Below are 88,239 nucleotides of genomic sequence, written 5' to 3'. Positions count from 1 at the left end.
TGGGGGCGGGTCTTGCGCTGGGGCAGCCGGGGGAGGAGCCTCGGCAGTTTCGGGGGCAGGACCCGTACCTTCACCAGCGGTTCGGGGCGGCGGACCCTGCGCCGCGGGACGCGCATGCTCATCCTCCGCACCTCGCCCGTGCCACATGCAGCTCCGGGGTGATGACCTGCTTCGTCTTCGGCAGCACGATCCGGCCGTCGAAGTCGCAGAGGTAGAAGTTGAACCACGAGCCGTAGGACGCCGTCCCGGTCAGCTTGTTGAGCTTGTTCGGCAGCCGTTTCAGGACACCCTCCACGGTGTTCTCGTTCTTGTTCAGCGTTCCGGTGAGATCGCCGAGACCGGCGATGTCGTCCTTCAGCGGCGGACGTGCGTCCTTCAGCAGCCCCGCCGTGGCGTCCGTGAGATCGCCGATGCTCACCAGGGACTCCCCGATGGGCCTGCGGTCGGCGGACAGCCCCGAGATCACCCGGCGCAGCTGCGTGAGCAGATCGGAGAAGCGGGAGCCGCGCTTGTCGAGCGTCTCCAGGACGGTGTTGAGGTTGTCGATCACCGAGCCGATCAGCCTGTCGCGGTCGGCGAGGGTCGTGGTGAGCGAGGCCGTGTGCGCGAGCAGGCTGTTCACCGTGCCGCCCTCGCCCTGGAGGGTCCGGATGATCTCGGTGGCGAGCTGGTTGACGTCGCTCGGGCTGAGCGCCGCGAACAGCGGCTTGAAGCCGTTCAGCAGGGCGTTGAGGTCCAGCGCCGGCTGGGTCCGGGACAGCGGGATGGTGCCGCCGGGCCGCAGCCGCCTGCCGACGTCGCCGGTGCCCTCGGTCAGGGCGATGTACCGCTGCCCGACCAGGTTGCGGTAGCGGACGACCGCGTGGGTGCCGGCGAGCAACGGGCGGTCGGCGGTGACGGTGAACGTGACCTCGGCCAGGGTCCGGTCCTTGATCCGGATGCCCTCGACCTGGCCGACCCGCACTCCGGCCACCCGGATGTCGTCGCCGGTCTCCAGTCCGGTGACGTCGGAGAACACCGCGTGGTAGGTGTCCTTCGGGGTGAAGGAGACGTTGACGATGGTGGCGGCGAGCAGTGCCGTCGCCGCGATGGTGACGAGTGCGAAGAGACTGAACTTGATCAGCGGGCCGGCGGTCTGCCGGGCTCCTGCCCTGCTCATGCGACACTCACCGCCGTTCCGCGCGCGAGCGGCCCGAACAGCAGGGTCGCGACGGGCGGCACCTGGTCCGCGGGCACGCCCATGACGGGGGCCACGAGCGAGCCGACGGCCCGCTGCTCGGCCGCGGTGGCGGACACGTCGACACCTCCGGGGAGCGAGCCGCCCGAACTGCGGGCGGACGTACCGTCGTTCAGATGGGGCTTCGGCCCGGGCACCTGCGGATGCGGCAGGCCACGGCAGTCCGGGCCCGACCGCTCGCCGTACACCGGCTCCTCACCGGGCCGGTAGGCCCCCTGCGGCCGTACGACCTCCAGGGTGATCCGCATCTCCCCGCCCCGGAACGCGTCCTCCGACGCCTTCTCCTGCCGGACCAGGCCCTTCAGCAGACACGGGTACTCGGGGGAGTAGCGGGCGAACAGTTCCAGCGTGGGGCGGGAGACCCGGCCCAGGGTGATCAGCCGGTCGCCGTTCTCGGCGAGGAAGCCGTCCGCCGTGCCCGCCACGGCAGCGGTCGAGCGGAGCCCTGCGGCCATCTGGTCCTGCTTCTCCACGATCGTGCGGCTGGTGGTGACCGTGTTGCGCAGGATCCGCATCAGGTCGGGTGCGGCGTCGCCGTAGACCTCGGCGACATCGGCGAAACGCGAGATGTCCTCCTTGATCGACGGCAGGTGCGGGTTGAGGCGGCGCAGATAGCCCTCGACCCGGGTGAGGTTGTCGCCGATCCGGTCGCCGCGGCCCTCCAGCGCGGTGGCGAACGCCGAGAGGGTGGCGTTGAGTTCACCGGGCCGGACGGTCCGCAGCAGCGGCAGCAGGTCGTTCATCAGCTGCTGCACCTCGATGCCGACCTTCGTACGGTCCTGGGTGATGACGTCCCCGGCGCGGATGGGCCGAGCCGACGACTGCGCGGAACGAGCGGGCGCCACCAGGTCGACGTACTTCTCGCCGAACAGCGTCTTGGGCAGCAGCCGCGCGTGCACGTCCGCGGGGATGTACGTGACGTACTGCGGCTTGAGCGCGATGTCGAGGGTCGCCTTGGTGCCGTCGGCGTGCACCTCGCGCACCTCGCCGACCAGCACCCCGTGCAGCTTGACGTCGGCGCGCGGATCGAGCTGGTTGCCGAGACTGTCGGCCTCCAGCGTGATCGGTACGACGGACGTGAACGCCTGCTGGTAGACGGCCACCGCGAGCGACAGCAGCAACGCGAGGACGGCGAGGAACGCGATGCCGTACAGCCTGAGTCTCAGTGTTCTCACCGGTTCACCCCGCGATCCGTACGGTCGTGTTGGCGCCCCAGATCGCGAGGCTGAGGAAGAAGTCCAGGACGTTGATGGCGACGATGGACGTCCGCACCGCCCGGCCCACCGCGACGCCGACGCCCGCCGGGCCGCCGCTCGCGTGGTAGCCGTAGTAGCAGTGCACCAGGATGATCAGCACGGCGAAGACGATCACCTTGCCGAAGGACCACAGGACGTCCACCGGCGGCAGGTACTGGTGGAAGTAGTGGTCGTACGTGCCGGTCGACTGCCCGTAGTAGCCGGTGGTGATGGTGCGGGCGGCGAGATACGAGGACAGCAGCCCGATCACGTACAGCGGGATCACCGCGACGAAGCCGGCGACCATCCGGGTCGTCACCAGGAACGGCAGCGACGGGACGCCCATCACCTCCAGCGCGTCGGTCTCCTCGCTGATCCGCATCGCGCCGAGCTGCGCGGTGAACCCGGCGCCGACCGTCGCGGACAGGGCGAGTCCGGCCACCAGCGGGGCGATCTCCCGGGTGTTGAAGTACGCCGACAGGAACGCCACGAAGTTGGAGGTGCCGAGCTGGTTCAGGGCCGCATAGCCCTGGAGGCCGACCTCGGTGCCGGTGAAGAAGGACAGGAAGGCGATCACGCCGACCGTGCCGCCGACGACGGCGAGCGCACCGCGCCCGAAGCTGACCTCGGCGAGCAGCCGCAGGATCTCCTTCTTGTAGCGGCGCAGCGTGCGGCCGGTCCACGCGAGCGAGCGGCCGTAGAAGGACAGTTGGGTGCCCAGCTCTTCGAGTGAGCGCAAGGGGCGGTCGAGAAGTCTCATCGGCTAACCCCTCTGCGGGACGACCTGGAAGTACACGGCGGTCATCACGAAGTTGGTCACGAACAGCAACATGAAGGTGATCACCACGGACTGGTTGACGGCATCGCCGACACCCTTCGGCCCGCCCTTCGCCGTCAGTCCCTTGTACGAGGCGACGATCGCGGCGATGGCCCCGAACACCAGCGCCTTGATCTCGGCCGCCCACAGGTCGGACAGCTGGGCGAGGGTGGTGAAGGACGCCAGGTAGGCGCCGGGGGTGCCGTGCTGGAGGATGACGTTGAAGAAATAGCCGCCCGCGACGCCGACCACCGAGACGAGGCCGTTGAGCAGCACGGCCACGACCATCGACGCCAGCACCCGCGGAACGACGAGCCGGTGGATCGGGTCGATGCCGAGCACCTGCATCGCGTCGATCTCGTCCCGGATCTTCCGCGCCCCCAGGTCCGCGCAGATCGCCGTGCCGCCCGCGCCCGCGATCAGCAGCGCGGTGACGATCGGCGAGGCCTCGCGCAGCACGGCGAGCACGGACGCGGCACCGGAGAACGACTGCGCGCCCAGCTGCCGGGTCAGGCTGCCGATCTGGAGCGCGATGACCGCCCCGAAGGGGATCGAGACCAGAGCCGTCGGCAGGATCGTGACGCTCGCGACGAACCACGCCTGCTGGATGAACTCCCGTGCCTGGAAGGGCCGTCGCGGCAGGGTGCGGACGACGTCCAGCGCCATCGCGAACAGGTTGCCCGAGTGCCTGAGCGCACCGGTCGGGGAGAGGCTCATCCGCCCGTCACCCCCGTCCCGTGCAGCTCGGCCTCCCGGCGCGCGATCGCCTCCCAGCGGGGCGGGCGGGCGATGCCGGGGCTCGGCAGCAGGCGGGGAGTCAGGCCCTCGACCGAGCCGGCCTCGTCCATCTGGGCCAGCTCCTGCTCGACCTGGGCCGCGTCCTTCTCCTCCGCCATGCCGATCGGCCCCTGCATCCGGCCGTTCAGGAACTGCCGCACCACGGGCTCGTCACTGGTCAGCAGCTGCTCGCGGGGCCCGAACAGCACCAGCTCGCGCCGGAACAGCAGCCCGATGTTGTCGGGGACCTGCCGGGCGGAGGCGATGTCGTGGGTGACGATCAGGAAGGTCGCGTCGGTCTGTGCGTTGAGGTCGACGATGAGCTGGTTGAGATAGGCCACGCGCACCGGGTCCAGACCCGAGTCCGGCTCGTCGAACAGGATGATCTCCGGGTCGAGGACCAGGGCGCGGGCGAGCCCGGCCCGCTTGCGCATACCGCCGGAGATCTCGCCGGGCAGCTTCCCCTCGGCGCCGATCAGCCCGACCATCTCCATCTTCCCGAGCACGATGCGCCGGATCTCGCTCTCGGACTTGCGGGTGTGCTCGCGCAGCGGGAAGGCGATGTTGTCGTAGAGGTTCATCGAGCCGAACAACGCGCCGTCCTGGAACAGCACACCGAACAGCTTCCGCACCTCGTACAGGTCGCGTTCGCGCAGCCGGGTGACGTCCCGGCCCGCGACCTTCACCGAGCCGCGCTCCGGCTTCAGCAGCCCGACGAGCGTCTTGAGGAACACCGACTTGCCCGTCCCGGAGGGCCCGAGCATCACCGAGACCTCCCCGGCGGGCAGAGTCAGCGAGACGTCCTCCCAGATGACCTGGTGACCGAAGGACTTGGTCAGCCCTTCCACACAGATCTCGACACCCATCCGGTTCCACCCTTCGCCCGTGGAGCAGCTCCGACATCTGCTCTACGGGGAGGGGCGGGGCGTCCGTCGCGGCGACCGGGAAAATTTTTTCGGACGTGTTTACGGCGTGCTACGGCGGCTTGACCTGCTACGGCAGCGTGGGCGTTGCCGGCAACTTGACGGAAGGCACGCTCGGCGTGGGAACGGGGAGGGAAACGGACGGCAGGGACGGCGCCGTGGGAAGCGGCGGCACCGACGGCACCGCGGACTCCGTCGGCAGCTGCGGAAGCGAGGGCGAGGAGACCTTCGGCAGGGGCGGCACGGAGAGCGGTACGACGGGTTCGGCGGAGGGCGATCGAGTCGTGGCCCGAGCCGTGGCCCGAGTCGGGGCTGCCGACGGCCGGTGCGTCCGGGGAGCGCGCGACTGCCCGGTGCTGCCGGAGCTGTCGGTGCTGTCGGCCACCCGCGCCCCGCCGGACACGGCCGGCCGCGGCACCGGACCGCTCCCGCCTCCGCCCGCGTGGAGCGCGTACGGCAGCACGAATCCCGCCACCACCAGGGTCGCCGCCGTCGAGGTGGCCGCGACTGCCTGGGCCTTGCCGCCGCCGCGCAGCCGCCCGCGCCCGAACAGGAACAGGACGAGCCCGAGCGTGCCGGCCAGCGAGGCACGCAGGGTCCGCCGGGCCCGGGCGAGCAGCGACTCGACGGTGCGATAGCTGAGCCCCATCCGCACCGCGACCTGGCTCACGTCCAGGTCCTCGGACTTCAGCCGCAGCGCCTCCGCCTGCCGCGCGGGCAGCTCCCCGCTGCGCACGGCGAGCCATTTCGCCTCGGCCCGGTCGCACACCACCTCCTCGACCGGCACCGGGCCCGGCGCGACGAGCGTGGGACGGCTGCCCACCTCGGCCTCGCGGTTGACCTGCCGGTACCGGTCGACGCACAACCGCATGGTCACCGTCGTCAGCCAGGCGCCGAGCCGCTCGTCGTCGAGGTCCGGGCGCTCCGCGGCCCGCAGCATCGCCTCGTGTACGGCGTCCTCGGCGTCCTCGAGGCTCATCGAGCGGCGCCGGGCCACCTTGAGCAACTGCTCGCGGTGGCTCCACATGCGCTGCCAGCGCTCGTCGGCGGCAGCTGTGTCCGCAGGCATGTCCGTCGCCATGAGGGCCCCTTCGCGCTCACCCGCCGGTCCGGTGCTCCCGGCGGGTGGCGACATTACCGCCGGGTATCCGCGGTTGTGGAGGGGGCGACGCCCATCGTGTTCTAGCTGTTGCCCGTGGTCAGTGGGGCTGTGTCGGACAGCACACCGCCGCCGGGCAGGGTGAGGGTCGGTTCGGGGACGGGAACCAGGGGCGTCCCGGACTCCGTCGGGGCGGCGGCCGTACGGGACGGGGCGGGGGAGGGCGAGGCGGGTGGTGCCGATGGGGTGCGCGAAGGGCCCGGGCGGGCCGGCCTCCGGTCGGCCGTCGGCTTCGGCGAGGGCTCTGCGGCCTTCGGGCCTGACGTCTTCGGCCGGTCGGGGGACCCGGCGCCGGACCCGGTGGGCGCGTCCGGCACCACCCGGTGTCCCGTCAGGTAGTACGCGTACCAGGCCTTGACGGTGCGCAGATAGGCGTCCGAGTGGTTGTAGCCGAGGATCGCCCGGTCCAGGTCGGCGGGGTCCGACAGGTCCCGGCCGCCCGCGCACAGGTAGTGGCCGGCGGCGAGCGCGGCGTCGTACACGTTGTCCGGGTCCGCGCGCCCGTCGCCGTTGCCGTCCGCGCCCCAGCGGGCCCAGGTCGACGGGATGAACTGCATCGGGCCGACCGCACGGTCGTACACCGCGTCCCCGTCGTACGCGCCGCCGTCGGTGTCCGGTACGACGGCGAAGGCGCCGCCGGTCAGCCGGGGACCGAGGACGGGCGTCACGGTCGTACCGTCCGGGGTCACCCGGCCGCCCCGCGCCTGCCCGGACTCCACCTGGCCGATCGCGGCCAGCAGCTGCCAGCGCAGCCGGCAGCCGGGCGCGGTGCGCGCCAGCTCCTCCTCGGCACGCCGGTAGGCGGCGAACACCGTCGCGGGCAGGGCGCCGCCCGGCACGGCCTGTGCCGAGGCCCGCTCCCGGGTGCGCAGCGGGGGCAGATCGGTGCGGTAGGGCGTGTCACCGGACACGCTGGGCCCCTTCTCGGCGGCGGCTGCAACCTGCGGCGCGGACTCCGTGGCCCGCGCCGAAACCGCCCCCGGCGCCTGCGAGGCGGTCAGCGCGGCCATCGCCGCCGCCGCGATCGCCGTACCCCTGGCACCCCGCAACGCTCCCTTGAGCTCACGCACTGTCACTGCTCAGTCCCCTCCCCGAATGGATCCGTCGTCCGCTCTACGCGGCCGGACGGCCGGTCCGTCGCACGAGTCCGCACGCTGGTCCGCTCCGCATCCTCGGGAGCCGATGAAGGGGGGCCACACCGTGCACTGCGTCTCGGCTGGGTTCAAGCTGGAGACAGATCTCCACACGGGCACCGGCTCCGCCCAAGGCCGGGTAGGCAAGGGAGAACGATCATGCGGGTGGGAGTGCTGACCGGGGGTGGGGACTGCCCCGGTCTCAACGCGGTGATCCGCAGTGTCGTACGCAAAGGCGCGCAGGAATACGCCTGGAAGTTCGTCGGGATCGTCGACGGGTGGGCCGGCGCGGTCAAGGACGTGACCGTGCCCTTGGACGTCCAGGCCGTGCGCGGAATCCTTCCGCTCGGCGGCACGATTCTCGGCTCCTCCCGCACCAACCCCCTCCGGCTCGAAGACGGCATCGACCGCATCAGGAACACCCTCGGCGCGCACAGGATCGATGCTCTCGTCGTCATCGGCGGCGAGGACACCCTCAGCGTTGCAGCCGCACTGTCCGACGCCGGCGTCAACCTGGTGGGTGTGCCCAAGACCATCGACAACGACGTGGGCGGCACTGACTACACCTTCGGCTTCAACACCGCCGTCACCATCGCGACCGAGGCCATCGACCGCCTGCACACCACCGCGGAGTCCCACAAGCGCACACTCGTCGTCGAGGTGATGGGACGTCACTCCGGGTGGATCGCGCTGCATGCCGGCGTCGCCGGGGGCGCGAACGCCATCCTCATCCCGGAGGTGGAGTTCGATCTCGACCAGGTGTGCGCCTGGGTGGAGAAGCGTTTTGAGATCAACTACGCGCCGATCGTCGTCGTGGCGGAGGGAGCGGTCCCCAAGGCCGGACAGATGATGGTCAAGGACGAGTCGCGCGATGAGTTCGGGCACGTGCGCCTGTCCGGGATCGGTGACTGGCTGGCCCGGCAGGTCGAGCACCGCACCGGGAAGGAGGCCCGCACGACGGTTCTCGGTCACGTCCAGCGCGGTGGCACGCCGAGCGCGTATGACCGGTGGCTCGCCACGCGCTTCGGTCTGCATGCCGTGGATGCCGTCAAGGACGGCGCCTTCGGCACGATGATGGCTCTGCGCGGCACGGACATCGTACGTATCCCGCTTGCTGACGCGACGAAGGCGACCAAGCGGGTCCCCCGAGAGCTGTACACGGAGTTCGACGTGTTCTTCGGCACCTGACGCCGCCACGTGGTGGCGTCACGCAGGCACCTCTGATTTGTCCGAAAAATTTACCAAAAGAGTATTGACATGGGGTGAAACTTATACAGGCTGATTACTAGGCCACAACACCGGAAGAGTCACGAAGCTGGTGACGACGTCTAGTCGGCGGAGTGACTTGGACAAGATGTGGTTTAGGCCCCCGGCAAGCCGGCGCGATACCGAAGCGGCAGTGACGACTGAAGCTTCAGGACACGTGCAGCACTACCGGGGACTGTTTTTTGCCCGCGGTCTCCGCACGTCACCTCCCGATGATCACGCGCACGTGTCTCTGGCGCGGCAGCTCCTGGGTCACAGGTGGGGCAGAGGCGCGTTCCGGTCGGTTAGGGTCGCCTCGTGACGGGCGAACCCGCTCCGTCGCCGGGAAATTGACCGGCCTGCGGTGCATCGCAGCTGTGGAGCAGTCGATCGATGCCATCCCGTTGTCCCCTGATGTGCCCGCAGTGGGTGATGGGGCTGAAGGTGCAGGTCAGGCGGGCGTTTTGGGGGCTTAATGCGATTGAGAGTGGAGTTCACGACCGAGCCCTTCGACCTGGACGAGGCGCCCGCGCACGCGCTGGCGGCCCGCGAGGTGATCGAGGCGGCAGAGCTGGACGCGGTGGACGTCGGTCCCTTCGGCAACACGGCGGAGGGCGGCGCCGACGCGGTGCTGACCGCCGTGCAGGCGCTGCTGCGCAAGTCCCTGGAAGCCGGTGCCACCCGGATCTCGCTGCAGGTCAACGTGATCGGAGCGGGCGAATGACCGGCACCGGTGACGAACCCTTCATCGCGGCCGTGAAACCGCTGGTCGACGCCATGGGCGGGGAGATGATCCCGCCCGACGAGGCCGGCCCCGAGGACGTCGTCCTCGCCTGGGAGGGCGCCGACGTCGTCGCCGTACGGCTGCCCCAGCTCGCCGACTCCCTCGACCACATACTGGCCGCCATGGAGCGCAGACAGGGCCGGCCGCTGGCCGACCTGGACCGCAAGGCGAAACAGGAGGTCGTACGGATACTGGAGGCGCGCGGCGCCTTCGCCGTGCGGCACGGCGTGGAAACCGTGGCGAGCGCGCTCGGGGTCAGCCGCTTCACCGTCTACAACTACCTGAACCGGGAGAAGGGTGCCTGAGCCGCCGCCACGGGATCCGTAGCGGCGCGGCCGAATTTTCAACAAAGTGTTGACGTTGTGTTTCGGAGGGCGTTAGCTGTTCGCAGCCCGTTCAGCACGAAGGCCGGATCCGGCCACGGAGGCTCCCGTGACTTCGACTTCCACGCCCCCGGGCCTGGCCCGGTTCAACGATCTGGAGGAGCGCGCGGCCCTCGCCGCCCTCCACGAGGCGTGTGCCTCCACCGAGTGGGCCCGGCGACTGCTCGCCGCCCGCCCCTACGCCACCGCCGACGCGCTCTACGCCGCCAGCGACGCCGCCATGGCCGTGCTCGGCACCGCGGACCTGGAGGAGGCGATGGCCGGGCACCCGCCGATCGGACGCCCCAAGCCCGGGGACCCGACCTCCGCACGGGAGCAGGCCGGCATGGCCGGCGCCGCCGAGGAACTCAGGGCCGAGATGCTCGAACTCAACCTGGCCTACCAGGAGAAGTTCGGCCATGTGTTCCTGATCTGCGCCACCGGCCGCACCGGTGAGCAGATGCGCGACGCGGTCCGGGAGCGGATCGGGAACTCGCCGGAGCAGGAGCGGGAGATCGTCCGCACCGAGCTGGGCAAGATCAACCGCATCCGACTGGCCCGACTCGTCGAAGAGGACGCCTGACACCATGAGCACCAGCACCACCGCCTCCGTGTCCACCCACATCCTGGACACCTCGATCGGCCGCCCCGCCGAGGGCGTCGCCGTCCAGCTCTCCGCCCGCGCCGGCCGCGATGCGGACTGGCAGGCGCTCGGCGGCTCCGCGACCGACGCCGACGGCCGGTGCAAGGACCTGCCGGCCCTGCCGGAGGGGACCACACACGTACGGCTCGACTTCGCGGTGGAGCCGTATTTCGAGAAGAAGCAAGCCGATGCGCAGCAGGACGCCCCCGCGAATCGGGACAGCGGACCGGCCGTGTTCTTCCCGGAGGTGGCGATCATGTTCGCCGTCGTACCGGGCGAGCACTACCACGTACCGCTGCTGCTCAACCCGTTCGGCTACTCCGTTTACCGAGGGAGCTAGCAGAAATGCCCACGATCCTGGGACAGAACCAGTACGGCAAGGCCGAGAACCGAGTCGTAAAGATCACGCGGGACGGCGCCACCCACCACATCAAGGACCTCAACGTCTCCGTCGCCCTGAGCGGCGACATGGACGAGGTCCACTACTCCGGCTCCAACGCCAACGTCCTGCCGACCGACACCACCAAGAACACGGTGTTCGCGTTCGCCAAGGAGTACGGCATCGAGTCCGCCGAGCAGTTCGGCATCCACCTCGCCCGACACTTCGTCACCTCGCAGGAGCCGATCCACCGCGCCCGGATCCGCATCGAGGAGTACGCCTGGGAGCGGATCGAGACCTCCGACGCCAACTCCAGGTTCATCGGCGCGGACGAGGTCAAGCACTCGTTCGTGAAGAAGGGCCAGGAGACCCGGCTCACCCAGGTCACCTACGACGGTGAGAAGTGGGAGGTCGTCTCCGGCCTGAGGGACCTGACGGTGATGAACTCGACGAACTCGGAGTTCTGGGGCTACGTCAAGGACAAGTACACCACCCTGCAGGAGGCGTACGACCGGATCCTGGCGACCTCGGTCTCCGGCCGCTGGCGGTTCAACTGGACCGACGACGAGCAGAAGATGCCCAACTGGGAGAAGTCCTACGAGCAGGTCAAGAAGCACATGCTCCAGGCCTTCGCCGAGACCTACTCCCTCTCGCTGCAGCAGACGCTGTACCAGATGGGTGCGCGCATCATCAACAACCGCAGCGAGATCGACGAGGTCCGCTTCTCGCTGCCGAACAAGCACCACTTCCTGGTCGACCTGGAGCCCTTCGGGCTCAAGAACGACAACGAGGTCTACTTCGCCGCCGACCGGCCCTACGGCCTGATCGAGGCGACCATCCTCCGGGACGGCTGTGAGCCGAAGATCCCGGTGGACCTCACCAACCTCTGACGCGGGACGCGTGTCCCCGGCCCGGCCGGCCGGGGACAGGCCACACCGGAGGGAACACCATGGCACAGCCTGCGAAGGGGTCGGCCCACACCCCTTGTTCCACCCCGCCGGTGCACATGGAGGACACCGTCACGTCCGTGCACCCGGTGGACGAAAAGCTCTGCCCGACGCGGCTCGTCCCCGCCGCGGTCCCGCTCAACCCGTTCTTCCACCATCTCGGCACCCGGAGCCGCGGACCGGCTCCGGCACTCAAATCCCCCTAGGGTCCTGCCGTGCCCTCCCCGTGGACGCCTCCCCGCCCACGGACCGCCACTGACAGACAAGGAAGCACGATGGCACCATCGGCAGCCCAGCGCATCGTCATCGAGAACTGCGCGATCGCGACCGTGGACGCGGGCGACACCGAGTACGCCTCCGGACACCTCGTCCTCGTCGGCAACCGCATCGAGTCGGTCGGCGCGGGCCAGGCCCCCGAGGGCCTTGAGAACGTGGTGCGCCGGATCGACGCGAGCGGCCACCTGGCCACGCCCGGTCTGGTCAACACCCACCACCACTTCTACCAGTGGATCACCCGCGGCCTCGCCACCGACCACAACCTGTTCAACTGGCTGGTCGCGCTCTACCCCACCTGGGCGCGCATCGACGAGCAGATGACATACACGGCCGCACAGGGTTCCCTCGCCATGATGGCCCGCGGCGGTGTCACCACCGCCATGGACCACCACTACGTCTTCCCGCACGGCTCCGGCGACCTGTCCGGCTCGATCATCCGGGCCGCCGCCGAGATGGGCGTCCGGTTCACGCTGGCCCGCGGCTCGATGGACCGCAGCGAGAAGGACGGTGGCCTGCCGCCGGACTTCGCCGTGGAGACGCTGGAGGGCGCGCTCGCGGCGACCGAGGAGACGGTGCGGAAGCACCACGACGCCTCCTTCGACGCCATGACCCAGGTGGCCGTGGCCCCCTGCTCCCCGTTCTCGGTGTCGACCGAACTCCTCAAGCAAGGCGCGGAGTTGGCCCGTCGGCTGGGCGTACGGCTGCACACCCACGGCTCGGAGACCGTGGAGGAGGAGAAGTTCTGCCACGAGCTGTTCGGGATGGGCCCGACCGACTACTTCGAGTCCACGGGCTGGCTCGGTGAGGACGTGTGGATGGCGCACTGCGTCCACATGAACGACTCCGACATCGCCGCGTTCGCCCGGACGAGGACCGGTGTGGCCCACTGCCCGTCCTCCAACGCCCGCCTCGCGGCCGGCATCGCGCGTGTCCCCGACATGCTGGCCTCCGGCGTCCCGGTGGGCCTCGGCGTCGACGGCACCGCCTCCAACGAGTCCGGCGAACTCCACACCGAGCTGCGCAACGCCCTGCTGATCAACCGGCTCGGCGCCCACCGCGAGGCCGCGCTGAACGCCCGCCAGGCGCTCAGGCTCGGCACCTACGGCGGCGCCCAGGTCCTCGGCCGGGCCGACCAGATCGGCTCGCTGGAGCCGGGGAAGCTGGCCGACGTGGTGCTGTGGAAGATGGACACCCTCGCCCACGCCTCCATCGCCGACCCGGTGACCGCGCTGGTCTTCGGCGCGGCGGCGCCGGTCACCGCGTCCTTCGTCAACGGCGAGCAGATCGTCACGGACGGCCGTCTGACCACCGTCGACGAGGACGCCATCGCCCGCACCACCCGCGAGGAGGCCCAGCGCCTCGCCCGGATCACGGCCCAGGCCTGATCCCCACCCACACGCCGGTGGGCCGGCCCCGCATACACCCGGCCCACCGAACACCTTCGGCGAACCCGCCCGCACGGGGGTACGCCTACCCCCTCGGCGACCGCCCCCAGCGGCCCGCAGACAAACCTGGCGGTCGCCCCGTACGGGTGGCCTCGCCCAGATCGGCTTACCGGCAGCCCCGGCGGTCGGGAGCATGCGCCCGCAGGGGCGCTCGCCGCAGGACTTGGCAGGCGGCCCCGCGGTCGGCTCGCCGGCGGCCTCGGCGGCTGTCCCGCAAGGGCCCGCCGGAGGTTTCGGCGGTCGGGAGCATGCGCCCGGCCTGCCGGACACGACGGCGGTTCCCCCTTGCGGGGGCCCGCCGGAAGACCTGGCGGTCGCCTCGCAGGGGCGCTCGCCGCAGGACTTGGCAGGTCGCCCCGTGTGGGTGGCGTGCCGGAGGACTTGGCAGGTTGCCCGACACGGGCGGCGTGCCGGAAGACGCGGTGGGCGCCTCTTGGGGCGGCTCGCCGGAACGCTCCGGTCGGGAGGGACGGCTCTCGACCGGGGTCCGTGGACCCGAGCGGGGTCCACGGCAGCCGTCTCCGGGGCGCGTGTGGACGCACGCGCCCCGGAACGGTCACCGCTCGACCCGCTCAAGCGCCACCCCGTCCTGGTCCCGCACGACCACACGCACCACCTCCATGAAACCCACGTATACAAAGACGTGTTAGCCGCTCGGAGGAGCCGCCGTGGCCGCCCATCCCGTTGACGAGAAACTCCCCGCCCTCAAAATGGCGACCAGCGGCCTGCAGCACGTGGCCGCCATGTACGCGGGAGTCGTCGCCCCACCCCTGATCGTCGGCGCGGCCGTAGGCCTGTCCGGCAAAGACCTCACCTTCCTCACCGGAGCCTGTCTGTTCACCGCCGGGCTCGCCACCTTCCTGCAGACCCTCGGCTTCTGGAAGATCGGCGCCCGCCTGCCCTTCGTCAACGGCGTCACCTTCGCCGGTGTCGCCCCCATGACGGCGATCGTGGCGTCCGCCAAGGACAAGTCCGACGCCCTGCCGATGATCTTCGGCGCGGTCATCGTGGCCGGCCTCCTCGGCTTCATAGCGGCCCCCTTCTTCAGCAAGGCCGTCCGCTTCTTCCCGCCCGTCGTCACCGGCTCGGTCATCACCCTGATCGGCGTCTCCCTGCTCCCGGTCGCCTTCGGTTGGGCCCAGGGGCCGAACCCCGCCGCGCACGACTACGGCTCGACGACCAACCTCACCCTGGCCGGCATCACCCTCCTCGTCGTGCTGCTGGTGCGCCGGTTCACCCGTGGCTTCGTCAAGCAGATCGCGGTCCTGCTCGGCCTGGTCCTCGGCACGCTCATCGCGATCCCCTTCGGCGTCACCGACTTCAGCCCGGTCGCCCACGCCGCCGTCGTGGGCTTCCCGACCCCCTTCCACTTCGGCACCCCGACCTTCCACATCGCGGCGATCCTGTCGATGTGCGTGGTGATGGTCGTCTCCATGACGGAGTCCACCGCCGACATGCTGGCGCTCGGCGAGATCGTCGAACGCCCCGCGGACGAGAGGACCATCGCGGCCGGCCTGCGCGCCGACACCCTCGGCTCCGCCCTCAGCCCGCTGTTCAACGGCTTCATGTGCAGCGCCTTCGCGCAGAACATCGGCCTCGTCGCGATGACGCGGATCCGCAGCCGCTTCGTCGTCGCCGTCGGCGGCGGCTTCCTCGTCCTGATGGGCCTGTGCCCGACGGCCGCCTCCCTCATCGCGGTCGTACCCCGCCCGGTCCTCGGCGGCGCCGGCGTCGTCCTGTTCGGCTCGGTCGCCGCGAGCGGCATCCAGACCCTGGTCCGGGCCGGGCTGGAGAAGGACAACAACGTCCTGATAGTCGCCGTCTCCCTCGCGGTCGGCATCGTCCCGATCACCGCGCCGGACTTCTACCACGCCTTCCCCGAGACCGCGAAGATCGTCCTGGACTCCGGCATCTCCACCGGCTGTGTGACGGCCGTCGTCCTCAACCTTCTCTTCAACCACATCGGCAAGGGCAAGGAGGCGGAGGACGTCACGCACCCGATGGAGGCGGGGCAGGAACTCACGCCCACCCACTGAACACCACTGCGGGGCACGGCAATCGCCGTGCCCCGCACGGGTGTGTGCGGCAGTCTTGGGCCATGAACGAGTCCGGCCGGGTCGAGGCCTTCAGCGACGGGGTGTTCGCCATCGCCATCACCCTGCTCATCCTGGACATCAAGGTGCCGAAGACGGGTGACCACGGCGGCCTGTGGCACGCGATCGGCGCGCAGTGGCCGTCGTACGCCGCCTATGTGGTGAGCTTCCTGGTCATCGGCATCATGTGGGTCAACCACCACCAGCTGTTCAGCTACGTCGCCAGGGTCGACCGGCCGCTGATGTTCCTGAACCTGCTGGTGCTGATGGTCGTGGCCGCCGTGCCCTGGCCGACCGCCATGCTCGCCGAGTATCTGCGCGAGGGCGCCGCCTCGCACGCGGCCGCCGCGGTCTACAGCCTGGTCATGGTCGCCATGGCCCTCACCTTCCAGGCCCTGTGGTGGCATCTCACCCGCACCGGCCACCTCTTCGACGCGCGCGTGGACACCGCGGCGGCCCGGGCCACCCGGGCCCGCTTCGCCCTCGGTTCCCTCGGCTACCCCCTGACGGTGGCCCTCGCCTTCGTCTCCGCTCCCCTCACCCTGGCCGCGCACGGCCTGCTCGCCCTCTACTACGGCTTCAACCAGATCGCGGTACCGACGCGCCAGGACCCGGACCGGGCCACGCCATGAGGTTCGCCAGCAACTCCGCCTGCTCGATCGCGTCGTCCAGGGCGTGATATGTGTGCCGGCGTTGGGACAGCAGATGCCGGGGCATCGTGCCCTTGGCCACCGCCCGCAGCGGCAGCCCGGCCTTGGTGGCGTACAGCGTCTTCATGTCCAGACAGCCGGAGTGCCCGAAGGGACTCTCACCGGTGAACCGGATCAGGTACCAGTACAGGAACGTCCAGTCGTACGACGCCGGGTAGCCGCACATCACCGGCTGCGCGCCCGCGCTCACCTCCCGCACCCACGCGCTGAACTCGGCGAGCGCCACGGCAGGTTCGGCGCCTTCCACGGTGAGCCGCTCCCGGTCCAGGCCGCTCACCGCCAGCGCCTCGGGGACGAAGTCCTCGGAGATCGGCCGCAGTTCGCGGTAGAAGGTCTGCTCCTCCGGGTCCGCCGCGGTGAAGCCGTCGGCGTCCTGCGTGCCGGCCACGGCCGCGCCGATGCTCAGCATGGAGTACGGCCCCGGGATCGGCCCGTCGGCCTCGATGTCGACGGAGATGCAGCGGCTGGGCTTGATGCGTCGTGCGGGCATGGTCCCGCAGCATGGCAGCCGCGGCCGCTGCCGCGCATCCCGATTCAGGCGCGCGGGCCCGCCTGGCAGTCGAAGGGCCGCCTACAGACCGAACAGGGTGAGGTCCGTCGTCAGTTCCTTGAACACCTCCCGCGGGTCGGTGACCAGCTTGCGGTCCTTGAGGTCCAGCAGGCCGCCCACCGCGCTGACCTCGGCCGCCAGGGTGCCGTCGGTCTTGCGTATCTCCTGCACGATCCGGAAGGTCTTGCCGCCGCCCCACTCGAACTCACAGGTCACGTCGACCTCGTCACCGGCGAGCAGTTCGCGCCGGAAACGGATGGTCGTCTCCAGCGCCACCGGACCGACCCCCCGGCCCACCAGCCGGGCCTGGCTGATGCCGGCCGCCTGGAGCAGCGACCAGCGGGCGTGCTCCGCGTAGTTGAGGTACACGGACTGGTTGAGGTGTCCCTGGGTGTCGGTCTCGTAGCCGCGGACGGTCACACGGACGGAAAACGGTTCGGACACTGCTTGCCCTTCTCGCGTTCGGATCTCCGGTCGGTCGATCTTGGCACGCCGCTCACACCCGGCGGGGCGAGGCCAGCAGATAGCGCACTCTCGTGCGTGGCTCGGTGTACTCGCCGGCCTGCCAGCCCGCACGCTCCAGCGTGGCCGCGCAGGCCGCCAGGTGCTCCGCGTCCGGCGCGTACACGGCGACCGCCTCCGGCTGCGGGGTCGCCCGCACCCGGTAACCGTCCGCGCTCCCGCTCGCCGGAGGATGCCCGGCCGCCTCCAGGGCCAGCGCCGCCGCCCGCACCAGATGCGCCCGCTCCCAGCCGCACGGCCGGTCCACCGTGCCGCCGGGGTTGGTCATCCGGCGCAGCTCCAGCAGCCCCTGCCAGGCGCTGTGCACCTCACGCAGCCGCGCCGGACCGTCCACGGGCGGCTCCTCCTCGCCGCCGATCCGCGCCGCGAACACCCCGGTGTCCGCAGCGGGCTTCGCCGTCTCCGCCTCAGGCACCGCCTCCCTCATGCGATGCCCCGCCGGGGTCAGGAAGTGCTCGTGCGGCGGCCTCGGGTGCCGGAAGGCAAGACCGCGCTTCACCAGCGCCGCCAGCTGCGCCTCCGTACCCCGCAGCCGCCCGGTCACCGGATCGGCGGCCTCGATCACCCGCCGCTGCGCGGCGGTCGGCGGTCGGCTCACGGCGCGCTCCTTCCGGTCCCGTGCCCTGTCCGGGCCGCCCGTCGGACGGCCCATTCGCAGAGTACGGCGCGGGTCTGACAACGCGACCGTCGCCCGCATCCAGGCCCCGCGCTCGGGCCCTACTCCTGCGGCCGGATGTTCCACCCCGCCACCACCGGCCGCTCGTGCTCGGTGCCCAGCCGGCACAGTGTCCCGGTCGCCAGCTGGAACAGTGCCCCGTGCTGGGGCCGGAGGCCGAGGCGGCGGGCGGTGAGGACGCGGAGGAAGTGGCCGTGGGCGATCAGCACGACGACGCCCTCGGTATCGGCGAGGGCGGCGTCGACCTTGCCCAGCATCCGGTCGGCGCGCTCGCCGACCTGCTCCGGGGTCTCGCCCGGATGGTCCGGCGGCCCCGGCGCGACCCCGTCCGTGAACAGGAACCAGCCCGGCCGGCTGCGCTGGATCTCCACGGTGGTCACGCCCTCGTACCCGCCGTAGTCCCACTCGCGCAGGTCGGCGTCGACCCGCGCGTCCGGGATCCCGATCAGCTCGGCGGTCTCCCGGGCCCGCTGCAGGGGGCTGACGAACGCGGCGCCGATCCGGTGCGAGCGGATCAGCGGCACCAGCCGGCGCGCCTCCTCCCGCCCGTGCTCGGTGAGGGGTACGTCGGTCCAGCCGGTGTGCCGTCCGGACCGCGACCACTCGGTCTCACCGTGCCGGACGAGAAAGAGGTCACCCACGTCAGCGCCCTTCCCGCTCGCCTGTCAGCACGGTGTCACAGGGAGCCCGCCGCCCGCAGGACGGACTCGGCCAGACGGCCGTTCTCCGGGGCGGCGCCCACCCCGGAGGGGAAGGAGAAACGGCGCCGGGTGTAGGCGTACGCGAGGCCGTTCGCCGGGTCGGCGAAGCCCAGCGAGCCGGTCGCGCCGCTGTGCCCGAAGGTGCCGGCGTCGAGGAACGGGTAGAGCGCGGGGGTGTGCTCGAAGCCGCGCGCGAAGTGGTTCTCGCTGCCGGTGACCAGGTCGGGCCCGCCCGGGGTGCGCAGCGCACCGAACAGGGCCGCGGTCGCGGGCGTGAGCAGCGGCGGCCGGCCGTCGACGGTGCTGATGGCCGCGGCGAACATCCCGGCGACCCCGCGCGCGTTGCCCACGCCGCCCGAGGAGGTCGGCCCGAGCGCCTTCACCCGGGGGTGATTGCCGAAGGCCACCAGGTCGGTCGGCTCCGGCCCGTGCGCGTTGAAGGCGATGCCCCTGATGCTGTCCGGGGCCACCGCCCGCTCCTTCAGCAGTACGGCCTCCTCCGGGGTCGGCAGCAGCGGCTGCACATCCACCCAGCGCGGCTCCGCGTGGGCCGGCAGCCCCAGGTAGTAGTCGAGGCCGTACGGCGCCCGGATCCGCTCCTCGTACAGTTCCTGGATGGACCGGCCGGTCACCCGGCGCACCACCTCGCCGGTGAGAGCGCCGATGACGAAGGCGTGGTAGCCCCAGGCGGTGCCCGGCTCCCACAGCGGCTCGCGCCCCGCCAGCCGGGCCGCGATGATCCGGTCGTCGGCCAACTCCTCGATGGTGAAGGCCTGTTCGGCGTCACTGACCAGTCCGGCGCGGTGCTCCAGCAGCTCGCCCAGCGTCAGCCGGTCCTTGCCATGGGCGCCGAACTCCGGCCAGTACGCGGCGACTTCGCGATCCAGGTCGAGCACCCCGTCCTGCACCAGCAGGGCGACGACCAGGTGTGCGGCGCCCTTGGCGATGGAGTACAGGGTCGTCAGCGAGTCCCCGTCGATGCCGTCGCTCGCCGCCCCACAGGTCCACCACGCGGTGCCCGTGCCGGTACACCACGAGCTGTGCGCCCGGGTCGTCCCGTTCCTCGGCCAGCACCGCCGCGAACTCCTCGCGTACGCCCTCGAATCCCTCCGCGACCGTTCCGTGCACGTCGATCGGCATGCGTCGTTCCCCCTGTTCGGTGATGGCCGGCGGAGACCGTCAACAGACGGCCGCCGCCGGGCATTCCCCGATGGGTGCACGAACCCGCAGGCTCGGTCACGTGCCCGGCGGGACCAGGGTGTTCTCGGTGCCGAGGGCCTTGGTGCCGGTGTTGCCGTACAGCGAGGTCTCGCCGTCGGACCAGCGCACGACGAGGTCGTTGCCGGTGTGGTCGGCGGTGAGGTCGCCGGCGGTCATGACCTGGGCGTGCTGCCAGGTGCCGCTCGGGCCGCGCAGCCGGGAGCGGGTGCCGAGCCCGGCGGCCGAGACGCCGGTGAAGCTGTCGAGCGAGCCGTCGGACCAGCGCACGAGCAGGTCCGCGCCGGCCGTGCCCTTGAGGGCGCCGCCGGTCAGCAGCGCGGCCTTGGTCCAGGTGCCGTTCGGCGCGAGGATCCGCTTTCCGGTGCCGAAGGAGCCGGAGCGGATCCCGGTGTACAGCAGCAGGCTGCCGTCGGACCGGCGCGCCAGCAGATCGGTCGCGCCCTGGGCTCCGTGGAACTGCCCGGCGGTGAGCTGTACGACGTTCTTCCAGTCGGAGTCGGGCTTCGCCATCTGGACCTCGCGGCCCACCCCCGAGGCGCCGAGGTCCGGGTACAGGGTGACCTCGCCGTCGGACCAGCGGACCAGCAGGCCCGGCCGGGTACCGCCGCCGAAGGTCCCGCCGGTGATGCTCCGGGCGTGCGTCCAGGTCGAGTTGGCCTTCAGCAGCCGCTTCTCGGACCCGAACCCGCCCTGCCCGTCCCCGGGGTACAGCGTGACCCCGCCGTCGGACCAGACGACGAGCAGATCGCCGAGGTGGTCGCCGGTGTAGTCGGCCGAGGCCAGCAGCGCGGCCTTCTGCCAGCGGGCCGCGCCACCGGGCAGCTGCAGGCCCTGGTACGGCGGCAGGTTTGCGGGCGGGTCCTGGTTCGCCACGGCGTCGGCGAGGAGGTTGGCTGCGTCGTCGCCGAACGCCGGGGCGTAGCTGATGTAGTCGACGTCCGCGTCGTTGCCGCCGCCGTTGTAGCCGCCGAGGTCGCCGATGACATGGCCGGTGCCCGCGCCGTCCTGGTAGTCGGTGATCCACGGGCTGCCGGACACACCGCCGTAGTAGCCGCCGCAGGTCATCGACATCTGCCGGTAACCGGGGAGCTGGCTGGTCGGCACGGTGCACTTGATGGCGCGTCCGGCGCTGTTGTGCCGGTAGGAGGGGTAGCCGACGACGGTCACGTTCTTGTGGGCGTAGCCGTTCGCGCGGGTGAAGGTCAGTCCGCCGCCGACCGCGTCCTGGAGGCTCTGGCCGCGCTGGTTGGCGGAGACCCTGGCGAACGCGGTGTCCAGGTCCGACGCGGGCTTCTTGGTGGTCGACGACCCCTTGTCGGGCACGTACCGGGGGTCGATGAAGATCCGCTGGATGTGGAAGATGCCGTACGGCTGCTGGTCGGGCCCGGCCCCCTTCACGAACTTCGGGACGAAGACATAGTCGCCCTTCATGCTCAGGGCGCAGTGGGCCGCGGTGAGGACGATGTCGCGCGCCGGGGTGTCGATCACACTGCCGGTGCAGTGCCAGGTGGTGCCACCGGGCCCGTCGGACCCGAAGAAGGTTCCTACGAGGCGGCTTCCGCCGAACATCGTGCCCTGCGGCCGGCCGGCCGCCGCGACCGACTGCCCCGGCCCGCTCGGCGCCACCCGCGCCGCGTCCAGTGGCCGGGCGTCCGCCATGCGCTGTGCGGTCCAGAACCGCGCTGCCTGCCGGGCCTCCTGCCCCGCGGCCGGCCCCGGCGGCGCGGGCGACGCCGCCTGCGCGGCCGGCGTCGCGAGCCCGGCCGCCGCCCCGCACACCATGGCCACGGCCACGGCCGTCCAACGTATTCGGTACGACAAAGTCCTGCTCCCCCTGGTCACATGGAATCCGGCCAGGGAGAACAGCGGCGCGACGCTGGTCAGACGCGCACCGAAGGCCGGTGTACCCGCCCCTCCCGCCGGTTCCCCCTGATCATGCGGGACGATCTTCGCACAGGCGGCGCCGGACGGGCTAATGCTGCCGGTACCCGCCGAGGAACCGGCCGATCCGCCCGATCGCCGCCTCCAGGTCCTCCGCGTGCGGCAGGGTGAGGATGCGGAAGTGGTCGGGGGAGGGCCAGTTGAAGCCGGTGCCCTGGACCACCTGGATCTTCTCGCGCAACAGCAGATCGAGGACGAACTTCTCGTCGTCGTGGATCTTGTGCACCTTGGGGTCGATGCGCGGGAACGCGTACAGCGCGCCCTTGGGCTTCACGCAGGACACGCCGGGGATCTCGTTCAGTTTCTCCCAGGCGATGTTGCGCTGCTCGTACAACCGGCCGCCGGGCAGCGTCAGTTCGCGGATGGACTGGCGGCCGCCGAGCGCGGCCTGGATGGCGTACTGGGCGGGCGCGTTGGCGCACAGACGCATGGAGGCCAGCATGGTCAGGCCCTCCAGATAGTCCTTCGCGTGCTGCCTGGGGCCCGTCACCACCAGCCAGCCGGACCGGAAGCCGGCCACCCGGTACGTCTTCGACAGGCCGCAGAAGGTGAGGACGACCAGGTCGGGGGCGAGGGCGGCGGCCGAGTGGTGGACCGCGTCGTCGTACAGGATCTGGTCGTAGATCTCGTCCGCGAACACCATCAGGCCGTGCCGGCGGGCGAGGTCGAGGATGCCCTCGACGACCTCCTTCGGATACACCGCGCCCGTGGGGTTGTTGGGGTTGATGATGACCACGGCCTTCGTGCGGTCCGTGATCTTCGATGCCATGTCGGCCAGGTCCGGGTTCCAGTCGGCCTGTTCGTCGCACAGGTAGTGCACCGCCTTGCCGCCGGCGAGGGTGGTCGCGGCGGTCCACAGCGGGAAGTCCGGTGCGGGGATGAGGATTTCGTCGCCGTCCTCGACCAGCGCCTGTACCGCCATGGAGACCAGCTCCGAGACGCCGTTGCCGAGGAACACGTCGTCCACGCCGACGTCGAGGCCGAGGGTCTGGTAGCGCTGGGCGACCGCGCGACGGGCGGAGAGGATGCCGCGGGAGTCGGTGTAACCGTGCGCCTGCGGCAGCATCCGGATCATGTCCTGGAGGATTTCCTCCGGCGCCTCGAAGCCGAAGGCCGCGGGGTTGCCGGTGTTCAGGCGCAGCACGCTGTGCCCCGCCTCCTCCAGCGCGTTGGCGTGCTCGATCACCGGGCCGCGGATCTCGTAACAGACCTCGCTGAGCTTGTTCGACTGCCGGAACTCCATGCGCCCCTCCGGAAACTGGTGTTGCTTGGTTTTACCAAGTGGACGCTTGGAAAGTCCAACATCTTGTCTAGACTGCGTCGCATGTCACCACGCCGAAGCTACGACCAGTACTGCTCCGCAGCCCGCGCCCTCGATCTCGTCGGCGACCGCTGGACCCTGCTGATCGTCCGCGAACTGCTGGCCGGCCCCCGCCGCTACACGGACCTGCACGCGGACCTGCCCGGCGTGAGCACGGACGTACTCGCCTCCCGGCTGAAGGACATGGAGCGCGACGGCCTCACGACGCGCCGGAGGCTGCCTCCGCCCGGCGCGGCCTACGTGTACGAACTCACCGAGCGCGGGCGTGCGTTGCTGCCGGTGCTCCAGGCGCTCGGGCGCTGGGGCGAGGCGGACCTGGGAGAGCGGCGGCCGACCGACGCGGTCCGCGCCCACTGGTTCGCCCTGCCGCTGCTGCGGGGTCTGGAGGGGGAGGGCCTGGTCGAAGTCCGGTTGGAGGAAGGGGACTTCCATCTGCGCGTCGGCGCGGAGGAGGGTCCGGTGTACGGCGAGGGGCCGGCACCGGGCGAGCCCGACGCCCGCCTGACGATGGACGCGGCCACCTGCGCGGCCGTGGCCCGGGGAGAGCTGGGCCTGAGGGACGCCGTACGGGACGGGCGGGTGACGGTGACCGGCGACGGCACGCCGGCCAAGGCGCTGCGGGAGATGTGAGAACGGAAAGGTGAAGGCCCGCCGGAGGCGGGCCTTCAGCACGTCGAGTCACACGTCGGTCGGCACCCGCGACGGCCGACCGGACCCCCGCGTCAACGCATACCCGCCAATACCGGCGAGAGCCGCGAGCACGCCCCCGATCGCGGTCCACACCCACCGGTCGGACCACCACCCGGAGGACCAGCCGTCGTCGGAGCCGAAGCTGGAGAGCACCGCGGCCTTCGAACCGCCCCCGCCTCCCAGCGACTTGACGGCGATGCCGGGAACCAGCGGTTGGCCCAGCGAGCCGTCCACCGCCGCCGCGCCGCCGATGTCCTTGGAGTCGGCGCGGACCTCGACGCCGACCGGCTTGCCCAGGTCGGCGGAACCCAGGTCCACGACGGTCAGCCGGATGTAGTACGTGCCCGGCAGCGGGTCGTTGGCCCACGGTTCCGACCAACCGCGCACGGTCCGCAGGACGCAGGCCAGTTCGACGGAGGACGTGTCCTGCCCGGCCGTACGGCTCGCCGCGCCGTACTGACAGGCCTGCCGGCGCCGCAGCCCGTCGTACACGTCGATCTGCCAGGTCTGCGTACCGTGCGTGGCAGGGAGCTTCACCGTCGCCTTGACGGTGGGCCGCTGCCCGGTGTCCGCGGGGAACGACCAGTACAGGTAGTCGCCCGTCGAACCGGACGCCGTGGCCTGCTGCCCCTGCTGGATCTCCGTCGCCGTGCGGAAGGAGGTGCCCGCCTGGGTGGGTGCCTGGCCGCCGGCGGAGGCACTGGGGGACGGGGAGGAGTCGGCCGCTGCCGGTCCGGCCGCCATCCCGAGTGCCAGCAGTGCGGCACCCAGCACTTGTGTGATCCGCATCAGTTCGTCCTCCAGACCGAGACCCGCCAGCGCGACAGCCAGCCCCACAGCAGACCGGCGAGGAAGCCGACCAGCACCAGTGCGCCCAGCAGCCACCAGCCGCGCCCGAGGCCGAAGGAGGCCACGTCATGGTGCCCCGACGGCCCGTCCACGACATCGACCGTCAGTTCCAGCGGCAGGCCGGGCGTGGTCTTCACGCCCGGCGCGGCCGAGAAGGAGTTGGTGACCTGAAGGCACACCGTCTCCGCCGTCGCCGTGTCGTCGTCGCTCTCCGGCTTCGGGTAGCGCAGCCCCGTCGAGATGACGTCCGTACGGCCGTCGCCCGCGGCCTCGCCGCGCACGATCTCCCGTCCGTGCACGGTCACCGCCCGCAGCAGCACCCCGTAGTCCGGGTTGACGGCGCGGTCGTCGGCCACGCTCACCGAGGCACGCAGCTCCTTGCCCGGGTCGACGTCGACCTTGTACCAGCGCTGCTGACCGAACTCCTCACGGTCCGTGTACAGCCCGGACTTCAGCGCCGGCGCCGCCTCGCACTGCGCGGCGCCCTGGGTGGCCACCGGCGTCACGACCGGATCGGCCGCCCGGTCCACCAACTGCCCGACGCGGCGGGACAGTTCCTGCTTGTGCCGTACGTCGGTGTACGTGCCGCCGGTCGCGTCCGCGATGCAGCTGAGCTGGTCGCGGGTCTTGGCGTCCGGCACCAGACCGAGGGTGTCGATGGTCAGACCGATGCCCTTGGCCGCTATCTCGCGGGCGACCTCGCAGGGATCGAGCGGCTGGCAGGTGTCCTCGCCGTCGCTGATCAGGACGATACGGCGGGTTCCCGCGCCGCCGTTCAGATCGTCCGCCGCCTTCAGCAGCGCGGGCCCGATCGGTGTCCAGCCGGTGGGCTGCAGCGTGGCCACCGCCGTCTTGGCGTCGGTCCGGTTCAGCGGGCCGACCGGGTAGAGCTGCGCGGTGTCCTTGCAGCCCTCCTTGCGGTCGTTGCCGCGGTAGTTGGCACCCAGCGTGCGGATGCCCAGCTGGACCTCCTGCGGGGTGGCGTCCAGCACCTCGTTGAACGCCTGCTTCGCCGCGGCCATCCGCGAGTCGCCGTCGATGTCCCGCGCCCGCATGGAACCGCTGACGTCCAGCACCAGTTCGACCTTGGGAGCGGGCTGCTCCGTCTCATCGGCGACGGCCCCGCCGGGGAACGCGATCCCGGCCGCCAGGGCGGCGAGGAGAGCACAGACGCCCGCCGCCAGCCGTTGTCTTGTGATCATCGGCGGATCTTATTGATCAGAGGCGCCCGGCTCCAAAACGAGCGGGTTCGGCAGGGAGGTCCACTGGTCACCCGGGGTCTGCGGGGTCAGCCGCATCAGCGTCAACGCCTTCGCGGGCAGCGGGCCTTCATGCAGGGCGGCCAGGTCGGGGGTGCCCGGCAGGTCCGGTACGGCGGCCGACAGGGCCGCTCCCAGTGCCGGGCCCGAACCCGCCGTACCGGCCAGGGCGCCCGCCACCAGGGAGCCGAACAGCTTGCGGCGCAGGGCCGTTTCGTCGTCGGTGATCAGACGGCCGGTGAGCGGTGGCGGGGTGATGCCGTGCCGGGTCAGACGGGCCGGGCTGATCCGGATGTCGGCGAGGTCGCGGTAGACGAGCCGCAGCGGGGTGCCGTCGGCCGCCAGGATCACCAGCAGGTTCTGGCCGTGCGCCTCCAGGGCCACGCCGAGGTCGAGGAGGCGCAGTCCCACGGTCAGCGCAAGCCGGGTGAACGCGGCCAGCCAGGCGGGGGAGCCGGGCAGGCCGGTCGTGGCGAGCGCGGCCACGGGGACGACCCGCTCGCCCGGACCGGCGTACACCTCGGGCGACTCCCGCAGCAGCGCGGCCAGGTCGGGGGAGTGGGCCGAGACCGCGCCCAGCGTGCGGGTGATGTGCAGCAGGCCCTCGGTGCGGGCCGCCAGCTCCTCGCCGAGCGCGGACAGGGGCGCGGCGGCCTGGACCGAGTACGGGGAGATGTCCCGCGCGGAGGACGTCAGCCGGGCGCTGAGCGCGGTCTTCACATGCGGGCCCTGCGGCAGCGCGAGCGTGCGCAGGGAGAGCAGGGGGCGGGCCGGGCGCCAGGGGGCGTACGACCGCTTCAGGACGTGGTCCGCCTGCCACGGGTGCACCGGCAGCAGCAGCCGTTCGCCGTCCCGCAGCTCCTGCGGCCAGTCCCCGGTCAGCAGGCACTCGTCCGCCGGCACCGACACCGTCCCGAGCCCCACGACGGGCCGGTGCTCGGGGCCGTACGCCAGCTGGTCCGCCACCGAGAAACCGGGCCGGGAACGGCAGCCCGGGTGGTACGGATGCCCGTCGGTCACCCGCTGCTCCCACTCCCAGTCCCGATCCGGCCACTCCTCGGGATGCCCCCCGTCGGCCCGTGACAGCGCCAACGAGGCGACGCTGCCGTCCAGTTCCGCCGCGAACGCGGCACCGTGCGGCACGCCGAGGGCGGTCATCAGTCCGGCCGGATCCACCTGGTGCTCCCGGTCCAGGCGGACGCCGGTGACGTACGCGCTCGTGGCGTACGGGTCCGCGTGCGGCCCGTACAGCGTCCGGCCGTCGGCGAGCCGCAGCGCGAGGCTGTGGGCGCCGTGCACCCGGCCGGTGACCCACGGCAGCGGCTCATGGGCCAGCGCCCGCCACAGCCGGGTCAGCACCGCGGCGCGGGCGCCCGGCAGTTCCGCCGTGTACCGGGGCAGCAGCCCGGGCCGGACGGCGGCCAGCTCCTCGGCGACCTGGGCCTCGGCGGTGGGGGGACGGTGCACGGTCGGCTCCTCGGGTACACGCGGCACGGAGGACGATTGTCGGCGACGACAGACATACTGATCGCGACCACCCCGGACGAAACGAATGGATCGCGTGGACCTCACAGCCCCCACCGGATCCGTCGGCCGCCTGGCCGACGCCTACGCGGCCGCGCCCCTGCTGAACTGCCTGCTGCGCGAGGTGGCCGAGCCGCTCGGCCACCCCGGTGACCCGCGGGTCCACCGGCTGCCGAGCGGGCGGCTGCTGCGTGTGCGTGCGGGCCGGCGCCCCGCCGACCCCGAGGTGTGCGCGGCCGGGACCTGGCACCGGGTCGGCCACACCGAGCTGGTCAAACTGGTCGCCGAGGAGCTGCGTCGGCACACCGGGCTGGCGGGCGGCGACCTGCCCGCCGAGATGATCGACAGCCGGGACGCGGTCGCGGCACTGCTCACCGCCCGCGCCCGCGCCCGGGCCACGGCGCCCGCGGACCCGTATCTGCGCTCCGAGCAGTCCTTGATCACCGGCCACCCGTACCACCCGGCGCCCAAGGCGCGTGGCGGCGGCCCGGTCGCCTCCTGGCTGCCGTACGCCCCCGAGGCGCACGCCCGCTTCCCACTGGTACTGCTCGGCGTCCGCGAGGACCAGGTGGCCGAGGAGGGCGACACCCGCGCCCTGGACGCGCTCGGCCCGGTCCCGCCCGGATACCGGCTGCTCCCGGCCCACCCCTGGCAGCTGGAGCTGGTGGGCCGCGAGCTGGCGGAGGCCTTCGCCGACGGCCGCCTGCTCCGCCTCGGCACGACCGCCTTCGACACCTGGCCGACGGCGGCGATCCGCACGGTGTACGAGCCCCGGCGCGACCTGTTCCTGAAGTTCAGCCTGGACGTCCGCATCACCAACGACATCCGCCGGTTGTGGCGCCACGACCTGCGAAAACTGTGCCGCACGGACACGGCCGCCCGGCACGCCTTCGCGGCCATGGGCCCGCCCGCGGCCTGGCTGAGCGACCGTGGCTACCGCACGGCCGCCTTCGCCTTCGAGGAGCTGGCCGTCCTGGTCCGCGACGGCCTGCGCGGCCATGTGCTGCCGGGCGCCACCCCGCTGCTCGCCGCCGGGCTCGCCGAGGGCTTCGACGGCAGTCCCCTGGCCACTGCGGCCGACCCCGCGGCCTGGTGGGAGGCCTATCTGCGCCAGGTGGTGCCGCCGGCCCTCACGGCGTTCGACGGCCACGGGGTCGTCCTGGAGGCCCATCTGCAGAACACCCTCGTCGCCGTGGACGCGGCCGGTATGCCCGTCCAGGTGCTGTACCGGGACGCCGAGGGGGCCAAGCTGCTGCCGGACGTGACCCGGGCGGCCGGCTGGGAGCGGCTGGTGTACTGCCTGGTCGTCAACCACCTCACCGAGATCGCCGCCGCCCTCGCCGAACACCGTCCAGGACTCGACCCCTGGCCCGCCGTCCGCCGCGAACTGGCCCGGCACGACCTGCCCGAGATCCCCGCGCTGCTCGGCTCGCCCACGCTGCCCGGCAAGACCAACCTGCTGCTGCGCTGGACCGGCGCGGACGGCGCGGACGCCCGCTACCTGCCGCTGCCGAACCCGTTGGCGGGCGGCTGACCCGTGGTGGGCTTACCGGGCGGTGCCGAAGTCCTGGGTCCAGTAGCTGCCCGGCTGGGCGAGGCCGACGCCGATCTCCTTGTACGAGCAGTTGAGGATGTTGGCCCGGTGTCCGGGGCTGTTCATCCAGCCCGTCATGACCTGCTCCGGGGTGGCGTACCCGTAGGCGACGTTCTCGCCGTAGGCGCTCCAGCTGTAGCCGGCCCGCGTGATGCGGTCACCCGGGGACGATCCGTCGGATCCGGTGTGCGACATGTTCTGGTGGGCCGCCATGTCGGCGCTGTGGGCCTGCGCCGCCTTGGTCAGCTCCGCGTTCACGGTCAGGGGATGGCAACCGACCTTGGCGCGCTCGGCGTTGACGAGCTGCACGACGCGCGCGGTGGCCGAGGACGCGGTGGCGGTGGCCTTCGGGGTGCTCGGTGTGGCGGTGACCTTCGGGGCCGCGGGGGTGCTGGGCGCAGCGGTCGGCTGGGGCTTGTGTGTGCTGCTGCTCGGCTGCGCGGTGGGCCGGTGCGTGGGGGACGCGGTGGCCTGCGGGGTGCCGGTGTGGTGGTGGCCGTTGCGGTGGTGATGGTGGTGGTGCCGGTGACCGTGGTGCTCCGGTCGGGGGGACGCGCTGGTCGCAGCGACGTCGGCCTGGTTCGTTGTGCCGTGCGGCCAGTCGGAGCAGGCCAGGGCGACGGAGGGTACGCCCACGGCTCCGATGGCGACGGCTGCGACGACTATGCGCCGGTAGTGCTGCGTCTTGCGATGCTTGGCCATTCGTCAACCTCGTTCGGTGATCGCCGGGCGCTCATTTTCGGGAGGGCTTCACAAGGAGCGCAAAGGCGGCTTCTACTGCCGCGCTTAGTAGCAGGACGGGGCTCTTGTCAGCCGGGCGAAGAGATGCCGAGTTCGCTTCCGCGATGTTTGCAATGTCCTGGCGGCCCGTCAGGAGCGACGTGATGACGATGAATACGGGAAGGTGCCGAGCGGACGCCGCGCCGGGGCTCGATGACCGGTTCATACCTGCGGCAAGCCGGACAAATCCCATATGTCGTCCGAGCCGGGCCTACTAACCAGGATGCTTAGTTGCCGAGTGCGCTGTGATGGATGTCACCCGGCCGACCTGCTCTAGGCTGATCGGTGTGCTGCGCGACGTGACTGCTGTTCGATACGTGACCCCGCTGCGGTCCGGCGGCTCCGTGCCCGGAGTGGTCGAGGCCGACGACCTGGGCACCTACGTCGTGAAGTTCACCGGCTCCGCGCAGGGACACAAGGCGCTGGTCGCCGAGGTGATCGTCGGAGAGCTCGCCCGCGCGCTCGGCCTGCGCTTCCCCGAGCTGGTCCTCGTCCACTTCGACCCCGAGATCGCCGCCGGCGAGCCCCACCAGGAGGTGCGGGAGCTGCACGGCGCGAGCGCGGGCGTGAACCTCGGCATGGACTATCTGCCGGGCGCCCGGGACTTCACCCCTCAGATCGCGAGGAGCTTCCCCGTGGACCCGCTGGAGGCGGGCCGGATCGTCTGGCTGGACGCGCTGACCGTCAACGTGGACCGTACGGTCCACAGCTCCAACCTCATGGTCTGGCCGACGCTCGGCACCGCGCCGCCCCGCCTGTGGCTCATCGACCACGGCGCCGCCCTGGTCTTCCACCACCGCTGGGACACCACCACCCCGGGCAAGAAGTACGACTTCCGTCATCACGCCCTCGGCCACTACGGCCCCGACGTCCGCGCCGCCGACGCCGAACTCGTCCCGAAGGTGACCGAGGACCTGCTGCGTGGGATCGTCGCCGAGGTGCCGGACGCGTGGCTCGCCGAGGACGCCGGCTTCGCGAGCCCGGACGACGTCCGCGCCGCCTATGTCGACTACCTGCTGGCCCGGGTGCGCCTGTCGCCCGAGTGGCTGCCCGCCGACTTCCCGAGCCGTGAGCAGCTCGCGGCCGAGGAGGCCGCCCGCGAGGCCAAGACCCGGGCGGGCCGCCCCGACTGGCTCAAACGCGTCCCCGACCTGCACGGCAAGCCGGCGGCGGAACAGGACTGGTCGGTGCACCTCGGATGACTCATCGCGTACAGATCGAGTACTGCACACAGTGCCGCTGGCTGCCCCGCGCCGCCTGGCTGGCGCAGGAACTGCTCACCACCTTCGAAGCGGAGCTGACCGAGTTGGCGCTCAAGCCCGGCACCGGGGGCGTGTTCGTGGTCCGCGTCGACGGCGAGGTGGTGTGGGACCGCAAGGAGCAGGGCTTCCCGGAGCCCGCGGCGGTCAAGCGCCTCGTACGCGACCGAGTGGCCCCGGGGAAGCCCCTGGGCCACTCGGACAGGACGGCGTAGGCGTCAGCCCCTGAGCTGCTCGTACGCCGGCAGGGTGAGGAAGTCGGCGTAGTTCTCGTCCAGGGAGACCCTCAGCAGCAGGTCGTGGGCCTCCTGCCAGTGGCCGGCGGCGAAGGCCTGCTCGCCGATCTCCTCGCGGATGTTGGACAGTTCCTCGGCGGCGACCTTGCGGGCCAGCTCGGGCGTGGCCCTGTCGCCGTTCTCGAACTCGACGCCCGCGTTGATCCACTGCCAGATCTGGGAGCGGGAGATCTCGGCGGTGGCCGCGTCCTCCATCAGGTTGAAGATGGCGACCGCGCCGAGCCCGCGCAGCCAGGCCTCGATGTACCGGATGCCGACCTGGACGGCGTTGACGAGACCGGCGTACGTCGGCTTCGCGTCCAGCGAGTCGATGGCGATCAGGTCGGCCGCCTCGACGTGGACGTCCTCGCGCAGCCGGTCCTTCTGGTTCGGCCTGTCGCCGAGGACCCGGTCGAAGGACTCCATGGCGATCGGGACCAGGTCGGGGTGGGCGACCCAGGAGCCGTCGAAGCCGTCGTTCGCCTCGCGGTCCTTGTCGGCGCGGACCTTCTCGAAGGCCACCTTGTTGACCTCGGCGTCCCGGCGGGACGGGATGAACGCGGCCATGCCGCCGATCGCGTGCGCGCCGCGCTTGTGGCAGGTGCGGACGAGGAGTTCGGTGTACGCCCGCATGAACGGGGCCGTCATGGTGACCGCGTTGCGGTCCGGCAGGACGAACCTGGGGCCGCCGTCACGGAAGTTCTTGACGATGGAGAACAGGTAGTCCCAGCGGCCGGCGTTCAACCCCGCGGCGTGGTCGCGGAGTTCGTAGAGGATCTCCTCCATCTCGTACGCCGCCGTGATCGTCTCGATCAGGACGGTGGCGCGGATGGTGCCCTGCGGGATGCCGACGTAGTCCTGCGCGAAGACGAACACGTCGTTCCACAGGCGGGCCTCCAGATGCGACTCGGTCTTCGGCAGGTAGAAGTACGGGCCCTTGCCGAGGTCCAGCAGCCGCTGGGCGTTGTGGAAGAAGTACAGGCCGAAGTCGACGAAGGCACCCGGGACCGGCGTGCCGTCGGCGTCGACCAGGTGCCGCTCGTTCAGGTGCCAGCCGCGCGGGCGCATGACGACCGTGGCCAGCTCCTCGTTCGGCCTCAGGGCGTAGGACTTCCCGGACTTCGGGTCGGTGAAGTCGATGTTCCGCGTGTAGGCGTCGATCAGGTTGAGCTGGCCGAGGACCACGTTCTCCCAGGTCGGTGCGGAGGCGTCCTCGAAGTCGGCGAGCCAGACCTTCGCGCCCGAGTTGAGCGCGTTGATGGTCATCTTGCGGTCGGTGGGGCCGGTGATCTCGACGCGCCGGTCGTTCAGCGCGGCCGGGGCCGGGGCGACCTTCCACGAGTCGTCCGCGCGGATCGCGGCCGTCTCGGGGAGGAAGTCGAGCGTGGAGGTGCGGGCGATCTCGGCGCGGCGCTCGCCCCGGCGGGCGAGGAGTTCGTCACGGCGCGGGGTGAACCGCCGGTGCAGCTCCGCCACGAAGGCGAGCGCCGCGTCCGTGAGGACCTCTTCCTGCCGGGGCAGGGGCTCGGCGTCGACGATGGCCAGCGGGGACGGCGCTGGTGCGGACATGAGCTGTCACTTCCTTCAGCGGTGGCACCGGGTGCCTAGTGGCACGAACAGGGCGAACAGCGCCCACTGTGCGGACAGGCGCCTCTGATCAGTGGATAGTAGTTTCCTCATCGTGGAACTTCAATGGTTTGTTGATGTCGAGATTCTCCGGGTCGAGGCAAGGTGGCGCCCAGTGCCACCCCCTTCACTCAAGGTGGCGCAGGTCGGCTTCGGTGTCGATGTCGTACGGCTCGGCCACGTCCGCGCACTCCACGAGGTGGATCCGGCCGGCGTGCTCCTTCAGGTAGTCCCGTGCCCCGCGATCCCCGGTGGCGGTCGCCGTGATGCCCGCCCAGTGGGCCGCGCCGAAGAGGACCGGATGCCCGCGCATGCCGTCGTAGGCGGCCGAGACCAGCGAATCCTCGTCCTCGTAGGCGCCGAGCACCCGCGCCACGGCGGCCGCCCCGATGCCCGGCTGGTCGACCAGGCTGACCAGCGCCGCCCTGGCCCCCGTACCGGCCAGCGAGGCCAGCCCGGCCCGCAGCGAGGAGCCCATGCCCTCGGCCCAGTCGGGGTTGTCCACGAGCACACAGCCGCCCAGGTCGGCCCGCTTGCGGACGTCCTCCGCCCGCGCTCCCAGGACGACGTGGATCCGACGGCACCCGGCCGTGCGCAGCACTCCGACCGCGTGCTCGACCAGGAGGCGCCCCCGGTGCTCCAGCAGTGCCTTGGGCCGCCCGCCGAGCCGTCTGCCGCCGCCGGCGGCGAGCAGCAGCCCGGCGACCTCCCCGTGATGGTTGTCCGTCATGCGTCCTGCATACCTGAGGGGGGAGCCGGCAGACGGTTTCCTTGGGCTGAATTTCGGTCCGAGCGGTGGCGCTCCCGGACGCGGTGGCGTTTACTACTGCGCGCACGACGGCTTGTGAGGGGGAGGGCTGTGTTGCGGAGCTTGGGGCAGAGGCCAGTGACCGGCGGCGACGAGGACCAGCGAGTGGCGGAACTGCGGACCGCGGTGTCCCGGCTGCGCCGCGAACTCGCCGCGCTCCCGTCCGACTTCCCCGACCGCGCCATAGCCGAGGACGAACTGGCGGCCCTCGCGGCGATGGCCTCCGGCGGTTCACCGGAGATCCCGCGTCTGCGCAGCTCCCTTTTACTGATCGCGGGTGCCATCGGCTCGGTGAGTGCCTTGGCCGGGGGCCTCACGGGGGTCCGGCAGGCGGTGGACCTGTTCGGGGAACCGACCCAGAGGGGCTGACTGTGCCCACCCGGGCGCGGGGCTGTGCTGAATGTGCGGCTCCGCCGCGTGCGCGATCAGCCCACCACGCACCCGCACTCGGCGACGATCAATGCCCCCCGAGCTCTCAGCCGCCCGAACTCGCCAGAGCCTGAGAGAGCTCAAGGGCAATCTGCTGCAACACCGGCACGATCTTCTCGGTCGCCTCCTCGGTGACCCGCCCGGCCGGCCCGGAGATCGAAATCGCGGCTGCCGTCGGAGACTCCGGCACGGACACCGCGAGGCACCGAACCCCTATCTCCTGCTCGTTGTCGTCGACGGCGTACCCCGTGCGCCGTACATCCTCCAGCGCGGCCAGGAACCCCTCGGGCGTGGTGATGGTCTTCTCCGTCGCGGCGGGCATCCCCGTACGGGACAGCAGCGCCCGCACCTCGTCGTCCGGCACCCCCGCCAGCAGCGCCTTGCCCACGCCGGTGGAGTGCGGCAGCACCCGTCGGCCCACTTCCGTGAACATCCGCATCGAGTGCTTCGACGGCACCTGAGCCACGTACACGATCTCGTCGCCGTCCAGCAGCGCCATGTTCGCCGTCTCGCCGGTCTCCTCGACCAGCCGCGCGAGATACGGCCGCGCCCACGTGCCGAGCAGCCGGGACGCCGACTCGCCGAGGCGGATGAGCCGGGGGCCGAGCGCGTACCGCCGGTTCGGCTGCTGGCGGACGTACCCGCAGGCGACCAGCGTGCGCATCAGCCGGTGGATCGTCGGCAGCGGCAGCCCGCTGGTCGCGGACAGCTCGCTCAGGCCGACCTCGCCGCCCGCGTCCGCCATCCGCTCGAGCAGATCGAAGGCGCGCTCCAGGGACTGGACCCCGCCCGCGGCGGAGGGCTTGGCGGAGTCGGTGGTGCTGGCGCTGGACGTCGGCACGGCGCGTTCCTTTCGGGACTGGCAAGAGGTGAGAAGCCTACCCGGCGGCCGGTTGACTCCCTGCTTGTACATAGCTACGTTCTGCTTGCTGGAATTGTAATTCCGCTTTGTGGAAACGTCCAGAGTGGGTGTGGGTCGCGCGCCGTCCAGAAGTGTGCCCCTTGACGCCGGAGAAGGGGGAGTGAAGACTCCTTCAACAGAACGTTGAAATCCGTTACGTGGGAGTAAATCCCGTTTCTGAGGCGTAAAACGGCGGTACAGAGAGGGGTTCGGGTGTCCGAGGCTGAACTGGTCCTGCGCTCGACGCGCGTCATCACTCCGGAAGGGACGCGGGCCGCCACGGTCACCGTGTCCGCCGGAAGGATCACGGCCGTCCTGCCGTACGACGCGGAGGTCCCGGCCGGCGCGCGGCTGGAGGACCTCGGCGACCATGTGCTGCTGCCCGGCCTGGTCGACACCCACGTGCACGTCAACGACCCGGGTCGCACCGAGTGGGAGGGCTTCTGGACCGCCACCCGCGCGGCGGCGGCCGGCGGCATCACCACGCTGGTCGACATGCCGCTCAACTCCCTCCCGCCGACCACGACCGTCGCGAACCTGCGCGTGAAGCAGGAGGTGGCCGCCGACAAGGCGCACATCGACGTCGGCTTCTGGGGCGGCGCCCTGCCGGACAACGTCAAGGACCTGCGCCCGCTGCACGACGCCGGTGTCTTCGGCTTCAAGGCCTTCCTTTCCCCGTCCGGCGTGGACGAGTTCCCGCATCTCGACCAGGACCAGATGGACCGGTCCATGGCGGAGATCGCCGGCTTCGACGGCCTGCTGATCGTGCACGCCGAGGACCCGCACCACCTCGCCGCCGCCCCGCAGCACGGCGGCCCCAAGTACGCCGACTTCCTCGCCTCCCGCCCGCGCGACGCCGAGGACACGGCCGTCGCGGGCCTCATCGCGCAGGCCCGCCGCCTCCACGCGCGCGTGCACGTGCTGCACCTGTCCTCCAGCGACGCGCTGCCGCTGATCCGCGCCGCCCGCGCCGAGGGCGTCAGGATCACCGTGGAGACCTGCCCGCACTACCTCACCCTGACCGCCGAGGAAGTCCCGGACGGCGCGAGCGAGTTCAAGTGCTGCCCGCCCATCCGCGAGGCCGCCAACCAGGACCTGCTGTGGGAGGCGCTGGCCGACGGCACCATCGACTGTGTCGTCACCGACCACTCGCCCTCCACCGCCGACCTGAAGACCGACGACTTCGCCACCGCCTGGGGCGGCATCTCCGGCCTCCAGCTCAGCCTCTCCGCCGTCTGGACCGAGGCACGCGCGCGTGGGCACGGCCTGGAGGACGTCGTGCGCTGGATGTCCACGAAGACCGCCGCCCTGGTCGGCCTCGGCGCGCGCAAGGGCGCCATCGCCCCCGGCCGCGACGCCGACTTCGCCGTCCTCGCCCCCGACGAGACCTTCACCGTCGACCCCGCCGGCCTCCAGCACCGCAACCGGGTCACGGCGTACGCCGGCAAGACCCTGTACGGCGTCGTGAAGTCCACCTGGCTGCGCGGCGAACGCATCGTCGCGGACGGCGAGTTCACCGAGCCGAAGGGCAGCCTGCTCGCCCGCCCCCAGTAAGCCACCCCCGCACCCGCACCGGCCGACTCCCGAAAGGAACCCCTGATCACCGTGACGGCGCAGCAACATTCGAGTTGGGCCACCTTCACCGGCGACGCGAACCCCTACGGAGGCGGCGACCCGTACGCGGACTACCGGACCGCCGACTTCCCCTTCACCCGGTACGCCAATCTCGCCGACCGGCAGCTCGGCGCCGGTGTCATCGCCGCCAACGACGAGTTCTTCGCCCAGCGCGAGAACCTGCTGGTGCCCGAGCCGGCCGAGTTCGACCCCGAGCACTTCGGGCACAAGGGCAAGATCATGGACGGCTGGGAGACCCGCCGCCGGCGCGGCGCCTCCGCCGAGCACCCCTGGCCGACCGCCGAGGACCACGACTGGGCGCTGGTCCGCCTCGGCGCGCCCGGGGTGATCCGCGGGATCGTCGTCGACACCGCCCACTTCCGCGGCAACTACCCGCAGGCGGTCTCGATCGAGGGCACGTCCGTACCCGGCTCGCCGTCCCCGGAGGAGCTGCTGGGCGAGGGCGTGAAGTGGACGACGATCGTCCCGCGCACCGCCGTCGGCGGCCACGCGGCCAACGGCTTCGAGATCACCGCCGAGCAGCGCTTCACCCACCTGCGGGTCAACCAGCACCCCGACGGGGGCATCGCGCGTCTGCGGGTGTACGGCGAGGTCGTCCCGGACCCGGAGTGGCTGGCGGTCCTCGGCACCTTCGACGTGGTCGCCCTGGAGAACGGCGGCCGGGTCGAGGACGCCTCCAACCTCTTCTACTCCCCGGCCACCAACACCATCCAGCCGGGCCGCTCCCGCAAGATGGACGACGGCTGGGAGACCCGCCGCCGCCGCGACCAGGGCAACGACTGGATCCGCTACCAGCTGGCCGCCCAGTCGCAGATCCGCGCGATCGAGATCGACACCGCCTACCTGAAGGGCAACAGCGCCGGCTGGGCGTCCGTCTCCGTCAAGGACGGCGAGGACGGCGAATGGACCGAGGTGCTGCCGCGCACCCGCCTGCAGCCCGACACCAACCACCGTTTCGTGCTCCCCGAGCCCGCGGTCGGCACACACGCCCGGATCGACATCTTCCCCGACGGCGGCATCTCCCGCCTGCGCCTGTTCGGCTCCCTGACCGAGCAGGGCACGGCCGGCCTCGCTGCCCGGCACCAGGAACTGGGCGGCTGACCCACCCCGGTACCCGCGTGGGGCGCCCCGGCCCGGACAGCACCGGGGCGCTCCGCGCGTCACCCACAAGGACCCGTTTCCGGTCCCCTGGAACTTACGGGTCCGTCTCCCGCGTTCTCCCCGCGTGACCCTTCAGCAAGAGATCGTCGGCAACGCCATGCAGATGGCGGTCGTCAACCTGCAGCCCGGCCAGACCGTGTACTGCGAGGCCGGAAAGTTCCTGTTCAAGACGACGAACGTGACCATGGAGACGCGCCTGTCCGGTCCGTCCGGAAACGGCGGGCAGCAGGGCCAGGGCGGCGGGGGCGGCGGCATGGGCGGACTGCTCCGCCAGGCCATGGGCACCGCCATGCAGGCGGGCCAGCGCATGCTCGCGGGCGAGTCGCTGGCGTTCCAGTACTTCACCTCCCAGGGCGGCCAGGGCACGGTCGGCTTCGCCGGCGTGCTCCCGGGCGAGATGCGGGCCCTGGAACTCGACGGCACGCGTGCGTGGTTCGCCGAGAAGGACGCCTTCGTGGCCGCCGAGTCCACCGTCGACTTCGGCATCGCCTTCGCCGGCGCCCGCACCGGCATGAGCGGCGGCGAGGGCTTCATCCTGGAGAAGTTCACCGGGTACGGCACGGTGATCATCGCCGGCGCGGGCAACTTCATCGACCTCAACCCGGCGGACTTCGGCGGGCGCATAGAGGTGGACACCGGCTGCGTGGTGGCCTTCGAGGAGGGCATCCAGTACGGCGTCCAGCGCGTCGGCGGCCTCAACCGCCAGGGGATCATGAACGCGGTGTTCGGCGGCGAGGGCCTGTCCCTGGCCACCCTGGAGGGCAACGGCCGGGTGATCCTGCAGTCCCTCACCATCGAGAGCCTCGCCAACGCCCTGAAGAAGGCCCAGGGCGGCGACAAGCAGGGCCCGACCGGCGGACTGTTCTCGACGCACGCCGGGTGAGGTGCCGTACGGACCACCGATGAGTTGCTGGTGCGGATGGGGTCTCAGATGGTGACACAGACCCCACACCAGGAAGCAGGCACCCCTCATGGGCAAGCTCGTCTCCACGATCTTCGTCACGCTCGACGGCGTCTACCAGGCCCCCGGCGGCCCACAGGAGGACACCCGGGGCGGCTTCGAGCACGGCGGCTGGAGTTTCCCGTTCGGCGACGACGACTTCGGCCGGTTCGTCGGCGAGGTCTTCGACCGCCCCGCCGCATTCCTCCTCGGCCGTCGTACGTACGACATCTTCTCGGCGTACTGGCCGAAGGTGACCGACCCGGCCCACCCCATCGCCTCCAAGCTGAACGCCCTGCCGAAGTACGTCCCCTCGTCCACCCTCACCAAGCCCTCCTGGTCCGGCACCACCGTGCTCGGCGGCGACCTCGCCAAGGAGGTCACCGCCCTCAAGGAGCGCACCGACGGCGAGCTCCAGGTGCACGGCAGCGGCGCCCTCGTCCAGTCCCTGATGGCGCTCGACCTGATCGACACCCTGCACCTGCTGACCTTCCCGGTGGTGCTCGGCTCGGGCCTCCGCTTCTTCGCGGAGGGCGCGGTGCCGACGAGGTTCCGGCACGCGGGCGGCCGCATCACCGCCGCCGGTGTCTCCATCCAGTCCTACGACCTGGCCGGGAGGCCGCGCTACGGCACGTACGAGCTCCCGGAGAACTCCTAGCGGAAGATCGTCACCGCCGGTACGGTGATCGCGCCCCGCGCGAGCCGCCGCCGTCTCCGCACCCCGTCCGGAGACCAAGAGAGCCGCCCCATGTCGTCGATCGCCGTACCGGGCGCCGCCGTCGCGCCCCGCCGTGCCTGGCACACCGACCTGCCCGTCCTGCTCGTCGCCGTCTGCTGGGGCGCCAGCTATCTCGCGGCCAAGGACGTCACCACCGCCCGTACGGTCCTCGCGGTGCTGGTGCTGCGGTTCGCGCTCGCCGTGCCCGTCCTGGCCGTCGCCGGCCGCCGCGCACTGCGCGCGCTCACCGGCGCCCAGTGGCGCGGCGCGGCCCTGCTCGGCCTGATCCTCAGCGGGATCTTCCTGCTGGAGACGTACGGCGTGGTCCATACCTCGGCGACCAACGCCGGTCTGATCATCAGCCTCACCATGGTCTTCACCCCGCTCGCCGAGGCCGCCGTCACCCGCACCCGGCCCACCCCGGCCTTCCTCGGCGCCGCGCTGCTGTCGGTGCTCGGTGTCGTCCTGCTCACCCAGGGCGGTGGCTTCACCCGGCCGAGCACCGGCGATCTGCTGATGCTGCTCGCCGCGCTCGCCCGTACGCTGCACGTCCTCGTCATGTCCCGGCTCAGGGCCGTACAGGGCGCCGACGCGCTGCCCCTGACCACGGTCCAACTCGGCGCGTCCGTCGCCGTCTTCGCCCTGCTGTCGGCCGTCTCGGGCGGTCCGGTGCCCTGGGCGGTCGCGGCCGGGTTCACCGCCCGGGACTGGGCGGGGTTGTTGTTCCTGTCCGCGCTGTGCACGGTGTTCGCCTTCTTCGTGCAGATGTGGGCGGTCCGCCGTACCTCCCCGTCCCGGGTCGGTCTGCTGCTCGGCACCGAGCCGCTGTGGGCCGCCGCGGCAGGGATCGCGCTGGGCGGGGAACGGCTCGGCGCGCTCGCCCTGGCGGGCGGTGCGCTGGTGCTGGTGGGCACCGCGTGGGGCCGCAGGGCGACGGGGCGGGATGCCGCCGCCTAGCATCGGCGTCGCAGCCGCGCGGATCTCATTTGGTGAGTCTGCGGTATTTCAGGGCCCGCATGTTCACCGAGTCGATCGCACAGCGGGACCAGTCCAGTTCACCGCGGGAGCCGAGTTCGTCGAGCACCAGGCGATGGAGCTTCGCCCAGACCCCGGCCTTCGACCACTCGGCGAAGCGCCGGTGGGCTGTCGCTCCCGACGGCCCGAACGAGGTGGACGGCAGCTGCTGCCACGTGCAGCCCGACGTCGCCACGAACACGATCGCAGCCAGCACTTCCCGGTCACCATGTCGGCGCCGACCGCCACCCTGAGGCCGGACCGGCACCTCAGGCACCACTTCCTGGAACAGCTCCCACAGCTCGTCCGGCACCAGCCGCTCAACGATTCCCACGCCGGCAGGCTATCGAACCGGCCAAATGAGATGACCCCTTGGAGATCAACCGCCGTGCGCGAACAGGCCGCGCGGCCAAACAATCAAGAAGCGTCAAGCGTACGTCAGCGGGGATATCCCATGTCCGCCTACGGGAGCCGATCATTCCGCTCCCGGGGAGCTTTGGACTCCCTTTGTTTCTCAATCAACAATCAAGAACGGACATCGAGATTCTCAACAGGACCCCATGTCAGAGGTCTTGCATCGACTCGATCCTCCTGACAGTGTTCGATTGTCGGTTCTCGACATTGCGTCACGGGGGAGACTCGATGTGCTACGCCTTTCCGATTGCTCATGACCGCTTTGCCTTTCCTCGATCCGTGGTCCGCCGAGCTGCCTGATCATCCGGGGCTGGATGCGTTGTACGACAGCTGGTAGGTCCGCCGGGAGTTCGCTGGGGAGGAAGAGCGATGGACCAAATCCCTGCATCCACACAGAAGCCGATACAACGTCACTCACGGCGTCCGGACTTGTACCCCGGTGGACTCTTATCAGAGATCATCCAGGTACCGATAAGCCGAATCATGGTCGCGGGTTCACTCCGTGCGGGCGGGGTGGATCCACGGCACATCGATGCGCTTGCCGAAGTGTGCTCCGAACTCCCACCGATCGTGATCCACCGCAGGACGATGACCGTCATCGACGGCGTGCACCGGCTCAGGGCGGTGGAGAACAGCGGCGCCACGCACATACGTGCTGTGCTGTTCAACGGTGACGAGCGAGAAGCCTTCGTGCTCGCCGTCAAGCTGAACAGCAACCACGGACTGCCACTCTCCCTGGCCGACCGGAAGGCCGCGGCCCTCCACATGCTTGCCGACTTCCCGGAGTGGTCCAACCGGCGGCTGGCGGGGGTCGTCGGCCTGTCGGACAAGACCATCGCAGCGCTCAGGCGGCGGTCGGGTGCGGAACTTCCGCACCCGACCGCCGTGCGACTCGGCCGTGACGGGGTGGCCTACCCGCTTGCGGCGGCCGAGGGCCGCAGTCGCGCGCTGGTGTACCTCGCCGCGCATCCCGGCGCGTCCGCGCAGGAGGTGGCGCGCGCCGCGGGCATCTCGCTCACCACGGCAAAGGATGCGCGGAAGCGGGCGCGCGCTGCCCAAGGCGAACCGCAGACGACGATGCAGCCGGACGACGGGTCGGCCCAGGAGTGCGGAGCCGGTCACCCCGCGATCGAGCCGAATGACGGGTCGGTCAAGGAGTGCGGAGCCGGCCACCCGGCGATCGCGAAACGTCCCAGGGCGCACCCGGCGTGCGCCGACCTGTCACTGGCGGTCCAGCGGTTGCGGGCCGATCCCTCGCTTCGGTTCACCGAGGTGGGCCGGAAGCTGCTGCGGACACTCGACCCCTCGGCTACACAGCCGCACGACTGGGCGGCGATGGCCGGCAGCCTCCCGATGCACTGCGCGCCATTGATTGCCGAACTGGCTCGGCACCACGCCGAGAGCTGGCAGCTCCTGGCGGAATCGTTGACGGAACGGATTAATTCCCGAGAGACTGGCGCATAGGTTTTCGGCCGGTTCGGCACCTCCGGTTGATTCCGTCGATAGCGTCGTCCTACTTCTTCCAGTCCCTTCCGTTGAACGCCCGCGCAACTCATACGATGACTCTGACCAAGTCGAAGCGGGGGAACGTGACTTCGTACAGCCCAGACCGTGTTGGGCATGAGCAGTCGCCCGTGCCTCAACCCACTACTCGTAGCGATGCGTCATTACCGAGGATGCCCGCACATTGGTACAACTTCCTGGGAGATCTACCCGGCCCCATGCCCGAGGTCAGGGACTCCGGAAGCCCTTCCGCCGCGGAGATATCCGCGAAAGTCAGGCCACGAGCGCTCGTTGACCAGAACAGCCCGAACGAGCAATGGATTGCGATACCGGAACCGGTCGCGGAGCGGCTGCGGCAATGCGGCCGGCCGACACCGCTGCACCGGGCGCACCGGCTCGAGAAGCATCTCGGTACGGGCGCGAGGATCTACCTCAAGCGTGAAGACGTCCTTCCCAGCGGCAGCTTCAAGCTGAACACTGCGATAGCCCAGGCGTACTACGCGGCGGAGGAGGGGCGGACCACCCTCGTCACCGAGACCGGAGCCGGTCAATGGGGCATGAGTGTCGCGCTGGCGGCGAAGATGTTCGGTCTGCGGGCCGAGATCTTCATGGTGAGGTGCTCCCTCGAGCAAAAGCCCTACCGGCGTCACTACATGGAGCTCCTGGGGGCCAAGGTGCGGCCGTCGCCGTCGACCCACACGGCGATCGGACGAAAGATCCTGGGGGAGGTCCCGGGCCACCCCGGCAGCCTCGGCACCGCGATCAGCGACGCGATCGAGCATGCTCTGGGCAATCCCTCCGCCGCGTATCTCGCCGGCAGCGGGATGCCGCACGTCTACCTCCACCAGACGTTGCTCGGGCTGGAGGTCGCGCAGCAACTCAAGGAAACGCACGGCGAGGACCTCGGCGTCGAAGGGCGCGGCGACCACCTCATCGCGTGCTCGGGCGGCGGAAGCAATCTCTGCGGTCTCATCGGCCCTCACCTGCGGGCCAGAGCCGACGGAGCGTACCTTCGCTTCCTCGCCGCGGAATCCACCGCGGCGCCCCGGCTCACCCAGGGCGTCTACGAGTACGGCCGCACCGACCTGGGCGGATTCACGCCCGAGGTGCTGGGCTACACGATGGGGGAGAGCTTCATCCCACCGCCCAACCACGTCGGCGGCCTGCGCAACCATCACAGTTCCGCCCTGGTCAGCCTGCTGCGACGCGAGGGCGTCCTGGACGCCGTGGCCTTCGACCAGCGGACGGCGCTCGAGGCCGGCCGGCTACTGCTGCAGACCGAGGGCCTGTTGCTGGCCCCCGAGGCAAGTCACGCGGTCGCCGCGGCCCTGGACGTCGTGGCCAAGGCTGACGCGGAAAACCTCGAACCGGTGATCGTCGTCCTGGCCAGTGGCTCCGGCTTCCTCGATCTGCAGGGCTACAACGAAGTTCTGCTCGACGCGTAGCCACACCCCGCGTAGCCACACCCCGCGTAGCCGCACCACCATCTCACGGCATCTTCGCACCTTGCGATTGGGAAGCCCTATGCGCTTGGCGACATTTCAGCCCCAGCTCGGCGTTCATTGTGAGACGACCACCCTTCGGAACATGATCCACCATGCCGGCGTCGACATCTCCGAACCCATGTTGTTCGGCCTCGGCCAGGGAATCGACTTCCAATACTGGGATGCTCCCGATCCTGGTCGAAGCACGCCCATGCTCACCGGCCGGATCGGCCCTGCCCTGCTGTCCCGCAACGCCTGCTCGGCCCTTGGTGTGGACTTGCGCGAGTCGCAGGCGCCCGACCCGGAATCGGCTCGCACCGCGGCGGCGAAGCTGCTCGAAGCCGGACATGTCGTGGGAATGTCCGTCGACATCTTCTACCTCGACTACTTCTCCTCCCGAAGCCATTTCGCGTCGCACTACATCGCGCTGTACGGGCTCGACGACTCCCTCGCCTACGTGGTCGACACCGATCAGCAGGGTGGGGCGCAGACGCTTCCGGAGGCGTCGCTACGCCGGGCCCGCGATTCCGACGAGGGATTCATGCCGTCGCCGAATCTGCAGATGCACGTGGAGCAGCTGCCGGCGCGGCTGACCACCGGCACCGATGCCGTCCTGCGCGAGCAGATCTGGAAGGCCATCCGGCCGACCGCGGAGCGGATGATCGCCGACCGCGGACCGCGATTCGGCATCGGCGCCCTGCGGCGGGCCGCTTCCGAGATCGCCGAATGGTGCGACACGCTCACCTCCGCCGACGAGATGGTGCCGGGCGTCGGCCGCTTCTGGCGCTTCGCGGGAACCGGCGGAGCGAACTTCCGCAAGCTCTACCGCGAGTTCCTGCTCGAGGCGCGGCAGCGATGCGGCGACGCCGAACTCGACCCGTTCGTCGACGACTTCGGCGACGTCCAGCGGCAGTGGGACCAGGCGATCGAGATGCTGATGGCCTACCGCGGTGCGGACGACGGGCGAAGGCAGCTGGAAGCCGTCGCGGCCCGGCTGAACGCGATCGCCGACGCCGAACAGTCCATCTTCGAAAGGCTGCTCGTACCGGCCACCAAGCGGGCAGGTGAGTCCGCTTGACGACCACTCAGGTGAAGTCCGTCTGCCGCATGTGCCACGGCGGATGCGGCGCCATCGTCGAACTCGCGGACGGCGTCCCCACCGCCATCCACGGGGACCCGGACAACCCCACCAGCGAGGGCTACTTCTGCATCAAGGGCAAGGCGTCACTCGACCTGCTGCGCAGCCCGGAACGGCTGACGACGCCGCTGGTGCGGACCGGTCCGCGCGGCTCGGGGACGTTCGAGCCAGTCAGCTGGGAAGCCGCCCTCGACCGGATCGCCGGCGAACTCGCCGCGACCATCAGCCGGCACGGGCCCGAGTCCGTCGTCCTCGGCCAAGGGACCGACCGCAACTACCAGGAGTGGGTGTTCCGGCTCGCGAACGCGATCGGGACGCCGAACGTGGTCGGTCCGGCCCACGTGTGCTTCTACCCCCGCGTCATGGCCTCGATCACGACGTACGGCGGATTCACCTTCTGCGACTACGACGGCGATCCCGAGGTGGTCCTGCTCTGGGGCAGCAACAAGCCGAGCACCCACTCCGACGGAGTGATCGGTGTCAAGCTGCTGCGAGCCGTGGAACGGGGCAGCCGCGTCATCACCGTCGATCCGCGACGGACGCAGACCGCGGCCCGGTCCAGTCTGCATCTGGCCATCCAGCCGGGAACCGACTGCGCACTGGCACTCGGCATGATCAGGACGGTCATCGACGAGGGCTGGTACGACCACGATTTCGTCGCCGCGCACACCGCCGGATTCGACGAACTCGCCGAGCACGTACGGGCGTACGACCTCGAGCGGGTCGCCCGGATCACCGGCCTGGCACCCGAGCTCATCCACGAGGCGACCCGCTCCTACGCCCTCGCGTCACGCGCGTGCATCGAGGCCGGAACCGGTCTGTCGCAGAACGAGAACTCCTTCGACACGCACCGCGCGATCGCCATCCTCGCCGCGATCTGCGGAAACATCGACGCTCCCGGTGGGGACGTGATCTGGGACCCGATGCCGATCGAGGGCCGGCGTGCCTTTCCCCGCTCGGATCTGCTCCCCGAGGAGCAGGCGAAGAAGCGGATCGGCGGCGACAAGCACAAGATCCTGTCGATGTCCGGCTGGGTCGCGCCGGGAGACCTGCACGAGGCCATCGTGACCGGGTCGCCGTACCCGATCACCTCCATGGTGATCTTCGGCAGCAACATCCTTGCCTCGCACGAGAACACCGAGCTGGTCCGCAAGGCGATCGCCAAGCTGGACCTGGTCGTCGTGTGCGACCTGTTCATGACGCCGACCGCCCGGCACGCCGACGTGATTCTGCCGACCTCGAGCTGGCTCGAGCGGGACCAGATCGTCGAGTTCAACTCCTACATCGCGGCCCGGCAGAAGATCGCCACTGTCGACGGCTGCCGCTCGGACGAGGAGATCATTCTCGAACTCGCGAAGCGGCTCGGCCTGAGCCGGCACTTCTTCCCCTCGCTGGAAGCCGCTCTGGACGCCAAGCTGGCCGGCCTCGAACTCACCTGGGAACAGTTCAAGAAGATCGGCTACATCCGGAACGAAAAGCGATATCACAAGTATCGCGACCGCGGATTCGCCACCCGGTCCGGACGCGTGAACCTGATGAACAACGGGCTGCGCGCCATGGGCTACGAGCCGTTCCCGGCCTTCCGGCTTCCGCCGGAGGCGGACCCGGATCTGCCGTACGTCATGACCAGCGCCCATCCGCGCCAGTTCTACAACACCGAGTTCCACCAGCTGCCGACCACATCGCGCAGTCAGACGACGGCGCGGGTGATCGTCAATCCGAAAACCGCGGAGCGGGAAGGACTGACAGACGGTGAAGAGGTGGACCTTTTTTCGCGGGCCGGTGCGCGCGGGGTGCGCATGACGGTGAAAATCTCCGATTCCGTCGCACCGAACGTCGTGATGGCGGATGCCGGCTGGTGGTATCCGAGTGAGTCCTCGGTCGATGAGTCGCTCAGATCCTCCGTCAATCTCGTGACGAACAACGACCGTTCCGACGTGCATATGGGGAGCGCGACGATGAGAGGTGTAGCAGTGGGAATTCGGCGGCTGGAGCCCGGCCGTGGCTAGCGCGCGAGGCACTGTCGCCGCCCGCGTGCCGGAGACCGACGAAGGCCTGCAGGGCGACGAACTGGCCTTCAAGTACGACGAGATGCAACGCCACATCCGGGACAACGGCTGGCTCCAGGAGAAGGTCGACGACATCCTGCGGGCGGAGATCAACTCCGGGGAGGTCCTGGAGCTCGGATGCGGCCCGGGCTACCTCGGCCTGGAATGGATCGCCCAGGCCGATCGCTCCGCCCGGCTCGTCGGCCTCGACATCTCGCCGGCGATGCTCCGGCGGGCGAGCGCCAATGCGGACGGCTACGGCGTCACCGGGCGATGCACCTACGAATGCGGCACCGTGCTGGCGCTGCCGTTCGAGGACCAGCGCTTCGACCACGCCATCAGCGCCTCCTCGTTGCACGAATGGGCGGACCCGGTGACCGCCCTGTCGGAAATGCATCGCGTGCTCAGGCCGGGTGGACGGTATGTCATCTCCGATCTGCGCAGGGACGTCGACCGGACGACATTTCAGTTCATGAAGGCGAACATCGCGGCAGACATGCGCCCGGGTTTCCGGACCTCGATCCGGTCCTCGTACATCAAGAGCGAGGTCGAGGAAATCCTGAAAGGCACCGCGCTCGCGACGGCCACCGTGACGGAAGTGCAGATGGGAATTGTCATCGCGGGCAGGAAGGACGCGCCATGAATGCACTCGCGGGAAGGTTGCCGGCCATCACCGCCACGCGTGACGGGCGCTTCCCCGACCGTCCCGGATTCGGCCGCTCCTGGGAAGAGATCCTCGAGACGTCGAGCACATGGCAGGACCTCGACTGCGGGCAGTACCTGTCGGCGTGGTGCGGATACGCGCCGGACGACGTCGTCGAGAGGTTCGCCGGGGTCAATCACGTCGGCATCTACATGGGCGACTACGACAGTGACGACGAGGTGTTCGCCTGGAACGCCTACCTCGACGACCTCCGCGCCTCCGGTCGGATCGCCACCATCGAGATGGGGCCGTCGTACATCTCACCCCGGCAGTACGGCACGCCGGGATGGTGGAACTCGATCGTTCTCTCCGACGGACGTGCCATCGAGATGTTCGCCTGCCGCCGGTTCGGCCTGTGGGCGGAGCGTACCGCCGACGAGCGGGGACGGCTCATGTCGCATGTCGCCATCGGTGTGCGCACCGACGCCGACGTCCGCTACGTCCTGGAGGTCCTGGACCGGAGCGTCGACCACCTCGAAAACATCGCGTTCACCGAGGCGGACGAACTCGGCCACACCTACGGGCACCTGCGCAACAACGACAGCAGCTCCGTGCTCGAGATCGTGTACGAGTCGCCGCGCGGCGAGATGGGGCACAGCGATGGCAGTCATTGACATCTCGCCGTACTCAGGTGACCACTGCGAGTCCACCACGCTGCTCAACATGCTCCGCAACCATGGCATCGAGCTGAGCGAGCCGCTGATCTTCGGGCTGGGACAAGGCCTGTCGTTCCTGTACTGGCACTCCAAGCAGATGCCCAATCCCTTCCTCGCCGGCCGGGTCAAGCCGGACCACCTCATACGCAACGTGGCGGACACCCTCGCCCTCGAGTTGCAGACGCAGGAGACGGCGTCACCGGCGAAGGCCGAGGCCACCCTGCTCAAGGCCCTCGACGAGGGCGACGTGGTGGGACTCAAGCTCGACCGTTACCACCTCGACTACGCGCACGAGAACCACCACTTCGCCGCGCACTACGTCGCCTGCATCGGCTACGAGGACGACAGGTTCGTCCTCGTCGAGACGCGGTCACTCGGCGTTCAGTCGACATCGCGGGAAAGCCTGACGCGGGCCCGGTCAGCCAGGGGGCCGATGTGCTCACGCAGCCTGTCGGTCCGAGTGGACCCGCGCGGGTACGACGAGTCGATCCTCGCGAAGGCCTGCCGGTCCTCGATTCTGGCCACCGCGCAGGAGTTCCTGAACCCGCCGATCACCAACATGGGATTCAAAGGGATCGCGAAGACCGGCTCGCTCATGCCGGCATGGCGCGACCGGCTCGACCGTCCCGTCGAGGCGATGAGCACCGTCGGCACCAGCATGGAGGAAGGCGGCACGGGCGGCGGACTCTTCCGGACGCTGTGGGCGCAGTTCCTGGAAGAGGCGCACGAGCTGACCGGCGTCGAGGCCTACGACGAGCTCGCCGTCGAGTACCGCCGCATCTCCAAGCGCTGGACGGAAGTGGCGAACCTGCTGCGCGACGCCGACGACGCCAGTGCCCGGCGAGCACTCGACGAGGCGGCGTCGATCGTCAGCGGTCTCGCGGCCGACGAGCGTACGGCCATGATGCGGCTGGAGGAGGCGTCCCGATGACCACGCTCGCCCGGCCGGCCGGCCACGACCCGCGAAGCAGGCTGCACGACACCCTCCTCTCCCGCGTCGACATCGCGCGGAAGGTCGCCGCGGTGACGTCACTGGACCGGCAGGCGCTCGACGAGTGGGCGGCCGAAGCACTCGCCGCGACCGTGGAGCACGCGTGCCGCAACTCGCCGTTCTACGCCGACTTCGTTCCTGCCGATGTCGCCAGGGCGGTTGCGCAGGGCCGTCCGCACGCGTTCGAGGCCCTCCCCTTCACGACCCGTGAACACCTCTCCGCCGCCTACCCGCTTGGCATGCTCGCCGTGCCGCGGCGTGAGGTCATCCGATTCGACGAGAGTTCCGGCACCGGCAACGGACGCCCCATCGCGGCGTTCTTCACGATGGCGGACTGGCTGGAGAACAATCTCACCGTCGCCGGCCTGCTCGCCGCCGTGCTGGACGAGCGGGACGTCGCGGCCATCGCCGTCCCGTACGAGCTCGCCGGGGTGGGCCAGGACCTCGACCGCGCCATCGAGATCCTCGGGTGCACCATCGTGCCGCTCGGCGCGGCCTCACCGTCCTGCACTCCGGACCGGATGGTCGATGCCCTGCTGCGTTCGGGTGCGACCACACTGGTGTGCTCCGGAACGCGCGCCCTGTTCCTCGGCGAGATCGCCGGCCGCCGCGGCATCGACCCACGCCGCGACCTCGCGGTCTCGAAGATCCTCATGGCGGGGGAGGGCGCGTCGCGGGCCAAGAAGCGGCGCCTGGCCGATCAGTGGGACGCCGTGGCGTACTCGATGTTCGGCATGACCGAGACCAACACGCTGGCCATGTTCTGCCGGGACCGTGAGCTGCACCTGGTCGAGACGCGATCGTTCTTCGAGGTGGTGGATCCGGGATCCGGCGAGCGGCTGCCGGACGGCCGTGTCGGTGAGCTGGCCGTGACGACGCTGGCCAGCCGGGCCATGCCGCTGCTGCGCTACCGGACCGGTGACGTGTGCCAGATCGAGGCCGCGCCGTGCGGCTGTGGTTCCCCGTTGCGCCGGCTGCGCCACCGCGGCCGGATCGGTGACCGGATCCCGGTCGGTGACCGCTGGACCTCCCAACTGGAGATCGAGGACATCGTCCTGGGCGCCATGACCACCGCGCCGTACTACTTCGCCTTCGACGTCGACGGGGACGCCCTGGAGATCGCCCTGCCGCCGGCGAGCGGCGACGACGCGACCCGGACATCGATCGCGGCCGGTGTCCGTGACCGCCTCGGCGCGTCCACACGATTCCGCCGGCTGGACACCGACCGGTTCGAGACGGCGCTGCGCACCTCGGCCAAACCGACGATGCGCAACTTCAGCGCCTACGTGGGAGGGAGGGGCTGACGGTGAGGGTGGAACTGCCGCTTCCCACGCGCCTTCCGATCGAAGGCCGCTTCGAGATCGACGACACGTGCATCGACTGCAAGCTCTGCAACGACCTGGCGCCCGAGAACTTCGACGCAGACCTCGACAACGACGTCCACTACGTGTGCAAACAGCCCGAGACGCCCGACGAGCTGGAGCGGGTCCTCGACGCATTCGAATCCTGCCCCACCGAATCGATCCGGTACACAGCGGGGCCTACTGAGGAGTGATGGCGCAATGTCAAGCCTGGACGACCCGGCCATGGCCGACACGTGCGCCGGCCCGCGGCAGATGACCGAACTGGGGCCGGTGGCCGAGAGTTACGACCAACTGCACCGCATCGACCTGCTCGGCGAGGCGCGGGCCGCACGAGCGGTGCCGGAGGGCACGTACGACTCGACGGTGTGCGCGGTCTTCCAAGCGTCGGAGGTGTGCCTGCTCAACCTGGCCCGGCTGGCGGGCAGGACCCAGGCGCGCGTGCTGGCCGACGACATCCCGGCCGCCTCCCGGTATGTCCAGTGGGCCGTCGGGTTCCACCGGTTGCTGCGCAGGCTCGGCACCGTGATGTTCCACGCCCGCAGCGTCTTCGGATCCGGCGTGTCCGCCGGGACCTCGGCCCTGAGCATCTCGGAGTCCGCCGGTTACGCGGCCTACGTCGACGCGCTGCGGGGGCTGGAGGAGGCGGCCAGGGGCCCGCTGCTGGCCGGCGCACCCGAGGTGACCCGCTCCACCATCGCCACCAAGAGCATCGACGACGCGTTGTACCGCCTGCTGCACGGCATCCGGATCGGATGTCACGACGCGACCAAGTGGGAGAGCGACCTCACCGCCGTACCCATCGGGGTGAGCCGGAGCACCGACGAGCTGATCTCCGCCGAGACGCTGGCGCGAGCGGTCGCCGCGACCGAGCTGAACGCGGGCACCCTGCACGGCGAGTTCGTCGCCCTGCACCAGGTCCCGGAGATTCTCTGCGCCGAGGCGAACGACCACCTCGAGGTCGCCATCCGGGCGATCCGGGCATCGGCTCTGAGCCAGGCGGCGCAGCACCTGACGGCCTGCCGGTGGCTGCTCGATCCGGTGGTCGAGGCGCAGCGGGTGATGGCCGAGCACCTGGCGACCGGCGAGTACCACGAGTTCCGGACCAACCTGGGACCCGCGAGCGGCACGCACTCGCTGTCGATCAAGCAGCACATGTTCCGGGACCTGTTCAAGCACATGTGGAACGACCTCGAGGCCTGGCTGTGCTCGCTCGGCGGGTCCTCCCTCGAGGAGACCGTCCGGGACATCGACGCACGCCGACACGACGACCCGGAGGCATGGCTGCGGCACACCGTGGTCGACCAGGCGTTCCAACTGCACTCCGCCCACCAGCAGTGGCGGCATGAGCATCTGCACATGCCCCGCAACTGCCTCGGCAGTGGCGGCACCAAGTCCATGATCGGCATCCCGGACGGGCCGCAGGCGGTCTACAAGATGCGGGACGCGGCCAATGCCCAGCACTCTTTGGCCGCGATCCACCGGGCCCGCCGGACGAGCCTGGCCAACGCCGTGCCGGACTCACCACTGGCCAAGCTCATCACCGATCCCAGCTCGCTCGACTCCGAGCTGATGCGGATCGTGGGTGAGGCGACACGCGAGTACTTCCCCCAGGTGCAAGAGCAGAGCTATCAGCCGTTCCGATCCGGTGCGGCTGAGCGGAACCCGTAGGAGCGCGGACGGTGACCACCGCAGAACCCGACGCCTCTGACGGCGTCATGCCAACTGACGAGACAGCCCTTCTGCCCGGCTCCTCCGGCGGAGCCTGGCGAGGGCCGGAGTACGTGGCCAGCCTCAAGGACGAGCGGGAAGTCTGGTGCGACGGGCGCCGGGTCGACGTGACCGGCGACCCGAGCTTTCAGCCGATGCTCTCCACGCTGGCCGGCCTCTACGACGCCCAGCATCTGCCCGACCGGGCGGACGAGATGCTCTACCGGTCGGAGACTTCCGGCAACCTGGTCAGCCTGTCGTACCTGGCCCCGGCCGACCGGGACGAGCTCAGCCGCAAGTGGGTCAACTCCCGCCGGTGGGTGGAGTTCTCCTACGGCCAGCTCTCCCGGGTGCCCGACTTCATGTCGAACGTCGTGGTCGGCCTGTACGACTTCCGGTTCGAACTGGCCAAGGTCGACCCGCAGTTCGGGCACAATGCGGAGAACTACTACCGCTACTGCCGCGAGCACGACCTCACGCTGACCCACGGCCTGGGCGATCCGCAGATCGATCGTTCCTCGACCCCCGCCGACCGGCCGGAACTGGGGCTGAGGGTGGTGCGGCGCGGCGCCGACGGCATCGTCGTGCGGGGAGCCAAACAGATTGCCACCCTGGCGCCGTACGCCCACGAGGTGCTCATCTACCTCTCGCCCGCGAACTACCTGCGCGAAGACCCCAGCTACGTCTGCTGGTTCGCCACTCCGCTGGCGGCGCCGGGCCTTCGCGTCCTGTGCCGCCAGTCCTACGCCGACGGCTCCGGCGGCCTCTCCGCGCACTACGACGAGCAGGACGCCATGCTGGTGTTCGACGACGTGTTCATCCCGATGGACCGGGTCTTCCTGCTCGACGACTCCGATACGGCCGTCCGTGGCTTCGGCGAGCTGAACAAGTGGTCGCTCTACACCGGCCAACTGCGCTACTACCACCGGCTGCGCACCATGCTCGGCGTCGCGTCGCTGCTGGCCCAGGCGATCGGTGTCGACAAGTTCCGGCAGGTCACGGACCTTCTCGGCGAACTCACCTCGTACGTCGAGATCGTACGGCTCGGCCTGGCCGCCATCGACGCCGAGTGCCGCCCCACCCCCTCGGGTCTGCTCGCGCCCGGCTCGACGGCCGCGCTCGACGCCGTCGCCGGCGGCTTCTCCACGCGAGGCTCGGCGATCATCCGGCAGATCGGCGCGTCGGGTCTGATCATGCAGCCCTCGGAAGCCGATCTGGCGACGCCCGAACTGCGCACCGTGCTGGACACCTACATGTGCGGGCGCGAGATGCGGGTGGAGGAGAAGGCCCGGCTCTTCAGGCTCGCCGCCGATCTGGTCGTCGACCGTTTCGGGATGCGCCAGGAGCTCTACGAGACGTGGAACCGCGGTGATCCCGCCCGGGTCCGCTCGATGCTCTACGCCCGCTATCCCGACCTGCAGCGCTGCGAAACCCAGGCCCGAAAGCTGGCCGAAGGGCGGAACGACAACACATGAGTCTCGACAGCATTCGACTCGAGGGAGTCACGACGCACAACCTGAAGTCGCTCGACGTCTCCTTCCCCAAGGGGAAGCTTGTCGTCGCCGCGGGCGTCTCGGGATCGGGCAAGTCGTCCCTGGTCATCGACACCCTCTTCGAACACTCCAAGACGCTGTACCTGGGTGCCCTGTCCAGCAAGTCCCTCGACATGGGCGACGGCGACTACCAGTTCGACCGGATCGCGGGGACGCAGCCGCCGGTGGCCCTGCGCCAGCGCGACGGCGGCTACTCCAATCCCCGCTCGACCGTGGGGACCCTCACCGGCCTCGACGGGCTGTACCGGCTGCTGTTCGGCGCCGGCTCGCGGCCGGTCTGCCCGGCCTGTCTCGGCCCGACCGGCCCGGACCTGTTCTGCGACGACTGCGGCTGCTTCGCCGAACCACACTCCGCGAAGCACTTCAGCCCGAACCGCAAGGAAGGCAAGTGCCTTCAGTGTGACGGCATCGGCGAGCTCGTCGGCTTCTCGCTGGACAAGATCATCCCGGACCGGTCGAAGACGCTCACCGAGATCTGGGACGGCGCCGACCCCGGCACGTTCGCCGTGCCCAACGTGCGCAAGGCCTTCGAGGCGATGGCCGCGGACATCGGCCTGGACCTCGACCTGCCGTTCGAGAAGCTGAGCCCGGAGCAGACCGAGCGGGTGCTGCACGGCTCGGACACGATCTACACGCTCAAGATCCGCAAGGTCACCAACGACTTCCGCTTCGAGGGCATCCTGGACTTCCTGGAACGCGCCTACCGGAACGCGTCGTCGGCCGCCCGCAAGAACGCCTTCACCAACTACCTCGGCCGGGAGGTCTGCTCCGCGTGCAACGGAGGACGGCTGCGCCCCGAGTCGCTCAAGGCGACGGTGGCCGGGCACACCTTCCACGACTTCCAGAGCGACGAACTGTCGCGTTCCATCGGCCGGTTGCGCGACGCGCTCTCGACCGGCGACCTGCCGCCGCAGGTCCGCGAGCTCGCCTCCGCGATCGCCAAGCAGAGCGCGAACATCGAAGAGGTCGGCCTGGGCCACCTCCAGCTGCGGCGGCCGGTCACCACCCTCTCCGGTGGTGAACTGCAGCGGCTGCTGCTGGCGCAGCACCTGGCCAGTGACCTGACCGGGGTCATGTACGTCCTCGACGAACCGACCGCCGGTCTGCACGAGGCCGACACCGGGAAGATCCTCAACTCACTGCGGCGGCTGCGCGATCTCGGCAACACCGTCATCGTCATCGAGCACGACGAGTCGGTGATCCGTGCCGCCGACTGGATCGTCGAACTGGGGCCCGGGGCCGGAACCCGCGGCGGCGAGATCGTCTTCGAGGGCCGGTACGCCGACCTGCTGAACTCCGGTGACTCGCCCACGGCGACCGCGATGCTGTCGAACGGGCCGGCGCGGGCGAAGGCCGACCTCACCGGCGCACCCTGGCTCGAGGTACGCGGCATCACGCGCAACAACGTCGTGGACCTGACCGCGAAGTTCCCGCTCGGCGGGCTGACCTGCGTCTCCGGCGTGTCCGGCGCGGGCAAGAGCTCACTGGTGGCCGGCATCCACGACTCCGTCGCCCGGGCCATCGCCCAGCGGTCGACGGGCGCGGCGGCCGGCAGCACCGGCATCGACGGAGCCGAAGCGCTGGACGACGTCATCTACGTCGAGCAGCGCCCGATCGGCCGCTCGAGTCGGAGCACGCTCGCCACGTACATCGGCATCAGCGACCACGTCCGCGACGCCTTCGCCGCCAGCGCCGACGCGGCCGAACGCGGCCTCGGGCGTGCCGAGTTCAGCCCGAACGTCGTCGGCGGTCGGTGCGAGTCCTGCAAGGGACTCGGGCTGGCCGAGATCGAGATGACCCTGTTCAAGAGCGAGTTCATCGTCTGCCCCGAGTGCGACGGCCGCCGGTTCCAGGAGCACGTCCTCGAGGTACGGCTCCATGACAAGAACATCTACGACGTGCTGTCGATGACCGTCGAGGACGCACTCGCATGGTTCGACGCGAAGAGCTACCCCAAGGTCGTCCAGGCGCTCGGCGTGCTGGGCGAGTTCGGCCTGGGCTACCTGCAGCTCGGCTGCTCGACGACCACTCTCTCCGGTGGCGAGGCGCAGCGGCTCAACCTGGCCGGCGAGCTGCTCAAACAGCGCCGCAGCCGCACGCTGTTCATCTTCGACGAGCCGACGCGCGGCCTGCACGCAGCCGACATCCGCCATCTGCTGGCCCTGTTCGAGCGGTTGATCTCCACCGGCAACACCATCGTGGTCATCGAGCACAACGTGAAGGTGATCGCCCTCGCCGACTGGGTGATCGATCTCGGGCCCGGTGCGGGCCGTGACGGTGGCCGGGTGGTGCACAGCGGGACCCCGGAGGAACTCGCCGACAACCCGGCCAGCGTGACCGGCCGGTTCGTACGCCGGCTTCGCGACGAACCCGGCGCGATCACGCCCGCGCCCGACCCTGCCGGAGGCGGGCAGCCGAGTGCCGCGCCGGACCTCGGCGCCATCGGCGAACTTCTGCCGCGAGCCGTCACGGTGGTCGCCGGGACGGCGCCGCAGTCCGGGCAGAACGGGCCGTCGCCGTACGGACTGGTGATCGGCTCGCTCACCGTCGTCTCCGAGGAACTCGCCCTGATCGGCTTCCTGGTGCGCTCGCGCAGCAGCAGCTGGGTCGCCATCGCGGACACCGGCCGGTTCTGCGTCAACATCCTCGGCGAGGATCAGAAGGACCTCTCCGACGCGTTCTCGCAGGGCAGGCCGGACAGCCGCTTCGACACCCTCTCGTGGACGCCGTCCGCCAACGGCTGCCCCCGGCTCCCCGGCGCCGTCGGCACGATCGACTGCGCCGTGAAGTCGACCTACCAGATCGGCGACCACCAGTTCGTCCTGGCGAAGGTCCTCGACGTCGACATCGACGCCGGCACCGACCGCCGACCCCTGCTGCGCGCCGAACGGGACGACAGCGCTCTCGACGACCACGGGTGGCGCCGATTCGCCCGGGAAACGGAGGTCAGGTGACGACGACCACGCCCATCGCGACGCACTACGAGCAGTTCCTGGAACTGCTCACCCGCGATACCGGCGACACGGCGGACGGCCGCGGCGCGGCCCACGCGCGGTACGGCGAACGGGTCGACTCCTCGGGCGGAGCACAGGCGATCGTGATGACCCGCGACGAGTGGATCCGGAATCAGATCGACCTGGCGCTGGCGCTGGGCCGGCTGCTGACCGAGGACGACGTCGTGGTCTCGGCCGTACCGTACGAACTGTCCTTCGTCGGCGCCGAGATGGACCGCGTGATCGAGATGGTCGGCGCCTCGGTGATCAGCGTCGGGACGAGCGGGACCATCTGCCCGATGGAGCGGCTGCTCGGGCTGATCGAGCAGTACGAGGTGACGGCCCTGGTGTGCTCGCCGAGCTTCGCCGCGGAGCTGGCGAGCCGCGCGGTCTCGCTCGGGCAGCGGCCGGAGCACTCGGCGATCCGGACCATCATCTGCGCGGGGGAGGCCTGCTCCACCGAGCGCCTCGACCGCATCGGCGCCGCCTGGTCGGCGAAGACCTCCGCCCTCTACGGGACGCCGTCGACGCCGACGGCGGCCGTCGCCTGCGAGTACGGCGCACTGCACCTGTGCGAGGACCGGCTACGGGCGGAGGTCCGTGGCGGTCAGCGCGGCGAGCTGCTCCTGGAGGGCTCACCGACCGGCGAACTCGTCGAGCTGTGGCCGGCGGACCGCAGATGTCACTGCGGTGCCGCGAGCCGGGTCCTGGTCCCGCTCGGGAGCGTGGCCGCGGCGCTACCCGGACCGGACGCCCCGATCTCGGCGGTGGACGTGGAGCGGATCGTGTTCGGCCACGCCGGGCTCGCGCCGCACTTCGCCTGCGACGTCCGGGACGGCACATTCCATGTGACCTGCGCCGTGGCCGACCCGGAATCGGTCGCCGACGGCGCCATGCAGCGGTTGATCCGCAGCGAGATCGGCGAGGCGCTCGGCGTCGAGGCCGAGGTCACGATCGTCGACGCGAAGGACTGGAGTACCGCCACGTCATGACCTGCACCCGGCCGCGGCGAGCCGTCGCGGTGGCCGACCCACCGGTGGCATCTCGAGGAGACAAGACGTATGAGGGTAGCGGTAGTACAGACCCAATGGGTCGACGATCATGAGGACGGCCTGCGCAACGCGTACCAGGCGATCGAGGACGTCTGCAGCGGCGGCGACATCGACCTGGTGTGCTTTCCCGAGTTCCTGCTCGGCCCGCCGTGGTACATGCCGGGCCAGGACGGCCTGAAAGGGCGAACCGACACGCCGATCCCAGGGCCGGTCGTCGACGGCTTCCAGTCTCTGGCCCGCAAGCTCGGCACCCACATCCTGCTGGGCTCGATCGTCGAGGACCTGCGGGACGGCATGTACCGCAACACGTCCCTGCTGATCGGACGGCAGGGCGTCATCACCGGACGCGCCATCAAGGCGCACGCCTTCGGCAACGAGATGGTGGTGTGCCGTCAGGCGGACTCGCTCGGCGTCATGTCGACCGAGTTCGGACAGATCGGCATCGCCGTGTGCTCGGACTTCTGGATCCCGGAGGTCATCCGCATGCTGGCGCTGGCCGGCGCCCGAACGATCTTCGTGCCGGGCGGCACGCTGGGGCAGAACCAGCCGCTGATGGTGAACGCGTTGCGCACCGCGGCGTACCTGAACGACGTCAACATCGTCTACGCGAGCTCGGTCGGCGTCGTCCGCGGCAAACGCGGGGACAGGCTCGTGGAGATCCACTTCGCCGGCACCAGCCTGGTCGCCCGCCCGGAGGGCGTGATCGCGCAGGCCGGCAGCGACAAGCCCGAGGTGCTCGTCGTCGACCTCGACGAGCCCGCGGCCGGCGACGGCCGCCGCTGGCAGCAGCTGCGCAGGCCTGACGCCTACCAGACGCTGCTCACCCCGTACGTCGGAGCGAACCGGGACCTCGCCGCGGAACTGCGGGCGAGCCTGACCGGGGGCGGCGGCCCGGATCGGGGCCGGACCGTCGCCGCGACCAGTGCAAGTGAGGGGACCCGTCCGTGACCATCTTCGTAGCGCAACACGCCCGGCGGGCGAACCCCGAGGCGACGGCCGCAGCCGTGCTCGACGATCTCGACAGCCGGGTGACCGACGAGGCCTCGTTCGTCGTCCTCCCCGAGAACGTGTTCACCACCGGCGACGACGTCTCGGCGCTGCCTCCGCGACTGCGCGAGCAGTGCCTGGACCGCCTGACGACACTGGCGCGGACCCGTGGTGCCTACGTGCTCACCGGCTCGTGGCCGGAGGAACGGCCAGACGGCGGGCTGATGCAGGTGGCCCGGTTGCTGGACCCGAGCGGATCGGTGTGCGCCCAGGTGGAGCGGGCCGTCCTGCCCGACGGGACGACCGGCACCGGCGACGACTTCCCGGTCGTCGAGACGCCGTTCGGTCACGTCGGGGTGCTCCTCGGACCCGACTTCTGGCTGGTCGAACCGCCGCGCATCGAGTGCCTGGCGGGCGCGGAACTGCTGCTGGTGGCCGGGTCCCTCGACGGCACCCAGCAGGCCGCGCAGCGCGCCGCGGTATGGGGCATCGCGACCCTCAACACCGTCGCGGTCGCCTTCGCCGGTCCGCTGAGCGAGCGCTGCGGCGGGGGCAGCGCGGTGGCGATGCCCGAGGGATTCGTCGCCGAGGCGGGCACCCACGAGGGCATCCTCGAGGCGCCCTGGGACATCGAGAAGATCCGGCACCTGCGCGAGCCCGACCTGCGCTTCCAGCAGACGCTCTGGTTCGGGCTGTGGGCGCGCCGGACGGAGCTGTACACCGACCTCACGGCGCAGGTGAGCTGAGATGCGAAACGCCGGCGCCCCCGCCTCCGACGTCCGACGACGGATCGCGACGGAGCTCGCAGACGACGTGCCCTGGAACCGGGTGCTCAACTCCATCTGCACCGAACCCCATCCGCTGGGTGTGGAGATGGCGTCCGCCGCGGCGGACACCAACCTCGGCGACGTGCGCATCTTCCGCGGCACCAAGCGGATCGAGCGCAAGGTCGTCCGGCTGCTGCTCGATCTGCTGGGCAATCCCGGCGGGTCGGGGAGCCTGGTGTCCGGAGGAACCGAGGCGAACCTGATCGCGATGCTGGTGGCCCGCGAGTCGGCGCGCGCCCGGGGGCGGCTGACCGACCGGCCCGAAGTCGTCGTCAGCAGCACCGTGCACTTCTCCTTCACCAAGATATTCGGCCTGCTGGGGCTGACCCCGGTCGTCGTGCCGGTCGACGACCGTCTGCGGTTGCCGGCCGGCGAGGCCGCCCGGCGCATCGGCGAGCACACCGTCGCGGTCGTCGCGACCGCGGGCAGCAGCGAGTTCGGGGTCGTCGACGCCGTCGACGAGATCGGACCGGCGGTGTCCGGACGGGACGTGCACCTGCACGTGGACGCGGCCACCGGCGGCTTCATCATCCCGTTCGCCCGCGAACTCGGCCACGACCTGCCCCAGTTCGACTTCAGCGTCGACGGCGTCGACTCGATCACCATCGACCCGCACAAGTACGGACTGGCCAACGTCCCGGCCGGCGCCATCCTGTTCCGGGGCGCACAGGACGCCGGACGCTTCGCGGTCGATTCGTTCTTCATCGACACACCGGTGCACAACACGCTGCTCGGCACCCGTCCGGGCTCCGCCGCGGTGTCGACCTACGCGGTCCTGGAGCACCTCGGGCGTGATGGCTTCCGGTCCATCACCCGGACCAACTTCGAGGTGACGAAGCACCTGGTGGCCGGACTGCGCGCGGCCGGACACGAGTTGTTCGCCGAACCGCAGCTGAACATCGTGGTGGTCAAGATGCCGCATGCGGCCCGGATCTCGCAGCTGCTGGAATCCTGGGGCTGGATCGTCTCCACCTCGAAGCGATTCGGCGAAACCCTGCGCCTGGTCGTCACCCGGCACGTGACACCGGAGATGGTGGACGAGTTCCTTCCGGTGCTGGAACGGGCCCGTCAGGAAGTCGCGGCCGAGGTGGCGCTGCGATGAGCCTCTTCCGTGGCCCCGGTACCCGGCTCGCCGCCCTGCAGATGCGGATCGAGCCCGGGCAGCGGGACGAGAACCTGGCGCGAGCCGCCAAGCTGCTGTCCACCGCGCGAGAACGCGAGGCCGACCTGGCGTGTCTGCCGGCGACGTTCGCCACCGGCCTGAACTTCCCCACGCTGCGCACCGACGCGACCGCCGAGGACGGTCCCGTCGTGCAGTTCCTCGCCGAGCAGGCCCGCACCCTCGGGATGCACATCGCCGCGGGGGTGCTGCTTTCGTCCGGGCGTGACGTCTTCGACGCCGCCGTGCTCGTCGGCCCCGCCGGCGATCCTCTCGGCTGGTACCGCCGCGCCTGCGTGTGGGCGGGCGAGTCCGCATACGTGTCCACCGGCTCGCCGGGCGAGGTGATCGACACCCCGGTCGGGCGGATCGGCCTGCTGGTGAGTTACGACCTGCGGTTCCCGGAGGCGAGCCGGCACTACCTCGCCCAGGACGCCGACCTCGTCGTCTGCGTGGCGAACCTCTTCGGGCCGTTCTCGCACCCGCTGCGTTCCATCTGCCGCGCTCGGGCCGCCGACAACGAGTGTGCGCTGGTGTTCGCCAGCGGAGTCGGGGAGAACCGCTTCGCGAACATGAGCTACCTCGGCCGCAGCATGATCGTCGACGGTCTGGTGCAGGACGCCCGGCAGGACCCGGAGGCGGACATCCTCGCCGAGGCCGGCCCGGGCACGCGCGAAACGGTGATCGACGCGCAAGTGCACTGGCGGCAGCGGCGGAAGATCCGCGCCGACCTGCCCTTCCACGACGATCTGCGCTCGACCTGGACCACGAGCCACGGGAGTCGCGCTCGATGACAGCAATGCGTGTGCAGCCGGAGTCCAGCTGGCTCGGCGACGTGCTCGGGCTGGTCGCCATCGACATGCGGCAGTTCTTCGACAACCGCCTGTTCGCGATCTCGACGCTGCTGACGTCGGTGTCGATGGTGCTGGCCTTCGGGGCGGCGACCGACCAGATGGTGAGTCCGGCGCCGACGGCCGCCAACTACTTCGGCTTCGTCTTCCCCGGCATCATCGGCGCCGGGATCATGTTCAGCTGTACCTACACCGTCGGCTACACGGTCATCATCGATCGCAACCGCCGGACGATCGAGGACCTGATCCTGTCGCCCCTGTCCTACTCGGGGTTCCTGCTCGCCCGGTTGGTCGGGGTCGTGCTCAAGTGCCTGTTCCAGTTCGTTCTGGTGGTCGTGCTCGGCGTCGGGGTCTTCGACGCCCGCATCGAGTCGGTGCCGCTGTTCCTGTTCGGCTTCTTCACCGCGTGCACGGCCTTCGCCGGGCTCGGGATCCTCATCGCCACATACACCAACGAGATCTCCTTCCCGGCGGTCGTGAACATCATCGTCATCCCGCTCATGTACTTCGCCGGGATCTTCTTCCCGCTCGCCAACCTCGGGACGCTGGGCGACGTCTTCGCCAGGCTTCCGCTCGCGGTGCACGTCGAGATCTTCCGCGCCGCCACCTCGCCGCACGTCTCGGCCTCCTGGTCGTCGACGGCCCTCGCGGCCGTGTACTCGTTCCTGACCGTCGGCGTCGCCGCATGGGCATTTCGCAGGAGGATCGGCCATGGCTGACACCACGGACGCCGGAACGCCGGTGCTGTCGGTTTCCCGACTCGACTACCGGGTGAGCCCCGACTTCGCCCTGCGCTCCGTCGAATTCACGGTGGACGCAGGCGAAGGCGTGGCCATCATCGGGACCAACGGCGCCGGCAAGACCACACTGATCCGGCTCGTGGCCGGCCTGCTGCGCCCGGCCGACGGTGTGGTGCGCATCTGCGGCACCCCGCCCCGCCGCTGGGGGCAGGTCAGCCGCCACATCGGGTACGTCCAGCAGGCCAAGGACCTGCCGGACGGCGTCACCGTGGAGACGTACGTCAAGCATCAGCTCAAGCTCCGACGGGCCGACCCAGGCCGCTACGAGGAGCTGATCGCGCTGGCGGACCTCGAGCAGTACCGCCACCAGTACGTCCGCAGTCTCTCCGGCGGCAGCCAGCGCAAGCTGCACGTCATCTGCGCCGTGGCGCACCGGCCCGACCTGCTGATTCTCGACGAGCCGACCACGGGCCTCGACCCGACGGCCCGCGAGACGCTGCTGGAACTGCTGCGGGGTCTGAAGAAGGACGGCGTCGGCGTGCTGTTCGCCAGCCATCACCGCGACGAACTCCTCGCGCTCGCCGACTCGGTCGTGGTTCTGCACCAGGGCCGCCAGGTCGAGGATGCCTCGCTCGACGCCGTCACCCGCTGGGGCGAGCGCTCCAGCCTGATCCTGGAGGCCTTCACCGACGCGCACCTCACGCAGCTGCGCGGCTGGGCGGAGCGGCAGGCGACGACCTGCGGCCTGATCCGTTCCGTCCACAACGTCGACCACGGTGTGAAGCTCGACCTGTCCGATGGTGATCACCAAGGCACTCTGGCCGAGCTGGTCGCCCATGCCCACGCCGACGGCCTCGCACTGCGCTCCGCGTCCTACTTCCAGCCCACCCTGGCGGACGTCGTCCGTTCCATCGTCGATCAAGTCGAACTGGGGGACATCGCATGAGCATCACCACCACGACCACGAGCATGCCGTTCTGGAAGGAATACCCGGAGCGCGACAACGAGTGGGTGCGGCAGTACCCGACGAAGCACGTGCCGGTGAACGAGGAGGAGGTGTTCGCCCGCAAGCCCATGGGGGTGTACGTCCACATCCCGTTCTGCAACCGGCTCTGCTTCAGCTGCCCGTACATCAAGCACCAGACCGACCGGGACCTGACCCGCACGTACCTGGAAGCGCTGAAGACGGAGATCACCAACTACGCCGACCGGCCGTACATCCAGGACCACGTCATCACCCTCGGCTACATCGGCGGCGGCACCCCGACCGCGCTCACCGCCCCGCAGCTCGACGAACTGCTGGGCCACCTGTTCGGCAGCCTGAACGTCGACGAGGACGCCGACTTCTCCATCGAGACCACGCCGGTCGACATCACCGAGCGCAAGGCCAACGTCCTCCTGGAACGCGGAGTGCGCCGCATCAGCCTCGGCGTGCAGACCTTCGTGCCGGAGGAACTGAAGAACATCGGCCGCCCGAACGACCCGGAGATGCTCAAGGAGAGCATCCGGCTGCTGCGCCGGTGCGGATTCGAGAACATCAACATCGACCTCATGCACGGCATCAACGGGCAGACCATGGAGAGCTGGGAGCACAGCCTCGACGTCGCCATCGAGCTCGGGGTCACCTGCATCTCGTTCTACACGTACATGGAGTTCGCGCAGGTCTCCACGAAGCGCAGGAAGCTGCCGCCGGTCCCGGAGAAGGCCGTGGTCGACGAGATGTTCCTGTTCGCCGCGGACAAGCTCTCCAAGAGCGGCTTCCTGGGCTACTACGGCGACTGCTTCGCCAAACCCGGCTACCAGCCGAAGTACGGCGAGACGTCGTGGAGCGAGGACGTCCCCATCATCCCGCTCGGCCCCACCGCGACCGGGCACCTGCGCGACCACTGGTACTTCAACGAGCCCGACATCGGCCGCTACATCCAGACGGTGATGGAGGGCCGGCTGCCGATCTCCATGGGCAAGCACATCACCAAGTCGGAGGCGATCCGGCGATCGATGGTCCTCGGCGTCAAGGCCGGGCGGGTCAACCGGGACCGGTTCCGCCGGATCCACGGCGTCGACTTCATGGAGATGTTCCGCGCCGAGATCGACGACCTGATCGAGAAGGGCCTGATCACCGCCGACGAGGACGGCATCGAGGTGACCGGCCCGAAGGGCTGGTACTACCTGGACAACATCTCCAAGGCGTTCTACTCGCCGGAGTACCGGCGCTACCCGCAGCATCTGGGGGCGGACATCTCCAACTTCATCTCGCAGCAGCCGGTTTCCGTGCAGATCACCCGCCGGCCCAAGGCCGAGGAGGCCGGTCATGACCACTGAGACCCGACTGCTCAACCTGGCCGACCGAGTGCCGCAGCCATCCCCGCACGACGACATCGAGAAGGTGCGCTTCTACGACCTCGGCATGCGCCGATCCGCGCTGATGGCGTACAAGCGGCCCAGCGACCGCATCCTGGCCAACGTCCGCGACGGGATGACCGACCTGGTCGAGGTCGGCTTCAACACCGGCCTGCTGTCGCTGCACGTGGCCGGCAAACTGCCGGACCTGGCCGTGTCCGGGGTGGAGGAGAACCAGAACCTCGTCGACGTCGCCGAGGACAACCTGACGCTGGCCGTATGGGCCAACACCGCCGGCGACGTCGAATTCGAGATGGCCAAGCTGAACCGGCTGCCGTTCCCGGACGATTCCGCGGACATCGTGTTCTCGTTCTCCTCGCTGCACCGCTGGCGCCGGCCGGTCGAAACGCTGAAGGAATGCGCCCGCATCTGCAAACCCGACGGCGTCGTGATCATCGAGGACATGAACCGGCACGCCGAGGAGGGGCACATCACCTTCATCCTGCAGTTCGTGAAGGAGGGCGGCGACGAGTTCATGCGGTCGTTGCAGGCCGCGTACACCCGCGAGGAGGCAGCCGAGCTGCTCCGGGAGGCCGGCCTGACCAACTGGCAGGTGGTGGAGGAGGATCTCGGTCTGGTCATCTCCTCGCGTCCCCTCGAGCCGGTGAGCCTGTGATGCCCGGGACATCGATCGCCGTCATCCAGATGGAGTCGAAACTCGGCAAGCCGGCCCAGAACCTGCGCCGGGCCGAGCGGTACATCCGCGAGGCCGTCGAGCGGAAGGCGAACCTGATCTGCCTGCCCGAGGCCTTCTCCACCTCCGGCAACATCCTGGAGGTCGCGGACGTGTCGGTGCCCGTCCCGGGGCCGGAGACCGACTTCCTGTGCGAGCAGGCGAAGCAGGCCGGCGTGCACATCGTGGCCGGCCTGCTGGAGCGCGGCGACGACGGCAAGTACTACAGCACATCGGTGCTGATCGGCCCGGAGGGCACCCTGCTCGGCCGGTACCGGCGCGTGCACTGCCACGAACTGGAGGCCCGCTACCTCACCTGCGGGTCGGAATACCCGGTCTTCGACGTCGAGTTCGGGCGCATCGGCCTGATGCAGGGTTACGACATCAACTTTCCCGAAGTCGCGCGAGAGTACTGCCGCCGTGGCGTCGACATCATCGTGTGCTCCGCGCTGGTGCCCGAGATGTTCGCGTACGTGGCGAACATGCGACTGCCGGTCCGGGCGGTGGACGCCGAATGCATCGTCGCGTTCGCGTCCGGGATCGGCACCAATCTGTACGCCGGATTCGGCTACATGGGGTGCAGTCAGATCCTGGCGGACCCGCTGTTCCTCGAGGCCGAACGATTCGACTTCGTCGACGGCGACGAACGGATGGTGGACCTCGGCAAGGAGGCGGGCGTCGGCGTCGTCGAGATCGACCTGGACCGCATGCGCCGCTACCGCACGAAGGCCACCCTGCGCGGCGATCTGCAGCCGGCGACGTACTGGCAGCTCGAACGAGAGTGACATCCCATGCGAGTGCTGCTCATCTCCACCAACAAGATCAGGGTGCCGCGGCCGGCGCTGCCGATCGGCATGGCCTACATCAGTGCCGCGCTCAAGCACGCCGGACATGAGGTCGACGTCCTGGACCTGCTCTGGGAGTCCCGGGAGCTGAAGGCGGTCCGGGAAAGGCTGACCACCGGCACGTACGACGTGGTCGGCATCGCCGTACGGAACCTGGACAACCTGACGTTCATCGACCCGGTCTTCTTCGGCCCGATGACCGAGAAGATCGTCCAGTGCGTACGCAAGTACACCGGTGCCACGGTCGTCCTCGGCGGATCCGGCTTCTCGGTCGAGCCGTTGTCGTTCTTCGAGTACGCCCAGCCCGACTACGGCATCGCGGGCGAGGGCGAGGCCGGCATCGTCCAGCTGCTCGACTACCTCCAGTCCGGCGGGCGTCTGGAGTCGATCTCGGGACTCTGCTACCTCGACGAGAACGGGAAGTTCTGCCAGAACCAGTCGAACTCCGCGTTCGACCTGGGGGCGTTGGAACCCGACCGGTCCGTCTACGACCCCCGGTACTTCGAGGAGGGCGTCTCGGCGGCCTCCGACCTCACCCGCGACCACCAGCCGGCCATCGAGACCCTGCAGACCAAGCGGGGCTGCAAGCTGTTCTGCTCGTACTGCATCATCCGCAAGACCGAAGGCAAGGGCGACCGGTTCAAGGACCCGGCCGAGGTCGTCGGCGAGATTCAGCGGGCCATGGCGGACAACCCGGCCGTGCGGGAGTTCGAGATCGTCGACGCGACCTTCAACTACCCGATGGAGTACGCGGCCGAAGTGTGCGAGGAGATGATCCGCGCCAAGCTCGACGTGCCCTGGTACTGCCAGTTGACGCCGAACGCGGTCACGCCGGAGTTCGTGGAGCTGCTGCACGCGGCCGGCTGCATCCGGGTGGACCTCGGCACCGACGCGCTCACCGACGAAGCCCTGTCGGACCTGATGAAGGGCTTCGACATGGCGCGGGTCCTCGAGATCGACCGCCTCTTCACGGCCAGCCCGATCGAGCACACCCACTGCATCTTCCTCGGCGGGCCGGGGGAGACCCCGCAGGCGCTGAGGGAGTCGATCCGGTTCACCGAGCGGTTTTTGAATCCGGCCCAGATCTACGCCAACCTCGGCATCCGGATCCTCAGCGGCACCAAGCTGCAGCGACAGGCCATCAAGGCCGGGATCCTGCGGGAGGGGCAGGGCACTTTCGTCCCCGCCTTCTACGTGGAGCCGGCGATCCTCGCCGATCGGGAGACGCTCGACTTCGTCCGCAACGCCTACCTGAGCCACAAGAACTGGTACCTGTGGTGGGGCCTGGGCGGGCAGAACCTGGCGGACCGCTCGCAGGACACGATCCGGGCCGTGGTCGAGATGCAGCAGGAGTACGAGTACGTCATGCAGAGCAAGCCGCGGCTGGAACGCGCACCGCGGCCGACGACCACCCAACCGCTCAAACTCACGATCGGCACCTCATGACAGATGTTCCAACGGCCGCAGGCGAGTTGTTGAAGACGCTTGCGGACCGAGCGGATCCGGACTTCGCGGCGGGAATGCAGCGGTACTTCCCGCACGAGATCCGGGCGCTCGGGGTCGGCAACGCCGCGGTCGCCGAGATCGCCACCGACTACTTCCGTGACCGCAGCGACGTCTCCGCGGCGACGCGACTGCTCCTGGCGGAGGCGGTGTTGGCGCGCGCCGAGTACCACGAGGAGGTGCTGCTGGGCTTCGCGGTCCTGCACAAGGTCGCCAAGGCCGGACTCGGCGCCGAGTTGCTGGACCGCTGCGAGCACTGGCTGGAGACGTACGTGTCCAACTGGGCGCAGTGCGACGACATGTGCCTGAAACTGCTGTATCCGTTCTTCCTCGGGCATCTGGACCTGATCCCGCGGACTCGGCGCTGGGTCGAGTCCACCTCCCCGTGGGCCAGGCGTGCCGCGAACGTGGCTGTCGTGAAGTTCGTCCGGCGCAAGGTGGGCCGGACGGTCTTCGTGCTGCCGCCGTCGCACGTCTTCGACAACTGCGTCCGGCTGATGCACGACGACCACGTCTACGTGCAGAAGGGCTGCGGCTGGCTGCTCAAGGTCACCGCCGAGGTCCATCCCGCCGAGGTGGCCGAGTTCCTGCGCACCTGGCACACCGAAATGCCCCGCGACACGTTCCGGTACGCGGTGGAGAAGATGGACCCGCGAATGCGGCGGTCCTTGATGGCACTGGGTCAGGGGTGACGCGATGAACGCGACCGGCCGCTATGTCCACCGCCGGGGCATCCACTGTGAGACGGCCTGCCAATGCGCCCTTCTCGCGGCCGGCGGATACGCGGTCGACGAGGAGGTCGTGTTCGGGCTGGACGGAGGTTTCGGCTTCTCGTTCTTCCCGGCGAACGGCAATGCGCCGGACATCGCCGTCGGCAAGCAGGCGATCATGCCGCTTCGGGCGGCGCGGCTGATGGGCGTCGAGGTCGCCGTGCATACGCCGAAGTCCGGCGCGGGCCTGGCCAGACTGCTCGAGTCGGCGCCGGCCGTCATGACCCGGGTGGACCTCGGTCTGCTCCCGTACTGGGGTCTGGACGGGCGCTCCTCCTTCGGCGGGTACTTCGTCAACGTGGTCCGCCCCCTCGGGGCCGACGCGTTCGAGGTGTCCGACCCGGCGTTCGACGAGCCCGTGTCCGTGAGCGCGGCCGAGTTGCAGGCGGCCCGGTCCAGCCGCAACTCGCCGCCGCTGAACCCGGACTGGAAGGTGTACGTCTTCGGCGCGCCGCGCAGGACACCGCAGCTGAACCTCGTCGGGCCGGTGGCCGTCCGGAACCTGTGCCGCGAGGTCCTCAGACCGGGCAGCCGGCACCTGGGCATTCCCGGGATGAAGCTGCTGGCCACGACGGCGGCGTCATGGCCGCAGTCCAAGCACGGCGAGGTCGAGGACGTGGACCTGGCCGGCCATGTGGTGCGGACCGACGCACTGGCGCGTCAACTACTGCATCTGGGACGGCAGATCGAGTCGTTCGGCACCGGCGGCGGGCTGTTCCGCCCGATGATCGGCCGCTACCTGACGAGGATGGCCGACAGCACCGGCGACGCACGCTACGCCGATGCGGCCGGGCAGTTCCTCGAGAGCGGCCGGCTGTGGTCGAACCTGGGATCCGCCCTGCTGACAGCTGGGGCGACCGCCACCGCGCGCGACGATCTCAAAACGCTCGTAGACGCCGTGGCAGACACGGCGCGGTCCGCGATGGACATCGAGAAGCGGGCGCTCACCGCGCTCACCGCCCTGTAGCCGCGAGGTCGAGACATGCCCACCGAGGACGAGTCCGTACTGCTCCAGGGCCCCAAACGCTGGAACGAACATGCCCGCAGGCGCCGGGCGCAGGGCCCCTTCCGGCCCGACCTGCGCAAGGCGGCGCTGCACGGCGCCGACTTGCGGGGCGCCGAACTCGCCGACGCGGACCTCACCGACGCCGTGCTGACGGAGTCGTACCTGATGTCCGCCGACCTGCGGGGCGCGAATCTCGAAGGCGCCAATCTGTGCGAGGCGTACCTCATCCTGGCCGAGCTGAACGACTGCCGGCTCGTCGGCGCGAACCTGGAGGGCGCTGACCTCAGCGGTGCTGATCTGACCGGCGCGGTGCTGGACGCGGGTTTCCGGCGGTCGGCTGTGATATCGGACTACCTCACGATCTGGCCATAGCGAAAGGAGCCCCTCGTGATCATTCTGGGCTACAACGGATTTGGCAAGTCTGCGGAGATCTTCGGGCGCCTCTTTCGCGCCACCGGCATCGACCGTCACCTGTTGTACGGCCACGACTCGTCCGCCGCCCTCGTCATCGACGGGAAGTTGGTCGCCGCCGTCGAGGAAGAACGCCTCAACCGGGAGAAGAAGACGTCGAAATTCCCGGTCAACGCGATGCGCTGGTGCCTGGAATCGGCCGGGATCTCCTTCGACGACGTCGACACCTTCGCCTTCTCCTGGCAGTTCTCCCAGGACGTGGTGAACAAGATGATCGCCGAGATCACCGAGGACCGCGCGGCGACCGTGGAAGAGAAGTTCGCGCGCTTGCAGCGCCTGGCGGAGACCCATGCCGCGATGTTCAGCGAGGACGCGACTCAGGCCGACTTCCTCGAGCACACGGGCCACAGCCTGAACCCGGAGAAGCTGGTCCGGGTCCCGCACCACATCGCGCACCTGATGACCGGATACCACCTGTCGGGCGGCGGGGACGCGGCGTTCCTGGTCAGCGACGGTCGCGCCGAATGGCTGTCGTCGATCATGGGTGAGGTGCGCGAAGGCGAGGCGAAGATATTCGACGACGTCACCATCGACTCGCGGCACTCGCTGGCGATGCTCTTCTCCGTGGTGACGCGATACCTCGGATTCGTCCCGAACAACGACGAGTACAAGGTGATGGGGCTGGCCGGCTATGGCGCGCCTCCCGAGCCGAACCCGTTCCTCACCCACGTGGTCGAGGTGTGCCCCGACGGCACCTACAAGATTCCCTATCCGGCGAACGCCGTACCCGCCTACTACGAACTCTTCGATCGCATTTTCGGCGGAGACGCGGAATGCCGGGAGGAGTTCGACTACCGGGTCCGCGTGGCCAGCGCGGCACAGCACATGCTCGAGACGGTGACCGCCGGCCAGATCCGGACGCTCGAAGCCCGGAGCGACCTCCCACGCGTGATCTTCGAGGGCGGACTCGCCCTGAACTGCGTCAACAACAGCAAGCTGCTCGAGCGTTCACGCTTCACCGAGATGGACGTCAGCTTCGGCGCCAGCGACGTCGGCGTGGCCATCGGGGCGGCTCTGTTCGCCAGCCGGCAGGCCGGCACACCGCCCCGGGTCAGCACGTCACCGTACCTGGGCCCCAGCTACGGCAGCCAGGAGATCCAGGCGGCCCTCCAGCAGTACGCCGGCCAGGTCACCTGGCGGGAACTGGACCCCGAGGACGTGCCGCGGGAGGCCGCGACCCTGATGCAGGAGCGATGCGTCATCGGGTGGTTCCAGGGGCGTCTTGAGTACGGGCCGCGCGCCCTGGGCAACCGCAGCATCCTGGCCAATCCGAAGTTCCCCGACATCAAGGACATCATCAACGAACGCATCAAGCACCGCGAGCAGTTCCGGCCCTTCGCCCCCGTGGTCCTCGAGCACCTCGCGCCCGACGTCTTCGAGCTCGGCAAGAAGAAGTCCTCGCCGTACATGACCTTCGTGGTTCCGGTGCGACCCGAGTACCGGGACATGATCCAGGGTGCCTGCCACGTCGACGGCACCTCGCGGATCCAGACGGTCACCGAGCAGAGCAATCCGCTGCTCGCCGAACTGCTGCGTCAGTTCACCGAGCTCACCGGGATTCCCTGTCTGATCAACACGTCGTTCAACGTCGCCGGCGAACCCATCGTCTGCTCGCCGGCGGACGCTCTGGCCTGTTTCCTCAAGACGGAGATGGATCATCTGTTCCTCGGCAACTTCCTGGTGTCGCGCGCGATGTGAGCGAGTGAACGCCCTTCTGGTGCTGACCATCCGCAACCGCACTTAAGGAGGCTGCGCTACGATCCACGCGAAGGAAGGGACAGGTGAGCAAGTGTCGCTTTTAGAGGCAGATCCGTTCGTCGGCAAACACTGCGAGTCGACCACCCTCGTGAATCTGTTGCGGCAGCAACAGATCAACTTGTCGGAGTCACTCGTCTTCGGCCTCGCCGGTGGCCTGTCGTTCATCTACTGGCGGACGAAGCAGATGCCGACGCCGTTCGTCGGTGGCCGCATCAAACCCGACACGCTCTCCGCCAATCTCGCGAATGCGCTGAACTTGCGGCTGTCCGTTCACGAGACCTCCTCGGTGAAACGGGCGAGGGAACATCTGCTGGAAGAGCTTGACTCCGGAACCGCTGTCGGCCTCAAGCTCGACCGCTACTTCCTCGACTACTCCACCGACGACTTCCGTTTCGCGGCCCACTATGTCGCCTGCGTCGGGCACGACGACGACCGTTTCGCACTGGTCGAAACTCAGCCGCTCGGCCTGAAATGGGCCTCCGGTGAATCCCTCGCGACGGCGCGAAACGCGCGCGGCCCGATGAGTTCCCGCAACCGCGCCTTCACCCTCGATCGCCGGAAGGGCGGCCTTCCCGACCTGGGGGAAGCCGCCCGCAAAGGCGTCAAAAGGGCGGCGGAAGACTTTTTGAATCCGCCGATTTCCAACTTCGGGTTCAAGGGCATGCACAAAGTCGCCGACCTCATGCCGCAGTGGCTCGACGACCTGGAGTCGCCCGCGGACAGCCTTCCCGAGATCTCCACGATCATGGAAGACGCGGGAACGGGCGGGGGCCTGTTCCGCATGATGTGGGCGGAGTTCCTGGCGGAGACCGCCGAACTCACCGGTATCGCCGGGTTCCTGGAGATCTCGGAGGCGTACCGTGAGGTGTCGAAGAAGTGGACCGAGGTGGCCAGGCTTCTGCACGAGGCGGGAGTCGCGTCGTCGCGGGAATCCCTCCACAGCGCGTCGAAGCTGGTGCATGAGGCCGCCGAGGAGGAACAGCACCTGATGGGCCGTCTCATGGAACTGTCGAGCTGACTTGGCCCCACGGCACACACGGGGCAGGGGGCCGGTCGGCGCAGGTCGACGACCTCTTACGGCCGTTCGCCCCCGTGAGGCGCCAGTGCCGATGGTGAAGTGGAGCTGGCGGTCCGGCTGAGCGCAGACCGGGCCGCCAGCCGGTCATGGTGACGGACGGCCAGACCTCAGCAACCGAAGTCGATGAGATCGAACGTGGCGTAGTGGTCGGAGGTGTAGTAGTCCTCCTGGGACTCCTCACCCGTGACGATCCGACGTGCGCCGCGCGTGGGGGAGCCCGGCGTGATCACGGTGTACTCGTGATAGTAGCCCGACGGCTGGCTGGGCAGGACGCCTTCGCGGTTGGAGAAGACGGTGCCGTCCTGCGAGTACGGGAACGGGCCGTCCGAGGCGATCAGGTCGAGCGTGTCGTACGCCTGGGACGGCAGGTCGCTGTAGCAGATGCTGCCCGCGGCGGCCGCCGGGGTGGCGGTGACGGTGCCGCCGATGAGGAGGGCGGACAGGACGGCGGCTGCGGCGCCGATGCGGGTGATTCGTGGGGGGAATCTCATGCCCTCATGATGACGCGCGTAGATGATGGCATGTCAATGACAACTCCAAGAGTTTCCCGTCGAGTCCGATGAGTTTTCGTGGAGTTAACTTGCGACCCGGCGTCACCGCACCGCCCCCACACAGTTGTGCCGCTCACCGCGGCCGGGATGCGTAAGACACGGCTCGTACGACGGATGCGCGCCGCCCACAAGGTACTGGCAAGGCGGGCGCCGCCGGATTCGTGCTGAAGGACACCCCGCCCGCCGAGATCGTCGACGCCGTGCGCCGGGTCGCGGCCGGCGACCCCGTGCTGTCGCCCGCCGTCACCCGGCAGTTGATGCGGCACGCGGCCGGCGGCGCCGCCGACGCGCGCCAGGCACGCGCGTGTGAACGGCTCGCCGTCCTCAACGGCCGCGAAAGCGAGGTCGCCGTCGCCGTCGGCCGCGGCCTCCCCAACGCGGCGATCGCCACCGAGCTGTTCATGAGCGTGGCCACCGTCAAGACCCACGTCTCCCGCATCCTCGCCAAACTCGGTCTCGGCAACCGCGTCCAGATCGCACTGCTCGCCTACGACGCCGGGATCCTCGAGGACGACGGGCACTGACCGGACGTCCGGGTCGTTGTCCGGGCAAGGGGTGCTGCTGTCCTGGCCTCGGGGGCCGCAAGGGGAGGACGGAAAGGTCATGGAGCTGATCGATCTGCGGGAGCACGGCGACGAACTGCGCCGCGACCCGCACGCGGTGTACGCGCGCCTGCGCGAGCGCGGCCCGGTCCACCGCGTCCGGCCACCGGGTTCCGACAGTGGCTACGAGAGCTGGCTCGTCGTCGGGTACGAGGAGGCCCGCGCCGCGCTCGCCGACCCGCGCCTGGCCAAGGACGGCAGCAGGATCGGCCTGACCTTCCTCGACGAGGACCTGATCGGCCGGCACCTGCTGGCCACCGACCCGCCGCAGCACACCCGCCTGCGCGGCCTCGTCGCTCGGGCCTTCACCATGCGCCGGGTCGAGCGACTGCGCCCGCGCGTCCAGCAGATCACGGACGACCTGCTGGACGAGATGCTCCCGGCCGGCCGCGCCGACCTCATCGGCTCCCTCGCCTACCCGCTGCCCATCACCGTCATCTGCGAACTGCTCGGGGTTCCGGAGATGGACCGCGACGAGTTCCGCAAACTGTCGACGGAGGTGGTCGCTCCGACCAGCTCGCAGAGCGAGTACGACGCGGTGGTCCGCCTCGCCGAGTACCTGAGGGAGCTGATCGAGGACAAACGGTGCGCCGGTCCGGGCGACGACCTGCTCAGCGACCTGATCCGCACCACCGCCGAGGACGGCGACCGGCTCTCGGCGGAAGAGCTGCGCGGCATGGCCTACCTGCTGCTGATCGCCGGCCACGAGACCACGGTCAACCTCATCGGCAACGGCGTCCTGGCGCTGCTCACCCATCCCGGCCAACTCGCGGCCCTGCGCGCCGACATGGGCCTGCTGGACGGCGCGATCGAGGAGATGCTGCGCTACGAGGGCCCGGTGGAGACCGCCACCTTCCGGTATGCCGCCGAGCCTCTGGAGATCGGCGGCATCCGGATCGAGCGGGGCGAGCATGTGATGATCGGCCTCACCGCGGCCCAGCGCGACGGCGCCCGCTACGCCGAACCGGACCGCTTCGACATCCGCCGCGACCCCCGCGGCCATCTCGCCTTCGGCCACGGCGTCCACTACTGCCTGGGTGCGCCCCTGGCCCGCCTGGAGGGCCGCACGGCCATCGGCACCCTGCTGCGCCGCGCCCCCGGCCTCACCCTCGACGGCCCACCCGGCGAATGGCTCCCGGGCCTCCTGATGAGAGGCGTCCGCACGCTGCCGGTGCGCTGGTAGCTCTTCGCCTGCCGGGCACCCGGCCGGCGCGCGTCCCGAGTCCCGGCCGGCGTGGGCCGGCGGTTCCGGCGGACCGCCGTACGGCACCCGTGCCAGGCCTCGGCTACGACGCCCGTACCCGGTCCGGGATCTCGGCCAGGGGCACCGGGCGCCGCTCCCGACGGGAGAGCTCGCAGGCCTCGGCCACCCGCAGAGCCTGCAGGGCCTCGTGGCCGTCGCACGGGTTGGGGCGCTCGCCGTGCACCACCTCCACGAAGGCGTTCAGCTCGGCCTCGTACGCGGGGCCGAACCGCTCCAGGAAGCCCGGCCACGGCTTGTCCGCCGGCGGTGGTCCGGTCGGCTCCGTGGACGCGAGCGGCGTACGGTCGTCCAGGCCCACCACGACCGTGTCCGCTTCCCCGGCCAGCTCCATGCGCACGTCGTACCCGGCGCCGTTCAGCCGGGTCGCCGTGGCCGTGGCGAGCGTGCCGTCCTCGAGCGTGAGCAGCGCCGCGCCCGTGTCGACGTCCCCGGCCTCGCGGAACATCGCGGGTCCGGCGTCGGACCCGGTGGCGTAGACATCGGTCACTTCACGGCCCGTCACCCACCGCAGCACGTCGAAGTCATGGATCAGCGTGTCCCGGAACAGCCCGCCGGACAGCGGCAGCCAGTCGGCCGGGGGCGGGGACTGGTCGCAGGTCATCGCGCGTACGGTGTGCAGCCGGCCGAGGCGTCCCGAGCGCACGGCCTCGCGGGCGCCGGCGTATCCCGCGTCGAAGCGCCGCTGGAACCCCATCTGCAGAATCGTGCCCGCCGTCTCCACCTCGGCGAGCGCCTGCAGCGTGCCCGGCAGGTCGAGCGCGATCGGCTTCTCGCAGAAGACCGGCAGGCCCGAGCGGGCTGCCCGACCGATCAGTTCGGCGTGGGCCGACGTCGCCGTGGTGATCACCACCGCGTCCACGCCCCACTTGAAGATCTCGTCCACACCCGGCGCCGCCGTCTCACCCAGCCGGTGTGCCAGTCCCTGCGCGCGCGCAGGATCCGCGTCCGTCAGGATGAGCGATCCGACCTCGCGGTGGCGGCTGAGCGTTCTCGCGTGAAGGCTGCCGATGCGGCCCGTACCGATGACCCCGATGCGCATGGAAACAAAGTGAGGGCGAAGCCCGTGCGCTGTCAATGCATATGTCCGGACAACCGGACTACACAACTTCCCGTCAACCGACCACGGGGCTACGCTCGGGCCCGTGCCGAAACCAGATGTGGACCCCACCGTGTCGCTCGACCTCCATGTGGACCGTAGCTCCCCGGTGCCGTTGTACTTCCAGCTCTCCCAGCAGCTGGAGGCCGCCATCGAGCACGGCAGCCTCACTCCGGGCAGCCTGCTGGGCAACGAGATCGAGCTGGCCGCGCGGCTCGGTCTGTCCCGGCCGACCGTCCGCCAGGCCATCCAGTCCCTCGTCGACAAGGGGCTCCTCGTGCGCCGCCGCGGCGTCGGCACACAGGTGGTGCACAGTCAGGTCAAGCGCCCGCTGGAGCTGAGCAGCCTGTACGACGACCTGGAGGCGGCCGGCCAGCGCCCCGCGACCAAGGTGCTGGTCAACTCGGTCGTGCCGGCCTCCGCCGAGGTCGCCGCCGCGCTCGGCGTCCCCGAGGGCAGCGAGGTGCACCGCATCGAGCGGCTGCGCCTCGCACATGGCGAGCCGATGGCGTACCTGATCAACCACCTCCCGCCGGGCCTGCTCGACCTGGACACCGACCAGCTGGAGGCCACCGGCCTGTACCGCCTGATGCGCTCCGCCGGGATCACCCTGCACAGCGCCCGCCAGTCCATCGGCGCACGCGGGGCCACGGCGGCCGAGGCCGAGCGGCTCGCCGAGGACGAGGGTGCCCCGCTGCTCACCATGCAGCGCACCACCTTCGACGACACCGGCCGCGCGGTCGAGTTCGGCGACCACACCTACCGGCCGACGCGTTACTCCTTCGAGTTCCAGCTGCTCGTCCGGCCCTGACCCGCGACCGTGCTCGTCGCAATGTCCGGACATTCGGAGGGGCGGGTGCTCCCCGGCTGTGTCATGAGTGTCACCCGTGTTCGATACTGAAGCGTTTGGGGCCGCTGAGCTGATCACCGGCCCCTTCCGTACGTACGAACACAGCAAGAAGGGGCACTGCCTCGTGGCACGGTTCAGGACCTGGGCGGTCATCGCGCTGACAGGGGCACTTTCGCTGTCCCTCGCGGCATGCAGCAGCACCGGCGGCAAGCGGGCCGAGGACGCCCGCAAGGCCGCCGCGGCCCAGGGGAGAGCGGCGGTGAACACGCCTCGCTGGACCTTTGCGATGATCACCCACTCGGGAGACGGCGACACCTTCTGGGACATCGTGCAGAACGGTGCCAGGCAGGCCGCCGTCAAGGACAACATCGACTTCCTGTACTCGCACGACGACCAGGCCCAGCAGCAGGCGCAGCTGGTGGACGCGGCGGTCGACAAGAAGGTCGACGGCATCATCGTCACCCTCGCCAAGCCGGACGCCATGAAGGCCGCCGTGGCCCGCGCGGAGAAGGCCGGAATCCCGGTGATCACGGTGAACTCCGGCTCCGCGGAGTCCAAGGCCTTCGGCGCCCTCACCCACATCGGCCAGGACGAGGCGATCGCCGGCGAGGCCGTCGGCGACGAGCTGAACAAGCGCGGGAGGAAGAAGGCCCTGTGCGTGCTGCACGAGCAGGGCAACGTCGGCCACGAGCAGCGCTGCGACGGCGTCGCCAGGACCTTCCACGGCACCCTGCAGAAGCTGTACGTCAACGGCACCGACATGCCCGACGTACAGTCCGCCATCGAGGCCAAGCTCCAGGCCGACGACTCCATCGACTCCGTCGTCACCCTCGGCGCCCCGTACGCCGACACCGCCGTGAAGGCCCGGGGCGACGCGGGCAGCAAGGCCGAGATCGACACCTTCGACCTCAACGCCCAGGTCGCCGCCGAGCTGAGGAACGGCACCCTCGGCTTCGCCGTGGACCAGCAGCCGTACCTCCAGGGCTACGAGGCGGTCGACCTGCTGTGGGCCTACAAGTACAACGGCGACGTCCTCGGCGGCGGCAGGCCGGTGCTGACCGGCCCGCAGATCATCACCAAGGACCAGGCCGCCGCGCTGGCCGCGTACACCCAGCGGGGCACCCGATGAGCACAGCCATTGATGAAAGGATTCTGCAGAGCTCGCCGCTCAAGAAGCTGCTCTCCCGGCCGGAACTGGGCTCGGTGGTCGGCGCCCTCGCCGTCTTCGGCTTCTTCGCCTGCGCCGCCGACGGTTTCCTGCGCGCCGCCAGCCTCAGCACGGTCCTGTACGCCTCGTCGACCATCGGCATCATGGCCGTACCCGTGGCACTCCTGATGATCGGCGGCGAGTTCGACCTGTCGGCCGGTGTCCTGGTGACGTCCTCGGCGCTGGTCTCCTCGATGTTCAGCTACCAGATGACGGCGAACACCTGGGTCGGCGTAGGAGTGTCCCTCCTCGTGACCCTGGCCGTCGGCGCCTTCAACGGCTTCATGCTCACCCGCACCAAGCTGCCCAGCTTCATCGTCACTCTGGGCACCTTCCTGATGCTGACCGGCATGAACCTCGGCTTCACCAAGCTGATCGACGGTACGGTGTCGACGAAGACCATCGGCGACATGGAGGGCTTCCCCTCGGCCCACGCACTCTTCGCCTCGACGCTCACGATCGGCGGCGTCGACTTCAAGGTCACGATCCTGTGGTGGCTCGGCCTGGTGGCGGTGGCCTCCTGGATCCTGCTGCGCACCCGCGCCGGGAACTGGATCTTCGCCGTCGGCGGCAACCAGGACGCGGCCCGTGCGGTCGGCGTCCCGGTCGCCAGGACCAAGATCGGGCTCTATATGGGCGTGGCGTTCGGCGCCTGGATCTCCGGCCAGCACCTGCTCTTCTCCTTCGACGCCGTCCAGTCCGGCGAGGGCGTCGGCAACGAGCTGATCTACATCATCGCGGCCGTGATCGGCGGCTGCCTGATCACCGGCGGCCACGGCAGCGCGATCGGCTCCGCCGTGGGCGCCCTCCTCTTCGGCATGACCAGCAAGGGCATCGTCTTCGCCGAGTGGAACCCCGACTGGTTCAAGTTCTTCCTCGGAGCGATGCTGCTCCTCGCGACCCTGCTCAACGCCTGGGTCAAGAAGCGCGCGGAGGTCAACAAGTGACTCTGGTCGAGCTGGCCGACGTCAGCAAGCACTACGGCACCGTCCGCGCCCTCGAAGGCGTTTCGCTGGAGGTCCACCCCGGCGAGATCACCTGTGTCCTCGGCGACAACGGAGCCGGCAAGTCCACCCTGATCAAGATCATCGCGGGTCTGCACCGGCACGACGGCGGCACCCTGAGCATCGAGGGTGAGGAGACGACCCTCTCCTCCCCGCGCGAGGCGCTGGACCGCGGCATCGCCACGGTCTACCAGGACCTGGCGGTGGTCCCGCTCATGCCGGTCTGGCGCAATTTCTTCCTGGGCTCCGAACCCCGCAGGGGCAAGGGCCCCTTCAAGCGCCTGGACACCGACTTCATGCGCCGCACCACCCGCGAGGCACTGCTGCGCATGGGCATCGACCTGAGGGACGTCGACCAGCCCATCGGCACCCTCTCCGGTGGCGAACGCCAGTGCGTGGCGATCGCCCGCGCGGTCCACTTCGGCGCGAAGGTCCTGGTCCTGGACGAGCCGACGGCGGCACTGGGGGTGAAGCAGTCCGGAGTGGTCCTCAAATATGTGGCCGCGGCACGCGACGAAGGCCTGGGCGTTGTCTTGATCACCCACAACCCGCATCACGCGTACCTGGTGGGGGACAGGTTCGTCCTGCTGCGGCGCGGCACAATGGTGGGCAATTGCACACGGGACGAGATCACCCTGGACGCGCTGACCCAGCAGATGGCAGGAGGATCCGACCTGGACGCCCTACGCCATGAACTGCAGCGTGATTGAGGGGCGCGGGGCCGCATCGATCAGCGGCTCCGCCGCGGGGCCCGACAAGCCGCAACGCACCCGCATCCGGCGAGGCTCGCGCCCCCCCTCTCCCGTCCCGTACGCGACCCACACCCACGGTGAGGCAGAATCGACGAACGATGAGCACCTACCGCGACCTCACCGCCCCCATCGGCTCCCGCAGGGCCCCCGTGCTCCGTACGGTCGGTACCAGGGAACGCCGCTCCCACCTGACAGCACCCCGTGTGCCGACCGTGGGCATCGACATCGGCGGCACCAAGGTCATGGCGGGCGTCGTGGACGCCGACGGCAACATCCTGGAGAAGCTCCGCACGGAGACCCCGGACAAGTCCAAGAGCCCCAAGGTCGTCGAGGACACCATCGTCGAACTGGTCCTGGACCTGTCCGACCGGCACGACGTGCACGCCGTCGGCATCGGCGCGGCCGGCTGGGTCGACGCCGACCGCAACCGCGTCCTGTTCGCCCCGCACCTGTCCTGGCGCAACGAACCGCTGCGCGACCGCCTGAGCGGTCGCCTCTCCGTGCCGGTCCTCGTGGACAACGACGCCAACACCGCCGCCTGGGCGGAGTGGCGCTTCGGCGCGGGACGTGGCGAGGACCACCTCGTCATGATCACCCTCGGCACCGGCATCGGCGGCGCCATCCTCGAGGACGGCCAGGTCAAGCGGGGCAAGTACGGCGTCGCCGGCGAGTTCGGCCATATGCAGGTCGTCCCCGGCGGCCACCGCTGCCCGTGCGGCAACCGCGGCTGCTGGGAGCAGTACAGCTCCGGCAACGCGCTGGTCCGCGAGGCCAGGGAGCTGGCCGCCGCCGACTCCCCGGTGGCCTACGGCATCATCGAGCACGTCAAGGGCAACATCCACGAGATCACCGGCCCGCTGATCACCGAGCTGGCCCGCGAGGGCGACGCGATGTGCGTGGAACTGCTCCAGGACATCGGCCAGTGGCTCGGCGTCGGCATCGCCAACCTCGCCGCCGCCCTCGACCCCTCCTGCTTCGTCATCGGCGGCGGGGTCTCGGCTGCCGACGACCTGCTCATCGGCCCGGCCCGGGACGCCTTCAAGCGCCACCTCACCGGCCGCGGCTACCGCCCCGAGGCCCGCATCACCCGCGCCCAGCTCGGCCCCGAGGCCGGCATGGTGGGCGCCGCCGACCTGGCCAGGCTGGTCGCCCGCCGGTTCCGCAGGGCCAAGCGCCGCCGGGTGGAGCGGTACGAACGCTACGAGCGGTACGCCCAGGCCCGACGTGACCGGGACACCGCATGACCGCCTCCCTGCCCCGCCAGGCCGCCCCGCCGCACGAGTCGCGCCGCCCCGCCGAGAACCCCCGGCACAAGGCCAGGCGCCGCGCGCTCACCCTGCTGATCATCGGCCTGCTGATCGGCGTACCGGCCGGCTACCTGGTGATCTCCGCGAACCAGAGCCGCAACAGCGGCAAGGACAAGGAGGCGAAGTACTCGGCGACCGGCCTGACCCCGGGCTGGCCGTCGAAGGTGCAGCGCCGCCTCTACCAGGTGACGGTCCCGCACCCGGCCGACTACATCGCCTCCTACGAGACGAACAACTGGAAGACCAGCCGCCTCTACGTGCAGTTCCGCACCAACGCCGCCGGCCTGGACAGCTTCCTGCAGACCATGGGCGCACGCCGGGACGAACTGAAGAAGAGCGACATCGCCATCGGCACCCGCGACCAGAGGGTCAGCGGCTGGCGCTTCACCGGCGCCGGACCCTGGTGGGGACTGACCCACCAGCAGAAGAACCCCGCGCCGACCCAGGACGTGGTCGTGAACATGTCCGACCCGAGGAACCCGATGGTCTACGTCGTCTCCCGCACGGTCCCGTAGCCGCAGCCCCGGGCGGTCCCGGGGCCGGTTGTCAGACCCCGCCCGTAGAGTCGAAGACGTCTGATCCGATACACGGGCGGGAGGTGGCAGGACGTATGAGCGGCGGCACAGCAGCGGTGGCCGAGCGCACGGGCGGCTCCGGGCAGGCCGGGAACCCGGTCCCGGTGCGCCTCGCGTCCGTCTACCTGCCGGCGCCCCTCCCGCGCGAGGGCCGCCTCGCCTTCTGGGACCCCGACGGCGGGTCCGTCGACGGCGACACGACCGAGATCACGGTCGTACGACGCCACGGTGCCACCGTCCGCCGCCGGCAGGTGCCCGCGCTGACCCTCCCGCTCGCCGAGGCCCTGCCGCTGCTGGTCCGGGCCCGCCGCGACCCGGCCGCCCATCCGGCCACGGCCTGCTGGGGCGCCGCCGCGCTGCACGCGCTGCGCCTGGTCGCCCGCGGCCGCCTGCTGCCGGGCCTGACCCCGGCCGGCCACGACGCCTGGCGGGCCGGCCCGCTGGAGCCCGCCGACATCGCCCACCTGCGCGCGGTCGCCGCGGCCCTGCCCCCGGAGGGCCACGCCGTGCCGCTCCCGGACCCGGGCCCGCTCCGGCTGCCCGAGCCGGAGGCCCTGATCCGGTCCTTCCTCGACGCGGTCGCCGACACCCTGCCCCGCACCCCGGCCGCCCCGTCCACCTCCGGCCGGCCCTTCGCCGCCCGGGAGCCCGTGGCGCTGCCCCAGGCCCATGAATGGGCGGCCGAGGTCGCCGCCGGCATGGACGCGGGCGTCCGGATCTCACTCCGCCTGGACCTGTCGGCGTACGACGTCTTCGACGCCGGCGAGCACGACGGCGCGCGCGCCGCAGGGGCCGCCATCGTGCAGGTGCACAGCCTCGCGGACCCCACCCTGGTGGCGGACGCGGCGGCGCTGTGGGCGGGGGAGGCCGACACGGCGTTCGGGCCCCGCTCGCGGGTGGACGCCGCGCTCGCCGTGCGGCGCGCGGCCCGCGTGTGGCCGCCCCTGGACCGGCTCGCCGAACAGGACGTGCCCGATGTGCTCGCCCTGTCCGAGGAGGAGCTGGGCGAGCTGCTCGGCGTCGCTGCCCCGCGGCTGGCCGCGGCCGGGGTCGCCGTGCACTGGCCCCGGGACCTCGCCCGCGACCTTACGGCCGCCGCGGTGGTCCGCCCGGCGCCCGGCTCGGCGACCGACGGCACCGGCTTCTTCGAGAGCGAGGAACTGCTCCGGTTCCGCTGGCAGTTGGCCCTCGGCGGGGATCCGCTCAGCGAGGCCGAGATGGACGCCCTCGCCGAGGCCCACCGCCCGGTCGTGCGGCTGCGGGACCGCTGGGTGCTGGTCGACCCGGCCCTCGTCCGCAAGGCCCGCAAGCGCGAACTGGGCCTGCTCGACCCGGTCGACGCGCTGTCCGTCGCGCTCACCGGCACCGCCGAGGTCGACGGCGAGACCGTCGAGGCCGTCCCGGTCGGCGCGCTGGCCGCCCTGCGCGACCGGCTCACCGCGGGCCTGCGCCCCGCCGCACCGCCCGCGGGGCTGGCGGCCACCCTCCGCGACTACCAGCTGCGCGGTCTCGCCTGGCTGGACCTGATGACCTCCCTCGGCCTCGGCGGCTGCCTCGCCGACGACATGGGCCTCGGCAAGACCGTCACGCTCATCGCCCTGCACCTGAAACGCGCCCGCACCGAACCGACCCTGGTCGTGTGCCCCGCGTCCCTCCTGGGCAACTGGCAGCGGGAGATCAACCGCTTCGCACCCGGCGTCCCCGTCCGCCGCTTCCACGGCCCGGACCGCACCCTGGACGGCCTCGACGGCGGCTTCGTCCTCACCACGTACGGCACCATGCGCTCCACCGCGGCCCGCCTGGCCGAACAGCCCTGGGGCATGGTCGTCGCCGACGAGGCCCAGCATGTGAAGAACCCCTTCTCGGCCACCGCCAAGGCGCTGCGCACCATCCCGGCCCCCGCGCGCGTGGCCCTGACCGGCACCCCCGTGGAGAACAACCTCTCCGAACTGTGGGCCCTGCTGGACTGGACGACCCCCGGACTCCTGGGCCCCCTGAAGTCCTTCCGCGCCCGGCACGCCCGCGCGGTGGAGAACGGCGAGGACCAGGAGGCGGTCGAGCGCCTGGCCCGTCTGGTACGGCCGTTCCTCCTGCGCCGCAAGAAGTCCGACCCGGGCATCGTCCCCGAGCTGCCGCCCAAGACCGAGACGGACCACCCGGTGCCGCTCACCCGCGAACAGGCCGCGCTGTACGAGGCGGTGGTGCGCGAGTCGATGCTGGCCATCGAGACCGCCGAGGGCATCGCCCGGCGGGGCCTGGTGCTGAAGCTGCTGGGCGCCCTGAAGCAGGTCTGCGACCACCCGGCGCTGTACCTGAAGGAAGACCCGCGCGCCGACCGGCTCCTCGCCCGCTCCGGCAAACTCGCCCTGCTGGACGAGCTGTTGGACACCGTCCTCGCCGAGGACGGCTCGGCGCTCGTCTTCACCCAGTACGTCGGCATGGCCCGCCTGATCACCGCGCACCTGTCCGCCCGCGCGATCCCGATGGACCTGCTGCACGGCGGCACCCCGGTCCCGGAGCGCGAGCGCATGGTCGACCGCTTCCAGAGCGGAGAGACCCCGGTCCTGGTGCTCTCCCTGAAGGCCGCCGGCACCGGCCTCAACCTCACCCGCGCGGGCCATGTCATCCACTTCGACCGCTGGTGGAACCCGGCGGTCGAGGAACAGGCCACCGACCGCGCGTATCGCATCGGCCAGACCCAGCCGGTCCAGGTCCACCGCCTGGTCACCGAGGGCACGGTCGAGGACCGCATCGCCGAGATGCTCACCGCCAAGCGCGCCCTGGCCGACGCCATCCTGGGCTCCGGCGAGGCGGCCCTCACCGAACTGACCGACCGCGAGCTGTCCGACCTCGTCTCGCTGCGGAGGCCGTCGTGACGGGCGGGGAACGCGGGGAACAGCGCCCCGGCGACGCCGCCCGCCGGGCCCTGCGGGAGGCGCGGCAGCGGGCGGAGGCCGAGCGGACCGGGGCGGACCGGACGGGGTCGGAGCGGGCCGGGCCCGAGCAGGATGGGCGCGAACAGGCCGCGTCGGAGCGCGCCGGATCCGAACAGGCCGGGTCCGGGCCGGCGGAAGCAGGGCGGGGGGAGACGGCCTCGGAGCAGGCGGTCTCCGAGCGCCCGGTCGACCAGGCCGGCACCGTGGAGCCGAGGCCCGCGGATGTCGTGCGGGCCGCCCTCCGGTCGGCCAGGTCGGCGATGCCCGCCCGGTCGGGCGCGGACGGCACGCCGGACGGGACCGGCGACTCCGCCGCATCCGCTGACGGCAGGACGACGGGGGCTCCGGCGCAGTCCGTTGCACAGACTGCTGGAGGAGGAGCGCTCGGCGCCATGGCGCGGTCTGCCGACGAAGACGGGCCCGGTGCCACGGCGCGGTCCGCGGGTGCGGCTGACCGGAGCACGTCCGGGCCCGCCCGTGCGGGTGCGCGAGACGTGCCCAGCGCCGCCCGCGCTGATGACCGTGACGTGCCCGGCACCGCCTGTGCGGGAGGGGGAGAGGTGTCCGGGGGCGCTCGTGTGGGGGATCGGGGCGTGCCTGGGGTCGACCGTATGGGTGACCGGGATGTGTCCGGGGCCGCTCGTGCGGGAGGGGGAGAGGTGTCCGGGGGCGCTCGTGTGGGGGATCGGGGCGTGCCTGGGGTCGACCGCGTGGGTGACCGGGATGTGTCCGGGGGCGCTCGTGCGGGTGGGGGAGAGGTGTCCGGGGGCGCTCGTGTGGGGGATCGGGGCGTGCCTGGGGTCGACCGTGTGGGTGACCGGGATGTGTCCGGGGCCGCTCGTGCGGGAGGGGGAGAGGTGTCCGGGGCCGCTCGTGCGGGAGAGGGAGACGTGTCCACGACCGCCCGTGCGGAACGGCCCGCGGTGCGCCCCGCCGACCTGGCCAGGGAGGCGCTCCGGTCCGCCCGCCGGGAGGCGCTGCGTGCCGAGGTCGAGGCGGACGAGGCCGCCGCGCGGGGCAAGCGGTCGATGGAACCCCGTACCTGGCGCGGGACGCGTGCGACCGGTGGCTCCGCCGCCACGGTGCCGCGCCCCGCGACCGCACCTGGACCGGACTCCCCGGCCGCCCGCATCAAGGCCGCCCAGGAGATCCGGCACTACCTGGCCAATGCCTTCCGGATGCCGACGTGGTCCGACACCCCGGAGGACGCGACCCCGGGCACGGACACCAGCGGCAGCGACGCCAGCACCGACACCACCGAGCCACGCCCCGTCACCACCCCCGCCGGATCAGGGCCGAGGGGGGACGAGTCGACGTCCCCGCACACGCTCCCCGCCACATCCGCTCCCACCAGCTCCGCCACCCCCACCCAACCGCACCACACGGCCCCCGCGCAGGCGTCCCCGTACCTGCCCGCCACCATGGCCACCCCCCACCGCGACTCCGAACTGCGGCGTACATTCCCGGAGTTCGCGCCCCGTGAGGCCACCGCCGAGGGCGCGCCGTTCGCCGGGACCTGGTGGGGCAATGCCTGGGTGGCCGCGCTGGAGCAGGGCGCGCTCGACCCCAAGAGGCTGGCGCGGGGCCGCGGTTACGCCGACCAAGGGCACGTCGACGCGATCACCGTGACCCCGGGGCTGGTGCTGGCGTACGTCCGGGGGAGCCGGCCCCGGCCGTACCGGGTACAGGTGCGGGTCCGCACGCTGGAGGACGCGGACTGGGCGCGCTTCCTGGACGCGGCCGCCGACCGGCCGGGGCACATCGCCGCGCTGCTCGACAAGGAACTGCCCCAGTCCCTCGCCGACTGCGGTGTGCCCCTGCTGCCCGGCCCCGGCGACCTCGTGCCGCGCTGCAGCTGCCCCGACTCCGGACACCCCTGCAAGCACGCGGCCGCGCTCTGCTACCAGACGGCGCGGCTGCTCGACGCCGACCCGTTCGTGCTGCTCCTGCTGCGCGGCCGGGGCGAGCGAAGCCTGCTCGACGCGCTGTCCCGGCGCAGCGCCGCCCGTGCGGCCCGCGCCGCTCAGGAGCGACAGCCGCAGTCCCTGCCGGGCGTACGCGCCGCTGATGTTCTGGCCCCGCGCGAACTCCCGCCGCTGCCCCCGCCGCTGCCGGCGCCCCCGCACCCCGAGCAGCCCCCGGTCTATCCGGCGGCGCCCGGCGGCCCGGACCCCTTCGCGCTGGACCAGCTCGCGACCGACGCCGCCGCCCGCGCCCACGCGCTGCTCGGCACCGGACGCGACCCGGTGGGCGAGCTGACCCTGTGGCAGGACGCGGTGCGGCTGGCCGCCGCCCGTCCCGGCTCCGGCCTCACGGCCACCACCCGCGCCCTCTACGCCACGCTCGCCACGGCCGTCGGTCGCCCCCCGGCCGACCTCGCGCGGGCCGTCGCGGCCTGGCGCCAGGGCGGGGCCGCCGGGCTGGCCGTGCTGGAGGAGGCGTGGGACCCGCCGGCCGGCCGCTTCGACCGGGCCCGCCCGCTGCTGCTCGCCGCCGACCTTCCGGCGTTCCGCCCCTGGCGCAACCGCCTCACCCATCCGCGCGGCCACGTCCAGCTCCGGCTGGGCCGCGACGGCCTGTGGTACGCGTACGAGTCGGAGCCGGGCCGGGACGACTGGTGGCCCCGCGGCACGCCCGACCTGGACCCGGTGGGCGCCCTGACCGGCCTCGGCACACCGGACGACGTCTGACCGCCGCGACGCGCGAAGGCCGGCGCCGGCAGCGGTAGTTGCTGCCGGCACCGGCCTTGCGATGCTGGGGTGCGTCGGCTCAGTACGCGGAGTTGACGTTGTCGATGGAGCCGTAGCGGTGGGCGGCGTAGTTGGCGGCCGCGGTGATGTTGGCCACCGGGTCGGTGACGCT

79 protein-coding genes and 4 pseudogenes are annotated in these 88,239 nt (G+C 70.5%); 58 read left to right on the top strand and 25 right to left on the bottom strand.

Going from position 1 to position 88,239, the window contains the following annotated elements; all coding sequences use genetic code 11:
• Positions 1-118: 118 nt before the first annotated feature.
• The 7 genes from ACZ418_RS33065 to ACZ418_RS33035 all read right to left on the bottom strand — a co-directional run bounded on the left by ACZ418_RS33065 (position 119) and on the right by ACZ418_RS33035 (position 7,158).
• On the bottom strand, positions 119-1,159 hold the full coding sequence (locus ACZ418_RS33065; protein WP_468370509.1) for an MCE family protein: 1,041 nt from the start codon (positions 1,157-1,159) through the stop codon (positions 119-121).
• Complete coding sequence (locus tag ACZ418_RS33060) at positions 1,156-2,412, bottom strand: MCE family protein (protein WP_468370506.1); 1,257 nt, start codon at positions 2,410-2,412, stop codon at positions 1,156-1,158. Before ACZ418_RS33060 ends, ACZ418_RS33065 begins: the two co-directional genes overlap by 4 nt.
• Positions 2,413-2,416: 4 nt before the next feature.
• Positions 2,417-3,232 (bottom strand): MlaE family ABC transporter permease, encoded by an 816-nt coding sequence (locus ACZ418_RS33055; RefSeq protein WP_468370504.1) that lies wholly within the window; start codon positions 3,230-3,232, stop codon positions 2,417-2,419.
• A 3-nt stretch (positions 3,233-3,235) separates the two neighbouring features.
• Positions 3,236-4,006: an MlaE family ABC transporter permease gene (locus tag ACZ418_RS33050; protein ID WP_023545776.1), complete on the bottom strand. Its 771-nt coding sequence runs from the start codon at positions 4,004-4,006 to the stop codon at positions 3,236-3,238.
• Positions 4,003-4,932: an ABC transporter ATP-binding protein gene (locus ACZ418_RS33045; protein ID WP_468370501.1), complete on the bottom strand. Its 930-nt coding sequence runs from the start codon at positions 4,930-4,932 to the stop codon at positions 4,003-4,005. The genes ACZ418_RS33050 and ACZ418_RS33045 overlap by 4 nt, the downstream gene beginning before the upstream one ends.
• 127 nt (positions 4,933-5,059) lie before the next feature.
• Positions 5,060-6,070, bottom strand: coding sequence for an RNA polymerase sigma factor (locus ACZ418_RS33040; RefSeq protein ID WP_468370498.1), 1,011 nt, complete (start codon positions 6,068-6,070; stop codon positions 5,060-5,062).
• A 101-nt stretch (positions 6,071-6,171) separates the two neighbouring features.
• The gene (locus ACZ418_RS33035) at positions 6,172-7,158 is read right to left on the bottom strand and encodes a lytic transglycosylase domain-containing protein (protein WP_468370743.1); all 987 of its coding nucleotides are present in this window, start codon (positions 7,156-7,158) and stop codon (positions 6,172-6,174) included.
• A 282-nt stretch (positions 7,159-7,440) separates the two neighbouring features.
• Between ACZ418_RS33035 and ACZ418_RS33030 the strand changes: the two genes are divergently transcribed.
• The 10 genes from ACZ418_RS33030 (at position 7,441) to ACZ418_RS32985 (ending at position 16,087) form a co-directional block, all read left to right on the top strand.
• Positions 7,441-8,469 (top strand): 6-phosphofructokinase, encoded by a 1,029-nt coding sequence (locus ACZ418_RS33030; protein ID WP_468370496.1) that lies wholly within the window; start codon positions 7,441-7,443, stop codon positions 8,467-8,469.
• Between the two features lie 532 nt (positions 8,470-9,001).
• Positions 9,002-9,250 (top strand): YkoF family thiamine-binding protein, encoded by a 249-nt coding sequence (locus ACZ418_RS33025; RefSeq protein WP_468370493.1) that lies wholly within the window; start codon positions 9,002-9,004, stop codon positions 9,248-9,250.
• Complete coding sequence (locus tag ACZ418_RS33020; protein ID WP_468370490.1) at positions 9,247-9,615, top strand: helix-turn-helix domain-containing protein; 369 nt, start codon at positions 9,247-9,249, stop codon at positions 9,613-9,615. Before ACZ418_RS33025 ends, ACZ418_RS33020 begins: the two co-directional genes overlap by 4 nt.
• Positions 9,616-9,742: 127 nt before the next feature.
• The gene (gene uraD / locus ACZ418_RS33015; RefSeq protein ID WP_468370487.1) at positions 9,743-10,255 is read left to right on the top strand and encodes a 2-oxo-4-hydroxy-4-carboxy-5-ureidoimidazoline decarboxylase; all 513 of its coding nucleotides are present in this window, start codon (positions 9,743-9,745) and stop codon (positions 10,253-10,255) included.
• Positions 10,256-10,259: 4 nt separating this feature from the next.
• Positions 10,260-10,655: a hydroxyisourate hydrolase gene (uraH, locus tag ACZ418_RS33010; RefSeq protein ID WP_468370484.1), complete on the top strand. Its 396-nt coding sequence runs from the start codon at positions 10,260-10,262 to the stop codon at positions 10,653-10,655.
• Between the two features lie 5 nt (positions 10,656-10,660).
• Positions 10,661-11,584, top strand: a complete 924-nt coding sequence (gene pucL / locus ACZ418_RS33005; RefSeq protein WP_468370481.1) for a factor-independent urate hydroxylase — start codon at positions 10,661-10,663, stop codon at positions 11,582-11,584.
• A 59-nt stretch (positions 11,585-11,643) separates the two neighbouring features.
• Positions 11,644-11,847, top strand: a complete 204-nt coding sequence (locus ACZ418_RS33000; protein ID WP_468370478.1) for a hypothetical protein — start codon at positions 11,644-11,646, stop codon at positions 11,845-11,847.
• 69 nt (positions 11,848-11,916) lie between these two features.
• Positions 11,917-13,302: an 8-oxoguanine deaminase gene (locus ACZ418_RS32995; RefSeq protein ID WP_468370475.1), complete on the top strand. Its 1,386-nt coding sequence runs from the start codon at positions 11,917-11,919 to the stop codon at positions 13,300-13,302.
• A 728-nt stretch (positions 13,303-14,030) separates the two neighbouring features.
• Positions 14,031-15,398: a nucleobase:cation symporter-2 family protein gene (locus ACZ418_RS32990; RefSeq protein ID WP_468370472.1), complete on the top strand. Its 1,368-nt coding sequence runs from the start codon at positions 14,031-14,033 to the stop codon at positions 15,396-15,398.
• A gap of 62 nt (positions 15,399-15,460) precedes the next feature.
• Entirely contained in the window at positions 15,461-16,087 is a 627-nt protein-coding gene (locus tag ACZ418_RS32985) for a TMEM175 family protein (RefSeq protein WP_468370470.1), read from the top strand.
• Here the strand turns inward: ACZ418_RS32985 and ACZ418_RS32980 are convergent.
• The 7 genes and pseudogenes from ACZ418_RS32980 to ACZ418_RS32950 form a co-directional block, all read right to left on the bottom strand.
• Positions 16,035-16,655: a 3'-5' exonuclease gene (locus ACZ418_RS32980; protein WP_468370467.1), complete on the bottom strand. Its 621-nt coding sequence runs from the start codon at positions 16,653-16,655 to the stop codon at positions 16,035-16,037. The genes ACZ418_RS32985 and ACZ418_RS32980 overlap by 53 nt on opposite strands.
• 81 nt (positions 16,656-16,736) lie before the next feature.
• Positions 16,737-17,159, bottom strand: coding sequence for an acyl-CoA thioesterase (locus tag ACZ418_RS32975; RefSeq protein ID WP_468370465.1), 423 nt, complete (start codon positions 17,157-17,159; stop codon positions 16,737-16,739).
• A gap of 52 nt (positions 17,160-17,211) precedes the next feature.
• The gene (locus tag ACZ418_RS32970; RefSeq protein WP_468370462.1) at positions 17,212-17,835 is read right to left on the bottom strand and encodes a hypothetical protein; all 624 of its coding nucleotides are present in this window, start codon (positions 17,833-17,835) and stop codon (positions 17,212-17,214) included.
• 119 nt (positions 17,836-17,954) lie between these two features.
• On the bottom strand, positions 17,955-18,554 hold the full coding sequence (locus ACZ418_RS32965) for a histidine phosphatase family protein (RefSeq protein ID WP_468370459.1): 600 nt from the start codon (positions 18,552-18,554) through the stop codon (positions 17,955-17,957).
• A gap of 35 nt (positions 18,555-18,589) precedes the next feature.
• Positions 18,590-19,754: pseudogene (locus ACZ418_RS32960) on the bottom strand (serine hydrolase domain-containing protein).
• A 96-nt stretch (positions 19,755-19,850) separates the two neighbouring features.
• The gene (locus ACZ418_RS32955; protein ID WP_468370456.1) at positions 19,851-21,629 is read right to left on the bottom strand and encodes a trypsin-like serine peptidase; all 1,779 of its coding nucleotides are present in this window, start codon (positions 21,627-21,629) and stop codon (positions 19,851-19,853) included.
• A gap of 178 nt (positions 21,630-21,807) precedes the next feature.
• Positions 21,808-23,019: a pyridoxal phosphate-dependent aminotransferase gene (locus tag ACZ418_RS32950; protein WP_468370453.1), complete on the bottom strand. Its 1,212-nt coding sequence runs from the start codon at positions 23,017-23,019 to the stop codon at positions 21,808-21,810.
• Positions 23,020-23,100: 81 nt separating this feature from the next.
• On the opposite strand from ACZ418_RS32950, the gene ACZ418_RS32945 reads away from it, so the two are divergent.
• Entirely contained in the window at positions 23,101-23,727 is a 627-nt protein-coding gene (locus ACZ418_RS32945) for a winged helix-turn-helix transcriptional regulator (protein WP_468370450.1), read from the top strand.
• Positions 23,728-23,775: 48 nt separating this feature from the next.
• Here the strand turns inward: ACZ418_RS32945 and ACZ418_RS32940 are convergent, their stop codons facing one another.
• From ACZ418_RS32940 to ACZ418_RS32930, 3 genes are read right to left on the bottom strand one after another with little or no spacing between them, the layout of a single operon-like run.
• Complete coding sequence (locus tag ACZ418_RS32940; RefSeq protein ID WP_468370447.1) at positions 23,776-24,576, bottom strand: hypothetical protein; 801 nt, start codon at positions 24,574-24,576, stop codon at positions 23,776-23,778.
• Complete coding sequence (locus ACZ418_RS32935; protein WP_468370444.1) at positions 24,576-25,838, bottom strand: VWA domain-containing protein; 1,263 nt, start codon at positions 25,836-25,838, stop codon at positions 24,576-24,578. The genes ACZ418_RS32940 and ACZ418_RS32935 overlap by 1 nt, the downstream gene beginning before the upstream one ends.
• Before the next feature lie 9 nt (positions 25,839-25,847).
• Positions 25,848-27,362 (bottom strand): IucA/IucC family protein, encoded by a 1,515-nt coding sequence (locus ACZ418_RS32930; RefSeq protein ID WP_468370441.1) that lies wholly within the window; start codon positions 27,360-27,362, stop codon positions 25,848-25,850.
• 85 nt (positions 27,363-27,447) lie between these two features.
• On the opposite strand from ACZ418_RS32930, the gene ACZ418_RS32925 reads away from it, so the two are divergent.
• Positions 27,448-28,953, top strand: coding sequence for an IucA/IucC family protein (locus ACZ418_RS32925; RefSeq protein ID WP_468370438.1), 1,506 nt, complete (start codon positions 27,448-27,450; stop codon positions 28,951-28,953).
• A 12-nt stretch (positions 28,954-28,965) separates the two neighbouring features.
• On the opposite strand, the gene ACZ418_RS32920 is transcribed toward ACZ418_RS32925, so the two are convergent.
• Positions 28,966-29,715, bottom strand: a complete 750-nt coding sequence (locus ACZ418_RS32920) for a CAP domain-containing protein (RefSeq protein WP_468370435.1) — start codon at positions 29,713-29,715, stop codon at positions 28,966-28,968.
• 365 nt (positions 29,716-30,080) lie between these two features.
• On the opposite strand from ACZ418_RS32920, the gene ACZ418_RS32915 reads away from it, so the two are divergent.
• Positions 30,081-30,995: a HipA family kinase gene (locus ACZ418_RS32915; protein ID WP_468370433.1), complete on the top strand. Its 915-nt coding sequence runs from the start codon at positions 30,081-30,083 to the stop codon at positions 30,993-30,995.
• Positions 30,992-31,267, top strand: a complete 276-nt coding sequence (locus ACZ418_RS32910) for an Rdx family protein (protein WP_468370431.1) — start codon at positions 30,992-30,994, stop codon at positions 31,265-31,267. Before ACZ418_RS32915 ends, ACZ418_RS32910 begins: the two co-directional genes overlap by 4 nt.
• Positions 31,268-31,270: 3 nt before the next feature.
• Here the strand turns inward: ACZ418_RS32910 and aceB are convergent, their stop codons facing one another.
• Both aceB and ACZ418_RS32900 read right to left on the bottom strand, forming a co-directional pair.
• Complete coding sequence (aceB, locus tag ACZ418_RS32905) at positions 31,271-32,896, bottom strand: malate synthase A (protein ID WP_468370428.1); 1,626 nt, start codon at positions 32,894-32,896, stop codon at positions 31,271-31,273.
• Between the two features lie 184 nt (positions 32,897-33,080).
• Positions 33,081-33,683 (bottom strand): nucleotidyltransferase family protein, encoded by a 603-nt coding sequence (locus ACZ418_RS32900; protein WP_468370425.1) that lies wholly within the window; start codon positions 33,681-33,683, stop codon positions 33,081-33,083.
• A gap of 129 nt (positions 33,684-33,812) precedes the next feature.
• Here ACZ418_RS32900 and ACZ418_RS32895 point away from each other — a divergent pair, with 129 nt between their 5' ends.
• Positions 33,813-34,130 (top strand): DUF5955 family protein, encoded by a 318-nt coding sequence (locus ACZ418_RS32895; RefSeq protein ID WP_468370423.1) that lies wholly within the window; start codon positions 33,813-33,815, stop codon positions 34,128-34,130.
• A 106-nt stretch (positions 34,131-34,236) separates the two neighbouring features.
• Here ACZ418_RS32895 and ACZ418_RS32890 read toward each other — a convergent pair whose 3' ends face one another.
• The gene (locus ACZ418_RS32890; RefSeq protein WP_468370420.1) at positions 34,237-35,031 is read right to left on the bottom strand and encodes an IclR family transcriptional regulator; all 795 of its coding nucleotides are present in this window, start codon (positions 35,029-35,031) and stop codon (positions 34,237-34,239) included.
• A gap of 273 nt (positions 35,032-35,304) precedes the next feature.
• On the opposite strand from ACZ418_RS32890, the gene allB reads away from it, so the two are divergent.
• The 5 genes from allB to ACZ418_RS32865 all read left to right on the top strand — a co-directional run bounded on the left by allB (position 35,305) and on the right by ACZ418_RS32865 (position 40,502).
• On the top strand, positions 35,305-36,645 hold the full coding sequence (allB, locus tag ACZ418_RS32885; RefSeq protein WP_468370417.1) for an allantoinase AllB: 1,341 nt from the start codon (positions 35,305-35,307) through the stop codon (positions 36,643-36,645).
• 51 nt (positions 36,646-36,696) lie between these two features.
• Positions 36,697-37,827: an allantoicase gene (gene alc / locus ACZ418_RS32880; RefSeq protein ID WP_468370415.1), complete on the top strand. Its 1,131-nt coding sequence runs from the start codon at positions 36,697-36,699 to the stop codon at positions 37,825-37,827.
• A gap of 124 nt (positions 37,828-37,951) precedes the next feature.
• Positions 37,952-38,770, top strand: coding sequence for an AIM24 family protein (locus ACZ418_RS32875; RefSeq protein WP_468370413.1), 819 nt, complete (start codon positions 37,952-37,954; stop codon positions 38,768-38,770).
• An 88-nt stretch (positions 38,771-38,858) separates the two neighbouring features.
• Positions 38,859-39,485, top strand: a complete 627-nt coding sequence (locus ACZ418_RS32870) for a dihydrofolate reductase family protein (protein WP_468370410.1) — start codon at positions 38,859-38,861, stop codon at positions 39,483-39,485.
• Between the two features lie 90 nt (positions 39,486-39,575).
• Positions 39,576-40,502, top strand: a complete 927-nt coding sequence (locus ACZ418_RS32865; protein WP_468370407.1) for a DMT family transporter — start codon at positions 39,576-39,578, stop codon at positions 40,500-40,502.
• A gap of 46 nt (positions 40,503-40,548) precedes the next feature.
• Here the strand turns inward: ACZ418_RS32865 and ACZ418_RS32860 are convergent.
• Positions 40,549-40,893 (bottom strand): annotated as a pseudogene (locus ACZ418_RS32860) (transposase); the annotation flags it as partial.
• Positions 40,894-41,561: 668 nt separating this feature from the next.
• On the opposite strand from ACZ418_RS32860, the gene ACZ418_RS32855 reads away from it, so the two are divergent.
• From ACZ418_RS32855 to ACZ418_RS32720, 28 genes are all read left to right on the top strand, one after another.
• The gene (locus ACZ418_RS32855) at positions 41,562-42,437 is read left to right on the top strand and encodes a transcriptional regulator (RefSeq protein WP_468370405.1); all 876 of its coding nucleotides are present in this window, start codon (positions 41,562-41,564) and stop codon (positions 42,435-42,437) included.
• Positions 42,438-42,607: 170 nt separating this feature from the next.
• Entirely contained in the window at positions 42,608-43,921 is a 1,314-nt protein-coding gene (locus tag ACZ418_RS32850; RefSeq protein ID WP_468370741.1) for a TrpB-like pyridoxal phosphate-dependent enzyme, read from the top strand.
• Between the two features lie 79 nt (positions 43,922-44,000).
• Positions 44,001-45,038 carry a BtrH N-terminal domain-containing protein gene (locus ACZ418_RS32845; protein ID WP_468370739.1) on the top strand — a complete coding sequence of 346 codons (1,038 nt, stop codon included), beginning with the start codon at positions 44,001-44,003 and terminating at the stop codon, positions 45,036-45,038.
• Positions 45,035-47,107, top strand: a complete 2,073-nt coding sequence (locus ACZ418_RS32840) for a molybdopterin-containing oxidoreductase family protein (RefSeq protein ID WP_468370402.1) — start codon at positions 45,035-45,037, stop codon at positions 47,105-47,107. Before ACZ418_RS32845 ends, ACZ418_RS32840 begins: the two co-directional genes overlap by 4 nt.
• A 25-nt stretch (positions 47,108-47,132) precedes the next feature.
• Positions 47,133-47,789: a class I SAM-dependent methyltransferase gene (locus ACZ418_RS32835; RefSeq protein WP_468370399.1), complete on the top strand. Its 657-nt coding sequence runs from the start codon at positions 47,133-47,135 to the stop codon at positions 47,787-47,789.
• The gene (locus ACZ418_RS32830) at positions 47,786-48,463 is read left to right on the top strand and encodes a hypothetical protein (RefSeq protein ID WP_468370397.1); all 678 of its coding nucleotides are present in this window, start codon (positions 47,786-47,788) and stop codon (positions 48,461-48,463) included. Before ACZ418_RS32835 ends, ACZ418_RS32830 begins: the two co-directional genes overlap by 4 nt.
• Positions 48,450-49,436 carry a BtrH N-terminal domain-containing protein gene (locus ACZ418_RS32825; RefSeq protein WP_468370395.1) on the top strand — a complete coding sequence of 329 codons (987 nt, stop codon included), beginning with the start codon at positions 48,450-48,452 and terminating at the stop codon, positions 49,434-49,436. The genes ACZ418_RS32830 and ACZ418_RS32825 overlap by 14 nt, the downstream gene beginning before the upstream one ends.
• The gene (locus ACZ418_RS32820) at positions 49,433-50,800 is read left to right on the top strand and encodes a phenylacetate--CoA ligase family protein (protein ID WP_468370393.1); all 1,368 of its coding nucleotides are present in this window, start codon (positions 49,433-49,435) and stop codon (positions 50,798-50,800) included. The genes ACZ418_RS32825 and ACZ418_RS32820 overlap by 4 nt, the downstream gene beginning before the upstream one ends.
• 2 nt (positions 50,801-50,802) lie before the next feature.
• Positions 50,803-51,051 (top strand): ferredoxin, encoded by a 249-nt coding sequence (locus ACZ418_RS32815; protein WP_450986577.1) that lies wholly within the window; start codon positions 50,803-50,805, stop codon positions 51,049-51,051.
• Positions 51,052-51,058: 7 nt separating this feature from the next.
• Positions 51,059-52,528: a tryptophan 2,3-dioxygenase gene (locus ACZ418_RS32810; RefSeq protein WP_468370390.1), complete on the top strand. Its 1,470-nt coding sequence runs from the start codon at positions 51,059-51,061 to the stop codon at positions 52,526-52,528.
• Positions 52,529-52,539: 11 nt separating this feature from the next.
• Positions 52,540-54,042, top strand: a complete 1,503-nt coding sequence (locus ACZ418_RS32805; RefSeq protein ID WP_468370388.1) for a 4-hydroxyphenylacetate 3-hydroxylase N-terminal domain-containing protein — start codon at positions 52,540-52,542, stop codon at positions 54,040-54,042.
• Positions 54,039-57,074 (top strand): flavin reductase, encoded by a 3,036-nt coding sequence (locus tag ACZ418_RS32800; protein WP_468370385.1) that lies wholly within the window; start codon positions 54,039-54,041, stop codon positions 57,072-57,074. The genes ACZ418_RS32805 and ACZ418_RS32800 overlap by 4 nt, the downstream gene beginning before the upstream one ends.
• Entirely contained in the window at positions 57,071-58,105 is a 1,035-nt protein-coding gene (locus ACZ418_RS32795; RefSeq protein WP_468370382.1) for a phenylacetate--CoA ligase family protein, read from the top strand. The genes ACZ418_RS32800 and ACZ418_RS32795 overlap by 4 nt, the downstream gene beginning before the upstream one ends.
• A gap of 69 nt (positions 58,106-58,174) precedes the next feature.
• Positions 58,175-59,113 carry a carbon-nitrogen hydrolase family protein gene (locus tag ACZ418_RS32790; protein ID WP_468370379.1) on the top strand — a complete coding sequence of 313 codons (939 nt, stop codon included), beginning with the start codon at positions 58,175-58,177 and terminating at the stop codon, positions 59,111-59,113.
• Positions 59,110-59,898, top strand: coding sequence for a carbon-nitrogen hydrolase family protein (locus ACZ418_RS32785; protein WP_468370376.1), 789 nt, complete (start codon positions 59,110-59,112; stop codon positions 59,896-59,898). The genes ACZ418_RS32790 and ACZ418_RS32785 overlap by 4 nt, the downstream gene beginning before the upstream one ends.
• Position 59,899: 1 nt before the next feature.
• Positions 59,900-61,081 (top strand): tyrosine decarboxylase MfnA, encoded by a 1,182-nt coding sequence (mfnA, locus tag ACZ418_RS32780; RefSeq protein WP_468370373.1) that lies wholly within the window; start codon positions 59,900-59,902, stop codon positions 61,079-61,081.
• Positions 61,078-61,932: a carbon-nitrogen hydrolase family protein gene (locus ACZ418_RS32775; RefSeq protein WP_468370370.1), complete on the top strand. Its 855-nt coding sequence runs from the start codon at positions 61,078-61,080 to the stop codon at positions 61,930-61,932. The genes mfnA and ACZ418_RS32775 overlap by 4 nt, the downstream gene beginning before the upstream one ends.
• On the top strand, positions 61,929-62,708 hold the full coding sequence (locus ACZ418_RS32770) for an ABC transporter permease (protein ID WP_468370368.1): 780 nt from the start codon (positions 61,929-61,931) through the stop codon (positions 62,706-62,708). Before ACZ418_RS32775 ends, ACZ418_RS32770 begins: the two co-directional genes overlap by 4 nt.
• Entirely contained in the window at positions 62,701-63,675 is a 975-nt protein-coding gene (locus ACZ418_RS32765; RefSeq protein WP_468370366.1) for an ABC transporter ATP-binding protein, read from the top strand. The genes ACZ418_RS32770 and ACZ418_RS32765 overlap by 8 nt, the downstream gene beginning before the upstream one ends.
• A complete protein-coding gene (locus ACZ418_RS32760) occupies positions 63,672-65,051 on the top strand; it encodes a coproporphyrinogen-III oxidase family protein (RefSeq protein ID WP_468370363.1) in 1,380 nt (459 codons plus the stop codon). Before ACZ418_RS32765 ends, ACZ418_RS32760 begins: the two co-directional genes overlap by 4 nt.
• A complete protein-coding gene (locus tag ACZ418_RS32755) occupies positions 65,041-65,745 on the top strand; it encodes a class I SAM-dependent methyltransferase (protein ID WP_468370360.1) in 705 nt (234 codons plus the stop codon). The genes ACZ418_RS32760 and ACZ418_RS32755 overlap by 11 nt, the downstream gene beginning before the upstream one ends.
• The gene (locus ACZ418_RS32750; RefSeq protein ID WP_468370357.1) at positions 65,745-66,587 is read left to right on the top strand and encodes a carbon-nitrogen hydrolase family protein; all 843 of its coding nucleotides are present in this window, start codon (positions 65,745-65,747) and stop codon (positions 66,585-66,587) included. The genes ACZ418_RS32755 and ACZ418_RS32750 overlap by 1 nt, the downstream gene beginning before the upstream one ends.
• 6 nt (positions 66,588-66,593) lie before the next feature.
• A complete protein-coding gene (locus ACZ418_RS32745; RefSeq protein ID WP_468370354.1) occupies positions 66,594-68,093 on the top strand; it encodes a B12-binding domain-containing radical SAM protein in 1,500 nt (499 codons plus the stop codon).
• Positions 68,090-68,842 (top strand): DNA alkylation repair protein, encoded by a 753-nt coding sequence (locus tag ACZ418_RS32740; RefSeq protein WP_468370352.1) that lies wholly within the window; start codon positions 68,090-68,092, stop codon positions 68,840-68,842. Before ACZ418_RS32745 ends, ACZ418_RS32740 begins: the two co-directional genes overlap by 4 nt.
• Before the next feature lie 4 nt (positions 68,843-68,846).
• Positions 68,847-69,887 (top strand): BtrH N-terminal domain-containing protein, encoded by a 1,041-nt coding sequence (locus ACZ418_RS32735; protein ID WP_468370350.1) that lies wholly within the window; start codon positions 68,847-68,849, stop codon positions 69,885-69,887.
• Positions 69,888-69,902: 15 nt separating this feature from the next.
• A complete protein-coding gene (locus ACZ418_RS32730) occupies positions 69,903-70,298 on the top strand; it encodes a pentapeptide repeat-containing protein (protein WP_468370347.1) in 396 nt (131 codons plus the stop codon).
• A gap of 15 nt (positions 70,299-70,313) precedes the next feature.
• Positions 70,314-72,095, top strand: coding sequence for a carbamoyltransferase family protein (locus tag ACZ418_RS32725; protein ID WP_468370344.1), 1,782 nt, complete (start codon positions 70,314-70,316; stop codon positions 72,093-72,095).
• 91 nt (positions 72,096-72,186) lie between these two features.
• Complete coding sequence (locus tag ACZ418_RS32720; protein ID WP_468370342.1) at positions 72,187-73,173, top strand: BtrH N-terminal domain-containing protein; 987 nt, start codon at positions 72,187-72,189, stop codon at positions 73,171-73,173.
• Positions 73,174-73,340: 167 nt separating this feature from the next.
• Here ACZ418_RS32720 and ACZ418_RS32715 read toward each other — a convergent pair whose 3' ends face one another.
• Positions 73,341-73,724 (bottom strand): ribonuclease domain-containing protein, encoded by a 384-nt coding sequence (locus tag ACZ418_RS32715; protein ID WP_468370339.1) that lies wholly within the window; start codon positions 73,722-73,724, stop codon positions 73,341-73,343.
• Positions 73,725-73,924: 200 nt separating this feature from the next.
• Here ACZ418_RS32715 and ACZ418_RS32710 point away from each other — a divergent pair.
• Both ACZ418_RS32710 and ACZ418_RS32705 read left to right on the top strand, forming a co-directional pair.
• Positions 73,925-74,308: pseudogene (locus ACZ418_RS32710) on the top strand (LuxR C-terminal-related transcriptional regulator); the annotation flags it as partial.
• Between the two features lie 79 nt (positions 74,309-74,387).
• Entirely contained in the window at positions 74,388-75,569 is a 1,182-nt protein-coding gene (locus tag ACZ418_RS32705; protein WP_468370337.1) for a cytochrome P450 family protein, read from the top strand.
• A 103-nt stretch (positions 75,570-75,672) separates the two neighbouring features.
• Here ACZ418_RS32705 and ACZ418_RS32700 read toward each other — a convergent pair whose 3' ends face one another.
• On the bottom strand, positions 75,673-76,689 hold the full coding sequence (locus ACZ418_RS32700; RefSeq protein ID WP_468370334.1) for a Gfo/Idh/MocA family protein: 1,017 nt from the start codon (positions 76,687-76,689) through the stop codon (positions 75,673-75,675).
• Between the two features lie 130 nt (positions 76,690-76,819).
• Here ACZ418_RS32700 and ACZ418_RS32695 point away from each other — a divergent pair, with 130 nt between their 5' ends.
• The 8 genes from ACZ418_RS32695 (at position 76,820) to ACZ418_RS32660 (ending at position 88,067) form a co-directional block, all read left to right on the top strand.
• A complete protein-coding gene (locus tag ACZ418_RS32695; RefSeq protein WP_468370738.1) occupies positions 76,820-77,557 on the top strand; it encodes a GntR family transcriptional regulator in 738 nt (245 codons plus the stop codon).
• 163 nt (positions 77,558-77,720) lie between these two features.
• A complete protein-coding gene (locus ACZ418_RS32690; protein ID WP_468370332.1) occupies positions 77,721-78,725 on the top strand; it encodes a sugar ABC transporter substrate-binding protein in 1,005 nt (334 codons plus the stop codon).
• Positions 78,722-79,750, top strand: a complete 1,029-nt coding sequence (locus tag ACZ418_RS32685; RefSeq protein ID WP_468370329.1) for an ABC transporter permease — start codon at positions 78,722-78,724, stop codon at positions 79,748-79,750. Before ACZ418_RS32690 ends, ACZ418_RS32685 begins: the two co-directional genes overlap by 4 nt.
• Positions 79,747-80,517: an ATP-binding cassette domain-containing protein gene (locus ACZ418_RS32680; protein ID WP_468370326.1), complete on the top strand. Its 771-nt coding sequence runs from the start codon at positions 79,747-79,749 to the stop codon at positions 80,515-80,517. Before ACZ418_RS32685 ends, ACZ418_RS32680 begins: the two co-directional genes overlap by 4 nt.
• A gap of 140 nt (positions 80,518-80,657) precedes the next feature.
• Positions 80,658-81,803, top strand: coding sequence for an ROK family glucokinase (locus ACZ418_RS32675; protein ID WP_468370323.1), 1,146 nt, complete (start codon positions 80,658-80,660; stop codon positions 81,801-81,803).
• Positions 81,800-82,381, top strand: a complete 582-nt coding sequence (locus ACZ418_RS32670) for a sugar kinase (protein WP_468370320.1) — start codon at positions 81,800-81,802, stop codon at positions 82,379-82,381. Before ACZ418_RS32675 ends, ACZ418_RS32670 begins: the two co-directional genes overlap by 4 nt.
• A gap of 95 nt (positions 82,382-82,476) precedes the next feature.
• A complete protein-coding gene (locus ACZ418_RS32665) occupies positions 82,477-85,317 on the top strand; it encodes a DEAD/DEAH box helicase (protein ID WP_468370318.1) in 2,841 nt (946 codons plus the stop codon).
• 950 nt (positions 85,318-86,267) lie between these two features.
• A complete protein-coding gene (locus ACZ418_RS32660) occupies positions 86,268-88,067 on the top strand; it encodes an SWIM zinc finger family protein (protein WP_468370315.1) in 1,800 nt (599 codons plus the stop codon).
• 79 nt (positions 88,068-88,146) lie between these two features.
• Here the strand turns inward: ACZ418_RS32660 and ACZ418_RS32655 are convergent.
• A pseudogene (locus tag ACZ418_RS32655) lies at positions 88,147-88,239 on the bottom strand (transglycosylase SLT domain-containing protein); the annotation flags it as partial.

It is taken from the genome of Streptomyces sp. NPDC030820, assembly GCF_055572075.1.
The sequence above is the reverse complement of the archived record's forward strand: the minus strand, read 5'-3'. Positions and strand labels throughout refer to the sequence as shown.

What these genes read in the sequence shown, in the direction of transcription:
- ACZ418_RS33065 (WP_468370509.1), bottom strand. Translation starts at nt 1,159, where the DNA reads ATGAGCAGGGCAGGAGCCCGGCAGACCGCCGGCCCGCTGATCAAGTTC.
- ACZ418_RS33055 (WP_468370504.1), bottom strand. Translation starts at nt 3,232, where the DNA reads ATGAGACTTCTCGACCGCCCCTTGCGCTCACTCGAAGAGCTGGGCACC.
- ACZ418_RS33050 (WP_023545776.1), bottom strand. Translation starts at nt 4,006, where the DNA reads ATGAGCCTCTCCCCGACCGGTGCGCTCAGGCACTCGGGCAACCTGTTC.
- ACZ418_RS33045 (WP_468370501.1), bottom strand. Translation starts at nt 4,932, where the DNA reads ATGGGTGTCGAGATCTGTGTGGAAGGGCTGACCAAGTCCTTCGGTCAC.
- ACZ418_RS33040 (WP_468370498.1), bottom strand. Translation starts at nt 6,070, where the DNA reads ATGGCGACGGACATGCCTGCGGACACAGCTGCCGCCGACGAGCGCTGG.
- ACZ418_RS33035 (WP_468370743.1), bottom strand. Translation starts at nt 7,158, where the DNA reads ATGGCCGCGCTGACCGCCTCGCAGGCGCCGGGGGCGGTTTCGGCGCGG.
- ACZ418_RS33030 (WP_468370496.1), top strand. Translation starts at nt 7,441, where the DNA reads ATGCGGGTGGGAGTGCTGACCGGGGGTGGGGACTGCCCCGGTCTCAAC.
- ACZ418_RS33025 (WP_468370493.1), top strand. Translation starts at nt 9,002, where the DNA reads ATGCGATTGAGAGTGGAGTTCACGACCGAGCCCTTCGACCTGGACGAG.
- ACZ418_RS33020 (WP_468370490.1), top strand. Translation starts at nt 9,247, where the DNA reads ATGACCGGCACCGGTGACGAACCCTTCATCGCGGCCGTGAAACCGCTG.
- uraH (WP_468370484.1), top strand. Translation starts at nt 10,260, where the DNA reads ATGAGCACCAGCACCACCGCCTCCGTGTCCACCCACATCCTGGACACC.
- pucL (WP_468370481.1), top strand. Translation starts at nt 10,661, where the DNA reads ATGCCCACGATCCTGGGACAGAACCAGTACGGCAAGGCCGAGAACCGA.
- ACZ418_RS33000 (WP_468370478.1), top strand. Translation starts at nt 11,644, where the DNA reads ATGGCACAGCCTGCGAAGGGGTCGGCCCACACCCCTTGTTCCACCCCG.
- ACZ418_RS32995 (WP_468370475.1), top strand. Translation starts at nt 11,917, where the DNA reads ATGGCACCATCGGCAGCCCAGCGCATCGTCATCGAGAACTGCGCGATC.
- ACZ418_RS32985 (WP_468370470.1), top strand. Translation starts at nt 15,461, where the DNA reads ATGAACGAGTCCGGCCGGGTCGAGGCCTTCAGCGACGGGGTGTTCGCC.
- ACZ418_RS32980 (WP_468370467.1), bottom strand. Translation starts at nt 16,655, where the DNA reads ATGCCCGCACGACGCATCAAGCCCAGCCGCTGCATCTCCGTCGACATC.
- ACZ418_RS32950 (WP_468370453.1), bottom strand. Translation starts at nt 23,019, where the DNA reads ATGGAGTTCCGGCAGTCGAACAAGCTCAGCGAGGTCTGTTACGAGATC.
- ACZ418_RS32945 (WP_468370450.1), top strand. Translation starts at nt 23,101, where the DNA reads ATGTCACCACGCCGAAGCTACGACCAGTACTGCTCCGCAGCCCGCGCC.
- ACZ418_RS32940 (WP_468370447.1), bottom strand. Translation starts at nt 24,576, where the DNA reads ATGCGGATCACACAAGTGCTGGGTGCCGCACTGCTGGCACTCGGGATG.
- ACZ418_RS32935 (WP_468370444.1), bottom strand. Translation starts at nt 25,838, where the DNA reads ATGATCACAAGACAACGGCTGGCGGCGGGCGTCTGTGCTCTCCTCGCC.
- ACZ418_RS32925 (WP_468370438.1), top strand. Translation starts at nt 27,448, where the DNA reads ATGGATCGCGTGGACCTCACAGCCCCCACCGGATCCGTCGGCCGCCTG.
- ACZ418_RS32920 (WP_468370435.1), bottom strand. Translation starts at nt 29,715, where the DNA reads ATGGCCAAGCATCGCAAGACGCAGCACTACCGGCGCATAGTCGTCGCA.
- ACZ418_RS32910 (WP_468370431.1), top strand. Translation starts at nt 30,992, where the DNA reads ATGACTCATCGCGTACAGATCGAGTACTGCACACAGTGCCGCTGGCTG.
- aceB (WP_468370428.1), bottom strand. Translation starts at nt 32,896, where the DNA reads ATGTCCGCACCAGCGCCGTCCCCGCTGGCCATCGTCGACGCCGAGCCC.
- ACZ418_RS32900 (WP_468370425.1), bottom strand. Translation starts at nt 33,683, where the DNA reads ATGACGGACAACCATCACGGGGAGGTCGCCGGGCTGCTGCTCGCCGCC.
- ACZ418_RS32870 (WP_468370410.1), top strand. Translation starts at nt 38,859, where the DNA reads ATGGGCAAGCTCGTCTCCACGATCTTCGTCACGCTCGACGGCGTCTAC.
- ACZ418_RS32865 (WP_468370407.1), top strand. Translation starts at nt 39,576, where the DNA reads ATGTCGTCGATCGCCGTACCGGGCGCCGCCGTCGCGCCCCGCCGTGCC.
- ACZ418_RS32855 (WP_468370405.1), top strand. Translation starts at nt 41,562, where the DNA reads ATGACCGTCATCGACGGCGTGCACCGGCTCAGGGCGGTGGAGAACAGC.
- ACZ418_RS32845 (WP_468370739.1), top strand. Translation starts at nt 44,001, where the DNA reads ATGCGCTTGGCGACATTTCAGCCCCAGCTCGGCGTTCATTGTGAGACG.
- ACZ418_RS32830 (WP_468370397.1), top strand. Translation starts at nt 47,786, where the DNA reads ATGAATGCACTCGCGGGAAGGTTGCCGGCCATCACCGCCACGCGTGAC.
- ACZ418_RS32825 (WP_468370395.1), top strand. Translation starts at nt 48,450, where the DNA reads ATGGCAGTCATTGACATCTCGCCGTACTCAGGTGACCACTGCGAGTCC.
- ACZ418_RS32820 (WP_468370393.1), top strand. Translation starts at nt 49,433, where the DNA reads ATGACCACGCTCGCCCGGCCGGCCGGCCACGACCCGCGAAGCAGGCTG.
- ACZ418_RS32810 (WP_468370390.1), top strand. Translation starts at nt 51,059, where the DNA reads ATGTCAAGCCTGGACGACCCGGCCATGGCCGACACGTGCGCCGGCCCG.
- ACZ418_RS32800 (WP_468370385.1), top strand. Translation starts at nt 54,039, where the DNA reads ATGAGTCTCGACAGCATTCGACTCGAGGGAGTCACGACGCACAACCTG.
- ACZ418_RS32790 (WP_468370379.1), top strand. Translation starts at nt 58,175, where the DNA reads ATGAGGGTAGCGGTAGTACAGACCCAATGGGTCGACGATCATGAGGAC.
- mfnA (WP_468370373.1), top strand. Translation starts at nt 59,900, where the DNA reads ATGCGAAACGCCGGCGCCCCCGCCTCCGACGTCCGACGACGGATCGCG.
- ACZ418_RS32775 (WP_468370370.1), top strand. Translation starts at nt 61,078, where the DNA reads ATGAGCCTCTTCCGTGGCCCCGGTACCCGGCTCGCCGCCCTGCAGATG.
- ACZ418_RS32770 (WP_468370368.1), top strand. Translation starts at nt 61,929, where the DNA reads ATGACAGCAATGCGTGTGCAGCCGGAGTCCAGCTGGCTCGGCGACGTG.
- ACZ418_RS32765 (WP_468370366.1), top strand. Translation starts at nt 62,701, where the DNA reads ATGGCTGACACCACGGACGCCGGAACGCCGGTGCTGTCGGTTTCCCGA.
- ACZ418_RS32760 (WP_468370363.1), top strand. Translation starts at nt 63,672, where the DNA reads ATGAGCATCACCACCACGACCACGAGCATGCCGTTCTGGAAGGAATAC.
- ACZ418_RS32755 (WP_468370360.1), top strand. Translation starts at nt 65,041, where the DNA reads ATGACCACTGAGACCCGACTGCTCAACCTGGCCGACCGAGTGCCGCAG.
- ACZ418_RS32750 (WP_468370357.1), top strand. Translation starts at nt 65,745, where the DNA reads ATGCCCGGGACATCGATCGCCGTCATCCAGATGGAGTCGAAACTCGGC.
- ACZ418_RS32745 (WP_468370354.1), top strand. Translation starts at nt 66,594, where the DNA reads ATGCGAGTGCTGCTCATCTCCACCAACAAGATCAGGGTGCCGCGGCCG.
- ACZ418_RS32740 (WP_468370352.1), top strand. Translation starts at nt 68,090, where the DNA reads ATGACAGATGTTCCAACGGCCGCAGGCGAGTTGTTGAAGACGCTTGCG.
- ACZ418_RS32735 (WP_468370350.1), top strand. Translation starts at nt 68,847, where the DNA reads ATGAACGCGACCGGCCGCTATGTCCACCGCCGGGGCATCCACTGTGAG.
- ACZ418_RS32730 (WP_468370347.1), top strand. Translation starts at nt 69,903, where the DNA reads ATGCCCACCGAGGACGAGTCCGTACTGCTCCAGGGCCCCAAACGCTGG.
- ACZ418_RS32715 (WP_468370339.1), bottom strand. Translation starts at nt 73,724, where the DNA reads ATGAGATTCCCCCCACGAATCACCCGCATCGGCGCCGCAGCCGCCGTC.
- ACZ418_RS32705 (WP_468370337.1), top strand. Translation starts at nt 74,388, where the DNA reads ATGGAGCTGATCGATCTGCGGGAGCACGGCGACGAACTGCGCCGCGAC.
- ACZ418_RS32700 (WP_468370334.1), bottom strand. Translation starts at nt 76,689, where the DNA reads ATGCGCATCGGGGTCATCGGTACGGGCCGCATCGGCAGCCTTCACGCG.
- ACZ418_RS32685 (WP_468370329.1), top strand. Translation starts at nt 78,722, where the DNA reads ATGAGCACAGCCATTGATGAAAGGATTCTGCAGAGCTCGCCGCTCAAG.
- ACZ418_RS32675 (WP_468370323.1), top strand. Translation starts at nt 80,658, where the DNA reads ATGAGCACCTACCGCGACCTCACCGCCCCCATCGGCTCCCGCAGGGCC.
- ACZ418_RS32670 (WP_468370320.1), top strand. Translation starts at nt 81,800, where the DNA reads ATGACCGCCTCCCTGCCCCGCCAGGCCGCCCCGCCGCACGAGTCGCGC.
- ACZ418_RS32665 (WP_468370318.1), top strand. Translation starts at nt 82,477, where the DNA reads ATGAGCGGCGGCACAGCAGCGGTGGCCGAGCGCACGGGCGGCTCCGGG.